Below are 114741 nucleotides of genomic sequence, written 5' to 3' on the forward strand. Positions count from 1 at the left end.
GCTGCGCGCGAGACCTCGGTCGAAGAAGTCAACAGCATTCTCAAGGCCGCGTCGGAATCCGGGCCGCTCAAGGGCATCCTGGAATACAACACCGAGCCGCTGGTGTCGGTCGACTTCAATCACAACCCCGCCTCCAGCACCTTCGACGCCAGCCTCACCAAGGTTTCCGGCTCGCTGGTCAAGGTGTCGTCCTGGTACGACAACGAGTGGGGCTTCTCCAACCGCATGCTGGACACCACGGTTGCGCTGATGTCGGCGCGCTGATCCGCTGTCATCCTGCACATGAGCGCGGGGCGGGGCAACCCGCCCCACGCTCATTTCGGGCCTACCTTCCATTTCCGATCCGGCTACCCTCACATCCATGCCTACAGTCAAAACCCTCAGTTCCCTGGCACGCGCCGGCGCCTTGGCGGGCAAGCGCGTCTTTATCCGTTCCGACCTGAACGTCCCCTTCAATGAAGCCGGCGAAATCACCGAAGACACCCGCATACGCGCCTCGGTGCCGGCCATCCGCATGGCGCTGGATGCGGGCGCGGCAGTCATGGTTACCTCGCACCTGGGGCGTCCGAAAGAGGGCGTGTGCACCCCCGCCGACAGCCTCGAGGCCGTCGGCGCGCGCTTGTCGCAACTGCTAGGCCAGCCGGTGACGCTGCTGCGCGACTGGGTCGATGGCGTGCAGGTGCAGCCCGGCCAGGTTGTGCTGCTGGAGAACTGCCGCTGCAATGTCGGCGAAAAGAAGAACGATCCTGCCCTGGCGCGCAAGATGGCTGCCTTGTGCGATGTCTATGTGAATGACGCATTCGGCACAGCGCACCGCGCCGAGGCCACCACCGAGGGCATTGCGCGCTACGCCCCGGTGGCTTGCGCCGGCCCCTTGCTCGAGGCCGAGCTGGACGCCTTGGGCAAGGCATTGTTCGAGCCGCGCCGGCCGCTGGTCGCCATCGTGGGCGGCTCCAAGGTGTCCACCAAGCTGTCCATCCTGCAGGCCCTGGCCGCGAAGGTGGACAAGCTGGTGGTGGGCGGCGGTATCGCCAATACCTTCATGCTGGCCGCCGGCCTGAAAATCGGCAAGTCGCTGGCCGAACCCGAGCAGATCGACCAGGCCCGCGCCGTGATCGAGATGATGAAGGCGCGCGGCGCCGAGGTGCCCATCCCCGTGGACGTGGTGTGCGCCAAGACCTTCGGCGCCGAAGCCGTGCCCGCCGTCAAGGAAGCGGCCGACGTGGCCGAGGACGACATGATCCTGGACATCGGTCCGCGCACTACCGCGCAACTGGCGGCGATCCTGGCCCAGGCCGGCACCATCGTCTGGAACGGCCCGGTGGGCGTGTTCGAGTTCGAGGCCTTCGCCGGAGGCACGCAGGGCGTGGCCCGGGCCGTGGCCGATTCCCCGGCCTTCTCGATCGCCGGCGGCGGCGACACTTTGGCGGCCATCGCCAAGTTCCATATCGCCGACAAGATGGGTTATATCTCCACCGGCGGCGGCGCCTTCCTGGAATTCCTCGAAGGCAAGCCCCTGCCGGCCGTGGAGGCGCTGAAGGTGCGCGCCGCGGAGTAAGTGCTGTTCGGCCGATGCGCCGCAAGGCGGCGCATCGGCCTGGATTCGGGCTCGCCCGCGCCCCGCGGCGTATAATATTGCCGCTTTGTATGTTCAAATATTTCTGCGGGCGGGAGTGACCCCATGCGCTGGATAGTGTTGTTGCTGTTCGTAGTCTGCGCGGTCTACACGCACCGCCGCGGCAAGGTGCGCCATGGGTTTCTCCGGCAGTTGTCGGACCATTCCACCTTCATGTCGCCCTTGAACTGCTTCGTGTATGCGTTCTCGAGCGTGCCTTCCAAGCCGTACCTGCATCCCGCGCTGTTTCCCGACCTGCAGGTGCTGCGCAACGAATGGCAGACCATACGCGAAGAGGCGCTGGCGCTGCGCGAGGCCAGCCGCATCCAGGCGGCCCAGCAGTACAACGACATCGGCTTCAATTCCTTTTTCCGCAATGGCTGGCGGCGCTTCTACCTGAAATGGTATGACAACCCGCATCCTTCCGCGGCGCAGTACTGCCCGCGTACGCTGGAAATCCTCAATCGCCTGCCTTCGGTCAAGGCGGCCATGTTCGCCCAGTTGCCGCCGGGCGGCAAGCTCGGCCTGCATCGCGACCCCTATGCCGGTTCGCTGCGCTACCACCTGGGGCTGGTCACGCCCAACGACGACGGCTGCGCGATTTTCGTCGATGGCGAGCAGTATTCCTGGCGCGACGGCCAGGACGTGGTCTTCGACGAAACCTATCTGCATTACGCCGCCAACAAGACCGAGCACGATCGCATCATCTTGTTCTGCGACATCGAGCGGCCCATGAAGTATCGCTGGGCGCAGTCGGTCAACAATGCCATCGGCGGCTTCCTGATGCGCGCCGCCGCCTCGCCCAACGAAATCGGCGACCGCACCGGCGGCCTGAACCGCGCCTTCAAGTACCTGTACGCCGTGCGCCGCGTCGGCAAGCGCCTCAAGGCCTGGAACCGCAGCGTCTACTACGCCGTCAAGTGGGCCATTTTCGCCGTCATCCTGCTGGCGATATTCTGGCACTGAAGGGGCGGCAGACGGGCCCCACGCAACGAGTCCGCAACGACGCATGGCGTGCTTCTGCCCGCCAGTGCAGCACCCCTTTTAGTGTGAATAGGCCCTGATTACCAGTCGGCTGTTTCGATCAAGCCCTGGTATCCCTGTATCGCGTCCGGCCACGCCGGCACGAAGCCGCTGGCGCGCAGGCGCGCATTGCTGAGTCTCTTGTTGCCCATGCCGGCGGGCAGGGGGCCAGCGGGGGGAGGGGGCGCCCCCAGCATTTGCGCCAGGGCATCGTAGAGATCTTCGATCAACTGCGGCGTGTCGTCCGTGCCGATATAGCAGTCCCGGGCCTGCGGCAAATCCAGGACATGCACTACGGCCCGCGCGGCATCTTCGATATGGAGGCGGTTCGCCCAGTGCCCGGCGCCGCGCGGCACGCGCGCCGAGCCGGAGGCTATGCGGCGCAGCAGCGACAGCCTGCCCGGGCCGTACAGGCCCGCCAGCCGCAGGCTGGTCGCGCAGGCCAGCCGATCCCGCAGCCAGCCTTCGGCTTCGAGCAGGATGCTGCCATTGAAGCCCGCCGGGCATGCCGGCGTGTCCTCGTCCACCCAGGCGCCGCCATGGTCTCCGTACACCACGCTCGAAGATATGAACGCGAGGCGCTGCAGGGCGGCGCAATCGAGTGCGGCCAGGAGATTGCGCGGGCCCAGTTCGAACACCGCGCGGTAGGCTTGGGCATCGCGCAGGTCCGGCGCCGGCGCATAGACCACGTGGGTAATGCCCGGCGGCAGTCCGTGCAGTTTCTGTGTCAGGTCGCCGGCCAGCCAGCGCAGTCCCGCGGAGTCGTCCGCGGGCGGGCGCCGGCGCAGCGCCCATACCTCGTCGCCTCTTTGCGCCAGCAGCCGGCCGGCGCGCAGGCATAGATCGCCCGCGCCCGCCAGCAGTACACGCCGCCGCGTCATTTGTTCGCTCGCCATTTCGTCATCTGTTCGATGTTCCTTGCCCTGGCCATGGATAGCCGTTCGATCGCGCCGCGCGCGGCCTGGTTCGACCGCAGCCCGGTTCGACCGCAGCCCGGTTCGACCGCGGCCTGACTCGACCGTGGCTCGACTCGATTTCCACTGCGCGGCTCGTTTTGCGAAGGGCCCGAAACGCCGTTTCCAATGCTGATACACTGCATTCTACGTCGCCCCCGATGCCCTGAACCGGAGCCGCGCTGACCACCGATCGGCCGATGGCCTGTCGATTCGCGCTGCGTTTTCCCGGCCCGGCGCTTCGGCGCGTCGCCAGCATTCCGGTCGCGCCGCGCCAGCCGCGCCGCACGCCATCGTCCAACCAGAGACCTGTATGAGCTACCAGAACTTCATAGCCAACCGCTGGGTGCCGGCCCGTAGCGGCGAGACCCTGCCGGTGATCGATCCGTCCGATGGGCAGCCTTTCGACACCATCGCGCGTTCCGGCGCTGCCGATATCGATGCCGCCGTCGCCGCCGCCCGCGCAGCGCGCGAAGGCGCCTGGGGCCGCATGGCGCCGGCCGAACGCAGCCGCCTCTTGCTGCGCCTGGCAGCTGCGCTGCTGGACCAGCAGGAACATCTCGCGCAACTCGAGTCGCGCGATACCGGCAAGCCGCTCAAGCAGGCTCGCGCCGACGCGGCGGCCGTGGCCCGCTATTTCGAGTTCTATGGCGGCGCGGCCGACAAACTGCATGGCACCACCATACCCAGCGCACAGGACTTCACCGTGCTGACCGTGCGCGAACCGCATGGCGTCACCGGCCACATCATCCCCTGGAACTACCCGCTGCAGATCTTCGGCCGCAGCGTCGGCGCCGCGCTGGCCGTGGGCAATGCCTGCGTCGTCAAGCCCGCCGAGGATGCCTGCATTTCCTTGCTCGAAGTGGCCCGCATCGCGCAGGAAACCGGCCTGCCCGAAGGCGCCCTGAATATCTGCACCGGCCTGGGCGCCGAGGCCGGCGCGGCCTTGTCGGCCCATCCCGGCATCGACCACATTTCGTTCACCGGCTCGCCGCAGACCGGCATGCAAGTGGCGCAGGCGGCCGCCGCGCACTTCGCCCCGGTCACTCTCGAGCTGGGCGGCAAGTCGCCGCAGATCGTGTTCGCCGACGCCGACATCGACGCCGCACTGCCCGTGCTGCTCAACGCCATCATGCAGAACGCAGGGCAGACCTGCTCGGCCGGCAGCCGCCTGCTGGTGCAGCGCCCCCTGTATTCCACGCTCATGGACCGCCTGGCCGAGCTGTTCGCATGCACGCGCACCGGCCCCGCCTCGGAAAACCTCGACTGCGGGCCGCTCATCAGCGCCCGCCAGCTCGAGCGCGTGCGCGGCTACCTGGAACTGGCCGACCGCGACGGCATTCAGGTCGCCGCGCGCGGCACGCTGCAGGAATCGGCGGCCGCCGCCGGCTTCTACCAGCCGCCGGTGCTGCTCAGCCATGTGCCCGCCAACCATAGGCTGGGCCAGGAAGAGATTTTCGGCCCGGTGCTGGCCGCCATCCCCTTCGAACACGAGGTCGACGCGGTGCGCCTGGCCAACGGCACGCCCTACGGCCTGGTGGCCGGCGTCTGGACGCAGGACGGCGCGCGCCAGTTGCGCCTGGCGCACAAACTGCGCTCGGGCCAGGTCTTCGTCAACAACTACGGCGCCGGCGGCGGGGTCGAGCTGCCTTTCGGCGGCACGGGCCAGTCCGGCTACGGGCGCGAGAAGGGCTTCGAGGCCTTGTACGGCTTCACCACGCTCAAGACCATAGCCATCAAGCATTGATCGGCCCGGCACGGCTCGGGCCTGCATGGTTCGAGCGCGCATGGCGGATATCGCTCGAACACACATACACATAGCAAACGGATACGGTAAGGAGAACGAAACATGCGCCTTGCAGGCAAAGTAGCCATCGTCACGGGGGCCGGCTCGGGATTCGGAGCCGGCATCGCCCAGACTTTTGCGCGCGAGGGCGCGCGCGTGGTGGTGGCCGATATACACGAAGAACACGGCCGCGCCGTCGCGGAGCAAATCGGCAAGGCCGGCGGGCAGGCACATTTCGTCGCCGCCAATGTGGCCGACGGCGCCAGTGTCGAGGCCTTGCTGCAGGCCACGCTGGATACTTATGGCGAGCTGCATTGCGTCGTCAACAATGCCGGCACCACGCATCGCAACAAGCCCCTGCTGGAAATCACCGAGCAGGAATTCGACAAGGTGTTCAACGTCAACGTCAAGAGCATCTACTGGACCGCCAAGCACATCGTGCCTTATTTCCGCCAGCACGGCGGCGGCTGCTTCGTGAACATCGCCTCGACCGCCGCGATCCGGCCCCGGCCCGGCCTGGTCTGGTACAACAGCACCAAGGGCGCCGTGGTCACCGCCAGCAAGGGCATGGCCGCGGAACTCGGCAAGGACAATATCCGCGTCAATTGCGTCAACCCCGTCATAGGCGCCACCGGCCTGGTCGAGGATTTCATGGGCATGCCCGACACACCCGCCAATCGCGAGCGTTTCCTCGCCGGCATACCCCTGGGCCGCTTTTCCACTCCGCAGGACATCGCCAACGCGGCGCTGTACTTCGCTTCGGACGAGGCCGCTTTCGTCACCGGCGCCTGCCTGGAAGTCGACGGCGGCCGCTGCGTATAAGCGGCTTGCAATGAGCGGGCGCGTTGCGGCAGCGATGTCCGGCGCGCTTGCCCCGTGAACCGGACAGAGTATTGAAGAGGGAATCATGCCTGGCCATACAGAATCAGGCGCGGCGCCGCTGCTGCGCCGCCATCCGGACGAACTCCTGGTCGGGCTGGTGTCCGTGTCCGACCGCGCATCCAGCGGCGTCTACCGGGACGAAGGCCTGCCGGCCCTGCAGGGCTGGCTGGAATCCGCGCTGGTCGGGCCCTGCCAGTGCGCAACGCGCCTGATCCCGGACGAGCGGCAGTTGATCTCCGCCACGCTGGCCGAACTGGTCGACCGTGTCGGCTGCGACCTGGTACTGACCACCGGCGGCACCGGCCCGGCGCGACGCGACGTCACTCCCGAGGCCACCCTGGATGTGGCCACGCGGGAAATGCCGGGTTTCGGCGAGCAGATGCGCCAGATCAGCCTGCGTTTCGTGCCCACCGCCATCCTGTCGCGCCAGGTGGCGGTGATACGCGATACCGGCAGCCACGCGGCGCTGATCATCAATCTGCCGGGCCAGCCCAAGGCCGTGCGGGAAACCCTGGAAGGCCTCAAGGACGAGGCCGGCAAGACCCTGGTGCCGGGCATATTCGCCGCGGTGCCGTATTGCATAGACCTGATCGGCGGCCCTTATATAGAAACCCGCCCCGAAGTGGTCAAGGCCTTTCGCCCCAAGTCGGCGCTGCGGAACGCCGGCGCGGCATGAGTTCTCGGCATAAGAGGTTTCGGGCGTAGGCAGACCTTGGCACCAGCCCCGGCACGCGGCATCGCCCGCCCGCGCCGTCGGCTGCCAGGGTCCGGGCGGGTGGTATCCAGTCGTAACCTACGGGGCGGGACGGCGAGCAGCGAATCCCTTTCCCCCGTAAAATGGCGGCTATTCCCATTCAACAAGCATTCAGGAGGTGCCGTCATGGCCCTGGTATCCATGCGTCAGCTGCTCGATCACGCGGCGGAGCACGGTTATGGTATTCCCGCGTTCAACGTCAACAACCTCGAGCAGGTCCAGGCCATCATGGAAGCGGCCGATGAAACCAACAGCCCGGTCATCATGCAGGCCTCGGCCGGCGCTCGCAAGTACGCGGGCGAGGGTTTCCTGAAGTACCTGATCCAGGCGGCGGTGGAATCCTTTCCCCATATTCCGGTAGTCATGCACCAGGACCACGGCCAATCCCCGGTCGTGTGCAAGGGCGCCATCGAGCTGGGCTTCTCCAGCGTCATGATGGACGGCTCGCTCAAGGAAGACGGCAAGACCATTGCCGACTACGAATACAACCTCGGCGTCACCGGCAAGGTCGTGGACATGGCCCACAAGCTCGGCGTCACGGTCGAGGGCGAACTGGGCTGCCTGGGCTCGCTCGAAACCATGAAGGGCGACAAGGAAGACGGCCACGGCGCCGAGGGCACCATGACTCGCGAACAGTTGCTGACCGATCCCGAGCAGGCCGCCGATTTCGTGCGCCACACCCAGCTCGACGCGCTGGCCATTGCCATCGGCACCAGCCACGGCGCCTACAAGTTCACGCGCAAGCCCACCGGCGACATCCTGTCGATCTCGCGCATCAAGGAAATCCACCAGCGCCTGCCCAACACGCACCTGGTGATGCATGGCAGTTCCAGCGTGCCGCAGGACCTGCTGGCCGAGATCCGCGAGTTCGGCGGCGACATGAAGGAAACCTACGGCGTGCCCGTCGAGGAAATCCAGGAAGCCATCAAGTTCGGCGTGCGCAAGGTCAATATCGACACCGATATACGCCTGGCCATGACGGGCGCGATCCGCCGCTACATGGCCGAAAATCCCGCCAAGTTCGACCCGCGCGAATACCTCAAGCCGGCGCGCCAGGCGGCCAAGCTGGTCTGCAAGCAGCGCTACGAAGAATTCGGCACGGCCGGCAACGCCGGCAAGATCAAGCCCGTGCCGCTGGCCGACATGGCCCAGCGCTACGCCTCGGGCAAGCTGGCCCAAGTGGTACAGTAAGCGCGCGGCGGCCATAAGCTGCGCGGCAGCCGTGGCGCCACGGCAACCGTGCTCCCTACGCGTGGCGGCCGGAAAGTCCGGCGCAGTGCAGGGGCCATTATTTTCCGCGCCCGACTCAGGTCGGGCGCGGCGCTTTCATTTCAAGGACATATCGTGGTGCAGGCACTCCATCAATCGACGATCGAATCCCTACCTTTGCTGGGCCGCGGCAAGGTGCGCGACATGTACGCGGTGGGCGAGGACAAGCTGCTCATCGTGGCCTCCGACCGCATCTCGGCCTTCGACGTCATACTCGACGACCCCATACCCGGCAAGGGGCAGGTGCTGACCGCGCTCACCGAATTCTGGCTGCGCCGGCTGGGCCACGTGCTGCCCAATCATTCCACCGGCATTGCGCCCGAAGATGTCGTCGCTCCCGGCGAACGCGACCAGGTGCGCGGCCGCGCCATGGTGGTCAAGCGGCTCAAGCCGATATTGGTCGAGGCCGTGGCACGCGGCTACCTGATAGGTTCGGGCTGGAAGGACTACCAGGCCAGCGGCGCCATCTGCGGCGTCGCGCTGCCGGCAGGCCTGCGCCAGGCGGCGCGGCTGCCCGAGCCCATCTTCACGCCGGCGGCCAAGGCGGAATTCGGCACCCACGACGAGAACGTCGACTTCGACCACGTAGTGCGCGAAGTCGGCGCCGAGCTGGCGGGCCGCATCCGCGACATCACGCTCGCGCTGTATGCCGAGGCCGCCGAGTATGCCCGCGGCAAGGGCATCATCATCGCCGACACCAAGTTCGAGTTCGGCCTGGACGAGCAGGGCGGCCTGTACCTGATGGACGAAGTGCTGACGCCCGATTCCTCGCGCTTCTGGCCCGCCGACCAATATGCCGAGGGCATCAGCCCGCCGTCGTTCGACAAGCAGTTCGTGCGTGACTGGCTCGAGACCCAGCCCTGGGACAAGACGCCGCCGGCGCCGCGCCTGCCCGCGGACGTGCTGGAAAAGACCGCCGCGAAATACCGCGAGGCGATGACGCGGCTGATCGGCGCCTGACCGGAGGTTTTCATGGCTGAATTCACTATCGACACTCCCAGCGCCGTATCCGCCAGCCCGCTGGTGGGCGTGATCATGGGCTCGTCCAGCGACTGGGAAGTGATGCAGCACGCGGCGGCCATCCTCGAAGAATTCGGCGTGCCGCACGAACTGAAAGTAGTGTCCGCGCACCGCATGCCGCAGCAGATGGCGGAATACGGTTCCACCGCGGCCACGCGCGGCCTGCGCGCCATCATCGCCGGCGCGGGCGGCGCCGCGCACCTGCCCGGCATGGTGGCCGCCTTCACGCCCGTGCCCGTCTATGGCGTGCCGGTGCCTTCCAAATACCTGCGCGGCGAGGACTCGCTGTATTCCATCGTGCAGATGCCCAAGGGCGTGCCGGTGGCCACTTTCGCCATCGGCGAGGCCGGCTCCGCCAATGCCGCGCTGCATGTGGTGGCCTGCCTGGCCACCACCGATGCCGAACTGCGCCGCAAGCTGCAGGACTTCCGCGCCCGCCAGACCCAGGCGGCACAGGCCATGACCGTGCCCCCGCACGTGACACTATGAAATATCCGATGATCGCGCCCGGCAACTGGCTGGGCATGGTGGGCGGCGGCCAGCTCGGGCGCATGTTCTGCCAGTCCGCGCAAAGCCTGGGCTACAAGGTGGCGGTGCTGGAGCCGGCCGAGTCCTGCCCGGCCGGCGACGTAGCCGACCTGCACATCCGTTCGGCCTACGACGACGCGGCCGGCCTGGCGCAACTGGCGGCGCGCTGCCAGGCTGTATCCACGGAATTCGAAAACGTTCCGGCGCCTAGCCTCGATGCTTTGGCGCGCGACGTGCGCGTCGCCCCGGCCGGTTCGGCCGTGGCCGTTGCGCAAGACCGCATCCGCGAAAAGGCCTTCATTGCCGGCGCCGGCGTGCCCTTGGCGCCCTATGCCGAGATCCGCACTGCCGCGGATCTCGACGCGGCGTCGCCCGAATTGTTTCCCGGTATTCTCAAGGCGGCCCGCCTGGGCTACGACGGCAAGGGCCAGGCGCGCGTCGCCGACAAGGATCAGGCGCGGAAGGCCTACGCCGATTTCGGCGGGGTGGCCTGCGTGCTGGAGGCCCTGATGCCGCTGCGGGCCGAACTGTCGGTAGTGCTGGCGCGCGGCTTCGACGGCCGTTGCGTGGTGTATCCCTCGGCCTGGAACGAGCACCGCGACGGCATACTGGCCGTGTCCACGGTGCCCACGCAGCTCGACCAGCAGCAGGCCGAATTGCAGCGCAGCGCCGCGCAGGCGGCGCTGGCCATTGCCGCCGGGCTCGACTACCACGGCGTGCTGTGCGTGGAATTCTTCGTGCTGCAGGACGGACGCCTGCTGGCCAACGAGATTGCGCCGCGCCCCCACAACAGCGGCCACTACACCATGGATGCCTGCATCACCAGCCAGTTCGAGCAGCAGGCCCGCGTCATGGCCGGCCTGCCCCTGGGCAGCACCGACAGCCTCTGTCCGGCCATCATGCTGAACATCCTCGGCGATGTCTGGTTCGACCCGGCCAGCGGCGCGCGCCGCGAGCCCGACTGGGCTGGCGTGCTGGCGGTGCCCGGTGCCTCGCTGCACTTGTACGGCAAGGCCGAGGCGCGGCGCGGCCGCAAGATGGGCCATATCAATGTGGTCGCGCCCACTCTCGATGCGGCGCGCCGCTCGGCAGCCGCGGCGGCCGCAGCCTTGCACATCCCCTTCGATCGTGCCGCATAGCGATCCCGACATGGGCCGGGCCCTGGACGCCGCCGCCCGGCGGCTGGCCGAGGGCGGCCTGGTGGCCTTTCCGACCGAGACCGTGTATGGCCTGGGCGGCGATGCCGAGAATCCCGAGGCCATCGCGCGCATCTACGCCGCCAAGGGCCGGCCGGCCAATCATCCTGTGATTGTGCACGTGGCGCCCGAGGCCGATCTCGCCTACTGGGCCCGCGAGATTCCGGCGCAGGCGCGCGCCCTGATACAGGCTTTCTGGCCAGGGCCGCTGACCCTGATCCTGCCGCGTGCCGCGCATGTGCCGGCCGCCGTCAGCGGCGGCCAGGACAGCGTCGGCCTGCGCTGCCCCTCGCATCCCGTGGCCCAGGCGCTGTTGCGGCGTTTTGCCGCGCTCAAGCCGAACGGCCAGGGCGGGGTGGCGGGGCCGTCGGCCAATAAGTTCGGTCAGGTATCGCCCACGCGCGCCGAGCACGTGCGTGCGGAGTTCGCGGAACTGGGCCCGGACCGTCTGCTGGTGCTGGAGGGCGGCCCTTCCGAGGTCGGTATCGAATCCACCATCGTCGACCTGTCGCGCCTGGGGCGCGGGGTGGGGCCGGCGCTGCTGCGCCCCGGCCATATTTCCGCGGCGCAATTGGCCGAAGTGCTGGGCGAGCCGGTCGGCAGTCCCGATGCCGCCGCGCCGCGCGTTTCCGGTTCGCTGAAGGCGCACTATGCGCCGCGCACGCCCTTGCGCCTGGCGGCTGCGGCCGATCTGGACCGTTGCCTGGAGCAATGCGCCGTCGGCGGCGCCCGGGTGGCCGCAGTGGTCTTCGATGCGGCGGCGCGCGCGCCGCGCGCGCAAGTCGACTGGCACGCCGCGCCCCGCGAGCCGGCCGCCTATGCCCGCGAACTGTACGCACTGCTGCGCCGCCTGGACGCGGGCGGCTACGATTGCATCGTGCTCGAACAGCCGCCATCCCTGCCTGCCTGGCGCGCGGTCAACGACCGCGTAGGCCGGGCCGCCGCAGCGTTCGAGTGATGCGAGCCGGCGGTCATGGCGGCTGCGCGCCGTTGCGGCGCGCTTGCCGCCGCGATCGCGTATCGGCGCAAGAGCGAAGGAATCCGTTCGAACCCTGACCCACCCGGAGCCTGCCATGTCCCTGCAAAACACCTCCCGCCCCGCGTGGCTGACCTTCGATTGCTACGGCACGCTTATACAGTGGGACGAAGGCTTGATGGAGGCGGTGAGCGAGATCCTGCGGGCCAAGCCTGGGGGCGGGGTGGACGCGGCGCAGTTCCTGGCGGTGTTCGACCGGCACGAGCACGCGCTGGAGTGCGAGGCGCCGCATCGTTCGTTTCGCGACGTGGCAGGCGGGGCCTTGCGCCTGGCCCTGGCCGAGCTGGGCCTGCCGGCCGGCGCGGACGATGCGGGAGTGCTGACGCGCCGCATTTCCTCCATGCCGCCGTTTCCCGAGGTGGTCGAGACCCTGGGCCGGCTCAAGCGCGAAGGCTATCGCTTGTGCGTGATTTCCAATACCGACGATGACATCATCGCGGGCAATATCGCGCAACTGGGCGGCCATATAGACCGCATGATCACGGCGCAGCAGGCGCAGGCCTACAAGCCCTCGCGCCGGATCTTCGAATATGCCTGGCAAGCGCTGGGCGTGTCCCGCGACGAGGTGGTGCATATTTGCGCCAGCCCGAAACTGGATCACACTGCCGCCCGCGACCTGGGCTTCCGCTGCGTATGGATAGACCGCGGCACCGGCCGCAGCCCCTTGCCCGACTACACGCCCGATGCGACCCTGCGCACCCTGGACGGCGTCCCGCCGCTTTTCGCCGGACTGGGATGGTGAGGCAGGGCAGAAAAGCGTCCCGCCCGATGCGGGACACGCCGGCCGGCGCGGCACGCCCGGCCGCGCCTGCTGCGTAGGCCTGGCCTCGAGGAGCCCCGATGGAAAATCGCCACATGCGCTACTTCCTGGCGGTAGCGGACCTGGGCAGCCTGACCAAGGCGGCCGAATATCTGGATGTGTCGCAGCCCGCGCTGACGCAGGTGATCAACAAGCTGGAGCGCGGCCTGGGCGTGCAGTTGCTGGTGCGTTCGCGCGCGGGGGCGGAGCTGACCCCCGCGGGGCTGGCGATCGTCGACGACATGCGCGAGAGCCTGGCCCGCGCCGATGCGGCGGCGCTGCGCGCCAAGGCGGTGGCTGCGGGCCTGGCGGGTCGCCTGACCATAGGTTTCGTCACGCTGGCCACGCACACCGTGCTGCCGCGGGCGCTGCGCGCGTTTCGCGAGAAAAAGCCGGGCGTGGAGATCGTGCTGCGCGAAATGGGCAATCTGTCCCAGGCCCAGGCGCTGGCCCACGGCATTATCGACGTTGCGCTGCTGCACACTCCGGTGTCGCTGACCGGCCGCATGCGCGAAAAAATCGTCAGCCGCGAGCCCATGGTGGCAGTGGTGCCGGCCGGCCTGGCGATAGGGCGGGACGGCAGCGTCAGCCTGGCGGAAGTCGCGCGCGCCGGCCTGATCTGGTTTCCCGAGCGCAACCTGCCGTTTCTCCGGATGCGCATCCTGGCCGCCATGCGCAGGGCCGGGGAAGAGGGGCGCGTGGTCCAGGAAGTAGAGCGCTCCACCACGGCGCTGGCCTGCGTGGCGGCCGGACTGGGCGTCTGCCTGCTGCCGGCGTCCGTGCGGCAGTTCCTGCACCAGGGCGTGCGGGTGCTGGACATCAGCGACGGCGAAGACTTGCCGCGCTTCGAAATCCGCATGGCCTGGGCGCCGCAATTGCGGCCGTCGCTGGCGACCGAGTTCGCGATGCTGCTGGACGCGGTATAGCGCTGTCCGCGCGGGCTTGTACGTAGTTGGCCGGGCCTGCGGGGCTGGGAGGGCGCGGCTCCATGGCTCGCGGCGTTTCCGCCCTCGGGCTTGTTGCTGACCGTCTTGAAATCGGCGTTGCCGGCAAGTAAACAAGGCCGTCAAATCGCTTTTCCATAAGCTATCCTTATAGAATATGGCTGCCTGGCTTTTATATGGCGGCGCGCCGCGGCCCATAAAATCAAAAGGCCGAATTCCATTCCGGGAGTCCGGCGCTTTGATTTTTACGGAGGCCCGCCATCAGTACCGCCACGACGTCCCCCATTGCCGCCGGCCAGCCCGCCGATCTGCTCGAAAGCCTCGAGGCGGGCGGGCGGCGCTACCATTTCGTCAGCCTGCGCGCCGCACAGCGGGCCGGGCTGATCGAGGCTGACCGCCTGCCGGTCTGCCTGCGCATCCTGCTGGAAAACAGCCTGCGCTGCCGCGAGGCGGGCGACGACCACGACCTGCAGGCCCTGCGCGGCTGGCTGGTGCACGGATCGAGCGACCAGGAGATCAGCTTTCATCCGGCTCGGGTGCTGATGCCCGATGCCTCGGGCATTCCGCTGCTGGGCGATCTCGCCGCGATGCGCGAGGCGGTAAGCGCCGCCGGCGGCGACCCCGCGCAGGTGAATCCCCTGATTCCCGTCGACGTGGTGGTCGACCATTCCTGCGTCACCGAGCATGCCGGCAGCGACGAGGCCTACGACCTGAACCTGGCTCTGGAATACCGGCGCAATGCCGAGCGCTACACCTTTCTCAAGTGGGCCCAGGGCTCGTTCGCCAATCTGCGGGTGATTCCTCCGTCCATGGGCATCGCCCACCAGGTGAACGTGGAATACCTGGCCCGCGTGGTCTGGACCGGCCCCGGACCCGAGGGCAAGACCATGGCCTACCCGGACACGCTCGTCGGCCTGGACAGCCACACGCCCATGGTCAACGGCATAGGCGTGCTGGGCTGGGGCGTGGGCGGCATCGAGGCCGGCGCCGCCATGCTGGGCCAGCCGATCTCCATGCTGCTGCCCGAAGTGGTGGGTTGCCGCATTACCGGCAAGCCGCAGGCGGGCGTGACCAGCACCGACATCGTGTTGACGCTGACCGAAGCCCTGCGCCGGCGCAAGCTGGTCGGCAAGTTCGTCGAATATTATGGCGACGGGCTGGATCACTTGCCCCTGTCCCATCGCACCACTATTTCCAATATGGCCCCGGAATCCGGCGCCACCATGTGCTTTTTCCCGGTCGACCAGGCCACGCTCGATTATCTGCAGGCCAGCGGGCGCAGCGCCGAGCAGGTCGAGCTGGTGCGCGCCTATGCCCGCGCCCAGGGCCTGTGGCGCCCCGCCGACGGCGAGGCGATCGTCTACAGCGAGCGCATGGAATTCGACCTGGGCGCGGTGCGCCCGTCGATGGCCGGGCCGAGCCGGCCGCAGGACCGCGTCGACCTGGGCGGCGCGCCGCAGCGTTTCGCCGAAGTCTATGCCGAACGGCTGCGGGGCTGGACGCCGCCCGGCGGCCCGCTGCCCGCGGACGTCCCGGGCGCGCAGGCACGCCGCCTGCAGCATGGCGACATCGTGCTGGCGGCCATCACCAGTTGTACGAATACATCCAATCCGCAGGCCATGGTGGGGGCGGGTTTGCTGGCCCGCAAGCTGCGCCAGCGGGGCGTCGCCGTGCGGCCCTGGATCAAGACCTCGCTGGCGCCCGGCTCGCGGGTGGTCATGGACTATCTCGAGGCCGCGGGGCTCAGGCAGGACCTGGATGCGCTGGGCTTCCAACTGGTGGGCTACGGCTGCATGACTTGCGCCGGCGCGTCGGGGCCGCTGGCTCCCGAAGTCGCCAGCCAGATCGAAGAATCGGATCTGGTGGTGGCCACCGTCTTGTCGGGCAACCGCAATTTCGAGGGCCGCACGCATGCCTTGGCGCGCGCCAACTTCCTGTGCTCGCCGGCGCTGGTCGTGGCCTATGCCTGTGCCGGCTCCATCGGCATCGACCTCACGCGCATGCCGCTGGCGCTGGACCGCGACGGCAAGCCGGTGTGGCTGTCCGAAGTCTGGCCCGACGAAGCCGAAATCGAGGCGGTCATCCGCAAGCACATCAGCGCCACGCTGTACGAGCGCCGCTATGCCGGCGCCGACCAGGGCGAGCGGCGCTGGCAGGCGCTGCGCGCGCCGCGCGGCATGCATTACGACTGGGATGAACGCAGCACCTACATCCGCAGGCCGCCGTACTTCGAACTGGATAACGGCGAGCCCGGCATCGGCCAGGGCGATATTGTCGATGCCAGGCCGCTGGCCCTGCTGGGCGACAGCATCACCACGGATCACATTTCCCCGGTGCATGCCATCCGCGCGGGCACGGTGGCGGGCGATTACCTCGCCGGCCTCGGCGTGGAGCCGGCCGACTTCAATACCCTGCTGACGCGGCGCGGCAACCATGATGTGATGATGCGCGGCACATTCGACAATCCGCGCCTGCGCAATGCCATGGCGGGCGGGCGCGAGGGCGGCTGGACGCGCCACGAGCCGGACGGCGGGATCCTGCCGATCTGCGAGGCCGCGGAACGCTACCGTGCCGAGGGCGTGCCGCTGGTGGTCGTGGCGGGCAGCGAATACGGCACGGGCTCTTCGCGCGACTGGGCCGCCAAGGGCACGCGGCTGCTGGGAGTGCGCGCGGTGATCGCCGAGTCCTTCGAACGCATCCATCGCTCCAACCTGGTGGGCATGGGCGTGCTGCCGCTGCAACTGCCGCCGGGCACTCGCGCGGCCGATCTCGGGCTGGACGGCAGCGAGACCTTCAGCATCGCCGGGCCATGGGCATCGCTGCAGCCGCGCCAGGCGCTGGCTTGCGAAATCCGCCGCAGCAACGGAGAATCGACCCTTATCGAGTTGACGTGCCGGCTCGACATCCCGCGCGAAATTGCCTGGTACCGCGCCGGCGGCATCCTGCCGTACGTCGCGGGCGTGCTGAGATCCGCCCGCACGCCGGCGGCCACCGCCTAGGCTGGCTCGAAGCGCCCATGGTCCGCAAGGCAGCGGGCCGGGCGTGTGCTCTATGCTAGACCCCCGTAATTCAAACCTCAGGAGAACAATATGCACAGAAGAAAACTACTCAAGACGCTGACCGCGGCCGCAGTCGCGGCCGGACTGGCCCCGCTGGGCGCACAGGCCGCGGCCTGGCCCGACCGGCCCATCACCGTAGTCGTGCCGTTCTCGCCGGGCGGCGGCATCGACCTGATCTCGCGCATTTTCGCCAAGCAGATAGGTAAAGAGCTCAAGCAGAGCATCATCGTCGAGAACCGGCCCGGCGCCGGCGGCGTGGTCGGTTCGGCGCACGTGGCGCGCGCCAAGCCCGACGGCTATACCTTCCTGGTGGCCGGCAACGGCATCGTCACCAACAGCCAGATACGCTCCGACCAGCCCTATAAAGACGACCAGCTCACGCCCGTGGGCCTGCTGGGCGTGGCGCCTTCCATCATCGTCACCAATCCTTCCAATCCGGCGCACGGCCTGAAGGAATTCGTCGAGAACGCCAAGAAGAATCACGTCAGCCGCATTACCTTCTCGCGCGCGGGCGTGGGCAGCACGCCTGATTTCGTCGCCGCCATGGTCAAGCAGGAGACCGGCCTGCCCATCCAGATGATTTCCTACAAGAGCGGCTCGGAAGGCGTCACGGCCGTCATCGGCAACCAGGTCGACATGACTTCCGAGGCCAGCATCGTCACTCTGCCGCTGATCAAGGGCGGCAAGCTCAAGGCCCTGGCCACCACCTGGGGCGGCCGCCTGGCCAGCGCCCCGGAGATCCCGACCGCGGCCGAGGAAGGCTTCCCCAACATCCGCATCGGCCACTGGGAAGGGATGTTCGCGCCTACCGGCACGCCGCCCGCCATCCTGGACAAGATGAACGCGGCGATACTGCAGGCGGCCAAGAACCCCGAGGTGCTGGCCGCGCTGAAGAAAACCAGCATCGAGCCGGGCGACTACACGCGCGCCCAGTTCACCAAGTTCACCAAGGACGAATACACGCGCCTGGGCAAGGTGGTCAAGGCAGGGCACATGCACGCGGAATAGGCCGCACGGGCCGGGCCGTCCGCCCGAGGCGGACGCACCCGGGCTCGTACCCACCGACTGTTTAGAAACCGCGGCCTGGGCCCGCCGCCATGCCGCGTGCCGGCCAATGACTGCCTATGCGCCCAGCTACCGCTGCTTATGCGCCCAGCCCGGCGATGAATTCCCGCATGGCCGCGACCAGCTTTTCCGGCTGGTCCTTGTGCGGCGAATGCCGGCAGTCAGGCAGTATGCACAGGCGCGTCTGCGGCGCCAGCCGCTGGATGCCGCGGACCTGCTCGAGCGTGCCGTATTCGTCGTCTTCTCCTTGCACGGCGAGCACCGGGCAGCGGATCTTGTCCAGGTACGATTCGATGTTCCAGGCGCGGAAGGCAGGATCCAGCCAGATGTGGTTCCAGCCCCAGAAGGCCGAATCGGGATCCTGGTGGTAGCGGCCCAGCTTGGCCGGCAGGTCGGTGCCGATATAGGCCTGGCGCGCCTGCTCGATGCTGGCCACCGAAATATCCTCGACGAAGATATGCGGCGCCGCGACGACGATGGCGCGCGGGGCGTCGGGGTATATGGCCGCATAAAGCAGGGCGATGGAGCCGCCGTCGCTGTGTCCGAAGAGTATGGGGCGTTCGTGCTGCAGGCCCAGGGCCGCGAACAGCGCGGGCAGCACTTCCTCGGCCTGGGCGTGCATATAGCTTACCGGCCAGCGTTCCGCGTCGGGCCGCGGCGTGCTCGATCCGTAGCCATAGCGCGAGAACACCAGGCCGCGGCAGCCCAGGGCGGCGCAGGCGCGGGCCGGGAAGTCCTTCCACATCGACACGGAACCCAGCCCCTCGTGCAGGAACACCAGCAGGGGCGCCGCCGCGTCCTCGGCGGCGATCCATTGATACTCGATATTCAGTTCGCGGCCCAGTGCGCGGATGCGCACATGCTCGCTGCGGCCCGACGAGGCGGGTGTAGTGGATGCGGCTGCGGTAGCGGTCATGCTAGGGTTTCCATCTGGCGCAGGCGGAAGCGCTGGATCTTGCCTGTCGCGGTTTTCGGCAATTCTTCGGTGAAATGGATCTGGCGCGGATACTTGAACGGCGCCAGGCATTGCTTGACGTGGGCCTGCAGCGCGGCCTTGACGGCGTCGCCGCCGTCCTGGCCCGGACGCAGCACCACATAGGCGACGGTCTTGACCAGGCCTTGCGCGTCGGCCACCCCTATTACTGCGGCTTCCAGCACGGCCTCGTGCTGCACCAGCACGTTCTCGACTTCGATGGGCGAGACATACTGGCCGCTGACCTTGATCATGTCGTCGCTGCGGCCGGCATAAGTATAGTAGCCCTGCGCGTCGCACACGTATTTGTCGCCGCTCTTGAGCCAGTCTCCCTGGAAGGTGCTGCGCGTCTTGTCGCGGTTGTTCCAGTACATCAGGGCGGCGCTCGGCCCCTTGATGTACAGGTCGCCGATGCTGCCCGGCGGGACGGTCGCGCCCAGCTCGTCGCGCAACTGCACTTCATAGCCGGGCACGGGCTTGCCGGTGGTGCCGTAGTGCAGGTCGTCGTTGCGGTTGGACAGGAAGATGTGCAGCATTTCGGTCGAGCCTATGCCGTCCAGGATATAGCAGTCGAAGTGGGCGGTGTAGCGCTCGCCCAGTTCCTTGGGCAAGGCCTCGCCGGCCGAGGTGCATACCCGCATCGACACTTGTTCTTTCATGGGCAGGTCGGGGGAAGCCAGCATGCTGGCGTACAGGGTGGGCACGCCGCAGAACACGGTGGGCTGGAACTCCACCAGCTTGTCGAATACCGCTTGCGGCGTGGGCCGGCCCCGGAGCAGCACCACGGTGGCGCCCACCGCCAGCGGGAAGCTGAGCGCATTGCCCAGGCCATAGGCAAAAAACAGCTTGGCGGCGGAGAACACCACGTCGCTCTCGCGCACCCCCAGCACCGGCTTGCCATAGAGTTCCACCGTGTACCAGAGGTTGCCATGCGAGTGCACCACGCCCTTGGGCTGGCCGGTGGAGCCCGAGGAATACAGCCAGAAGGCGATCTCGTCGGCGCAGGTGTCGGCCGCCGGCACGGGCGGCGCGGCCAGTACGCGGCTTTCGAAGTCGATACAGGGCGCCTGCAGGGCTTCCGTGGGTTCCGAGACGATGATGTGCCTGACCTCGTGCTTGCCGCGTTGCAGCGCCTCGCGCAGCACGGGCAGTAGCGTGCCGGAGACGAATACCGCCTGGCTGCGGCTGTGCGCCAGCATGTAGGCATAGTCGTCGGGCGTGAGCAAGGTGTTCACGGCCACCGGCACGATCCCCGCATGCAGAGCGCCCAGGAAGGCGACCGGCCAGTCGACGGTGTCGTGCATCAGCAGCAGGGCGCGCTCTTCGCGCCGCAGCCCCAGTTCCTGCAGCAGGCCTGCAAAGCGTGCGCTGCGTTCGGCCAGCGCCCCGTAGCTCAGGGTGCGCTCGCCGTCCATATAGGCCGCCTTGGCGGCGCGCGTGGCGTTGATCTCGCTCAGGTACTGGGCGAAATTGAGTTGGCGTGGGCAGGGATTCATGATTGTCTCGCTCGATCTTGATGGATATTGCTGGCTGGTGTCGGCCTGGGGCCCGGCGATGGCGGCTTTGGGGGCTTGAGGGCAGCGCTCGGGCTCGGGGTCCTGCCGGCCGCGCGCCGCCGCGCTCCGTTTATTGCGCTCTGCGGGTGAATTCGATGGCGCCTTCGGGCAGCAGGTACAGCACGAGCGCGCTGCCGCCGCTCACCGTGGGCCGGTGGGAGGAATCGGGGCCGTAGACCAGCCAGCCGGCCGGATGCCCGTCGAACATGGCCTGCTCGTCCAGCGGCATGATGAGGTCGATCTCTCCCTTGGGGTGGCGATGCTGCGGGCCGGCCACGTCGCGCATCTGCACCACGTCGACCGAGCAGCCGCCCAGTTCGGGCGCGGCTTCGAGCACCCGCCCGTAGCGGATGCCGCCATGTTCGTGCTGGCACATCCAGCCCGCGGCGATGCCGTCCCGACAGGACTGCATGATCTGCCGGTAGGCCTCGCCATGAGCCGGATAGCGCCGGTTCAGCTCGCTCTGCAGATCGGCGTCGAGGCCGCGTCCGCCCGCGATCGCGGCGATGGGCTCGATCAGGTCGCGGAACTGTGCTTCGGTGCTGCTCATGGCTGTGGCTCCTGTGCTGTAATGACGACCATGCACGCAATACGCGAGCCCTGGCTCTACCAGGCTCGGGATATGCAGCGCATTGCGTGATTGCAAGAAGAATTTTGCAGGTTTGGCTGCAAATTAGGGCTTTTCATAGAATGTGTCAAGCATTATAATGCATGTAAATCGGATTATTAGGGTAATTCAGGGTGAAAAATAAAGCACTCGAACGCCAGCTAGCGGAAGCCCCCGAGCCCATGGACAGCGCCAAGGAACCCTATCTGGTGGCGCTGGGCGAGCGCGTGCGCCGCTTGCGAGCGATGCGCGGCATGACGCGCAAGGCGCTGGCGCAAAGCGCCGGGGTTTCCGAGCGCCACCTGGCCAATCTGGAAGGAGGCATCGGCAATGTGTCGATCCTGCTGCTGCAGCAGATCGCCCAGGCCTTCCATTGCCCGATCGCCGAACTGGTGGGCGATGTCACCACTTCCAGTCCCGAATGGCTGCTGATCCGCGAGCTGCTCGAGCACCGCAGCGAAAGCGAGCTGCAGCGGGCGCGCGAGACGCTGGCCGAACTGTATGACGGGCATCCGGCTGCGGGGCGCCGCAACAAGCTGCGGCAGATAGCCCTGATCGGGCTGCGCGGCGCCGGCAAGTCCACGCTGGGCCGCCTGCTGGCGCAGGACTTGGGCTACGCTTTCGTCGAACTGAGCACGGAAATCGAGCGCGTGGCCGGCTGCGGCATACTCGAGATCCATAGTCTTTACGGCCCCAGTGCCTATCGGCGCTATGAAAAGCGCGCGCTCGAGGAATCGCTGCAGTTGTATCCCGAAATGGTGCTGGCCACGCCGGGCGGGCTGGTGTCCGATCCGGCGGCGCTGAACCAGTTGCTGGCGCACTGCTATACCGTATGGGTGCAGGCCACGCCCGAGGAACACATGGCGCGCGTCATGGCGCAGGGCGACTTCCGGCCCATGGCCGGCAACAACGAGGCCATGGCCGATCTCAAGCGTATCCTGGCCAGCCGCGAGGCCTTCTATTCGAAGGCGGACTACTCGTGCTCGACCAGCCACCAGAGCCTGCAGGAGTGCTTCGAGACCCTGCGTGCCCATATCCGGCAGCAGGCCGGCCTGCCTGTGTAGGCTTTGTTGCCGTTTGCCGTTTGCCGTTTGCCGTTTGCCGTTTGCCGTTTGCCGTTCGCCGTTCGCCGTTCGCCGTTCGCCGTTCGCCGTTCGCAGGCAGCAGGCAGCAGGCAGCAGGCAGCAGGCAGCAGGCAGCAGGCAGCAGGCAGCAGGCAGCAGGCAGCAGGCAGCAGGCAGCAGGCAGCAGGCAGCAGGCAGCAGGCAGCAGGCAGCAGGCAGCGAAGCTTGCCGGTCCCGGCACCCCCGGCATTTGCGCTCATCCCATGTTCATACCCGCACACGGCTCCGTGCGCGGCTGTGCTGCCTCTGGCCCGGCTATCCGCTGGGGCCTATGCGGCCCGCAGCCCATGGGAAGGCTCGGGCCTGCAAAGAAAGCCGCCAAGAAAATAAAAAGGAATCGCCGGGCGGGCGGTAGGGGCGGCGTAGCGCCCCATGGCTGCGCTCCAAAAATAAAAATGAATTTTTTTGCATTTTTCTTTGACAGTGGAAAAATAGTGCATTATTATGCATTCCATCACTCGCCATGAACTATTATTCATCCAGACTAGAGGAGCTACTCATGAGCGATTCTTCCGCCGCGGTCGACTTCCGCACTCATCCCGATCTCTACAAGCACTGGAAACTGTCCTTCGACGGCGCGGTGGCGACGCTGGCCATGGACGTGGCAGAAGACGGCGGCCTGCGTCCCGGCTACAAGCTCAAGCTGAACTCCTACGACCTGGGCGTCGACATCGAACTGCACGACGCGCTGCAGCGCATCCGCTTCGAGCATCCCGAGGTGCGCACCGTGGTCGTCACCAGCCTGAAGGACCGCGTCTTCTGTTCAGGCGCCAACATCTTCATGCTGGGCTTGTCCACGCACTCCTGGAAGGTCAACTTCTGCAAGTTCACCAACGAAACCCGCAACGGCATCGAAGATTCCAGCCGCCACAGCGGCCTGAAGTTCGTGGCGGCCCTGAACGGCGCCTGTGCGGGCGGGGGCTACGAACTGGCGCTGGCCTGCGACGAGATCCTGCTGATCGACGACCGCTCTTCGGCGGTGGCCTTGCCGGAAGTGCCGCTGCTGGGCGTGCTGCCCGGCACCGGCGGCCTGACCCGCGTCACCGACAAACGCAAAGTGCGCCATGACCACGCCGATATCTTCTGCACCCTGGTCGAAGGCGTGCGCGGCCAGCGCGCCAAGGACTGGCGCCTGGTCGACGACATCATCAAGCCCGCGCAATTCGCCGATGGCGTGAAGCGGCGCGCGCAGGAATTGGCCGCAGCCAGCGACCGGCCTGCCGACGCCCGCGGCGTCGAGCTCACGCCGCTGCAGCGCACGGTCGGCGCGGACGGGCTGGCATACAAATATGTGGAAGTGCGCATCGACCGCGACAAGCGCCTGGCCGAATGGACGGTGCGTGCGCCCGAGGCGCCGGTGGCGGCCGGCATCGACGCCATCCTGGCCGCGGGGGCCGAATGGTGGCCGCTGCGCATGGCGCGCGAACTGGACGACGCCATCCTGCACATGCGCACCAACGAACTCGATATCGGCACCTGGGTCATCCGCACTACCGGCCAGGCCGAGCAGGTGCTGGCGGCCGACGCGACGCTGCAGCAGTTCGCCGGCCACTGGTTCGTGCGCGAAACCACCGGCATGCTGCGCCGTACCCTGGCGCGGCTGGACGTGACCTCGCGTTCCTTGTATGCGCTGATCGAGCCGGGCTCCTGCTTTGCCGGCACGCTGCTGGAACTGGCGCTGGCCTGCGACCGTTCTTATATGCTGGACGACGACGAAGCTGCGCAGCCCGCAACGATCTCGCTGGACGAGCTCAACTTCGGCTACTACCCCATGGTCAACGGCCAGAGCCGCATCCAGCGCCGCTACTACGACGAAGCGCCGGCCATGGAGGCAGTGCGCGCCGCCGCCGGCAGCCCCGTCGGCGCGGCCGACGCCGAGGCGCTGGGGCTGGTCACCTATGCGCTCGATGCGCTGGACTGGGACGACGAAGTCCGCATCGCGCTGGAAGAGCGCCGCGCCTTGTCGCCCGATGCGCTGACCGGGCTGGAAGCCAATCTGCGCTTCGGCGGCGTGGAAACCATGGAGACCCGTGTGTTCGGGCGCCTGACGGCCTGGCAGAACTGGATCTTCTACCGGCCCAATGCCTCGGGAGAAAAAGGCGCCCTGAAGCTGTACGGCAAGGGCGAACAAGCCAGTTTCGACTGGAACCGAGTATGACGGCGCGGCCGTCCGCCGCGATCAGGCGCGCCTGCCGGCAGGCGCCCGCGCGCACCGCGCACCCATTCCGCTGACACCAGCGCTACAGCTACATCGGCAACATAGAGCCAACGGGCTTTTCCATCGAGGAGTTCCAGACATGTCCGGTATCAACTATTCCGAGAAGATCCCCAACAACGTCAACCTGTCGGGCGACCGCACGCTGCAGCGCGCGCTCGAGCACTGGCAGCCCAATTACCTGCAATGGTGGCAGGAAATGGGGCCCGAGGGCGCGCAAAGCTTCGACGTGTACCTGCGCACCGCGGTCAGCGTGCAGCCCGACGGCTGGGCGCATTTCGACTATGTGAAGATGCCCGAATACCGCTGGGGCATTTTCCTGGCGCCGCAGGACGGCCAGCGCAAGATCCATTTCGGCGAGCAGCTGGGCCGCGACGCCTGGCAGGAAGCGCCGGGCGAACATCGTGCCAACCTGCGCCGCATCATCGTCACGCAAGGCGACACCGAGCCCGCCTCGGTCGAGCAGCAGCGCCACCTGGGCCTGACGGCGCCTTCGCTGTACGACCTGCGCAACTTGTTCCAGGTCAATGTCGAAGAAGGCCGGCACCTGTGGGCCATGGTCTATCTGCTGCATCGCTATTTCGGCCGCGACGGGCGCGAAGAGGCCGATGCCCTGCTGCAGCGCAATTCCGGCGACCAGGACAGCCCGCGCATACTCGGCGCCTTCAACGAGAAGACGCCCGACTGGCTGGCCTTCTATATGTTCACGTATTTCACCGACCGCGACGGCAAGTTCCAGTTGAGCGCCTTGTCCGAGTCGGGCTTCGATCCCCTGGCGCGCACCACCAAGTTCATGCTTACGGAAGAAGCCCACCACATGTTCGTGGGCGAATCGGGCGTGTCGCGCGTGCTGCAGCGTACCTGCCAGGTCATGAACGAGCTCAAGACCGAAGACCCCGCCGTGCTGCGCGCCGCCGGCGTCATCGACCTGCCGACCATACAGCGCTACCTGAATTTCCACTACAGCGTCACCATCGACTTGTTCGGCGCGGACCAGTCGTCCAATGCGGCCATCTTCTACAGCTCGGGCCTGAAGGGCCGCTACGAAGAGGGCAAGCGCAGCGACGATCACCAGCTCAAGAACGATACCTACCGCGTGCTGGAAGTGGCCGACGGCAAGCTGCGCGAGATCGAGGTGCCCATGCTCAATGCCTTGAACGAGGTGCTGCGCGACGACTTCATCCGCGACTCGATGGCCGGCGTGGGCCGCTGGAACCGCGTAATGGAAAAGAGCGGCGTCGCCTTCCGCCTGCAAGTGCCGCACAAGGCCTTCAATCGCAAGATCGGCGCCCTGGCCGGCATCCGCGTCGCTCCGGACGGCACCGTGCTGAGCGAAGACCAGTGGCGCGCCAACCAGGATTCCTGGCTGCCCACCGAGGGCGACCGTGCCTTTGTCGCCTCGCTGATGGGACGCGTGGCCGAGCCCGGCAAGTTTGCCAACTGGATCGCGCCGCCGCCCATAGGCATCAACCGCCAGCCTATCGATTTCGAATACGTACGTTTCAACTGAAGTCTTTTTGATGTTCCGGCGGGGCGCTGCGCTGCCGCTTTATGCGCAGCGCAGGCCCGGCCCGGACATACGGCCTCGGCAACAGGAGTTCCGTCATGACAGCCCCGATACCCGCCAGCGTCATCAAGCAGCACCTGATCGATCCTGAGATCTGCATACGTTGCAACACCTGCGAGGAAACCTGTCCGATCGACGCCATCACCCATGATTCCAACAATTATGTGGTGAACCCCGAAGTCTGCAAAAGCTGCATGGCCTGTGTGCCGCCGTGCCCCACCGGCGCCATCGACAACTGGCTGAAGGTCTTGTCGGACCAGGCCTACAGCATGGAAGCCCAATTCGGCTGGACCGAACTGCCGGCCCAGCAGGACCTGCCCGAGCCCGCCGCCGGCGAGGCCGCGGAACAGTCGCCCGCGGCCGTGCCCGTGGCTGCCGAGACGCAGGAAGACCCCAATGCCGACCTGGACGGGCTGCCCTCGACCTCGGCCGGGGCCAGTATTCCCCCCTGGTCGGCCGCGCATCCCTATCTCAATCTGTACACCCACAAGAACCCGGTGATGGCCACGGTCGTCGGCAATTACCGTGTCACCGACGAGGACACCGAAAGCGACATCCACCACATCGTGCTGGACTTCGGCGAACAGCCTTTTCCCGTGCTGGAAGGGCAGTCGGTCGCCATCTTCCCGCCGGGCGTCGACGCCTCCGGCCGGCCCTATCATGCCCGCCAGTATTCGATCGCCAGCCCGCGCGACGGTGAGCGGCCGCGTTACAACAACCTGTCGCTGACGGTCAAGCGCGTGACCACCGACTATGAAGGCAATCCGACGCTGGGCGTGTGCTCGAACTACCTGTGCGACCTGAAGAAGAACGACACCGTCAAGGTCATAGGCCCTTACGGCAACACCTTCCTGATGCCCAACCAGGTCGACTCGAACCTGATCATGATCTGCACCGGCACCGGCTCGGCCCCCATGCGAGCCATGACCGAGCGCTGCCGGCGCCTGACCAAGGAACAGAATTTCAATGGCAAGTTGATGCTGTTCTTCGGTGCGCGCACCGAGCGCGAGCTGCCGTATTTCGGCCCGCTGATGAACCTGGCCAAGGAATTCATCGACATCAACCTGGCCCTGTCGCGCGCGCCCGGCCAGCCCAAGCGGTACGTGCAGGACCTGATCCGCGAGCGCGCCAGCGATGTGATGAGCCTGATCGAAAACGGCAAGACCTGCATCTATGTCTGCGGCCTCAAGGGCATGGAAGACGGCGTCATCGACGCCTTGCGCCACGTCGTTTCGCAAGCCGGCGGCGACTGGACCGAAGTCCACGCCCAGCTCAAGACGCAGGGGCGGCTGCATTTCGAGACGTATTGAGCTTTAGGGGTTTGCGGTTCCCGCTGCTTCAGGCCTTTCCCCTCTGCCTGGATAGTCTGTTCCGGTTCATGCGCATCCTCTGAAGGAGCATGAACCGCTCCCGAACGGTCGTCTCGGGGAGAGCAGAGTCGCTTCGAAATCCCCCGCGCCAGGGGCGTTACACTGGAGGCAGCCGATGCCTGCCTGTTGTAGCCCCGCGGCCGACCGGGGAACGCTGTGCAGGCATCGAATTTTTCCGCACTACGTTCCCGATAGGTCTGACATGAAATTCAGCGAATTCCAAGCCGGCATGGTCATCAAGCATCCTCCCGTCGTCGTGGGCGAAGAGGAAATGCTCGGCTTTGCGCGCGCCTACGACCCCCAATGGTTCCACACTGACGTGCAGCGCGCGGGCGAGGGCCGTTGGAACGGCCTGATCGCCAGCGGCTGGCTTACCTGCAGCCTGGCGATGCGCATGGCCGTCGACGCGGCCCTGACGGATTCCGAGTCTTTTGGTTCCCCGGGCGTGGAAAGGCTGCGCTGGATGCTGCCCGTGCGCCCCGGCGATGCCATCCGCCTTGAGGCCACGATCGATTCCGTGCGTACATCTTCCAGCCGAGCCGACCTGGGCATCATGCGCTGGACCTGGCAGGTCTTCAATCAGCGCGACGAGCAAGTGCTGGAACTGGAAGCGACCAGCCTGTTCGACCTGGGAGCCTGATGCCGGGCTCCGGGGATCCCCGGGCTATGCTCGGGCGGCTTGCGGACATCTGCCTGGCACGGAGGCGCTTGGCAAAGCGCCGCTTCACCACGAGCCGCGGTGTTCCGGCACCTGGGCGATCACCGGTAGAAAGACCAGGCATAGCAATGCCGTCGCGATGTAGGTCCAGCTCTGGGTCGAGCCCGGGGCTGCGGAATGCGACAGGATCGCGGTGGCCGCCGAGATGGTGACTATGGTGCCCACCTGGCGGAACAAGGTGCGCAGCGCGGCGAGCGTCGAGGAATGCTCGGGCGCCAGTTGCAGGCCTGCGTTGCGGCTGGCCGGGTTCAGGGTGCCGCTGCCCGCGCCGACCAGAAAAGCCGCGGTCGCCATCCAGGCGTAGGGCGAAATGCCCGCGGGCGGATGTATGGCGAGCAGCAGCATGCCCAGGCCTATCACCGTGCCGCCTATGTACATGGGCAGGCGATAGCCGGTGCGGCGCAATATCATGGTGCCGACGATGGACAGGACGATGGCGGCGATCCCCTGGGCGACCAGCAGGGTGCCGGAGCCGAGTGCATCTATGCCATAGCGGTTGGTGGCATATAGCGGAACCAGCGCCATCGAGCCTGCGATGATGCCGCCGTAGATGGTGTTGATGATGTTGACCGAGCCGAAGCCCGGTCCGTGTATCAACTGGGGGGCGATGAAAGGATGCGTGCTGCGGTGGATATGGCGGAAGAACAGCCATAGGCCTGCGACCGCGACAACCGCCGGCACTATGAATGCCGGCGATCCCGGTTCCGCGTGCTTTTCGCCGAGGTAGCTGGCTGCCAGCATGGCCGCGAACAGGCCGCAGCCAAGCAGCGTGATGCCAACGATGTCCAGGCCGGGGCGGGGTTTTTTTGCCGCTGGGCCGCCCCGAGGCAAAAAGCGCCCCCTTGGGGGGAAGCAAGCCGAAGGCGCAGCGTGGGGGCCATTTTTTGCTATGGGGCCGCTGGACTTGGCAGAGTGCGCAGGCTGGTCGGGCGGTATATAGCGCAAGGTCGTCGCGAGGAGCAGCAGGCCGATAGGCACGTTGACGAAGAATACGCCGCGCCAGCTCCAGTACGTCACGAACAGGCCGCCGAAGATGGGCCCGATCATTGCGCCGATGGGAAAGATGCTGCCGAACAAGCTGACGGCGCGGTCGCGGGCGCTGCCGAAATGGTCGACGACGATGCCGGTGGCCGAAGGCGTGAAACCGGCGCCGCCCGCCGCCTGCACCGCGCGCAGGGCAATCAGCAGGAAAATATCATTGGTCAGCCCGCAGCACAGCGAAGCCACCGTGAATGCGATGATCGAGCCCAGAAACACCTTGCGGCGGCCGTAGCGTTCGCTGAGGCCGCCGCTGATCGGCAGCATCAGCACGAAGCCGAAGGAATACGCAGTGATGGTCCAGCCGACCCAGTTGATCGAGGTATGCAGCCCGAGCTGCATGGAATGCAGCGCGGTCGCGACGATGGTCGAATCCACCGACGTCATCAGCAGCGCCAGGGAAACAGTGGCGAATACCTTGCCGCGTTGTATGGGTTTGTTATCGGTATGGCTCGCCGGTTTGCCGGCATCGTGATGAGGGCTCATGCTACATGCTTGTCTGGCTTCGTTTCGCAAGACTACGTATCGCCCCGGCGGGGAGGCGGTGCCTATGGAGTATAGGCCTATGGGCCTACATGCGCGCGCAGCGCCATCAGACCGCCGCCGTGCCGACTGTCATGCCGCCGCACACGTACAAGACCTGGCCGGTCGTAAAGCCGCTGCGCTTATCGAGCAGGAATGCGGCGGCATGCGCGATATCGTCCGGAGTTCCGAGGCGCTTGACCGGCACGCCGTCGATGATGGCCTGGGTACGCGGGCTGTCCGCCGGATTGACCCGATCGAACAATTCCGTGCGTATAGGGCCCGGGCCGATGGCATTGGCCGTGATGCCGTGGCGGCCGAGTTCCAGCGCCCAGACCCGCGTCATCCCCAGCAGGGCCGCCTTGGTCGAGGCATAGGCGCTGCGCAATTCCTTGCCCAGGGCCGCCCGTGACGAAATATTCACTATCCGGCCGAAGCCCGCAGCCTGCATGCCGGGCAGCAGCGCCTGCATGCATTGCATGGCGCAACGCACGTTCAAGGACCAGGTGAGCGCCAGTTCTTCCATGGTCTGTTCGGCGGCGCTGGCCGGGCATACCACGCCCACATTGTTCACCAGGCGAGTGATCGGCCCGCCGCGCAGCGCCTGTTCCAGCGCCTCGGCGGTCTGCCCGGGGTCGGACAGATCGGCGGCGATGTCGCCGCCGACCCGGTCGATAACCACTACTTCGTAGCCGTCATCGGCGCAGCGCTGCGCGCAAGCCGCACCTATGCCGGCGCCGCCGCCGGTAATGAGTACTCGTTCTTGGGACATGGTCTCTCGCGTGAGTGAAGCATACAGGCGACATTATGGCAGCGCTCGCGATTTGCCACGAATCGGCGCATTGTGTCTTGCGGCCTGCGGTGTCTTGCGGGACTCTGTACTCTTGAGCCTTGAGCCTTGAGCCTTGAGCCTTGAGCCTTGAGCCTTGAGCCTTGAGCCTTACGCCGGCGGGCATGGGTTATGCAGAGGCCCATGCTGCCCGTGTACCTCCGCGCTACGAACCCTTCCTGAGCTTGCCGCCGGCCGGCGTGGAATGCGCGCCCAGCACTTTGCCGTTGACTTCCAATCCGTACAGGCTGTCTGGGGAGTCGTGGTATTTCTTGCGGGTTTCCTCGACCGATCCGTTGAAGCGCGGGTCCTGGGGCCGCTCTTGTGCGTCGATGAAATAGGCCACGTCCCAGGCCTGCTGTTCGGTCAGGGTATTGCCCTGGCTGAGCGGCATATTGGCCTTGATGAAGGCCGCCGCGTTGGCGACGCTGTGCATGCCGGCGCCCCAGTTGTACGAATCGTCGCCCCACAGGGCGGGGAACACCATCTTGCCCCCGGCACGCTGGCCCGCGCCATCGGCGCCGTGGCAAAGCACGCAATGCTGTTCATAGACTTGCTGCCCGCGTGTGTAGTCGGCTTTCTGGGCCGGCTTGGCGAGCTTGGGAAAGCCCTGGCCGGCCAGTTTCACGCCGGTGGGCGCGCCTTCGGCCAGCCAGAACATATAGGTTTCCAGCGCCACGATGGTCTGGCTGTCGGCCGGCGGCATGACCCCGTTCATGCTGTAGCGGAAGCATCCTTGCAGGCGTTCGGCCAGGGTATTGACGTGGCCGTTCTTGGAGCGATACGCAGGATAAAGCACATAGGCCGCCCACATCGGCGAGGCGTTGGCGCGCCGCCCCGCATCCAGGTGGCAACTGACGCAGTTCAGATCGTTGCCGATGTACTTGCCGGCATGGGCGCCGGTCTGCAGGAAGATGTCCTGGCCCTTGCGCACCATCTTGCCGAAGTCGTCGTCGGGTATGGAGTCGGCCGGCGGCGGCGTAAAGGCTGGCGCCGCCTTGGCCGCGGCGGCGGGCTCTGTGGCGGCTTGCGCGGTACAGGGCAGGGCCGCGCCCAGCGTAACGATGGCAGCGGCGAAAAGGGCGGCGTGCTTCAAGGGTTTATTCATTTCTGTGCTCCCTGAGCCTGTGCGGCCGGGCTCTGCGCGGCAGCCGGCAGCTTGGAAAAATAATCCGAGACCGCCGTCATCTGTGCATCGTCCATACGCGCGGCGATATCGCCCATCAGGGCCAGCGGGCCCGGATCGCGTTTCTTGTCCTTCCAGGCCGCCAGCTGATTGTGGATGTACTGGGCAGGCTGCCCGGCAATAGCCGGGAAATCCTTGCCCACGCCGATGCCGCCCGGGCCGTGGCATTGCACACAGGCGGGGATGTTGCGGCTCCAGTCGCCGCGGTTGGCCAGCCAGGCGCCCGCATCGCCCTTGGGCGGATAGGTATCCTCGTGGGCGGCCAGCGCCTTGGTGTCCATGACGGGCGGCAATTGCGAGAAGTACGCGGCGACGGCCTTGACCTGCTCGGCGCTGAGCGCCTTGGCGATGGGCTGCATCACAGGGTTGGTACGCTTGCCGGATGCGAAGTCCTGCAACTGGCGTGCCAGGTAGTCGGCGCCTTGCCCCGCCAGATAGGGAAAGCCGGCGGCGGCCATACCCTGGCCCTGCGCGCCATGGCAACTGGCACAGGCGACGGCGGCGCCGCTGCCGGCAGTGGCGATCGCCTTGCCCTGGTCGGCCAGGGAGTCTGCATGAGCCTCGGCGCCCAGCGCCAGCAGGCCCGCGGCAGCCAGGCCATACAGCCTGCGGTGTCTGCGGATGAGATTCGTGGTCATGGACATGTTTTCCGTATGTGCGAATTGCTGCTTGTCTGTGCGTAGCCGTAGCGGTGAGATGCGCTCTTCCATAAGCGCGTCGCCGCCAGATTCATTATACATATTTGAATATATGCATATTTCTACACGTAATATTAATTGGCTTGGGCCGTAGCGGCCGGCAAGGCTGCAATGCCTGCGTTTCCGACGGATGTGTGTCAGGCCTCAATGTAGAGGAGAGCATGATTCTGCGTCTATATATAAATTAAATTTGTTAATTCAAACAATATTCTTGTTTCACTTTTTTATCGGGCGGACGTTTAATTCCGGCTATCGGCCTGGGCCAGTGCCACGGCTGCAAAAACATGGAGACGAGTGATGCGAGTACAACTGTTCAAGCGGTGGGCCGTCCTGGCCCTGGGGCTGGGCGCCCTGGCTCCCTGCAGCGGGTTTGCAAAGGCTTTTCCCGAAAAGCCCATCACGATCATTGTGCCGTTCGCGGTCGGAGGCCCCACCGATACCTCGGCGCGGGTGGTCGCGGCCGCGATGACCAAAGGCACGGGCGACAAGATAATCGTCGAGAACATGCCGGGCGCGGGCAGCGTGTTGGGAGCCACCCATGTCGCCAATGCGAAAGCGGACGGCTACACCTTGCTGTGGGGAACCGCCAGCGCGCTGGCCATTGCGCCGCACGTGTATTCGAACATCCGTTACGACCCCCGGAAATCCTTCGACCCGATCAGCCTGGTGGCCACCAGCCCATTCATATTGGCCGTGCGGCCGTCGCTGGGCGTCAAGACCGTGGGGCAGTTCGTAGCCCTGGCCAAGGCTCATCCCGGCAAATTGAATTTCGCGTCCACGGGTACCGGCGGGTCCTCGCACCTGACCGCCGAGTTGTTCCAGTCGGTTGCGGGCATTTCGTCCGTGCATGTGCCCTATAACGGCGGCGCGCCTGCGATGAATGCCTTGTTGGCGAAGAATGTCGATTACTACTTCGATACGCCCACGACTATTGTTCCCATGGCCAAGTCCGGCAAGGTAGTGGCGCTGGCGGTCGCCAGTTCGAAGCGCTGGCCGGCCTTGCCCGATATGCCCACATTCCAGGAGGCCGGGTACAAGAATTTCGAATCCATCACCTGGTTCGGCCTGCTCGCGCCGGCAGGCACGCCCGCCGATCGGGTCGCGGTCCTCAACAAGGCCGTGGCACTCGCCTTGCAGCAGCCCGACGTCGTCAAGTCCCTGGAGCATTCAGGCTTCGTCGTGCATCCCTCCAGCGAGCGGGAGTTCGCCGATCGCATCGCCGCGGACGGCAAGAAGTGGGGAGCCCTGATCGAGGCGGCCCATATCCACCTGAAGTAGGGCATCATGGCCGCAACATTAGAGCAGTTGATCCGCGAGGACGATACCGACGGCTTTCTGGTAAACCGCGACATCTATCGCGATCCCGAGGTGTTCGAATGGGAAATGCGTTATTTGTTCGAGGGCACATGGAACTTGCTGGGCCTGGAATCGCAAATCCGCAGGCCTCACGATTATTTCACCACGCACATAGGGCGTGCGCCCGTCATCGTCACGCGGGATGGCGGCGGCCAGGTGCACTGCCTGCTGAACACCTGCCGGCACAAGGGGGCGATGGTATGCCATATGCAGCAGGGCAACGCCAGGACATTCGTCTGCCAATATCACGGCTGGGCTTATGACGCGGGCGGCCGTAATATCCTGATCAAGGACAAGGACCAGGGCGCCTACCCCGAATGCTTCGATCGCATCGGCCACGATCTCGAGCCGGTGCGCGTCGGGGTCTATCGCGGCTTCATCTTCGGCAGCCTGAATCCGGACGTGCCCCCGCTCGAGGAATACCTGGGCGACCTGCGCGCCATGATAGACCTGATCGTGGACCAGAGCCCGCAAGGCGTGGAGTGCATACCGGGGCGGGGCGCGTTCCTGTTTCGCGGCAACTGGAAGCTGCAGATGGAAAATGGCGTGGACCCTTATCATTTCTCGTCCACGCATCTTTCCTATATCCAGGCGCTGCGCCGCCGCAGCGACAAGGCGTCGGTGTATTCCACTTTCAAGAGCGCCGACCTGCAGCGCGGCACCTTCGCATTCAAGCACGGCCACAATGCCATGTGGGGGCCGGCCCCGTCGGACAAGACCACGCCCTTGAGCTACGTCAAGGACGAACTCGTACTGCGTGTCGGCGAAACGCGAGCGCGCTGGATGATGTCCGTGCGCAATATCACCATGTTCCCCAACGCGCAGTTTGCCGAGAATGCCTCGCTGCAATTGCGCATCTGGCGCCCGCTGGCCGCCGACCGTACCGAAATGCGCACGTTCTGCCTGGCGCCGGTCGGCGAGCCTGCCGAGGCACGGGCGCTGCGCATACGCCAGTACGAAGAGTTCTTCAATCCCAGCGGCCTGGCCACTCCGGACGATATCGCCAACTACGAAGACTGCCAGCGCGGCTTCGCCGCGGCGACGGTTCAATGGCAGCAAGGGCAGGCGCGGGGAACCGCGATGCTGGGCCAGAAACAGTGCCCGGAGGCCGACGAGCTCGGCATCCGGCCGGAGTCGGCGGTGGTGGGGTCCTTCACCCTGGGGGATGAAACCGTCATGCACTCCACATACAGATATTGGAAAGCCCTCATCGCCCAGGGCCTGGCGCGCGATGGCGGCGGCGAGGAGCTCGGGCAATGACGCAGCAGCACGACAGAGAACTGGCACGCGAGCTATTGGCGCGCGAAGCGCTTTATCTCGATACCCGGCAATGGGGCGACTGGCTGGATTTATACGAGGACGACGCCGTGTTCTGGGTGCCGGCCTGGCGCGACGAGACCAACCTGATCCAGGACCCCGAAACCGAATTGTCGTTCATATACCTGCGCGGCAAGGCCTTGCTGGAAGAGCGGGTGCGGCGGCTGGGTTCGGAACGTTCCGCGGCGGGCCTGCCCTTGCCTCGCACTGTGCACATGGTGACGGGCAGCGTGATCGAGGAACTCGACCCGGAACATTTGCTGCGCGTCAGTTCCGCCTGGAGCAGCCATATATATGTGCACAAGGACAATGCCCTGCTGACTTACGCGGGCCGCTATGAACATACCCTGGTCCGGACTGCAGACGCATACCGGATACAGAGCAAGAAGATCATTCTTGCCAATGATTTCTTGATAGCGAAACTGGATTTCTTTTATGTCTGACAGCAAAGTACAAAAAATGGGAAAACGTGTTTTGATCGCCGGCGCGGGCATAGGGGGGCTGACCGCTGCCTTGTGCCTGCTGAAGAAGGGCTTCGACGTGCAGGTGCTGGAGCAGGCTTCCGACCTGAAGGCCGTCGGGGCGGGCATCCAGCTCAGCGCCAATGCCACGCGCGTGCTGCATGGGCTGGGCCTGGAGGAGCCTTTGAAGGCTGCGACCATAGTGCCCAGCAAGAAATGTGTCCGCATCTGGAACACCGGCCAGGAATGGCAATTGTTCGACCTGGGGCGCGAATCGCTGCAGCGCTATGGCTTTCCGTACATGATGCTGTATCGCCCCGACCTGCATGGCATATTGGTCGACGCCCTGCAGGCTGCCCGCCCCGGCGCGCTGACCTTGAATGCCAAGGTGGTAAAGGTCGATCAGCGGGACGACGGGGTATCGGCCAGCCTGCAGGACGGCACGACCGTCACGGCAGACCTGCTGATCGGCGCCGACGGGGTGCATTCCGTTGCCCGCGCGCAATGGATAGCCGAAGACAAACCCAGGTTCTCGGGCTGCATCGCCTGGCGCGGCGTGATTCCTACGGAGCACCTGCCGGCGCGCTTCAGCGAGCCCGCCGGGGTGAACTGGGTCGGCCCAGGCAGGCACGTCATTCATTACCTGGTGAATGCGGGCCGGCTCGTCAGTTTCACGGGCATCGTCGAAAAGGGCGGCGACTGGGGACGCGAGTCATGGACCGAGCAGGGCTCGATCGAAGAGTGCCTGGACGATTTCAGGGGCTGGCACGAAGACGTGCAGGCGATAGTCCGGCAATTGAAGAACCCATTGCGCTGGGCCATGATGGTGCGCGATCCGCTCGCCAACTGGACCCGCGGCCGGATCACCCTGCTGGGCGACGCCGCGCATCCGACGCTTCCTTTCCTGGCCCAAGGGGCCGCGATGGCGATCGAAGACGGCTGCGTGGTCGCCCGGGCGCTGGAACGCTACCCGGATGATCCGGCGTTTGCGCTGCAGGTATACCAGGCCACTCGCATCGAGCGCACCACGCGCATTGTCAACGGCTCGGCGGCCAATACCAAGCGCTTCCACAATCCGCAACTGGCCGACCCCGTTGCCGCCGAGCGCTACGTGACCGAAGAATGGCAGGAATCCAAGGTGCGGGAACGCTATGAGTGGCTGTTTGCCTATGAGCCCGAAAACGTGCCGCTGGTGGCGCCTGTCGCTGCGTAGCTGACCGGCCAGAGCCCCGCTCGCCCGTCCGGATTCAAGTACATGGGCCGGGTGGCGGGAGACTAGACCCTGCAGAGTTTGCGCACCACGTCGACCAGAGTGTCGACGAATGGCTGCGTGGCGATGGGTAGCGCGTGCCCCTTCTTGGATATCTGATAGAACTGCAATGGGACCGCCGGTTCCACCATGCGTGCCACGTCGAACCATTGTGGCGGACACGAAGGCATGACCATGGACGGCAGGATGGCCTGGCCATGCCCGGCGCGTACCATGGCAATGATGGTTTGCATCGAGTTGCATATGGGGCCCGTGGCGGGGGGCTGCCCCGTTTCTTTCAAGTAAGCGTCCACCACCTGCTGTGGAGGCGTGGAGGCGGGCAGGGACAGTAGCGGCAGGCTCGGCAACTGCGACCAAGCCAACGTAGGCAGGCCTCGCCTCGATGCCTGCCGTGTCGTCGGCGCCCGTAGCCCCAGGCTGCCGCGTGGGGCGATGCAGATCAGCTGGAACTCCAGCAGGGCTCGCAGTTCCGTGCCTGTGCTTGGCTTGATGAATATTCCGAATCCGGTGTCCACCTCGCCTCTCTCGACCAGGCCATGCACCGCGGGTTGAGGCACGTCGCGCACCCGCACCTCGACACTGGGATGCGTGCGCGTGAAGACGCGATACGCCTCCGGCAGGAGATTTCCGGCGGTGATCGGCGTCGCGGCAATCGTCAGCAGCTTGCGGGCCTGGAGGGCGCTGGCCCGCAGCGAGGCGGCGGCGGCCTCCAATTCGTGGACAGCTCGCTCGGCGAATCCCACCAGGCTTTGCCCTTCGCGGGTCAGGGACACGGATCGGGTCGTGCGGTCGAACAGCCGGCATCCCAGTTGGGCTTCAAGATCACGTATCAGCGCGCTCAAGCCCGCCTGCGTGATATGCAATTGCTCGGCTGCCCGCGTAAAGCTGGCCAGGCGCGCGACCAGCAGGAAGCCTTGCAATTGGCGAGTGGAGATATTCATGAAGTGTTGTCGTTGCCTGGAGTGTGCTGCAAATGGCCGGCTCATGCGCATCACAGCGCCATCTATAAATTATATTGTTGGATGATGGGGTTTATATAGTTTGATTTATGGATAGCGGCCGCATCCAGCGGCTTGCAGATCGCCGCCGGCCCGGTGCCCCGTTTCCCTCTTGGCGGGCGCCGTAGCGCGGGTTTATATTTCGCCATCGTCGAACAGATTCAATCAATAAATCCAAATCAATCCGAGGGGACAGGCGATGATCCAGGCTGGCTTGCGTCGTTGCATCAAAATATCCGCGGCCGTGGCGGTCGCTAGCGCCGCCGCATTTTGCGGGAACGCGGCGTGGGCCCTGGCGGGGGCTGCATGTCCGGACGGCAAGCCCGCCGATGGCGTCTCGCGGGCCGGGGGCCCGAAGGGCTGCCTGCTCATGAAACTGCACGAGTCCGATGCCCAGCACTTCAAGAAAGTGCTGATTGTCTTTCTGCATGGGGACAACGGCGGCCATATCACCCTGAGCGACGACAAGGGCACGGCGGTGCGCCTGAGCAAGAAACTGAATGCGATGGTGGTGGCGCTGCAGCGGCCGGGCTACACCAGCCCGCTCGGCAAGTCCGACGGCTTTACGTCGTTCCAGGACGATGACTACACCGCGGGCAATGTCGATATTCTCGCGGGCGCGCTGGACAGCCTGCGCCGCCATTACCCGGGCCGGCGCATTTTGCTGGTCGGCCATTCGGGCGGCTCGGCCATGACAGCCCTGACCGCGGCGCGGCATCCCGCCGCGGCCGATGCCTACCTGCTGGCCGGTTGTCCCTGCGACGTGGTGGCATGGCGCGCCTGGCGCGCGCATAGCGGCGACAAGAGCGGATATTGGGGCCGTAGTCTGTCGCCCTTGAAAGAGGCCGGCAAGATCAAGCCCGGCACGGCCATCCGGATTGTCGTGGGCACCAAGGACACCAATACGCTGCCCAAGTTCAGCGAGGCCTTCCTGGAAAAACTGCGTGCCGGCGGCGTGCAGGCGGATCTCACCTATGTCGAAGGCGCAGGGCACGCTTCGGTGCTGAAGACGCCCGAGTTCATCAAGGTGGCGCGGCAGATGGCCAGGAAGCTGCAGCGCGGCGCCGGGTCCGGCCAGGGCGATGATGACTGAACTGATGACTGAACGGCGCGTATGCAAAACGCCCGCCTTGTCGGGCGGGCGCGGATTGCGTGGGCTGGGGCCTATAGGCCCCGGTGACGATACGCCTCGAAGCGGCGCGTTCGATCAGTAGAACGCCTGTATCCCCGTCTGGGCGCGGCCCAGGATCAGGGCGTGCACGTCGTGGGTGCCTTCGTAGGTGTTGACCACTTCCAGGTTCACCAGGTGGCGGGCGATGCCGAATTCATCGGAAATACCGTTGCCGCCCAGCATGTCGCGCGCCAGGCGGGCGACGTCCAGCGCCTTGCCGCAGGAATTGCGCTTCATGATGGAGGTGATTTCCACCGCCGCGGTGCCTTCGTCCTTCATGCGGCCCAGGCGCAGGCAGCCTTGCAGCGCCAGGGTGATTTCGGTCTGCATGTCGGCCAGCTTCTTCTGTATGAGTTGGTTGGCGGCCAGCGGGCGGCCGAACTGCTTGCGGTCGACGGTGTACTGGCGCGCGGTGTGCCAGCAGAATTCGGCGGCGCCCAGGGCGCCCCAGGCGATGCCGTAGCGCGCCGAGTTCAGGCAGGTGAAGGGGCCTTTCAGGCCGCTGACGCCGGGCAGCATCTGGCTTTCGGCGATTTCGACTTCGTCCATCACGATTTCGCCGGTGATCGAGGCGCGCAGGCCCACCTTGCCGTGGATGGCCGGCGCCGTCAGGCCTTTCATGCCTTTTTCCAGGATGAAGCCGCGGATCTTGCCGTCGTGGTCGCCGCCCACGCACTTGGCCCACACTACGAAGACGTCGGCGATGGGCGAGTTGGTGATCCACATCTTGTTGCCGCTGAGCTTGTAGCCGTCGGCGGTCTTGACCGCGCGGGTTTCCATGCTGCCGGGGTCGGAGCCGTGATTGGGTTCGGTCAGGCCGAAGCAGCCTATCCATTGGCCGCTGGCGAGTTTGGGCAGGTATTTGCGCTTTTGTTCTTCGCTGCCGAATTCATTGATGGGCACCATGACCAGCGAGGACTGCACGCTCATCATCGAGCGGTAGCCCGAATCGACGCGCTCGACTTCGCGCGCGATCAGGCCGTAGCACACGTAGTTCATGCCGGCGCCGCCGTATTCGGCGGGGATGGTCGCGCCGAGCAGGCCCAGCTCGCCCATTTCCGCGAAGATCGACGGGTCGGTCTTTTCGTGGCGGAAGGCTTCGAGCACGCGCGTGGCGAGCTTGTCCTGCGCATAGGCCTGGGCCGCGTCGCGCACCATGCGCTCTTCTTCGGTGAGCTGGGCGTCCAGCAAGAGAGGATCTTGCCAGTGGAAGGAGGGGGCAGAAGACATGGGTGTGCTCCGTGGAAAATAATTTTAAGTTTAAAGCATTTTTGCGAAAAACGCCGCGGCGATAGAGCCGCGGGCGGTCGCCGGCGATGTCGCGGCAGGCCGGCCGACCGGCGGCGACACCGGGGCCGGCAGCATTTTTACTTGGTCGCCGCCAGCGCCTGCTGGCGGATTTTCTGCAGCGTGGTCGTGGGCGTGATGGCCTCGGGATCGATCTTGCAATGCAGGATGGCGGGCTTGCCGCTGGCCAGCGCGCGCTCGAAGGCCGGTTCGAACTGTTCGGTGCTTTCTACTGTTTCGCCGTGCCCGCCGAAGGCGCGGGCATAGGCCGCGAAGTCGGGGTTCTGCAGGGTGGTGGCCGACAGGCGTTCCGGATAATGGCGTTCTTGGTGCATGCGGATGGTGCCGTACATGCCGTTGTCGAAGATCAGCACGATGATGGGCAGGCCGTACTGCACCGCCGTGGCGAATTCCTGGCCGTGCATCATGAAGCAGCCGTCGCCGGCGAAACACACCACTGTCTTTTCGGGCTGGATGCGCTTGGCGCCGACCGCGGCCGGCAGGCCGTAGCCCATCGAACCGGAAGTGGGGGCCAGCTGCGTGCCGTAGCGCTGGAAGGGATGGAAGCGATGCAGCCAGGTGGCATAGTTGCCCGCGCCGTTGGTCATGATGGCGTCTTCGGGCAGGCGCGCGTTCAGGTATTGCATGACACGCCCCATTTGCAGCGGGCCGGGGTTTTCGATGCGGGACGGATCGGTCCAGGCCGCACTGCTGGCATGCAGCGCCTGGCCCGCGGCGGCCCATGCGGGGGCGCCTGTCGGCGCCAGGCTTTCCAGCGCGCCCGCGAAGGATGCGGGCGAGACATTGATGGCGAGATTGGCCCGGTAGACGCGGTTCAGCTCGCCGGCATCGGGGTGTACATGCACCAGGCGCTGCGCGGGCACGGGGATGCCCAGCAGGGTATAGCTTTGGCTGGGGACTTCGGACATGCGCCCGCCGACCAGCAGCACCAGGTCGGATTCCTTGATGTAGCGGATGAGCTCGGGATTGCTGCCCAGGCCCAGGTCGCCGGCGAAGCTGGGGTGGCGAGCCGGGAACAGCATCTGACGCCGGAACTGCACCGTGACCGGCAGTTGCCAGCGGGCCGCGAAGGCGGCGAACTGATCGACCGCCTGCGCGTCCCAGCGCGAACCGCCGAGTATGGCGATGGGCCGTTTGGCGCGTGCCAGTTCCTGGCCCAGGGCTTCGATCTGCGCGGCCGGCACGGCGGCGTCGATGGCTTCGTAGTGCGGCGCGTCGGCGACGCTGGCCTGTTCGGTCAGCATGTCTTCGGGCAGCGCGATCACCACCGGCCCGGGGCGTCCCGAGGTGGCGATATGGAAGGCGCGCGATACCAGTTCGGGGATGCGTTCGATCTGGTCGATTTCGGTGACCCACTTGGCCTGCGTGCCGAAGACCGCGCGGTAGTCCATTTCCTGGAAGGCATCGCGCTCGCGCATGGCGCGGTCGATCTGGCCGACGAACAGGATCATCGGCGTGGAATCCTGGTGGGCGATGTGCACGCCGGCCATGGCATTGGAGGCCCCCGGCCCGCGCGTCACCATGCAGATGCCGGGCTGGCCGGTGAGCTTGCCGTGGGCCTCGGCCATCATGGCGGCGCCGCCTTCCTGGCGGCAGACCGTGACCTGGATGTCGGTGTCGTGCAGGCCGTCGAGTACGGCCAGGTAGCTTTCACCGGGCACGCAGAACACGTGTTCGACGCCCTGGGCGACCAGTTGGTCGACGAGAATATGGCCGCCCAGGCGGGCGGCGGGAGCGGGGGATGCGCTGGATTTCATGGTCCTTCCAGGATAAGTGCGTTTTATGCACAACGCAATTGATAAAATTGCACAATGTCTTGCGTATTGCGCAGACATGCCGGGGCCGGTTTTGGCCGCGGGGCGCCTGTCGGGCGCCGGCGGCCGGGGCCTCATGGCTTCCGATTCTAAACCTCCTCCCCGGCCGCGACGGCGGGGTGGCCACGCGGCCTCGCCCGCGTCTAGCCTGGCGGGCTTCCGTCTGCCAGTGCGGCACCCCTTTTAATGTGAACAGGCCCCTAGTGCACCAGGGCGCAAGAGGACGACGGGACATCGGAATGAGACACGGCATACCTAATCTGGGCGCCTTGCAGGCCTTCGAGGCCACGGCGCGCCTGGGCTCGTTTTCCCGCGCGGCCGAAGAGCTGGCCCTGACCCACAGCGCTATTTATCGCCAGGTGGCGGGCCTGGAGGAACGCCTGGGCGTGCAGTTGTTCACGCGCGTGCGCCGCCGCGTGGCCTTGACCGAGGCGGGCGCCGAATACGCGGCGCGGGTGCGGCATCATCTGGAACAACTGGAAAAAGACACCTTCGGCCTGGTGTCGCGCGCCGGCATGGGGCGCAGCCTGCACATTGCCGTCTTACCCACGCTGGCCACCACTTGGCTAATCCCGCGGCTGCCGGAATTCCGCGCCCGCCATGGCGATATCTCGGTCAGCCTGTCGATACGCACGCTGCCGTTCCAGTTCAGCGACCATCCCTTCGATGCCGCCCTGTATCACGACCGCCAGATGTGGCCGCACACGGCAGGCATCAAGCTGTTCGACGAAGGCGAGTTGCTGCCGGTCTGCCTGCCCGAGCTGGCGCGCCGGGCCCGCAAGGAGGGCATGGCGGCCTTGACCCACCTGCACATGATTTCGCGGCCGGACGCCTGGCGCCTCTGGTACCAGCGCCACGGCATGGAATACCTGCCTTCCGTGAGCGCCGGGCCGCGCTATGAGCTGTTCACCATGACCATGGCCGCGGTGCGCGCCGGACTGGGCGTGGGACTGGTACCGCGCTTCCTGGCCCAGGGAGAACTCGCGGCGGGGCGCCTGCGCATTCCCGCCGGCGCCGGGCTGGCGGTGCCCGAGGCGTATTATTTCAGCTATCCCGACAACATCGAGCGCTCCGGCGCGCTGGCGGCCTTCGAGACCTGGCTGGCCGGCCTGGTGAAAGCCTCCGGCGACCCCGCGCCGCCGGGCGGTTGAAGGCCCGCGGCATGGCAGGGCGGCCGCCCGCATCGAGGAGACTATGCATGCACAGACGCGTCAAGGATGAAAGCCAGGGCAAGGACGGCGCCGGCAGTCCTGGCTCCGGCCTCGGCCCGGGTTCGGGTTCGAGTTCGGGTCCGGGCTCGGATTCGGGCTCGGATTCGGGCCGACCCTGGGCCTCGGCCCTGGCGAGCATGACGGAAATACTGTACGGGGCGGCTGGCCTCGCCGTCCGGAGCACCTCGCGGCACGCTTTCGGGGATCCGGCTCCGCCCCTGCGCCAGCCTGCGCCGCGCGGCCTGGCCTGGTCCCGGCTGCTGCTGGCAGCCGTGGCGCTGGCACTGTCGCCGGCGCACACGGCCGTGGCCGATACCTTGCCGGCCGCGGTGCAACAGGCCATGGCGGCCGAGGACATCAATCCCGAGGCGGGCACAGGCCGCGTCGAACGGCTCGTGGCCCATGCCCGCCACGACATGGTCAGCAGCGCCAATCCGCTGGCCAGCCGCGCCGGCCTGCAGATCCTGCGCGAGGGCGGCAGCGCCGCCGACGCGGCAATCGCCATGCAGATGGTGCTCAATCTGGTAGAGCCCCAGTCTTCGGGCATAGGCGGCGGCGCCTTCATCGCCACCTACGATGCGCGGCGCCACAAGGTGCGCAGCTACGACGGGCGCGAAACCGCGCCGGCGGCCGCGCGCAGCGACCGCTTCATGCGCGATGGCCATGCCCTGCCGTTCATGGCCGCGGTCAACAGCGGGCTGTCGGTAGGCGTGCCCGGGGTGCTGCGCGCATTGGCGCTGCTGCATGCGCGCGAAGGCCGCCTGCCCTGGAAGACATTGTTCCAGCCGGCCATACGGCTGGCCGAGCAAGGCTTTCTGGTATCGCCGCGGCTGCATGCCTTGCTCGAACAGAACCAGGCTTTGCGCAAGCAGCCCGCCGCGGCGGCTTATTTCTACGACGCACACGGACAGGCCTGGCCGGTCGGGTACCGGCTGCGCAATCCCGCGCTGGCCGGCGTGCTGCGTGGCATCGCCGAACGCGGCCCGGATGCTTTCTACAAGGGCAAGGTGGCGCGCGACATCGTCGCCGCCATCGCTCATCACCCGGTGCCCGGCGACATGACGCTGGCCGATCTCGCCGGCTACCGGGCGCTGGAACGCGCCCCGGTGTGTGCGCCGTATCGGAAGGTCTATACCTTGTGCGGGCCGCCGCCGCCCACCTCGGGCCCGCTCACCGTAATACAGATGCTCGAGATCCTGACCCATACGCCGATAGACCGCTACCCGGTCGATTCGGCGCAGGCCGTGCATTATTTCGCCGAAGCGGGCAAGCTCGCCTATGCCGATCGCGACCTGTATGTGGCAGATCCTGCCTTCATCAAGGTTCCGGTGAGCGACCTGCTGGATCCCGGCTACCTGGCCTTGCGCGCCACGCTGATCGAGCCGCAGCGCAGCATGGGCGAGGCGCCGGCGGGCGATCCGGCGCGCATGCGCATGCGGCGCGGCGAGGGCAACACCCTGGAAATTCCTTCCACCTCGCATCTGGTCGTGGTCGACGCGCATTCCAATGTGGTGTCCATGACGACCACCATCGAGTCCGCCTTCGGCAGCAAGATTTTCGTGGACGGCTTCCTGCTCAACAATCAGCTGACCGATTTCTCGCTGTCGGACGTGGACGCGCAGGGCCGCCCGGTCGCCAATCGCGTCGAGCCTTTGAAACGGCCGCGCAGTTCGATGGCGCCCATGATCGTGCTGAAGGACGGCAAGCCTTACATGGCCATCGGTTCGCCCGGCGGCAGCGCCATCATCAATTTCGTCGCCAAGGCCGTGCGCGGCGTGCTCGACCGCGGCCTGAACATCCAGGAGGCCATAGACCTGCCGAACCTGGGCAGCCGCAATCGCGGCCTGGAGCTGGAAAAGTACACGGCCCTGCACCGCCTGGTGCCGGCCTTGCGGGCCATGGGCTATACCGTGCGCGAAAGAGATTTCCCCAGCGGCCTGCAGGGCGTGGTGATCACCGCGCACGGCCTGGAAGGCGGCGCCGATCCGCGCCGCGAGGGGCTGGCGATAGGGGATTGAAGGCGGCCGCTGCTTGGGCCGCTACTTGAAGACCACCGTGCGTTGCCCGTTGAGCAGGATGCGGTGCTCGACGTGGCGCCGTACGGCGCGCGCCAGCACCAGCGATTCCACGTCGCTGCCCACCTGCGCCAGTTCCTCGGCGCTCATGGAATGGTCCACGCGTTCGATGTCCTGTTCGATGATGGGGCCTTCATCGAGGTCGGCGGTCACGTAGTGCGCGGTGGCGCCGATGATCTTCACCCCGCGGGCATGCGCCTGGTGGTAGGGGCGGGCGCCCTTGAAGCTCGGCAGGAAGCTGTGGTGGATATTGATCGCGCGGCCCGACAGCGCCTGGCACAGGTTCTGCGACAGAATCTGCATGTAGCGCGCCAGCACCACCAGGTCGACGCGCTCGGCTTCCACCAGGTCCAGTATCCGCCGTTCTTGTTCGGCCCGGGTTTCGGGCGTCACGGGCAGGTGGAAGAAGGGCACCTGGTACGAGCCGGCCAGGGATGCATAGTCGGGATGGTTGGAGACGATGGCGGCGATCTCCACCGGCAACTGGCCGCTGTGCGTGCGGAACAGCAAGTCGTTCAGGCAATGGCCTTGGCGGCTGACGAGTATCAGCAGGCGCGCCTTGCGGCGCGCGTCATGGATGCGGGCATCCATGCCGAAATCCTCGGCCAGCGGCTGGAACTGCCGCTGCAGTTCGGCAACTTCCGTGCTGCGCGGCAGGGAAAAATGCACGCGCAGGAAGAAACGTTGAGTCCCGGTGTCGCCGAATTGCTGGGCATCGATGATATTGCCCTCGCGCTCGAGCAGCCAGCCCGTGACGCGATGCACGATGCCCACTCGGTCGGGGCAGGACAGGGTAAGGATATAGTCGTGTGTGTTCATGATGCTTTGTACGGATTCGCCATCATAACGGCAATCATGCCGGGATAGCCGCAATGCCTGGCCCGCCGCGCTGTTTGCGGCGGTGTGTCGGGTTTATTTTCGGCAGGCCAGCCGGGGCCGGGCTCATGGCTGCGGGTTCGAGGCATCGCCGCCTTGCAGCGACTGGACAGTGGCCTGGGCCAGGGCTAGGCACGAAGTCAGCCCCGGCGATTCGATGCCGAACAGATTTACCAGATTGGGTATGCCGTGCTGCGCGGGGCCCGAGATCACGAAGTCGGCCGCCGGCTCGCCGGGGCCCGAGATCTTGGGCCGTATGCCTGTGTATCCGGGGCTCAGCGCGCCGTCGGGCAAGCCGGGCCAGTATTGCCGCACGGCCTCATAGAATACCTCGCCGCGCTTGCGGTCCAGCGTGTAGTCGATGCCGTCTATCCATTCGGTGTCGGGGCCGAACTTGGCCTGGCCGCCCAGGTCCAGCGTCAGGTGCACGCCCAGCCCCGCGTGATCCGGCATGGGGTAGATCAGCCGCGCAAAAGGCGCCCGGCCCGACAGCGTGAAATAGTTGCCTTTGCAGAAATAGGCCCGCGGGATGTGCCGCGCATCCAGCCCCTGCAGCCGGCACGCCGCCTCGGGCGCCTGCAGGCCGCAGGCGTTGATGACGCAGCGCGCGGTGATTTCCATGGGTTCCGCGCCCTCGAAGCGCAGCAGGAATTCTCCCGAGGGCAGGATGCTGCCCTCGGCGTAGGGCGTGTGGAACACGCATTGCGCGCCGTGGTTTTCGGCGTCTCCCTGCAGGGCCAGCATCAGCGCGTGGCTGTCGATGATGCCGGTGGAGGGCGAGACCAGCGCGCCTGCGCAGCGCAGCGCCGGCTCCAGCGCTTGCGCCTCGGCGCCGCTGATGCGGTACAGGTCGTCCACGCCGTTGCCGCGGGCGCGCTCGGCGATCCGGTCCAGGCCCGCGGCCTGTTCGGGCGTGGCGGCCACGATCAGCTTGCCGAGCCGCTTGTGGGGGATGCCGTGTTCCGCGCAGTAGTCGTAGAGCATGTGCTTGCCGGCCACGCACAGGCGCGCCTTGAGGCTGCCTTGCGGGTAATAGATGCCGGCGTGTATGACTTCCGAATTGCGCGAGCTGGTGCCGGTGCCTATGGCTTCGGAGGCTTCCGCCAGCAGCACTTCGCGGCCAGCCAGGGCCAGTTCGCGCGCCACGGCCAGGCCCACTACGCCGGCGCCCAGCACCACGCAATCGATGTCTACAGCCATTTATCCATCCTTGAATCTTTCTTGCCGTGTGCCCCGCGCCGCATCAGCGCTCGGCCAGCGGCTCGCGGGAAGGCGTGAGTTCGAAGTCGCCCGCATGGTACACCAGCGGCAGCCCGGCGCCGCAATGGCAGCGCTCGACCTGGCCGATGAATATGAGATGGTCGCCCGCCTCGACCTGGCTGTGGTTGTGGCATTCGAACCAGGCCGAGCAATGCGGGTCGTCCAGCATCGGCGCGCCGTGGGGCGAGCGCGTCATGGCCAGGCCCGCGAAACGGCTGGCCTGGCTGCCCTGGGCGAACTGCCGCGCCAGGTGCAGTTGGGAGGCCGACAGCACGTGGATTACATAGCGTTCGGCGCGCTGGAAGTAGGGCAGCGACGAGGCCTTGCGGGTCAGCGTCCACAGCACCATCGGCGGATCCAGCGAAACCGAGTTGAAGGAACTGATGGTCAAGCCCACCGGGCCATGGTCGCCGCCGTCGGTGGTGATCACCGTGACGCCCGTGGGGAAGCGGCCCAGCGCCGAGCGGAAATACCGGGTGTCGAAGTCCGCGGGACGGGCGCTCATCGATGGAGAGGTCATGCGGCCCGCGTCTTCAGGGCGCCAGGCGGACGCTGGCCCATTGTTGCCCTTCGTCCCTGCGGAAGACCAGCCGGTCGTGCAGGCGCGAGGGCCGGCCTTGCCAGAATTCGACGCGTTCGGGTTCCAGCCGGTAGCCGCCCCAGTGTTCGGGCCGGGGCGGGTGCTCGCCCAGCGATTGCGTGAATTCGCGCGTGCGCGCCTCGAGTTCGTCGCGGCTGATGGGCTGGCTTTGCGGCGAAGCCCAGGCGCCTATGCGCGAGCCCAGCGGGCGGCTGTCGTAGTAGGCGGTGGATTCCTCGGCGGAAACCTTGCTCACCCGGCCCTCGATGCGCACCTGGCGTTCCAGCGAAGGCCAGAAGAACAGCAGGCTGGCATAGGGGTTGCCGGCCAGTTCCGTGCCCTTGCGCGATTGGTAATTGGTGTAGAACGCGAAGCCGCGCTCGTCGTAGCCCTTGAGCAGCACGATACGCGCCGAGGGCCTGCCCCTGTCGTCGCAGGTGGCCAGCGTCATGGCATTGGGCTCGGCGGCCCCGGCCTGCAGCGCTTCCTCGAACCAGCGCGAGAACTGCTCGAGCGGCGTGGCGGCCAGCCCGGATTCGAGCAATACGTTTTTTTCGTAGCTTTGGCGGATATCGGCAACGGACATGGATGGAAGCGGGCGGCAGGTAGCGGGCGGATGAAAAAAAGGGCGATGCTTGAGTTTAACCCTTCCCGGCCTCGTCTTTGGGGCGCGCCGGCCCGCGCAGGCGCAGCACCACTGCCTGCAGCTTCTTGTCGAGTATGCCGTGTTGTTCCAGCGCCTGCGCCGTTTCCAGCACATATTCGGTGCAAGGCCCGTAATGGCCGTGTGCGCGCTGCACGATGGCGATCAGCTCTTCGGGCGGCAAGCCTCGCACATAGGCGTCGGTGCCGCGGTCCATGGTGAAGGCCAGCGCCCGCACGTCGCCTTGTCGCGTGCGGCAGTTGAGCCATTTGGGAATATAGGCGCCGCTGGGCATCTCGCGCTGCCAGAGTGCGCGCATGGTCGTCCTGACTTCGCGCGCCGGTATGCGGAACACCACCCCCTTGCAGGAGCCGCCGTTGTCCAGCCCGAACACCAGCCCCGGCAGCTCAGGCGTGCCGCGATTGACTCGCGACCACAGGCACAGGGAGCGGTGATAGCCGTTGAGCACCGCCAGGCGCCGCTCGGCGAAGTCGAATTCGGGGCGCCAGACCAGCGAGCCGTAGCCGAATATCCAGACGTCCTGGTCGGGCGTCCAGTGGCTCAGGCTGCGATCGAGCGAAGCTTGGCGTTCGGCGTCCGTCAGCAGGCGGAAGCTGCGGCGGGCCGGGGGCAGGGGGGCGGCGGTGGGGAGATTCACGGCATCGAGTCCGGATTGAGGCTTGCGGGCTCTATTTTAATGTCAGCCCGGCGCGGCGGGGCCAGGGCGCCCCACAAGCCGCACAAGCCGCACAAGCCGCACAAGCCGCACAAGCCGCATAAGCCGGCCCGGCGCTGCGGCCCGCATGCGCGTGTACACTTTCGCCATCATGCCTTCCATATCCGAGATCGACGCTATCGATACCCGGCGCCGCTTCGGCGGCGTCGAACGCCTGTACGGCCCCGAGGCCTTGCCGCGACTGGCCGCGGCGCACGTGGCCGTGGCCGGCATCGGCGGCGTGGGCTCCTGGTGCGCCGAGGCCCTGGCCCGTTCCGGTGTCGGCGCGCTGACCTTGATCGACCTGGATCATGTCGCCGAATCCAATATCAATCGCCAGTTGCATGCGCTGACCGAGACCCTGGGCGCGGCCAAGGTGCAGGCCATGGCGCAGCGGGTGCACGGCATCAACCCCGCCTGCCGCGTCACCATGGTCGACGATTTCGTCACTCCCGAAAACGTCGGCGCGGTGCTGCCGCCCGACCTGGCGTTCCTGATCGACTGCACCGACCAGATTTCCGCCAAGACCGCGATGATCCTGGAGATGGCGCGGCGCGATGCACCCGTCCTGGTGTGCGGCGGGGCCGGCGGCAAGATCGACGCGCTCAGCCTGCGCGCCGGCGACCTCGCCCAGGCCGCCAACGATGCGCTGCTGGCCAAGCTGCGCAATACCTTGCGGCGCCGCCACGGCTATCCCAAGGCATCCGATCATGCCGGCAAGCCGCGCAAGCGCGTGCCCAAGATGGGCGTACGCGCCTTGTGGTTCGATCAGCCGGCGCTGCTGCCCGCCGCATGGACCGCGGACGCGGCCATCGAGGCCGCAGCCGATGGCGATGCCGCGCTTGGCGCTACCGCCGGCCCGCAGGGCCTGTCGTGCGCCGGCTATGGTTCGCTGGTGACCGTTACCGCCGCCATGGGCATGGCAGCGGCCGGCCAGGCCATCCATCGCCTGGTCGAGGGCCGCTACCCCGGCTGAGCACCGGGGCTGGCCTTGCTACGATGCCGCGGCGGACGCGGCTTCTGCTTCCATGCCGCCGGCCGCCTTCATGAAAGGTTCCAGCGCCGCCCCAGTGTGCGACACGTCGCGGCGTGCGATCAGGTCTTCCGGAGTGCCCGCGGCCACCACCCGGCCGCCGCCGCGGCCGCCTTCGGGGCCCAGGTCGAGCACCCAGTCGGCTTCCGCGATCACGTCCAGATTGTGCTCGATCACCACCACCGTATTGCCGGCGTCCACCAGCCGGTGCAGCACATGGATGAGCTTTTCGACGTCGGCCATCGACAAGCCCACCGTGGGCTCGTCCAGCACGTACAAGGTGTGCGGGATGCGCGAGGCGCGCCCGGTCTTGATAAGGCCGTCCGTCAGGCGCGCCTTGACCAGTTCCGTCACCAGCTTGATGCGCTGCGCCTCGCCGCCCGACAGTGTCGGCGAGGGCTGGCCCAGCGTCAGGTAGCCCAGCCCCACGTCCTGCATCAATTGCAGCGGCCGTGCGATCTTCGGGTGCGCGGCGAAATAGCCGATCGCCTCGTCGACTTCCATCTTCAGCACCTCGCCGGCACTCTTGTCGCGCAGCGTCACGCCCAGCGTGTCGCGGTTGAAGCGCTCGCCGCCGCAGGCGTCGCACGGCACCTTCACGTCGGGCAGGAAGCTCATTTCGACCGTGCGCATCCCCTGGCCTTCGCAGATCGGGCAGCGCCCATCGCCCGTGTTGAAGGAGAAGCGCGCCGGCCCCCAGCCGCGTATGCGCGACTCGCGCGCATCGGCGAACATCCGGCGCACGTCGTCCCAGAAGCCCACATACGTGGCGGGGCAGGAGCGCGGCGTCTTGCCTATGGGCGTCTGGTCGACCTCCAGCACCCGGTCTATGCGTTCCCAGCCTTCGATGCCGGTGCAGCCATGCCAGGCCGCCGGCGCCTTGCCCTGCGACACTGCGCGGGCCAGGTTGTCCAGCAGCACCTCGCGCGCCAGCGTCGATTTGCCCGAGCCCGACACGCCGGTGATGACGCTGAGCCGGCCCACCGGTATGGCCGCCCGCACATTGTGCAGATTATGCAGATGCGCGCCGCGCACCTCGACCATGGGCGTATCGCGGTTCACTGCGCGCCGCGCCTGCAGCGGGTGGTGCAAAGGGTGGGCCAGGTAGCGGCCCGTGACCGATTCCGGGCTGTCGATCAGGTCGCGCGCGCTGCCTTGCGCCACCACGCGTCCGCCGCGCACCCCGGCGCCGGGGCCGATGTCGATGATGTGCGAGGCGCGCCGTATCGTGTCGTCGTCGTGCTCTACCACCACCAGCGTATTGCCGTGGCCTTCCAGCTTGCCCAGGGCGTCGAGCAGGATGCGGTTGTCGCGCGCGTGCAGCCCTATCGTCGGCTCGTCCAGCACATAGCACACGCCCTGCAGGTTCGAGCCCAGTTGCGCGGCCAGGCGGATGCGCTGCGCCTCGCCGCCGGAGAGCGTGGGCGCGGCGCGATCCAGCGCCAGGTAGCCCAGCCCGACCTCTTGCATGAAGTCCAGGCGGCCGCGGATCTCGGCGAGTATGTCGCGCGCGATTTCGGCTTCGCGGCCGCGGCTGACGAGGCCGGTGAAGAATGTCTGCGCGTCCGCCACCGGCAGGGCCGCCAGTTCGGCGATCGAGCGGTCGCGCCAGCGGAAGGCGCGCGCCAGCGCATTGAGGCGCTCGCCGTCGCATACCTTGCAAGGCTCGGCCTCGCCCTCGTACCAGTCGTTCCAGGCGGTTTCCTCGCCGGTCTGCTCGGCGTCGAAGCCCTTGAGCTGCAGGCCCGTGCCGAAGCAGGCCGGGCACCAGCCGTGCTTGGAGTTGTACGAGAACATGCGCGGATCGGGTTCGGGATAGCTGGTGCCGCAGCTCGGGCATGCGCGCTTGACCGAAAAGTGCAGCGCGCGCGCCTCGCCGTCGGGGGCCGTGGCGCGGCGCTGTTCCAGCGGGGCCGCGCCGCGGGTCAGGCCGACCAGCGCCACCAGGCTGCCGTGGCCGTGTTCCAGCGCCTCGTGCACCGCCTTGCGCAGCGAGGCTTCATCGGCCGCGTCGAGTACCAGGTCGGCGACCGGCAGTTCTATCGTGTGTTCTTTGTAGCGGTCCAGCCGCGGCCAGGGCGCCACGGGGATGAACTCGCCGTCCACCCGCAAGTGCGAGTGCCCCCTGGCCGCCGCCCATTTGGCCAGGTCGGTGTAATAGCCCTTGCGCGCCGTGACCAGCGGCGCCAGGATGCCGATGTGCTCGCCCTTGTGCTCGCGCAGCAGTTGCGCCACGATCTGCTCGGGTTTTTGCGGTTCTACCGGCACGTGGCAGGTCGGGCACATCTGCGTGCCCAGTTTCACGTACAGCAGGCGCAGGAAATGATGGATTTCCGTCATGGTGGCGACGGTGGACTTGCGCCCGCCGCGGCTGGTGCGCTGCTCGATGGCGACGGTGGGCGGAATGCCGTAGATGGCGTCGACGTCCGGTTTGCCCGCTGGCTGCACGATCGCACGGGCGTAGGCATTGAGCGATTCCAGGTAGCGCCGCTGCCCCTCGTTGAACAGGATGTCGAAGGCCAGGGTCGACTTGCCCGAACCCGACACGCCCGTGACCACCGTGAAGGTGTCGCGCGGGATGGATACGTTCACGCCCTTGAGGTTGTGTTCGCGCGCATTGACGATGTCTATGCTGTGGCGGCGCTGGCGCCCCACCACGCTTTGCAGCGGCGTGCCGCGCCCGGCGTATTCGGCCTGCGGTTCGGCCAGCGTGCGAGCCCGCTGCGAAGCCTCTTCGTAGACGATGGCGCTGGTGTAGTCGCGCAGCGCCTTGCCGGTATGCGAGGCTTCGTTGGACATGATGTCCGAGGGCGTGCCCTGGGCGACCACCAGGCCGCCGGCGTCGCCGCCTTCGGGGCCCAGGTCCACGATCCAGTCTGCGGCGCGCACTACGTCCAGGTTGTGCTCGATGATCAGCAGCGTGTGGCCGGCTGCCAGCAGCTTGCGAAAGGCGCGCATCAGCCGCGCTACGTCGTCGAAGTGCAGGCCCGTGGTGGGTTCGTCGAACAGGAACAGGCTGCCCTTCTTGGCGAGCTTGGCCGAAGAAATGCCGCTGCGCGCCGCGGCGGCCAGGTGGCCGGCCAGCTTCAGGCGCTGCGCTTCGCCGCCGGATAGTGTCGGCACCGGCTGCCCGAGGCGTACGTATTCCAGCCCCACGTCGGCCAGCGGCGCCAGGCCCGCCTGCACGTCGCGCAGGCCGCTGAAGAATTCCAGCGCCTCGTGCACCGTCATTTCCAGCACCTCGTCGATGGAGGCGCTGCGCCCCAGGTGCTCGGCGCGCACTTCCAGGATCTCGGGGCGGAAGCGCTTGCCGTCGCAGTCCGGGCAGCGCAGGTACACGTCGGACAGGAACTGCATTTCGACGTGCTCGAAGCCGGTGCCGCCGCAGGTCGGGCAGCGGCCGTCGCCGCTGTTGAAGCTGAAGGTGCCCGGCGTGTAGCCGCGCTCGCGCGCCAGCGGCGCGTTGGAGAAAATCTTGCGTATGGCGTCGAAGGCGCCGACGTAGCTGGCGGGGTTGGAGCGCGCGGTCTTGCCTATGGGCGTCTGGTCGACCATCACCACATCGGCGATTTGTTCCACGCCCAGCAGGTGCCGGTATTCGCCAGGGGGCTCGGTGGGCCGGCCCATGTGCTTGAGTATGGCGGGATACAGCACGTCCTGGATCAGCGTGGACTTGCCCGAGCCCGATACGCCGGTCACGCAGACCAGGCGGCCCAGCGGGATCGACAGCGTCACCTGCTTGAGGTTGTGGGCGCATACGCCGTCCAGCACCAGGCGCGGCGTGCCATCAGCGACGGCGAGCGGGCGCGGCGCTTCGACGCGCAGGCGGCCGCCGAGATAATTGCCGGTGAGCGTGTCGGCGCCGCGCAATTGTTCGGGCGTGCCGTCGAACACGATGCGGCCGCCGCGCTCGCCCGGGCCGGGCCCGATGTCCATGATGCGGTCGGCCGCGATCATCACCTGCGGGTCGTGTTCCACCACAACCAGCGTGTTGCCGTTGGCGCGCAGGCGGTGCATGACTTCAACCACGCGGTGCATGTCGCGCGGATGCAGGCCTATGGAGGGTTCGTCCAGCACGAACAAGGTATTGACCAGCGAGGTGCCCAGGGCCGTGGTCAAGTTGATGCGCTGCACCTCGCCGCCCGACAGGGTGCGGCTCTGGCGGTCCAGCGACAGATAGCCCAGGCCCACGTCGCACAGGAATTTCAGGCGCGTGCGGACTTCGCCCAGCAGCAGTTCGAGCGCGGCGTCCAGCGCCGACGACTCGAAGCGGATGCGGGAAAAATACCGCTGCACCTGCTCGATGGGCAGGCGCATCAGGTCATGCAGCCCGAGGCCCGGCAGCGCGTCGAGCTGCGCCCGCGACCATTGCGCGTGCACCGGCATGAAGCGCGGATAGTGGTTGTCCACGGGCTCGACCTCTTCGCCCAGGCGCCACAGCGTAGCGTCGGGCTTGAGCCGCGAGCCGCCGCAGGCGGGGCAGGGCGTGTAGCTGCGGTACTTGGACAGCAGCACCCGCACGTGCATCTTGTAGGCGCGCGATTCCAGCCAGTCGAAGAAGCGCTGGGCGCCGTACCATTGGGTCTTCCAGGCCTGCGGGCCGCCTTTCCAGTCGGGCGTGCCGTGGATGACCCAGTGTTTTTCCTGTTCGCTGAGGTCTTTCCAGGGCACGCCCAGGCGCACCCCGGCCGCCGGCGCGTAGCGTTCCATCTCGGTCTGGCATTCTTTGTAGCTGGTGGTCTGCCAGGGCTTGATGGCGCCTTCGCGCAGGGTTTTCTTTTCATCGGGCACCACCAGGCCGTAGTCGATGCCCATCACGCGCCCGAAGCCGCGGCAGGACTCGCAGGCGCCGAGCGGCGAATTGAACGAGAAGGTGCTGGGCAGCGTCAGCGAGTATTCGATGTCGCAGTGGGCGCAATGCAGGTGCTTGCTGAAGCGCAGCACCGCGAGTTCCCGGCCTTCGTCGTCGGTCGCGTGCACGGCCAGGTGCCCGTCGCCCTGGCGCAGCGCGGCGTCCAGCGCTTCCATGATGCGGGCCGGCTCGGCGCCGGCGTAGCGGAATCGGTCTTGCGTCACATGCAGCACCCGCAGCGTCTCGGTTCCGGCCGCGCCTGCCGCCGCGGCACGGCTCTTGGGCTTCTGCGCCTTGCCGCCTTTTTTGCGCGGCGCGCCGCCCGCGGGCCGGGTGATGCTTTCTTCGTGGTGGATGCGCGTATAGCCCTGCTGGTCCAGGAAGCCGCGCACCTCGTCTTCGGTGAAGTTGGCCGGTATCACCACAGGGAAGGTGATGCTCATGCGCGCCTGGTGCAGATCGGTGCGCAGCGCCAACTGGCGCTGGATGGAATCGGCGCTGTCGCGCCGCACTTCCGCGCCGCAGCCGCGGCAATACAGGCGGCTCATGCGTGCATACAGCAGCTTCAGGTGGTCGTTGAGCTCGGTCATGGTGCCCACGGTGCTGCGCGAATTGCGCACCGGGTTGACCTGGTCGATGGCGATGGCCGGCAGTATGCCTTCGATGCGCTCGACCTGCGGCTTGTCCATGCGGTCGAGGAACTGGCGGGCGTAGGGCGAGAAGGTTTCGACATAGCGCCGCTGGCCTTCGGCGTACAAGGTGTCGAAGGCCAGCGAACTCTTGCCCGATCCGGATACCCCGGTCAGGACCAGCAGTTCGCCGGTATTGATGGATACGTCCAGGTTCTTGAGGTTGTTCTGGCGTGCGCCGGTAATGCGGATCTGTGAGCTCATGGCGATATGGTAGCCCCGGAGGCGATGGGCGGCATGGCGGCCCGGCGGGATAGGGGGCGTGCAGGGCTGGGCAGTTTCAGGTTAGAATCGCAGGTTGACTTAATTTGGCGGATTCGGATGGGCCGGGTGGTTCGCATGATAGCGATTATCATGGGCCGCCGGCGAGCCCCGGGCCGCCCCAGCCGAAACCGGAGATCATCATGGCAGAAATCAAACGCAACCGCCGCAACACCCTCGAGCGCCGCTGCCTGGGCAAGGCGTTCAAGCGCCTCTTCGTGCGTGCACCCAAGGGCGTCTTCAAGATGCTGGAAAAAGTAAAGCGGGTGTGATTCTGGCCGCGTTTCACGCTGTCATGTCTGCCGGTTGTGGTAAGCGATTGGTTCAGGCGTAGTAATTACAGTTGGCTTTGAGTTGCTTGCGGCGGCCGCCCCGGCTGCCCGCAAGGCCATGTGCAGCGCCCAGGCGTCGAGGCGGGCGTGTTGGGTACCGCATTTCGCCGTGCGCTGCAGGCGCCGCGCCGGCCGCGGATTGCGCGCCCGGGCCATGAACAGCGCCGGCTTCCGGCACTGTTCATATATACAGCAAAAGTATTATAGGCTAGTCCCGGCGCCTGCGCCACGCAGGCGTGCCGCCGGGCCGCGGCGCGGCACCGACGGTTTCCTTGGGCGACAAATTGTCATGCGCCGCTTGCCGTTTTCCTTCTATCATCTTCACTGACGGATCCTTGCGGCGATGAGCCGGGCGGCCCGGCCCTCGCGAAGGGCCCTGCGGTTCGCGGGCTTGCGCCCTGGTCCAGGAACAGGGGAAGATGCATGTCCGGCATCCGGCGCTATCTCTTCACCGTCTTGACTCCGACCTACAACCGCGCCGACGTGCTCGGGCGGGTCTACGACTCGCTGTGCGCGCAAGCCCTGCGCGATTTCGAGTGGCTGATCGTCGATGACGGCTCCACGGACTCCACCCGCGAACTGGTAGAGTCCTGGCAGGGGCGATCCCCATTTCCCATACGCTATGTGTGGCAGCCCAATGGCCACAAGAAGACCGCCTTCAATCATGGCGTGCGCGAGGCCGCCGGCGAGCTCGTGGTCCAGATCGACAGCGACGACCAACTGGATGCGGGGGCGTTGAAATCGATGGCGCAGGTCTGGGCCGACATTCCCGAAAGCGAACGCGACAGCTACGTGGCCGTCACGGGCCTGTGCGCCCGTCCCGACGGCAGCATTGTCGGCGACCGGTATCCCAGCGACGTCTTCGACGCGACGGTCCTGGACATGAATTTCCGGTATCACGTGGGCGGCGAGAAGTTCGGCTGCATGCGCACCGATGTGTTGCGCCGTTTCCCTTTTCCCGAGGACATTCCCGGCTTTGTGCCCGAAAGCCTGGTCTGGCGCCGCATCGCCCGGGCCGGCTACCTGAGCCGCTACGTCAACAAGGTATTCCGCACCTATCACGACAGCGCCGACTCGCTGTCTGCGCAGGGCCGCGACGGCGCCCGGCATGCACTCGGCCTGTTGCTGCTGGCGCGCGACACCGTGGTCGACTGCCTGCCCTGGTTCCGCTACAGGCCGGTGGAATTCTTCAAGGCGGCTGCGCGCTATACGCGTTTCGACTTGCATTTGCGGCATGCCGGCCAGCGCCGCCCGCGCGGCTGGGCGCTGCGGGGTGTGTGGGCGCACGTGCTGGTGGCGGTCATGTGGCCTCTGGGGGCGCTGCTCTATCAGCGCGACCGGCACCGCGGCGAACTTGGCGGCAACTGAGCCGCGAGGCCTGAGCCGGCGGCTTGCGGCCTGGTCTTCAATGGCTGGCGTCTTGTCGACGCCGCCTTCTACCACCTCATGCGCAAGCCCACCCGTCCTATGACGGAATAGCTGTTTCCGAATTGGTTCAGGCTGGTGTTGACCAGGCCCTCGCCGTAGAGCGAATACTTGTCTTTGTTCCAGTTGTAGGAGCCGCCTACGCCCAGGCTGGCCCACAGGCGGTCGTTGCGGCTGGCGAAGCTCTGGCCGGAAACGTCGACTTTTGTGCCGTCCAGGAATTCGTAGTGGAGGTTTGCCACCCCATACACATGGGTACGCATGGGCGTGCCGCCGATCATGACTTGCGAGCTTTCGTGGTCGAGCGCTACGCCCAGGCGGCCCTGCAGGCTTTCTCCATTGGCCCTGCTGACACGGGCGCCGAATGCATCGGTAAAGGCATCGAAGTCGACATTGGAATAAACCAGTTGGGCCTGGGGAGTAAGGGACCAGTTGGAATCCAGGGCGATGCGTTTGCCGCCTTCGATGGACGAGGCATAGCCGAAGCCATCGTTATCCTTGACCAGGCTTTTTCGGGCGAGTTTGGAGTTCAGATCGCTGTCGTACCACGTAAAGCGCGCCTGGCCGTCGAGATAAAACCCGTTCTTGCCGTACCAGGTCAGGGTGCCGCCGACGCCGTAGCCATCGGTGTCGATCTCGCCGTCGCCATGTGCAGACTTGCTATCGGTTTGCCCATGGACATAGTGGGCCGTCAGCCCGCCTATCAATTTGCCATTGCTGGATTCGTTCAGTTGGCGATCCACGCCGACTTGAAGCCTGAAAATGTTTTGATCGTAGCTGGTGTCCGAAGTCGAGTCGCCAGGCTTGATGTGCTTGTAGGCGCCTTCCATGCGGCCCCATACGCCATTGCCTTCGATCGCGGCCCCGGATGGATCCGCTCCCGCTTGCTGCTTGCCGGCCGAGCTTGCATTCCGGTCCGGCTGATTCCCCGCGCCCGTCCAGTAGCGATTGCCGACGCGCTCTTGCAAGGTGGGCAGGCTGTTCAAGGCAAGCAGCGCCTGCGGGTAGGCTTCGTACGAGGGAACCCCGGCTTGATACAGCGGCTTTGCCGGCGCGGCGGGCGCCTGGCTGGCCTGTTGCGGATTCAGTTGCGAACGCAAATACCAGTCGCCATCCGCCGGCGTCGATACGCCGCCTTGATAAAGCTGGTAGGCATAGGCGCCTGCGACGATGGCCGGCTTGCCATGGACCGTATAGTCGCCGGCGAGCGAGAAGCTGCCGTCGGACTTGCCGCCGACCCCTATGACCCGTATGCCTTCGACAGTCGGCGCGCCCGTCCCGTTGATGTTATTGACGGCCAGGCGCGTGGTGCCGGCCGTATCGCCGCTGATGAGCAGCTTGTCCGTCCTGGAGCTGTCGTCGCCCAGAACCGTATCTATCAGCAAGCTGCCACCCGCGCCGGTGTAATTGCCCGCGACCGTCATGACGTCGCCGGCGGCGCCGTCTTGCATGTTGACGGTGCCGGCGTTGTTCACGTCGCCGCTGATTGAGTAGATGCCGGCGCCGCCGCCCCGGGTTACGAAGGACGAGGTGGCGTCGATATTGAGCCGGCCGTCGAAAGCCAGCGCGGCCATGCCGTCCAGGGTAGAGCCATTGCTGAGGAATACGCCGGTATTGTCTCCGTTGGGTTCTCCGACCTTCCAGGCGCCGTCGTTGATGGCCAGCGTGCTGCCGTCGAGCCTGACGATTTCCCAATTGACGATATTGCTGCCTTTCGCGCTCGCATGGATGCCTTGCAGATTGAGCGTGTCGACCATGCCGTCGATGCTGGATGTATCGTCCCCGCCGTCGAGAACCTGGCTGCCGTCGTAGGCCGCGGCGCTTATCGTGGCAGTGTCGGACCCGTCCTGGCCATAGAAGCCGCCGTTCAGTGTGCCGCGGGTCCAGTTGAAGACGTCATTGCCGCCGCTGCTCAAGGGGTTGTCGCGATCGTCGCCAAAAATCTTTCCGGTGTAAGACCCGCCTGCCAAGTTGAACGTGTCGTTGCCGGGGCCGAGGCTGCTGTCGCCGATGATCGTGCCCGCGCTCGTCACGACGACATTTCCGGTTCCGATATTGCGTATCGCGAGGCCCGAGGTCGTGCTTACCTTGGCCGTGGCGGCGATATCGATGGTGGCTCCGTTGACACTCAGGGTCTGGATGCCGGCCCCCGTGCCGCCGCTTACTTCGCCCTTGACCGCGACCGCGGTTGCCCCGGATCCCTCATTCCATGCGTCGATGCCGTCGATTCCGCCGGCAATGGTTCCCGCGGCCTGTGTCACGGAAAGGTCCGATGTGCCGCTATTGTCGTTGAACGCAAAAACGCCATAACCCGGAGAGGTGACGGTTCCGGCGGCCGTGACATGGGTGGACCCGGTGCCGCCGTTGTCCCCGTAGATGCCGTATTCCTTGCCCGTGATGGTTCCGGCCGTCTGGCTTATGCGTATGTCTTTCGCGCTGCCGCCGTTGAATGCTGCAACGCCAGTCTGCTCTGTAGCGACCACGTCGCCGGCGCTGCTGATGGTTGTGGAGCCGGTGCCTTGATTGTTGCCGTAGAGGCCGTAATATTGGCCCGAAATTGCCCCGCCCGTCTGGGTCAGTGTGATGTCCGTGGCCGAGGCCGCGTTATAGGCATAAACCCCGTAAGTATCCCAGTAGGCCGAGACGGTTCCGGCCTGGATCACGGTTCCCGCGGTGCTGATCGTGGCGGCCTCGGTTCCGTAATTGTCGACGCGAATGCCATGCGTCAGGCCCGTGATCGTTCCGGCGGTTTGCTCGACGACGACATTGCCCGTGCCGGAGTCGTTATAGGAAAAAATGCCGTTGTCGCCATTGCCCGCTACGTTGCCGCCCACGGTGATGTGGGTCGTCCCTGTGCTGTACTGGTCGGCGTGGATGCCGTCCGTCGCGCCCGTGATGGTGCTTCCGTTGTCTTGCGAGAAGACGATATTGCTGCTTCCCGAACCCGAGATCTGGAAGCCGACGTCGCTGCTGTCGATATTGAGCGTGGGGCTTGCGACGATGGTGAGGGGGCCTGTCGAACTCGATAATGTTTCCCCGCTAGATGTCCCGGAGCAAAGATAGCTGCCATCGGGCTGTGCGGTGCACGCCGCCCAGGCGGTATCGACCGACCCCGTCCATGCCGCGGGAAGCAGCACCGGTATGAAAGCAATCCCTGCCGCACGCACTGCGACAGAGCCCCATGACGCCAAAACCTTGCTATCGCGGGAATGTTTATCAGCCATTAGCCCCACCCAGTAAAACATTTAGTTATGGATTAAATTTTTTGATTCAATCCCTATTCTAGGGCGCGGTAGCGGGGTATAGGGTGATTTTTCCCGGAATTAAGGAAACTTGACAATAGCTGCTGCGATGTCTCGTGCAGGTTTTTTTACACTTTTACGCACAAGCCCAGGCGCTTGCAGCTTCAGGGTGCCGGCGGGCTAGCCCTTGTGGGGCGCATGCGGATCGACGTCATCGTCGTCCTCATCATCCTCGTCCTCGTCGTCGTCGCTGTCGGACAGCGCCTCGTCGATCAGGTCGAAGGGCAGGATTTCGTTCAGGTCGTCCGTCCAGGCGACGTCATCGCCGTTGCGGTCGACCTTGATGAACCGCAGGCCTTCCTGCGTGGACAATTGGATCGCCCAGAGATATTCGCAATCGTAGACATCGCCCGCGCCGATATCCAGGCCGCCCTTGTTGCCCAGCAGCCGCGCACCCGCGCCGCCCACCTGCACCACGGTGATGTCGTCGTCCTTGTCGTCCGTGCCCAGGGGCACGGCGAACAGCACCCATTCGGAGCCGGTTTCTTCGGGATCCATGACCTCGGCCAGCACCGGCTTGCCCATGTAGGCGCTGAGCGCATCGGCGGTGCGCCCGAGCAGTTCGAGTTCTTCGGCGGTGTAGCGGGGCGAGGTGTCGTCGGGGGCGTGGGCCATGAATGGATGCTGACAGCAGCAGAAAACGAGTACGCATCCATTTTAGGCCAAGTCGCCGACGCTCAGTTTTTGGAAATGTCGCCGATCTGTGCGATCAATTGCTTCCATTTCGCGACATCCTTGCGCAGATAGGCATCGTATTCCTGAGGTGTGTCCACGATCACGCTGGCGCCGAGATTGACGATCTTCCCACGGAAAGCCGGATCGGCCGAGCTGTGCTTGAGCGCCTCGTACAAGCGCTGGATGACGGGAGCCGGCGTGCCTTTGGGCGCCAGCAAGCCGAACATCGTGCCGATCTCGAAGTCTTTGATGCCGGCTTGTTCCACAGTGGGAACGTCGGGCAGCACCGGCAGACGCTGCGAACTCGCGACGGCCAGCGCCGCGACGCGGTGCGCATGCAACATGGCGCTGGCCGATACGTAGGTGGTGAAAGTCATTTGCACCTGGCCCGCGACGATATCGGCAATGGCAGGCGCTGCCCCCTTGTATGGCACATGGGTCATTTTCATGCCGGTGCGCAGCTTCAGCATTTCTCCCGCAAGATGGGGGGCGCCTCCTGCGCCGCTGCTGGAAAAATTCAATTGGCCGGGGTGAGACAGTCCATACTTGACCAGCGACTGCAGCGATCCGCCGGCGAACCCCGGCTTGGTGATCAGTATCATGGGGGCGAAGGCCAGCATCGATACGCCGGAAAAACTGCTTACTGGATCATAGGGCACCTTCTCCAGTACTTCGGGATTCAGCGTCAGATTGGTCGTCGTGAACAATAGGGTATAGCCATCCGGCGCGGCGCGGGCCACGGCCTCCATGCCGATATTGCCGCTGGCGCCGGCACGATTCTCCACCACGACGGGCTGGCCCAGCGATGTAGAGATGGCTTGGCCAGCCATGCGGGCCAATATGTCGGTGCTGCCCCCCGCCGCGAACGGTACGATGAGGTGTATGGGCTTGTCGGGATAGGCCGTAGCCGCGTGGGCGGGCAGGCTGCAGGCCAGCCCCAGCGCGGCGGCCGACAGCAGGCTGGAAATCCGGTGTATTTTCTTCATGAGTGTCTCCTTTTTGGGGATGGTGTCGTGTGTAAGACGGCTTACCGAGCCCCGGGTCTCTTTCGGTATGCCGGTTGCAGGGCTTTGCCGCCCTGGCGTACTAGAGGTAGTAGCTGCTCACCAGCGCAGCATGGTCGGGGCCGAGCAACGCCTTGTCTCCGGAATGCACCAGTCTGCCGCCGCGCATGATGTGGTACCGGTCGGCGGCGGCCAGCGCCAGCCCGATGTTCTGTTCGACGATAAGCATGGTCGCGCCGCGTTCCTTCAGGGCGAGCATGATGTGGCGGATTTCATCTACGAAGCGTGGCGCCAGGCCGGCCGAAGGCTCGTCCAGCAGCAGGATGCGAGGTCGGCCCATCAGCGCGCGGCCAATCGCCACCATCTGCTGTTCGCCCCCCGATAGCGTGCCCGCTGGCTGGGACAGCCTTTCTTCCAGGCGAGGAAAGTAGTCGAGTACCTGCCGCCAATCAGCCGACCAGTCGTCCTTGCGGGTCGTCGCGCCCAGTTCCAGGTTGTCGCGCACGGACAGTTCGGGGAACAGGTCGCGGGACTGGGAAACCTGGACTACCCCGCGGCGGAACGTCTGGTAAGGCGCCAGGCCGGCCAACGATTCGCCCCGCATATATAGCGAGCCCGAGGAGGGCGCGATGAAGCCGCTGATCAGGTCGAGCAGCGTGGTCTTGCCGGCCCCGTTGGCTCCCAGGAGCGCCACTACCTCGCCTTCATGGACATCCATGGATACATCGTGGATGACCGCGGCACCGGAGCGCAGCGCCGCAATGTGCCGCAATGACAGCAAGGGTTCATGACTGCCCAAGATATGCCTCCAGGACGGCGGGGTGGGTTCGGACTTCCTGGGGCGATCCGGTCGCGATCAACTTGCCGTAGTTGAGCACTGCAATGCGGTCCGAGACCGCCATCACCATGTCTACCGCGTGTTCCACGAGCACGATCGCGATGCCTTCGCTACAGAGCCGGCGCAGGATCGCCATCAGGTGTTCGCGTTCGGCGGAGGTGAGACCCACCGCGGGCTCATCCAGCAGCAACAGGCGCGCTCGCGCGGCCAGGGCGCGGGTAATCTCCACCAGGCGCTGCTGGCCGGCGGACAGCTCTCGGGCGGGACGGTGGGCGATCGCCGCCAGGCCCATCATGTGCAATAGCTCGACGGCGTGCTCGCGGGCTTCGGCTTCCGCCCTGCGCGCGCCGGCGAGGCCGAACAGCAGTCCCATGGGCTTGCTGGCGATACGCTGGCTCAGGCCCGTCAACACGTTTTCCAGCGTAGTCATGGCACCGAATACCCCGCCGTTCTGGAAGCTGCGGCGCATGCCCAGCGCCGATATGGCGTGAATGGGCAGGCCTTGTATGTCGCGGCCGTCGAACTGGATACTGCCCCCTGCCAACGGGACATAGCCGGCGATCGCGTTGAACAAGGTGGACTTGCCGGCCCCGTTGGGGCCGATGACTGCCAGGACCTGCCCGGCTTCCGCATCCAGCGAGATCGAGTCCAACGCCGTGAGCCCGGAAAATGCGACGCGGACGTTTTTCAGGCTGAGCAGCGCCATGTTCAATCCTCTCTGTACAGGCGTTCGCACAAGGATGGCGCCAGGCGATGGATCAGGCCGGCGATGCCGTTCGGCGCGAATAGCAGCACGCAGATCAGCAAGAGGCTGAAGATGATTTCCTCTGCGCCAGGGATATTGCGTAGCACTTCGGGGGCAGCGGTAAGTAGCGCTGCCCCGAGCAGCGACCCGGCAATACTGCCCAGTCCTCCTATCATGACTATGGAAAATTGCAGCAGCAGTTGATGAAGATCGAAGCTGTCGGGGCCGATGCGGCCCAGGAGCGCGGCGAATAGAGCGCCCGCTACGCCGGCCACGAAACCGCTCCATGCAAAGGCCCCGATCTTGTAGCGCGCCGGAGAGAAGCCCAGGGATGCGGCTGCGCGCTCATTTTCGCGGATCGCAACCCAGGCTCGCCCTATGCGCGAACGCAACAGATTGAGCGTGGCGCACACTATGAGCGCAACAACGACGAGAATGACGAAATAGAGATGCCTGCCGCTGTTCAGCATCGGGCCGGCAAGAGCCGACGCGGGCAGCCCGAGGCCGCTGGAGCCATGCGTCAGCCAGTCGGCGTGCACGTATCCCCAGCGCAGCAGCTCTCCGAATGCCAGGGTGACGATGGCCAGGTAATAGCCCTTCAGGCGCAAAGCGGGCAGCCCCACCAGGGTTCCTGCCAGAGCGCCGGCCAGTCCGGCGGGCAGCAGGGCCGCCCAGAATGGGACGGCGTAGCGCTCCATCAGGATGCCGAGCGCATAGGCGCCTATGCCGAAAAACGCCGCGTTGGCGAAAGCCAGTTGGCCCAGGTAGCCGAGCACGATATTGAAGCCCACGGCCACCAGGCCATAGACGAGAATCAGATTCACGACATACTGTATGTAGCCGTTGACGAGGAAGGGCAGCACTAGCAGCGCGCAGGCGGCGATTGCGGCCACGGCGCCGGTCTTCCCGTGCCTGCCGCGTGTGGGTGTAGCGTTGGCGTCAGACACGGATGTTTTCCTTGCCGCCAAACAGGCCGCGTGGGCGCAAGACCAGTACGACGATGATGACCAGGTAGGCGAATATATCGATCAGCGCGGTCGATACGTAGCCACCTGCCAGTTGCTCCAGCACTCCCATGGCCAGGCCGCCGACCACAGCCCCCCACAAATTCCCGAATCCGCCCAGGGTGAGGGCGGCAAACGCCTTGATGAGTATCTGCCCTCCCATGTCCGGATAGAGCAGGGTGACCGGGGCGACCAATACGCCCGCCACCGCCCCGAGCGCTGCGGCAACGCCCCACATATTGCCGGTGAAGGTATCGACATCTATGCCTACCAGCGCGGCGCCGCGCGGGCTGGCGGAGGCTGCGCGGGCGATGCGTCCGTAGTTGGTGCGATGAAAGAAGAAAAAGAAGATCGACACCAGGACCAGGGTCATGCCGGTAATGGCAAGGTCCTGCGTGGTGATGATCAGGTCTCCCAGCTCCAGGGGAGGGAAGGAGAATACCGGCGGCATAGGGTAGACCTCGCGACCCCAGAACACGCGCGCGATGCCTTTGCAGAGATACGACAGCGCCACGGTCATCATCGCAATGATTATGTGGGGCGAGAGCGCGATGGGCCGGATGAGCACGCGTTCTACCATGCGTCCGGCCAGGAACAGGATCGCCAGCGCGAGCGGGGCGGCCAGCATGAAAGGCAGCCCCAGGTCGTGAATCAACACATAGGCCGCGAACGCCCCGAACATGAAGAACTCGCCATGTGCGAAATTCACTACGCCGTTGGCGCGGAATACGACGGTCATGCCCAGGGCGACCAGGGCGTAGATGCTGCCCTGGGATATGCCGCTGAGTATCAGTTGCAGCAGCATATGCCTACTTGCCCTGCCAGTCCTTGACGACTACGACCTTGCCGTCCTTGTAGGTAGCCATGGCGCCGCCCTTGATTCCGGCGTGGTCTTGCGCAGTGAATGTCAGCGGCGCGGATGCGATGCCTGTATCAAAGCCCTGGATTTTGTCCAGTGCATGCACCAGTTTCTCGCGGCTCAGGTCCGGGCCCGCGTCTTGCATGGCTTTGACCATGGCCAGTGCGCCGCTCATGCCCAGGAAGCTGAAGCTCTCGATCCGTTCGGATGGGTAGTATTTCTTGATCAGATCGGCCCATTTCCGCATTTGCGGGGAGTCCACCGGATGAGCATAGGGATAGAAGACGAAGAAGTTGCGTACGGTAGCCGGCCCGCCCGCGCGGTCGCGCGTGTCGTCCAGAGAAATGGATTGGGGAGCCAGCGTAGGCAGCTTGAGCCCATACTTGTAGGCATCGCGCATGAATATCGCCACTTCCGCGGGATACATCATTACGATGACGAACTCGGCTCCGGATTTCCGCAAGCGCAGTATCTGTGGCGTGGCGTCGGTGGAACCTCGCTCCATCGTCAGATTGGCTATGGGTTGAAGACCATACTTGCGCTTGAGCTGGTCGAGCGCCGGCTCCAGGTTGGATTTCCCCCAGTCGTCGCTGTGGCTGACAAACGCGATCTTCTTGGTGCCCGGCTTGGACATGGCAAAGTCGACCAGCGCACGGCCGACAATATCGGTCGTGGCCACGGGCTGGTAGATGGTAGGCACGAAAGGCTCGGCCAGCTTGGGGGTGGCGGCACCCAGGCCCATGAAAGGAATGCGGGCCTTTTCGATTTCGGGCTTTACGGCCACCACGACATTGCTGCACAGGCCGCCGTCTATGGCGAACACTTGGTCCTGATAGATCAGCTTCTTCACGGCGGCCATGCCGCGCGCAGGATCGCAGCCGGTATCTTCCCGTACCAATTCGATCTTGCGCCCGTTGATGCCGCCCTGGTCGTTGATGCGCCGGTAAATGGCTTCTGCGCCGAAGACTGCCTTGCCGAACAGGGCTGCAGGCCCGGTCATGGGGCCTATCAAACCTATCTTGATGCTGTTCTTGGTGATGCCGGTGGTGGTCTGGGCGGTGCAGCACCCCCATGCCAGGACGCCGGCGGCGACGCCCGCTGCCTTCAGCCAAGTTCCGATTCTGCGCATGCTCTTCCTCCTGTCCGATGGCTTGTCGCCCGAGCCTTTGTGCTTGATATGGCGGACGTTCGCCATAATTTTTGCGTTGACCGCCATGCCAGGGAAAGCCGTTGGCGCCGAAAGCGCTTTTCGAATTTTCTGAAAGAGCTTAGGGGCGCAGAAAAAGCTGCAAAAAATGGGGCAAGGTGGCTCACGCCTTTCGGGATAAGTGAATAATCTCTTCGGCTTTTTTTCGTATTTTGTTTTTTTGCGTGCGCGTAGACTGCCGTTCAACATCGCCGCGACAAGATCGTTCAGCACGGAGGACAGGAAAGAACCATGTCAATGACAACTATGTGCAGCGCCCGGGCTTGGCTGGCGGCCGCCTTGGTGGCTTTAGCGCCGGTGGCCTGGGCCAAGCCGGCGCCCTATCCCGACAAGCCCATACGCTTGATAGTCGGTTTCCCCGCGGGCGGGGCGTCCGATGTGGCGGCGCGTGCAATTGCCGACAAGATGGCGGCTGGCCTGGGCCAGAGCATCATTGTCGAAAACAAGCCTGGGGCCGCCAGCAATATCGGCGCGAATTTCGTCGCCAAGTCGGATCCCGATGGCTATACGATGCTGTTCGGCACGATTTCCTTGGCTATCAATCGCAGCCTGTACAAGCACCCGGGCTACGATTCGCTGCATGATCTGGCGGCAGTGTCGGAACTGGCTTCCGCGCCGTTTCTATTGGTGGTCAACCCCGCTTCCCCAATACATTCGGTGGCCCAGCTGATTGCGGCCGCGAAGAAGGACAGCGCAAATCACAAGCCCATGCAATTCGCCAGCGCGGGCAACGGCTCCGGCGCCCATTTGTTTACCGAGCTGTTCACGGATCTGGCGGGCATCCAGTTGCAGCATGTACCGTATCGCGGTGCCGCTCCGGCCATGGCCGACGTGCTCGGCGGCCGGGTGATGTTGACCTTCGACAATATCATCACGACCCTGCCCTTGGTAAAAGGGGGCCGGCTGCGCGCCCTGGCCGTGAGTTCGGCGCAACGTTCCAAAGTCGCGCCTGAGATCCCCACCATGCAGGAAGCCGGGGTGCAGGGCTATGACGCTACGTCATGGTTCGGGCTGTTCGTGCCCAAGGGCACGCCGCCGGCGGTGATCTCGAAATTAAGCAAGGCTGCCGACCAGGCGGTGCATGACCCCGCCGTCAGCAAAGTCTTGATGCACGTAGGAGCCGAGCCGGTAGGGTCGTCGCCGGAGGCTTTCAGCAGCTTTTTCAAATCGGAGGTGGGCAAGTGGGCGCAGGTCGTCCATCGTGCCCACGTCCAGATCGAATGAGGCCGGACCGGCCGCAATAGCTTCCCCAACCCGATTCTTGGTGTATTCATGAAAATCTGGCATCAGAGCTTTACCGTATTGGATCATCTCGGCGCATACCATGACGCGCTCAAGTCCCATTTCGCGCGTGTGGCGCGACCGGGTACGGAAATCGTGCTGCACGGCATGCATCCCGGCACGTATCGCTCTAATTATCCTGGCTCGGACATTCGCCACGCCGCTCTGCAATACATTCATGGCCTGCAGTTCATGAAGGCAGCGGTCCAGGCGCAGCAGGAGCATTACGACGTATATGCCATCAGTACCTTGCCCGAGCCGGCCTTGCGCGAAATCAGGGGGCTGGTGGATATTCCCGTAGTCGCCTACGGAGAGTCGGCCATGCTCACGGCCTGCATGCTGGGCCGCAAGTTCGGGGTGCTGGTCTTCATCGATGACATGAATGAGTTGATTGCCGAGAATGCCCGGGGTCACGGATTGGAGTCGCGTTTCGCCGGCGCCATGCCGGTGGGATTCTCTTTCAATGATGTGCTCAAGGGCTTCGAGGATCCTTCCGAGTTCATAAAACGCTTTCATGACGCGGCCCGCAAACTGATTGCGGCGGGCGCCGAAGTCATCATCCCCGGCGAGGCTCCGATGAACGTGCTGCTCGCCCAGAACGGCGTGTCCGAGATCGACGGCGTGCCGGTGCTGGATTCCCTGGCCGCCTGGATCAAGCAGGCCGAAGCCATATATGACCTGCGTGCTTTGTGCGGCACCAAGCCCTGCCGCAAAGGTTATTACCACAAGCTGCCGGACCAGGACCGGGTCAACGAGATTTTTTCGTTTTACGGCTTGAACCTATTGCAATCTGCGACTTGATGCTGGGGCGCGAACGCGCGTCGAAGATTTCCAACAGATAATCGATGAAGGCGCGTATCTTCGGCGACGTGTAGTGCGATTTGACGGTAACCGCGTGGAAGCTCCGGATACGGGTTTCCCACTCGGGAAACAGCTCGACCAGTTTGCCCTGGGCGATCAGGTCGGAAACGAAGATGTCCAGTACATAGATAAGACCCGCCCCCATCAAGGCAGACTGGATCAATGCCTGGGTGTTGTTGAAGCTCAGCGTGCCTTTGGGGCGGATGAATATTTGGTCTTTGCCCTGCTGCAGCAGCCAGTGCAGGGGAGTATGGTTGCCTTCCTCGAAGAGGCCGAGGCAGTGGTGGGGGTCGAGATCGCGCGGATGTGACAGCCCCAGTGTCCGCACGAAATCCGGCGTGCCGCAAATAATATGTTTGGCTTCGTAGATGGGGCGTGCCACCAAGTCGGCATCTTCGATGCGGTCCATGCGTATGGCCACGTCGGTGGCGCGTTCTATCAGCTTGTGCGGCTGGTTCGTAAGCGTGACAGAGACAGAGAGATCCGGATAGCGGTGGGTGAGCTCTACCAATGCCGGACAGAGCAGGCTTTGCCCGATCGCGAAGGGCGCCTCGACGCGCAGCGTGCCTGCGACCTCGTTGGCATTGGCCTTGACTTCGCTTTCCGCCTGCGAGACTGCCTGCAGGATTTCCCGGCAGCGGGGCAGGAACAGGCGCCCCTCTTCAGTGAGATGCAGATGGCGGGTATTGCGCTGTATCAGCGTGACGCCCAGATGGGCCTCGAGGTTGCGCAGGCTCGATGTGACTGTCGCATTGGCCAGGTCCAGCGATTCGGCAGCGCGCGAAAAACTGCCGCATTCCATCACCCGGACGAAGATTTCCATGCCCCAAAGTCTGTCCATGGCTCCTTTCACTTTTTTCTAATAGATTATTAGACGCTAATGCCTAACCGGATCGGGTATGGCTCTCTACACTAGTCGGACGTACCGTCGCTAGACGATAGACGGGTATATTCTACAAGGCAGAGACATGGAAAGAGATTTCGATCTGGTTGTGGCGGGTTGTGGCGTCGCCGGCTTGTCGGCGGCGGTGTCGGGGGCCGAGCGCGGCCTGAAGGTGGCAGTGCTGGAACGCGCCTCGCGCGAAGAGCGTGGCGGCCAGAGCCGCTACACCGAGGCATACCTGCGCATGAAGTCCCTGACCGAAGTATCGGACGATTTCGAAACTCATCTGGCCGAGAACGCCGGCCCGTATATCGATCCCGATCTGACGGCGGAAATGGCAGGAGGGAGGTCGTCCTGGTCCCACGTAACGCGGATGTTGGGGTCTCCCGACCCCGAGATCATTGCGCAGTTCGCCGAGCATGTGCCGGGTACTATCGCATGGCTGCAAGAGCTTGGCGTGCGCTTCGACTTCCTGCCCACGCAGTTCCTGACCAAGACGCAGCCCAGGCTGCTGCCCGTGGGCGGCGGCGCGGCGCTGGTAGAGGCGCTGGCGGCTCGCGCCGAGGCCCTTGGGGTCGAGTTCTTCTATCACACCACGGCGCGCCGGCTGTTGCTGGACGAAGAGGGGCGGGTTCAGGGTTTGCATGCACACCAAGCCGAACAAGGCGGGGTGCGCTTCGAGGGCAAAGTGGTGCTTGCTTGCGGCGGCTTCGAGGGCAATCCGGCTCTGCTGGCCAAGTATATCGGCCCGCGTTCGGTTTATCTGCGCCCGGTATGCAAGGGCGGCTATTTCAACCGCGGGGAAGGAATCGAAATGGCGCTGGAAGCCGGCGCGGCGCCTTGCGGGGAATTCGGCAGCTACCATGCCGAGCCGGTGGATCCTCGCTCCGGCGTGTCGGAGCCTTCGATATTCATTTTCCCCTATGGCATTCTGGTCAACAAGCAGGGGCGCCGCTTCACCGACGAGGCGCCCGGCACTGTAGACGCCTACTATGAGCGGGTTACGCGCCGGATTTACCAACAGGAGGAGGGCATCGCATATGTCATTCTCGACCAGCGCGTCAAGGAAGTGCCCAACTATCGCCTGGCGATACGCACCGACCAGCCGGCGATCGAAGCCGATACGCTCGAGGGGCTGGCAAGCGCACTGGGCCTGCCCGCGGGGGCGTTGGCGCGTACTGTGCAGGATTACAACCGCAGTTGTCCCGATGGATCGGGCTATGACCCCCTCAAGGAAGACGGCCTGGCAACACACGACCTGGAGCCACCCAAGTCGAATTGGGCGAGGCCCTTGAGCCAGGGGCCATATATGGCATATCCCATTATTTCGTCGAATGTGTTCACATTCGGCGGCCTGAAGATCGACTTGTCCGGCCAAGTCCTCGATACCGACGGCCGGCCGATACCGAACCTGTATGCGGCGGGCGAGACCGTGGGCATGTATTACACCAACTATACGGGGGCCACATCGGTGCTCAAGGGGCTCGTATTCGGCAGGCTGGCTGCCGGGCATGCGGCGGACTCCCGGGCATGAGCAAAGAGGAGGCCGCGGCGCCGCTGAGCGGCATATTGGTCGACGCGTTGCTGCGGCAGCTTGCTGCCGGCCTGCCCGAGAACGTGCTTGCCAAGACTCGCCTGCATCTTGCCGATGCGCTCGGAATCGCGGTTGCCGCGCGCGCCACGATTTACGCACGGCAGGTCGAGGAAGCGCAGGCGCGGCTGGCCGGGCCGGGGCCCTGCTCTCTGATCGGCGCGGGCCAGGCCGCGCCGCTGGCTGCGGCTTTCGCCAATTCGGCCTTGATCCACATTCTGGATTATGACGATATTCACGATGTGGGCCGGCTGCATCCCGGTACCGTGGTCGTGCCCGCGGCGCTGGCGGCTGCGGAACTGGCCGGCGCCTCGGATGAATCGTTGGCGGCAGCGGTCGCGCTCTCCTCCGAACTCATGTGCCGGCTTGGTACAGTTTGCGCTCCCAAGGGAGATGGCCCCGGTTCAGAATGGTTTCTGACTCAACTGTTCGGCTATGTGGCCGCCAGTGTGGCGGCAGGCATAGCCCTGGGCCTGGACTGCGATGGGCTGGTGTCGGCGATAGGGCTGGCATATATGCAGGCGGCTGGCGGCAAGCAGAGCGGCTTCGGCACGGGTTCCACGGCTCGTTCCATCTATCCGGCCTTTGCCGCCCAGGCGGGGGTGCAGGCGGCGCTGCTGGCGCGCGCCGGGATGAGCGGCCCCGCGGGGGCCTTGGACGGCGCCGCCGGCCTGTTCCGTATTTATCTGGGCTCGGGCCTGACAGCCCGGCAGGTATCGGCTTTGACGGATTTCTCGCGCTGGCACAGCCTCGAGGTACAGGTGAAGCCCTGGCCATGCTGTCGCCTTTCTCATCCCTATGTCGCCGCGGCGATCGAGGCGCGCAACAGGGGGTTTGCAGTCGACGGCATTGCGCATGTGCTGGTTTCAGTCAATGCATCGGCGGCGCGTTTGTGCAGCCCCTTGCCGCAGCGCAGGCGGCCGCAGACATTGCAAGATGCCAAGTACAGCATCCCTTTCATGACGGCTTATGCCTTGGTGCGGGGAGCGCCGACCTTGGGCGAGCTGAACGAGACGGCGATCACGGACCCACGTATTTTGGAGCTGGCGGCAAGAATCGAGCTGCGGGAAGACTTGCCCGACTCTCCCGGCCACCCTCCCGCCGTGCTGGCCCTGCGTTGCAGCGACGGTACGACGCATCGAATCGAATTCCAGGCTGCGGACCTGGATGTGGGCGTGCAGGCGCTGCAGCGCAAGTTCGATGACTGTTTCAATTTCGGTGGCTGCGGTGTCGCGGCGCCCGAGGCCTGGTCCGCCGTCATGGCAGGGCAATTGCGGCAGGCGCTGGCACTGGCCAGAGTGCCAATGGCCTAGCAATTCGCCATGGAATAAGCGGGTGGTACAGATGAATGCGGGGCGCCGTCATGGAGGGCGCCCCGCATTCCCCGTCTGTCTTTATAGATGACTTGGAAAAGGATGAAGCGATGTACGACCAGGACTTGATGCAAGGGCGCGTGGCGTTCGTCACGGGCGCGGCCGGCGGCATAGGCCGCGCGGTATGCGAAGCGCTTGCGGCCCATGGCGCGCGAGTGGTGGGCGTGGACCTCGATCCGCAGGCCGCCGCCCAGTCGCACGGCGCCATCGAGTGGCGCCGGCTGGACGTCACCCAGGCTGCCGAGGTGCGGGCCTGCCTGGACGAGACCGCCGAGCGCCTGGGCCGCCTGGACATCCTGGTCAACGTCGCCGGCGTGGTATCGCTGGGCGACGCCGAGCACCTGGCCGAAACCGAATGGGACCGCGTCATCGACATCAACCTCAAGGGCACGTTCCTGTGCTGCCAGGCGGCGATCCCGCACTTGCGGGCCGGCGGCTTCGGCCGTATCGTCAACCTGGGTTCGGTGGTGGGCAAGAACGGCGGCAACCCCCGCCCCTGGCTCGACCCGTCCGAGCAGCGCCAAGCCGGCAATGTCGCCTATGGGGTGTCCAAGGCGGGCGTGCACATGATGACCGCATTCCTGGCCAAGGAGCTGGCCGGCTCGGGCATCACTGTCAATGCCGTGGCCCCGGGGCCGGTATCCTCGGCCATGACGACCGCGTTCCCGCAAGTGCTGCGCGATCTCGTGCCGGTGGGCCGCATGGGCACCGCCGCGGAGGTGGCCGCCGCCGTGCTGTTCCTGGCCGCGCCGCAGTCCGGTTTCGTTACGGGCGAGGTGCTGGACGTCAACGGCGGCATCTGGTGTGATTGAATATCCAGGGGCCCAGCCGCAGCAGCCAGGCAAAGAGGCGCCGCTCCTTTTACGTTGTCTCCTTATATAGTACGCAGTGCGGGCAGGCCCTGGCTCCCGATCATGGGCTTCGAATCCCTTTTTGAAATCTCTTTTGTGAGGAAACACTATTCATGCAGGCAAGCCGTTCGATTTATCTGGTCCTCGATATGGAAAATGACCTGGTGCACGAGGACGGGCCCAGCGGCAAGGGGCCCATGGGCGAGCAGGTGCGCGAGCGCGGCATCCTGCCTCGCACCGCCGCGGCCATCGCCAAGGCACGCCAGGCGGGCATCCTGGTCGGCTTCGTACGGGTGGGCTTCTCGGCGGAATACCCGGAATGCCCGAAGTCTTCGCCGATCTTCTCGGCCGCGCCGCGCAACGGCTTGTTCAAGCTCGGCGCCTGGGGCACGGAGATCCATCCGTCCCTGGAGCAGCGCCCCGGCGATATCCAGGTGATCAAGCACCGGGTCAGTCCGTTTTATTCCACCACGCTGGAGGCGCAGTTGCGCGCGCAGGGCGTGGGCCGCATCTATTGCTCGGGGGTCTCGACCCAGGCGGTGGTGCAGGCCACGGTGCGTGATGCGCACGACCGGGACTACGAGGTCGTGGTGCTGGAAGACGCCTGCGCGGCGCACAACGCCGAAGAGCACGCCAATTCGATGCAGAGCATTGCGCGCTTCTGCACCATCGAGACCACGGACTCCGTGGCTTTCGCCAACCCCTGAGGCGCGCCTTCGCCGCGTGCGGCTCTAACGCAAGAACGGCCGGGCGTCGCCCGGCCGTTCTTGCGTGATGCACTAGGAAGAAATCTGGAGAATGAAGTAGCGGATCGCGGCGCCGGACTCGGCCGGCGGTGTTCCGCGCTTAGTCGGTCAGCGTGACGCCTGCGTCCTTGATGACTTTGCCCCAGCGGTGGAACTCGCTATCGAAGAACTTATGGAAATCGGCGGGGTTCTTCATCACTGACGGAACTACGGCTACGCTGGTCAACTGCTTGCGCACGTCGGGCTGGGCAACCACCTTGTGGATAGCGGCGTCGAGCCGCTCTATGACGGCGGGAGGCGTACCTGCGGGCGCGAAGATACCCACCCAGTTCGCGACGTCAAAATGCGGCAGCTCTTCTTGCGCGGTGGGCACATTGGCAAGAAAGTCGACACGCTTGGCGCTGGTCACGGCGAGCGCCTTGAGCTTGCCGCTCTTGATCAGGGAGTACAGCGGCGGCAGGTCCATTACGATGCCGTCCACGTGCCCGGCCAGCGTATCGGTGACGGCTGGGCCGGCGCCGCGATAGGGCACATGGACGATATTGGCCTTCGATGCTTGCTTGAGCAATTCGATGGTCAGGTGCGGCAACCCGCCCACGCCGGAAGAAGACAGCGTGACCCGCTTTTGCCGTGCCAGGTCGAGCAGGCCTTTAAGTGTCGTGACTTTCAGGTTCGGTCCGGCGGCGATTGCCTCAGGCGTAAGCCCCACAATGTTGATGGGAGTGAAATCCTTCAGGGAATCGAAGGGGGGATGCTTCATTGTTTGGGGTGTCAAGACCACGGGGCTGACGCTGGACAGCAGCAGTGTGTAGCCGTCGGGTTGCGCCTTGGCGACATGGTTGGCGCCGATGGTGCCGCTTGCGCCGGCTTTGTTCTCGACCACGACACTGGCTCCCAGAGCCCTGGCCAGCGGGGGCGCCACGATGCGTGCCACGATGTCGTTCGATCCCCCAGGCGGATACCCGACGATCAGCGTGATGGCATGGTCGGGATAGGCCGCCGCCTGGGATGGCGCGGCAGCCAAGAGCGGCGACAGGGCCAGGAGGATGCCGGATATCCGGCGTATGGTATTGCGCCGAAGGGTGCGGGGATGGGGGTGCATGTCTCTCTCTTCGTTTGATGGCCTGTGTGGCACGGTGCCGCAAGGCACTTGCGGATTGGGGCCGGCCTGCTGTGGCCGGTCTGGCTGTCTCGAAAAAATTCTACAGACGCCCCTATGCTGCGGCAATCGGATGGCACGAAAGCGTTTTTCGATATTTCTGAATATTGAGATAGGCCACGAGGCCTATCATTGTGGTCGAGCGCGAGCCTGGCTGCCGGCATCGAGCCCGCATTATGCCCGTGCTGGACATCTACGGGTTTTTCCGGCTAGCGCCGGCGGATAGGGCGGACGGGTTCGAGCCACCGTCCAGCATTGCCTCGGGAGGCTGCATTGAAAATATGGCATCAGAGTTTTACCGACCTCGACGTTTTTCCCCAGTATCGCGCCACATTGCAGCAACATGCCGACCGGGTGATGGGCGAGGACGCTTCGGTGCACATCCATGGCCTGCGGCCAGGCACGTATCCGCCCGGAATTGCTCCCATGGAGATGAACAGCCGCGCGGGCTTGCGTTTGTTCAACGCGCAGCAGGTGTGCGAGGCGGCCTTGGCTGCCGAGGCTGCCGGATACGATGCCTTCGCGCTGGGGTGTTTTTTCGATCCGGCCTTGCACGAGGCGCGCTCCCTGGTCGATATTCCGGTCGTCAGCCTCACCGAGACCTGCATGTTGACGGCTTGTTCGCTGGGCCGCCGTTTCGCCGTAGTGGCCCTGTCGGACTTCCAGAAGATGCTTTCCGAAGACCTGGCCGCGCAATATGGCCTGGCCAGCCGGCTGGCAGGCGTGGTTGCCATGTCGCCTGCCGTCGGACTATTCGACCTCGAAAGCGAAGGGGAGAAACTGGAATCTATCAGGCAGCGCTTCCGGCGTGCGTGCGAACAGGCATTTACTCTCGGCGCGGAAGTCATCATTCCGGGCGACGGCGTGCTCAATGAATTCCTGGTCAGGCACGATATGCTGGAAGTCGATGGCGGGGTGGTAATGGATTCGCTGGGCGTGCTGTTCCAGCATGCGGCTTTCCTGGCGCGGGCGCGTGCCGGCGGTTGCCTGGACGTCAGCCGGCGGTTGTTGTATGCAAAGCCGACCGCGCCGATGATGGCTCATATGCGTGGGCAGCGCGGTGTGCTGGATGCTGCCGAGCGCGATTTTTCGGGGCAGCCCGCTTCGGGGCATGCGAAATGACATCACCGGGCCGATACCGGCTCGGAAGAGGGGCTGCCGCGCCGGCTGCTGAGGGGCTGCCCTGCGCGATATTACGTCCGTTCAGGCATCGAGGGCCCGGGCCAGCGCGGGCAGGAATTCCTTCCAGTCCGCCACGATGCCGATCTGGGCGTGCTTGAAGATCTCGGCCTCATCGTCGCGGTTGATCGCAATGAGGCGGACGTGCGGCGCAATGCCGGCCAGATGCTGTGGAGTACCCGATATGCCCACAGCCAAGTAGATTTCCGGAGATACGTACTTGCCGGATTGGCCGACTTGGCGGGCGACCGGTGCCCATCCTGCATCGATCGCCGGCAGGCTGGCTCCGACCGCCCCGCCCAGTCGTTCCGCCAGGCCATAGAGAGCTTCGAATCCCTGTGCGTCGCCTATTCCGCGCCCGCCCGATACCACCAGCCTGGCCCCGTCCAGGCTGGCATGGGTTTCGTTGCGGTCCGTATATGCGGTGGGGTAGGCGGGCGGCAAAGATTCCGGCGCGCGGCACTGATGCATCGCGATCGGAGAGCGGTCTCGCACGGCCGGAACTGTAGATCCGGCACTGTGGACGACAGCAAGAAAGGGGCCTTCGCGGCATTCCATATCGATCTGCAGGCGCCCGCCGAATGCCATCCGATGTGCATGCAGGATGCCCGTTGCGTCGATGTCCCACGACTCGCAGCGGCCCATGGCTTTCCCTGCCAGCAGTGCGGCCAAGCGCGCCGCGATTTCTTCCCCTGCTCGTCCGGCGGCGGCGAAGAAGACGGAGCTGCCGTCATGGGGCGGCGCATCGGGGGCGCGTAACAGCGCGGCATAGGCGGCGGCCAGTTGCCGCGGCTCCAGCGGCCGGGCGCCGGGGGCCGTCGCACACACCCATACGGCGTCCATCCCCAGGGCCTCGGCGCGCTGGATGGCAGGCTCGGGCGTGTTGCCGATCAGCAGTGCTGCGGCGTGGCCATTGCAGCGATCGGCCAGTAGCCGGGCCTGCTCCATCGGTGCATAGTCGGACGCGGCGAGCTCTTCCTGTACGGGAACCAGGGCGTATATATGGCGCGGGGTTTCAGGTGTGGGCATGAGTGTCGGCGGGATTCTTCCAGGTTTTCAGGTACGACGCCAGGGCGATGGCCTGCTCGTCGACCGAACCGTGCAGGAATTGGCAGGGGGTCCGGGTCTTTTCGTGTGCGGCGGGCAGCTCGCAACTGATGGCCGGTGCGCCTGCCGTATCGGGCGGCGGATCCGCGATCTCGAATTTTTGCTGGCGCGCGAGCATGACGTTCTTCATCAAGGGATGGCGCAGGCGATTGTCCTTGTCGTTGCTGATGCTGATCAGGGCCGGGACGCTCAGTTCGATGAGTTCGCTGCTGGCGCCGCTGGCGCGTTCGGCCTGTAGCGTGCCGCCTGCTTGCTCCCGTACGTGCAAGGCCTGGCTGACGAAGGGCATGTCCCAGCTCTGGGCGAGATAGGCGACCGCCATGCCATCGTCCAGGTCTCCGTGCTCGCGTCCCGCCAATATCAGATCGACGGGGACGGCGGGATCTCCAGCCAGCTGTGCAGGTACATGGCGGGCCAGCCATGCCGGGTTGCCGCGCTGCGCGGCCGGCACGCGCAGGCCGGCGACGCGGTCGAGCCGGTAGGACGCCACGGTCCGCAGCAGTGCCGTGTCCGTCGATGCATCAGTCACCAGGGCCGTGAGCCGGGTGCCCGGTTCGCGGTCGCGCAGCTTGAGTGCAGTTTCCAGCGCGGCCTCGTCGAAGGGGCTGAGTTTGAACGGTGTGGTTGGCGCTTGCAGTATGTCCGTCCACAGGCCCGTTGCGGGTTTTTCCAATGGGCGCTTCGGATCGGCGATACCGGCTATCAGTATGGCTATGTGCATGGTTCAGGCCTCAGGCGCTTGTCGCGCCCATGGCACTGCGGGCCGCGAGGCGTCCGAATATCGCCGCCTTGCCCAATGCCGACCCTGTCATGTAGGCGGCCCCATGCAGACCTCCGACGATTTCGCCGGCGGCATACAGGCCTTCGAGCGCTTCGCCATAGACGTCGAGGACGCGCATGCCGGCATCGATGCACAAGCCGCAGTAGGTGCCGAACACCGCCGCGGTGGACGGATACGCATAATAGGGACCGGTTTCGATCCGGACCAGCTCGCCATGCTGATGCACCAGATGCTCGCGCCCGAATTCGGGATCCATTCCTGCGTCGACATAGCCGTTATACGTGGCTATCGTTACCATCAGCGCGGCGGGTGGCACTTCGATCAGCGCGGCCAGTTGTTCCAGTGTGTCGGCCTGGATCATCAGCCCTTCTTCGAGGCGACGTTCGAAATCCAGGATACGCGTCAGATTGTCTCCGCTTTCCAGGATGCTTTGATCCAATATCTGGTAGGTAGCGCCATACGGTTGCCGGATGCAGGCATCGCCCAGCAGTTTGTACGAAATGGATTCGTTCACAAAGCGCTTGCCGTCCTGATTGACGGCAATGGCGCCCTTGTAGACGGCCAGGCAACTGTGATGATTGGTCTCGTCCGTGGGATGCTTGCCGTAAGTGCCCTTTATGTAGATCATGTCGCGGTTGTCCGCACCGATCTGCCAGGCCATCTTCAGCCCGTCGCCGACATTGCCGTCACCGCCTATGAAGACTGCGTTGTCATATTGAGGCGCGTAGCGATGCACCAGTTCGGCATTCCGGCAGAAGCCGCCGCTGGCCAGCAAGACGCCGCCCGTGCCGGACACTTGGAAGTCCTTGCCGTCCTGGCGCACTGTAACGCCGTGCACACGGCCGGTTTCCTGGTTGCGCACCAGGCGCTGCGCGGCGGCGCCCAGCATCACTCGAACCTTGCCCGTTTCTTTGGCCCGGGCTGCCAGTGCGCGTATGGTGTCGGCCGGGTCGACGTTGTGCACGCGCGGCACGGATTGGCCGGAGGACGCTTCGATGTGCGGGCTGAACTTCACGCCGGCCCGCTTGAGCCATTCGTAGGTGTCCAGCTGGTTGTCGGCATAGGCCCGGACCAGCGCCTCGTCGTTCTCGAACTGGCCGACTTCGCGCAGATCCTCGAACAGTAATTCGCTTGAATCAGTGATGCCGTTTTCTTGCTGCAGATCGGTGCCCGCAAAGGCCAGGCAGCCGCCGCACATGGCAGAGGAGCCACCGATATCGGGCTGTTTCTCCAGCAGTATCACTTCGTGGCCCGCCTCGGCGGCTTCCAGTGCCGCGGCAAAACCCGCCATCCCGCCGCCGACAATGACGAGCCCAGTCTGCAAATCCATAGCGTAGAGGTTCCTTGTATCGAAGATAGGAATGCCGCGATCAGCCGGCTGCCTGGCCGGCTGCTGCTGCATGCTTGCCGGAGATTCTACCGAGCACCGAACCGGCCGTCAGGCCGATGCCTCCGGCGTATTTCACATAGTAGAGGCCACCGACCATTTCCCCCGCGGCATACAGGCCAGGCAGCGGACTGCCTTCTTCGTCCAGGACCTGGCCGCAAGGGTTGACCCTGACTCCTGCGTAAGTGCAGGTGATCCCGCAAGTGACTGCGTAGGCCACGAAGGGGCCTTTTTCGAGAGCTGTGGCCCAGTTCGATTTCGGCACCGACAGGCCGCGCGTGGCGCGGCCGTCCTTGATTGCGGGGTTGAAGGGGGTGTTCCTGTCTATGGACTGGTTGTATTCCTGGACGGTTTGAAGAAAGGCGCGCTGGTTGATGCCGTCCATTTGTGCCGCCAGCCCCTCCAGCGTGTCTGCGCTGAGCCGGGTGGCATGCTTGACCCGGTATTCGTCGGGCAGCATGTCGACGGTCTGTGCATCGAAGACCTGCCAGGCAACGGCGCCGGGTTGGGCCAGGACGCGTGCGCCCATGCCCGAGTAAGTGTAATTGCGAAAATCCAGCCCTTCGTCCACGAAACGTTTGCCGTCCGCATTGACCACAATACCGAGGGTGAAGTAGTTCTTCTGCTGGTTCAGCAGGTTGATATCGCCGAAAGGCGGTGCGTTCAGGTCATAGAAAACGGCATGGCAGCCGGTCCAGTTCCCGTGCGCCGTGGCGCCGGCAGACAATGCCATGCGTATGCCGTCTCCCGTGTTGTAGCGCGAGCCTCTTACCTTGGCCAGATCCCATCCCGGCCCCAGATACTTGGCGCGCCACAAGACATTGGCGTGATAGCCTCCGGTTGCCAGGATGACGTTCCTGGCCTGCATAACGCCGGACGCTTCGCCGTCTTGCAGCTCCAGAGTCCAGCCGCCTTCCGAGCGTGCCAGGTTCCTTGCCCGGAAGCCATATCGCAACTCGATGCCGGCACGCTCCGCATAGGCGTAAAGGCTTTGCATCAATCCCAGGCCGCCACCGGACACTTCGACCGTCAAGCCGCCCCAGAATTTCTGCTTGCCGTCCACTTTGAACGACTGGCGGCCATAAATGGGAACAAATCGCACTCCGTGTTCCCGCAGCCATTGCATGGTGGGCAGGCTGTCGGCGACGACGGTTTCCAGCACATCGGCGTCCGCACGATAGCCGCTCATGGATACGGCTTCTTCGAAGAACTGGTGCTCGGGGTAGGCGCCGAAATCGCTGTTGCGGATTTCGTCGGGATGCAGATCTGGAACCAGCGTCAGCAGATCGTCTACCCCACGGTAGGCGATGCGGAAGGCCCCGCCCGTGAACGCCGAGCTGCCGCCCCGATGATCTTTGTCCGCTCGCTCGATGAGCGCGACTCGTGCGCCTGCCTCGTGAGCAGAGATAGCCGCGCACAAAGCGGCATTGCCGCCGCCTACTACCACTACGTCATACATATTCATGCCTTGTCTTCCTCAGGGCCTTCGGTTTCGTCCTTGCGCCACGCCTCGATGTTTTTCGGCCTGCAGGCCGGCAGTATGGGCGTGCCTATGGTTTCCGGGCCATTCTAAGAGTGCATCCGGGGATAGTGAATGCTGCCGGGATGAAAGGATTATTCGATTTAATTGAAGAGCGGATCGGAGTCGGCGGGCCTCGTGGCTGATCGTCGGCCGCTGCATTTCTTGTCGAACGTGCCCGGGAAAAAATGATGGACATCGATCTGCCGAAATCCCGAGCCAGGGTCTTAACGACAGGGCCGACGGTAGCCCGGGCCTGTCGTGAGCCGATACGCTCATCCGGCCTACAATCGAGCCATGCTGGTCAATTGTTTCCCCGGCAACCCCGCTTCCGCGGCCCGGATTTCCCGGGCCTCGTTTGTTTCGTTTTTTCCTACGTTTCCCGTTTTCAAGGCATATGGCTCAATACGTTTATACGATGAATCGCGTCGGCAAGATCGTGCCGCCCAAGCGGCAGATCCTGCGGGACATTTCCCTGTCTTTCTTCCCCGGCGCCAAGATCGGCGTCCTCGGCCTGAACGGCGCGGGCAAGTCGACCCTGCTGCGGATCATGGCCGGCGTCGACCGGGAAATCGAGGGCGAGGCCGTGCCCATGCCGGACCTGAAGATCGGCTATCTGCCGCAGGAACCCGAGCTGGATCCGGCCGATACCGTGCGTGCGGCCGTCGAGGCCGGCCTGGGCGAGGTCTTCTCGGCGCGCCAGCGGCTCGAGCAGGTCTATGCCGAGTATTCCGAGCCCGATGCGGATTTCGACAAGCTGGCCGAAGAGCAGGCGCATCTCGAGGCCGTCATCGCCGCGGCCGCTTCCAGCGGCTCGGACGATATCGAGCACCAGATGGAAATTGCCGCCGACGCGTTGCGCCTGCCGCCCTGGGATGCCGTGATCGGCACGCTGTCGGGCGGCGAAAAGCGCCGCGTGGCGCTGTGCCGCCTGCTCTTGTCCAAGCCCGACATGTTGCTGCTGGACGAGCCGACCAATCACCTGGATGCGGAAAGTGTCGAGTGGCTGGAGCAGTTCCTGCAGAAATTCCCCGGCACGGTGGTGGGGGTGACCCACGATCGGTATTTCCTCGACAACGCCGCCGAGTGGATACTGGAACTGGACCGCGGCCACGGCATCCCCTGGAAGGGCAATTACAGTTCGTGGCTGGAACAGAAAGAGGCGCGCCTGGAGCAGGAAGAGGCGGCCGAGTCGGCGCGCCAGAAGACCATCAAGAAAGAACTCGAATGGGTGCGCCAGAACCCCAAGGGCCGCCAGGCCAAGGCCAAGGCGCGCCTGGCTCGTTTCGAAGAGTTGTCCTCGCTGGAATACCAGAAGCGCAACGAGACCCAGGAAATCTTCATACCCGTGGCCGAGCGCCTGGGCAATGAGGTCATCGAGTTCGAGCATGTCAGCAAGGGCTACGGCGAGCGGCTGCTGATCGACGACCTGAGCTTCAAGATTCCCCCGGGGGCTATCGTCGGCGTGATCGGCGCCAATGGCGCCGGCAAGTCGACCCTGTTCCGCATGATCGTCGGCCAGGAACAGCCCGACAGCGGCACGGTGCGCATCGGCCAGACCGTGAAACTGGCCTATATCGGGCAGTCGCGCGAATCGCTGGAGGGCGACAAGACGGTATTCGAGGCTGTCTCCGACGGCGCGGACCTGCTTACCGTGGGCAAGTTCGAAATGTCCTCGCGCGCCTATCTGGGCCGCTTCAATTTCAAGGGCTCGGACCAGAACAAGCTGGTCGGGAAGCTGTCCGGCGGCGAGCGCGGCCGGCTGCACCTGGCCCAGACGCTGCTGGCCGGCGGCAATGTGCTGCTGCTGGACGAGCCGTCCAACGACCTGGATGTCGAGACGCTGCGGGCGCTGGAAGACGCCTTGCTGGAATTCGCGGGCTGCGTGCTGGTCATCAGCCACGACCGCTGGTTCCTGGATCGCATCGCCACCCATATCCTCGCCTTCGAGGGCGATTCGCAAGTGGTGTTCTTCGACGGCAACTACCAGGAATACGAGGCCGACAAGAAGCGTCGCCTGGGCGAAGAGGGCGCCAAGCCCAGGCGCCTGCGCTACAAGGCGCTGAAATAAAGAAGACAAACTGCCCGCGAGCCCTTGCTTGCGGGCAGGCCCGGCGCCCCGGGCCTGCGGGGCAGGCGCATTGAGCTGGCGGCGGCGCGAGTTCCGTGCCGCTGAGCGGGCCTGAGCAATAGGAGATGAGCCATGGATCGCTTGTGTGCCGAGAATTCCGTGCTGCTGGTCGTGGACATGCAGACGCGCCTGCTGCCCGCCATACACGACCATGAAAGGCTGCTGGCGCGAGCCGTGGCGCTGGTGCGGGCAGCCCTGTTGCTGGACGTGCCGGTATTGGCCACCGAGCACTGCGCCGACAAGATAGGCCCGACCGAGCCCGCGCTGGCACGACTTGTGCGGCGCACAATTCCCAAGACCAGCTTCGACGCGACGCGCGAGCCGGGGATGATCGAGAAAATGCCCGGCGGGCGGCCGAATGTGTTGCTAATTGGCACGGAAGCTCATGTATGCGTATTGCAGACGGCCATGGGCCTGGCGGCGACGGGCCGCCACGCGATGATGGTGGCGGATTGCGTGGGCTCGCGCTCGCCGGCGGATCGCCGCCTGGCACTGGGTCGCGCCGCGCAACACGGCATCGAGGCGGTGGGCATGGAAATGGCCATGTTCGAGTGGCTGACCCGCGCGGATCACCCGCGGTTCCGCGAGGTGCTGGCGCTCTTGAAGGGCGCCCCGCCGCCCCTGCAGGGGGACGAACCCCTTTGATACATTATTTGCCTATGCTCACAGCAACACCCCCGGAAATTTGGAATGCTGGGTTCATAACCGGTGTTATAGTGAATCAACGCAGTTCTTCTGTTACGGAGGCAAAAATGAAATTTGGCACGATAAGCAAACTCGCGGCAGTTGCATTGCTCGGTGTGTCCATGGCTGGGTGCTCCACCTGGAACAGCATGTCCCACCGGCAGAAGAGCACGGTCACCGGCGCCGGCATCGGCGGCGTGGCAGGGGCAGTCATCACGGGTGGCGGCGTGCTCGGCACGGTCGGCGGCGCGGCTGTCGGCGGCGTGATCGGCAACCAGGTCGGCAAGTAAGGGCCGCGCTATAGGTAAGGGCTGCAAGAGGCCCGCAGCCCAGGCATAAAGCCCGGGCATTCAAATCAAGCCAGACCGCAAGCCCGCCTGGGCGGGCTTCATCCCGATCCACAGCATTGCCGGCCCCGATATGGCCGCTCCCTGCGGCGGCCTGTGCCGCAAACAACACAAGGCCCGCATACCTGGGCCGCTGGCTCGCCAGGCCGGACTACCGGCAGGCGACCGCGGCCCGGATATCGCGGGCTTTGTTCATGTGCCGGCGGCCATGTGCGCCGGCATTCAGATCGGCTACTAAGCGCTGGCTTCCGGCTGCGGCATCTCGATCTTGACCTCCAGCACCTCGAGCGAGTCCTGGCGTTCCAGGTTCACTTTGATGTCGTCGGGGTTGATCTTGACGTACTTGGAGATGACGGCCACCAGTTCTTGCTGCAACTGGGGCAGGAAATCCGGGGCGTTGCCGTTGCCGCGGCGCTCGTTGATGAGAATGAGCTGCAGGCGATCCTTTGCGACGCTGGCGGAGGTTTTTTTCTCGCCGAGCAGGAATGACAGGAAAGACATCTTATTTGCCTCCGAACAGTCGCTTGAACAGGCCCGGCTTTTCGTAGTCGACGAAGCGCAGCGGCTTGTCCTCGCCGAGATAGCGCGCCACGATGTCCTGGTAGGCCTGGGCCACGTCGCTGTCGCGAATGTGGATGGCGGGTATGCCCTGGTTCGAAGCCTGCAGCACCGATTCGGATTCGGGAATGACGCCTATCAGCTTGATGCGCAGGATGTCCTCGATGTCCTTGAGCGACAGCATTTCGCCATCGGCGACGCGCTTGGGGTTGTAGCGGGTGAGCAGCAGGAATTCCTTGACGGGTTCCTCGCCCTTGACGGCGCGCTGCGACTTGGCCGACAGAATGCCCAGGATGCGGTCCGAGTCGCGCACCGAGGAGACTTCGGGGTTGGTCACCACCAGCGCATCGTCGGCGAAATAGGCGGCCATCAGGGCGCCCGTTTCGATGCCGGCCGGCGAGTCGCAGACGATGTATTCGAAATCCATGGACTTCAGGTCGTTGAGCACCTTTTCGACGCCGTCCTGGGTCAGGGCGTCCTTGTCGCGGGTTTGCGAGGCCGGCAGGATATACAGGTTCTCGAGCTGCTTGTCGCGGATCAGCGCCTGGTTCAGCGTCGCCTCGCCCTGGATGACGTTGACGAAGTCGTAGACGACGCGCCGCTCGCAGCCCATGATCAGGTCGAGGTTGCGCAGGCCGACGTCGAAGTCGATGACCACAGTCTTGTGGCCGCGCATTGCCAGGCCCGAAGAAAAGCTCGCACTGGTGGTCGTCTTGCCCACCCCGCCTTTGCCGGATGTCACCACAACGATTCGCGCCATGACTGTAGATTCCCTCTGGTTTTGTAAATCCCGTAATCGTAATGCAAAAACACTGCACACGAGTTCGACTTCAACTTGTTTGACCGTGGCTTGGCAACAAAACTTAACCGCAGCCGGGGTGCTTTGCCTATGCTGGTTTGCCCCATCCCGTATCCAGGGGCTTTAGAGCAGGTTGCCGTTCAACGGACGCCGCTTCCGGCCCGCCGGGCGCTGCGTGTTGCGCGCTGCCTTGCCGCGCGGGGCCGAGCGCCGCGAGCCGCTCTGGCCTTCGCCTCAGTCCTCTACCGGAACGATGCGCAGCGACTCGCCTTCCAACTGCACGATGCCGGGTTTACCGTGCAGCGCGGGCTCGAGGCGTGTTTCGATGACCCGGTATACGCCGGCAATCGCCAGCAGTTCGGGGTCGAGTTCGGTGGTGAAGATGCGCGCGCTGGTGTCGCCGCGCGCGCCGGCCATGGCCTTGCCTCGCAGCGGCCCGTACACGTGGATGTTGCCGTCGGCGATGACTTCTGCACCCTGGCTGACCACGCCGATCACGATCAGGTCTGTGTCGCGCGCGTAGACCCGCTGGCCCGAGCGCAGCGGCCGGCTGATCACCATCGCCGCCGGGGCGACGGCGGGGTGCTCGGGCGCGGGGCTGGGCTGCGCCGGCCGACCCGTGCCGCCCTTGGCGGCGGTCTTGCCTTGGGCTGCAGCCTTGCCTTGCGCCGAGGCGGGCGCGGCCTGAGCGGCGCCACTGCCTTTTGCCGGGGCGGCCGTGGCAGAGGCCGAGCCGGCCGCTGGCGGCGCGGCGACTGGCGGAATGTCGTGTTCCGGCGCCGGCGTGGCCGCGGGACGCGGCACCGTCTTGGCCAGCTCGACGCTGGGCAGGCCCTGCGCCGCGGCGGCGTCGCGCTGGTCATCGGGCGCGATGGCGCCGATGGGGTGCAATTTATGGTTGCGCAGCTCTTGCGCCAGGGCGGCCCAGTCCAGCGGCTCTTCGAGCCCCGAGGCGTCGATCACCACGGGTTCGTTTTCGAAGAACGAGCCGGCGTCGCGCATGCGCTGCGCCAGCGCGGCCTGCAGCTCGGACAGGCTGGATGTGCGCAGCACGACCCGCAAGGCATACAGGGAGGCGCTCTTGATGTCCAGCACCGGCTGTGCGTCGCGTTGGTTCGATGTTTCGCTCACGATCGTGTTTCCCCTCAGGCCCATGAATCCCGCAAGGTTGCGGTGCGGTTGATCACCGGCTTGTCGGGCGTCGATTCTTCCCGGTCGGCCACGAAATAGCCCAGGCGCTCGAACTGCCATGTCGTTTCCGGCTCGGCGCGCGTGCCCGGCTCGAGCCAGGCCTGCACCGTACGGCAGGAATCCGGGTTCAGCGCCTGCAGGAAGTCGCGGTCGCCGCCGTCCGGATGCGGATCGGAGAACAGCCGGTCGTACAGCCGCACCTCGGCCGCCACGGCCTGCGCCGCGCTGACCCAGGTGATGGTGCCCTTGACCTTGACCGCGTCCGCACCCGGCGTACCGCTCTTGGTATCGGGCAGGTATTCGGCATGCACTTCCGTCACGCGGCCCTGGTCGTCCTGAACGTAGCCGGTGCATTTCACGATATAGCCGTACTTCAGGCGCACGGTATTGCCCGGGAACAAGCGGAAATATTTCTTCGGCGGCTCTATGCGGAAGTCGTCGCGCTCTATCCACAGTTCGCGCGAGAACGGGAATTCGCGGTTGCCCGCGTCCGGAGCGTGCGGATTGCGCGGCGCGTGGCAGACCTCGGTCTGGTCTTCCGGGTAATTGGTGATCACCAGCTTGAGCGGATCCAGCACCGCCACCGCGCGCTCGGCGCGCGGGTCGAGGTCGTCGCGCAGCGCCTGTTCCAGCAGGCTGTAGTCGATGCGCGAATCCGACTTCGAGACCCCGAGGCGCTCGCAGAACAGCCGTATGGAGCTGGGCGTATAGCCGCGGCGGCGCAGGCCGGCCAGGGTCGGCATGCGGGGGTCGTCCCAGCCTTGCACATGGCCTTCGCGCACCAGTTGCAGCAGCTTGCGCTTGCTGGTGACCACATAGCTGAGGTTCAGCCGCGCGAATTCGTGCTGGCGCGGTAGCGGGCGCCGCAACTGGCCCAGGTCGGCCAGCTTGCCCAGGATCCAGTCGTAGAACGGGCGCTGGTCCTCGAATTCCAGGGTGCAGATGCTGTGCGTGATGCCTTCCAGCGCGTCTTCCACCGGGTGCGCCCAGGCGTACATGGGGTAGATCGGCCATGTATTGCCGGTGCGGTGGTGGGGCGCGTGGCGGATGCGATAAAGCACCGGGTCGCGCAGATTGATATTGGGCGAGCCCATGTCGATGCGGGCGCGCAGCGCCATGCTGCCGTCCGGGTGCCGGCCGGCGCGCATTTCGCGCAGCAGGGCGAGCGATTCGGCCGCGGGCCGGTCGCGCCATGGGGAGTTGCGGCCCTTTTCGGTGAGGGTGCCGCGATTGGCGCGTATCTCGTCGGCGCTCTGCTCGTCCACATAGGCATCGCCCGCCTGCACCAGCGCCTCGGCGAACGTGTACAGGTATTCGAAATAGTCGCTGGCGAAATAGCAGTTGCTCTCGCCCTGGTTATGCCAGTCGAAGCCCAGCCAGGATACCGTGTCGAGGATGGCCTGTACGTATTCGTCTTCTTCTTTCTCGGGATTGGTGTCGTCGAAGCGCAGGTGGCAGGCCCCGCCGTAGTCGCGCGCCAGCCCGAAATTCAGGCAAATGCTCTTGGCATGGCCGATATGCAGGTAGCCGTTGGGTTCGGGCGGAAACCGGGTACGGATCCGCGCCGGATCGGGGGCGCCCTGTTCCTGGAGCGCGGCCGGCCCGGGGCGGCCGGCCCACAGCTTGCCGGCGTAGCGGTCCTCGGCCAGGTCGCGTTCGATGATGGTGCGCAGGAAATTGGAGGCGGGCGGGTTGGATTCGAGGCTCATGCTGGCGAAAAACAGGGGGTAACGAAAAACAATATCATGCAAAGTAGGCATTTTGCCATGTTCCCCGGCTTCGTTCCGGCTTGCGGTGTTCCGTGCCGGGCGGTCTGCAGTAGTCAGGGCCGGCGAAGGGCTCTACACTACAGGCCCTAATTTATGAAGACGGAGGCGGCGCGCGGCCGGCCCTGGCGTCCGACATGGTGAATTCTTCTCTCTGGCTCTCGCAGATCCAGTTCTTCCTCAGCCTGGGGTTTCTCGGGCTGTTCGTGGTGGTGGAACTGGGGCTCGCGTGGCTGTTGCTGTATTTCAAGATACGCGCCCATATTTCGGGCCACGCCGGCTGGACGGCCGCCTACCGGTTCTGGGTCCGCGTCTTCGCCCTGGCCTTCGTGCTGGCCTTCGCCTCGAGCATGCCGGTCCTGATCCAGTTCGGCAGCCTCTGGCCCGGGTTGATGGGCAAGATCGGCGAGATCGCCGGTCCGCTGCTGGTGGCAGCCATTCTTACCACCTTCGTGTTCAAGTCCTGCTTCCTGGGCGCCATGCTGTTCGGCCAGCGGCGCTTGTCCGACCGCCTGCATACCCTGGTGGTGTTCATGGTGGCCCTGGGCTCTACGCTTGCGGCCTTCTGGATCATGGCCCTGATGTCCTGGATGCAGACCCCTGCGGGTGCCGTGATGCTCGATGGCCAGTACCGTGTCCTGGATTGGCGCGAGGTGCTGTTCAATCCTTCGGTGGCCTGGCACGGGGCGCTGCTGCTGCTGTCCGCCGGGCTTACGGCCGCCTTCCTGATGCTGGGCGTGACGGCCGGCCAGACGCTGCGCCGTCCGCTGGACGACAGCGAGCGCATGGTATTCAAGACGGCGCTATGCCTGGCCATGGCCTGCGTCCTGCTGCAGGGCGTTGCCGGAGCCGGGGCCGCGCGCGTGGTGGCGCGCTACGAACCCGCCAAGGCTGCCGCTGCGGCGGCGTACTGGCAGTCCGGCACACAGCCCGACCTGGTGCTGTTCGCCTGGCCGCGGGCCGGCCATAATCACGCCGCCTGGGTCTGGCGCCACGCCGGCGGCCGCCTGCTGGGGCAGGATGAAAAAGGGCGCTTCCTGGGGCTGGACCATTTTTCCGGGATGAGCCCGCCGGTGGCGGGGGTTTTCTGGTCTTTCCGCCTGATGCTGCTGGTGGGCTTGCTGATGCTGCTGGCCAGTTGGGGCACTTATCTGCGGGTGCGCAAGCGGCAGTTCGATCCCAGCACGCTGTCCGAGCGCTGGCGCCGCTTCCTGCGCCTGATGATGCTCTCGGGCTGGGTCGGCAGCCTGGCGGGCCTGGCGACTTCCCTGTTCGGCCTGTCGCCTTTCGCCGTGAACGGCGCCGTGACGCTGTCCGAGATCGCCGGCACCACCGGTCCCGACATGCTGGCCGGGGCTCTGGTTGCCTATGCGCTGTTCTACGCGGTGCTGATGCTCGGCTTCCTGCATATGCTCAGGCACATCGCCCGCTACGGCGTGGTGCCGGTGGCGCGCACCAGGGGGCGGGCATGATCGATTCCCTGGCCGCTTCGCTGGGCATGAGCTCGCATGACCCCGCTTTCTGGATGCCGCTGGCCTTCATGGGCGTGCTTTACGCCGTCATCGTGGCCGGCACGGTGCTCGACGGCTTCGATATCGGGGTGGGCTGCCTGACGCTGTTCGCGCCGGCGGAACTGCGCCCGCGCATGGCCTCGCTGCTCAGTCCCTGGCGCGACGCCAACGAATTCTGGCTGTTCCTGGGCATGGGGCTGTTCGTCTCGGCCTTTCCCAATGCCTGGGGCAGCATCATGGGGCAGCTCTACCTGCCGCTGTGCCTGCTGGCCCTGGGCGTGCTGCTGCGCTCGGTTTCCTTCGAATTCCGGCTGCGTTCGCCGGTGGAAGTGCAGGCCCGCTGGCTGCAGGGCTTCGGGATCGGCTCGCTGGTCACGGCGCTGGCGCACGGGCTGCTGCTCGGGCAGCTCGTGGTCAGTTACCAGGACGAGCCGGGCTATACCTGGTTCTCGGTGTTCACCGGCGTGTGCGTGCTGGCCGCCTATTGTTTGCTGGGCGCCGTCTGGCTCATCATGCGCGTGGGCGGAAAACTGCGGGTGCGGGCCGTGCTGTGGGGCAGGCGCGCGGTGCGCTGGACCGCCGCGGGCGCGGTGGGGGTCTCGGTGGTGCTGGCCTTCGCCAATACCGGCGTCTTCCTGAAATGGAGCGACGGGCCACAATGGGGCGTGGTGGTGGGCCTGTGGATCTTCCTGCTGGTCGCCTTCGTCTCGGTGGAAATGTGCCTGCAGCGCATGATCAACAGCAGCTACCGCACCACCATGTTCCCCTTCCTGATGGTGCTGCTGATCTTCCTGGTGACGCTGGGCGGCCTGGGCTACAGCTTCTTTCCCTACCTGGTGCTGGACAACATCACCATCTGGGACGCGGCCGCCTCGGTCTCGTCGCTGCGCCTGATCCTGTCGGCCACCGTCATAGCCTTGCCGGTGGCGCTGATCTTCAACATCTGGGTGTACTGGCGCATGTTCGGCCTGTCGCGTCCGCCCTTGCCGCCGGATTTCAAGCCCTAAACCGAATACCGTCCGAGTGACGGGCAGTGATTCCAAAATCATTGCCCGCCATTGCCAGTCGCGATTAATTCTTCGGGCGCAGCCTCTCCTATGGGCTCGAGCGGCATCGAACACTTCCGCAGTAAGCAGGTAACGATGCTGGGCGCGCCTGCAGCTTTCAACACATATGGGCCTATCGTGGCCGGGGCCAGGGCGGGCCTTATTGTCGTCGAATGCGTTGCGGACCTTGGGGATGATCGGGTACGTAGGGGCGATCACCGACAGGGGTTGTAACGCCGTTTCGCTCCATTAATACCGACGCCTTGCGTCAGGCTCCTTTGTTTCGAGTCCCATCCAGAGGGCGGAATTGATCATCGAAATTCTCCAGCGATGGAAACGAAACCAGGGGGCGCGTATCGATTTTCGCCAACGCAGCTTCCAGTCGTTCGAGCATGGTTTCTCTCTCCTTCTGGGTGACATATGGCACGTGATAGGCGACAAAAGGTTCATGGACCTTGAAACCGACGTAGCCCAGGGTTCCTTGCTGCAAATGGCGCAGCATCCCGTTCGCCAGCTCTCCGTGGATGCCGGATGGACCGAACATATGCTCGCGTCCTCCCAGCGCTGTGATGATCATGGCGCGTTTTTCGGCCATGCCGCCTCGATCGTAGACACGGCGGCCGCCATAGAACGTCCCCGAAAGAAAGACCCGGTCTATCCATCCCTTCAATATCGCGGGGGCTGAGAACCAGAACACAGGAAAAACCAATATTAAAAGATCCGAGTCGAGAACTGCTTCGACCTCTTCTACGATGTCTGGCTCCAACGAGCCCTGAGTTCGGGCATGCCGTTGTTCCAGCGGATACACCAAATAATCAGGCCTGCTCCTGTTGCGGAAATCTGCGGCGCTTGCCACTGGATTGAACCGTTTGGCATAAAGATCCGAGACAGTGACTCGCCATCCAGTGCGCGTCAGCGTAGTGCGTGCGGTGTCCGCCATGGCGGCAACGAAAGAATGCGGCTCGGGGTGCGCGAAGACGATGTGGGCGCTTTTGCCCATGACGTCGGCTGTGCTCATGTAGTCCCCCGCTGTCTGAGTACGGCAAGGTTTATGGCGTCGACCTCCTCGTCGATGCGCCGATGCACGTCATAAGGCGATGTCAGGAGTCGCTTGATACGTGCGTAGGCCGAGCCGGACTTCGCGGCGAAATATTCCACTCTTTCTCGTGCCAGGGCATGCAATGTTTCTTGGTCGCAGATTTCTGTTACCAAGCCCCAGTCGTGAGCCTGTTGTCCGGAAAAAGCAGCTCCAGAGAGCATGATGCGCCTGGCTCGGCCCAGGCCTACGGCCTGCGCCAGCAATAGGCTGCTGGCTGCTTCGGGAGCAATCTCCATGTCGATGAACGGCAAATGTAGCTGTGCGTCGGACGTGCTTATCACCCAATCCGCATGGAGCAGCAGTGTGGCGCCTATGCCTACGGCATGGCCCTGGACTGCCACCACTAAGGGCTTCTGCAGCGCGGCGAGGGCATGTAGAAAGGCAGGCACTGGGCCGTCCGGTTGTTGCGGCCAGTTTGAGAATGCGTGCAGATCGTGGCCGGCGCAGAAAACCTCTCCCGCGCCGGATAGGAGCACTGCACCCACCATGGGCTCCCGATCTGCGTCCGCCAGTGTTGATGCCAGCCTGGAGAACATCGGCATGTCGATGGCATTACGTTTGTCTGGCCGGTTCAGGATGATATGCAGCGTGTCGCCAAACCGTTCCGTCAGTATGTGGGCTGTCATGGTCCCCCCTAAATCACACCTTCCCGGCGCAACACCGCCTGTTCTGCTTCGGAAAGACCCAACAGGTGGCTGTAGACGGTTTCGTTGTCAGCCCCCATTTCCTTGGCGGTATGGTCAATCCGGCACGGCGAGTTGCGGAAACGAGGAACTACACCGGGGACTCGCACCGTGCCGAAATGTTCGTCATCGACGGATTGCAGAAATCGTCTGGATATCACCTGAGGATCATTCACGACCTGCTCCGCGGTATACACGGGAGCCAGCGTGCCGTGAGCTTTTTGAAAGCGCTCGACAGCTTCTTCCTGGTCGTGCACTAGAAACCATTCCTTGAATATCTGGTTCACTTTTGCCGCGTTCTGGCAGCGTGCGCGATTGCTCGCGAAGCGAGGGTCAGCCAACAAATCGTCGCGGCCGATGGCGCGGCAGTTGGCGGCAAACAGTGCATCGGTGCTGCCGGACAGCGATACCCAGCCTCCATTGCGAGTCCGATACACCCCGGTTGGCGCGGCATACTGGCTCACGTTGCCTGACCGCTGTTGCGATTTGCCCAGCAGGTCGTACTGCATGGGAAGGAAATCCAGCAGCTTGATCATCGCTTCCGTCATGGACAGATCGATTTCCTCGCTGGGCGCGTGCGTGTGTCTCTCCCGGCGCCAGAGGGCTACCATTACGCCCAGTGCAGCGAAGAGGGCACCTATCGAGTCACCTATCGGATAGCCGGCATGCATGGGGGCGCCATCCCGTTCGCCGCTTATATAGGTCAGGCCTCCCATGGCTTCGAATATCCGCGCGAATCCCGGACGGTCGCGGTATGGGCCGTCTTGGCCGAATGCCGTGGCACGCAACACGATCAGGTCTTTCCGGCACTCCCTCAATGTATCCAGATCCAACCCCCACCGCGCCAGCGTTCCAGGGCGGAAGTTTTCTATCAGAACGTCATAGTGCGGCAACAGGGATTTAAAGATCTCGCGCCCTCGGGGCTTTCGCAGATCCAGCGTAATCAATTGCTTGTCTCGGTTGACGACTTTCCACCACAAGGAGTGCTCGTCCTTGAATGGAGGGAAGTTGCGCAGCCCATCTCCTTGCTTGGGCAGCTCTATCTTCAGCACTTCCGCGCCATAGTCCGACAAGTACGATGCGGCCGAGGGGGCAGCCACGATGGTGGCCAGCTCGATCACCTTCAGACCGGCCAGCGGCCCTTCACGCGGTGAAGCATGTTGAATCAATTTGCGCTCCTGGTTTGATGCTTTTGCTTGATGCGCCGCAAGGCGCCTTCACGCCGTCTGCAGCCCGTCGGGACGCTCGATGTCCCATTCATAGCGTAGAGGCTCGCGTTTCAGGAAGGCCTCGACGGCTTGCTTGTGGTATGGCGAGGCCATGGAAATTCCCTGTGCATAGGACTCCATCAAACTGGAAGCGCTGTAATCCGATTCAAGGCTGCGGTTGAGCATCGCCTTGGTCATGGCCAAGGCCTCCGTCGGGCCTCTACGAATCGTGTCTGCTATTGCACGCGCGTTGCTCATCAGTGACTCTTGCGGAAAGACGGAATGGACCACCCCCATGGAGTGGGCAGTCTGGGCGTCCAGGCATCGCCCCGTCAGGAATATGTCCCGGGCGGCGGCCAGGCCCACGAGGCGGGAAAGGCAGTAGATGGCGCCGAAGTCGGGCACCAGCCCAAGGCGGATGAACGACATGCAGAAATCGGCTCGTGGCGAGGCCAGGATGAAATCGGCATGCAGCGCCAGACTGAAGCCGCCACCATACGCAGGACCGTCCACGCAGGCGATGACGATCACATCGAGATTCCGCAAGCGGGACAACCAGCGCGTGGCGGCTTCCAGCCGCCGCCGCGTCGCGTCCGGAGAGTGGCTCGATGGGTCGCTGTCGCTCATACGGGCGCGCATTTCCCTGATGTCGCCGCCTGCGCAGAAGCTGCCGCCCGATCCGTTCAACAACAAGCACTTGACTGTGGAGTCATTCCCGACGACGTCCAGCATGCGCTCGTAGTCTTTGCGCAATGCCGACCCCAGCGGGTTGCGATGCGGGGCATCATTGTGGGTGAACTCGGCTACGCCTCGGGCTATCCTCAAATAAGACACGGACAGCGCAAACTCTCTTCCTCCCATATCTTGCGCCATGTCGACTCAGGATGTAGATAAAGAAAGATTCAGATCATGTGCCAGCGTGACGATACGTTTGCGCTGTGATAGGAAGAACTTTGCCGTTTCTTTGGTATCGGCATAATGGGGCACAATGCCTATGCCCAGGAGTTCCTTGTGTACGTCAGGAAGCGCCAGCAATTTTTTGACGGAGGAACCAAGTACTTTGACTGTGGACTCTGGCGTACCGGGCGGTGCAATCAGCATGAACCACGGTGCGAGCCCTTCGGCGTCGGCGGGCATGCCCACTTCACGCCCTGCGGGTACCTTGGGTTGGTTGGGTGAGCGATCCGGTTCAGTCACGAGCAGCAGCTTTACCGCGCCGCGTTCGAGCATGGGCCGCACCCCTGCGTATTCGATCATCGCGAAATCGACCTCGCCCGCACCCAGCGCCAGCGATAAAGGCCCACCCCCCCGGTATGGCACGTCCACCACATGGAAGCCGGCGGATTTGGCTAGCGCCAGCCCTGCTAGGTGAGGATTGCTGCCCTTGCCCTGGTGACCGAATGCTAGGCTGCCCTTTTTCCGGGCGTAGTTGACGAACTCTTGGTACGTATTCACACCCAGGTTGCTGCGCACTACAAGAAACATCGGTGCGCGGCCTAGCATCGCAACTGGGGTGAAGTTACGCCCCGGATCGAAAGACAAGCCCTTGAAAAGCAGCGGAAACGCGGCTGTGACTGCTGTTGCGAAACCGAGCATATATCCGTCTGCCGTTGATTTCTGAACATCGTCCATCGCTATGCGGGTAGCGGCGCCGGGGCGATTGTCGACTATGAACTGTTGACCCAGCATGGCGGACAGCCTCTTGGCGACTATTCTCGCAAAGGCGTCGGTGGCGGCACCGGGCGAAAAGCCGACCATCAAGCGCACAGGCCGGCTCGGATAGTTCTGCGCCAGGCTGGCCGCGGGCAGGCCCCCGGATGCAAACAGTCCCAGCGCAGTCAAGTGTTGCAACGCGCGACGCCGGCCGGCCGCGAACCGGACCGGGGTATCAAAATGACTCTCAGACATGCCTCTCCTCCTGATTCTTGCCAGTCTTGGGCTGGTGGAGTGCATTATTCCAAGGGTAGCCTTCACCCCTACCCACCCATGTCGGGGGGGATGGGGTCTTGGTCAGGGGCCAGGCAACAATCTGCGCAGTCTGGCAACCGCGTCGTGCCTACTGGCTACCCCGAGCTTCTGATAGATGTTGCTCAAGTGCCATTTCACGGTTTCGGGGGATAGATTCAGGCTGCGGGCGATCAGTTTGTTGGGCTGCGCCAGAATCAGTTGGCGCGCGATATCGAATTCCCGCTCGGTCAAGGATTCCCGATCCTGATTCTGATCGTCCCTGCCGGGCACGACGGTATGTTTCGGGGCATGGACAGACGGTCCGGCAAGCGGGGAAACACCCGTGGCATTGCACAGCAGGTCGGCTTGAAACGCCGTCATTGGATCCAGTCCGCCTGCCTTCAGGATATCTCGTGCTGCATCGGGCACATCGGGGTGGGCGTCGAGCAGGCTGCGCAATAAGCCCATGCGGTAGCCGATGGCCAGCGCCTCTTTCATGTGCTCCATGGCGGATGTACGCTTTCCCTGACGGCGCTCTATTGTCGCCATCTGGCAACGCAGGGCCGCCACGCGCCGGTAGCGACCAGCGGCCACGCAGCACTCCATAAGACGAAGAATGCTCTTGCGGGCGGCGGCCATGTCTTCGGTATCGATGCTGCACAGAATATCTGCCCTGTGGAAGACCGCCGTAATATCTGCGCCGCCGGCCAACGGCCCACTTTTTTCCCTGCGCCGCAGGTTGGCCAGTTCGCGGCGCCGGCGCCCAGCCTCGGCGCGATCATGATTCCGCAGCGACAAGGCGCACTGCTCGAGCAGGCTGTAGGCCAGAATCCGGCGTAAATTCCGGGCGCGTGCGTATTGTTCCAGGCGCAGCAAGATTTCGCCGCTCTCGCGCAGGCGGCCACGGATGGCCAGTGTCCGCCCAATGCCAAGCATCACTCGCAGGAAAGTGTCCGGAATGGCGACCCGTTCCATTTCATCCAGCCTTACCGACAATGCCAGGACGTTGTCCAAGTCATTCAGCTCATACAGTGTTTCACCCAAAAGGCCTGATGCCTGGCATATGGCGTCCGTGAACAGTTTTTCCTGCGGCCCGCATTTTTCGAGCACTTCGCGGTAGACGCGCTCGGCCTCGTTCATCTTGCCCTCCAGGGCGAGGCTGAAGCCTGTCATACAACGGCCGACCTGTCGGCCAAATATGGTTTCCTCTGTCCGGTTTGCCTCGCCTGCCGGCGTATCCGACTGCATCTGCCTGGCGCGCCCATAGGCGCTTTGATGGATATAGATCCAGGACAATACGTTGCGCCGCCCGCCTTGCGTGATCGCGTCAATTCTATCCAGCGGCATCGCTTCCAGTGTCGGAACCAGCGCAGCCGCTGCATCGATGTCATCCGAATAGATGGCCAGCATGCCCTCGATCACTTGCCAGCGGCACCGCTCTATCGTTTCAACGTCACGCCGTCGCCCGGCCGCTTGACTCAGCATGCGGCGGCAATCATCGAGGCGATGAGTCATCAGCGCGGCCATGGCTAGCCAGGACTGCAATCGCGGGCGCGCCTGGAGCATCTGGATCGGCAGCAGGGCCAGTACTTGAGCTATCCGTGGAAGATTGCCATCCCTGCCCAGGGCCTCCACGCTTTGCTCCATTAGGCCTAGCGTGTCGGGTGCTCCCGCACAAATGGCGTGATGCACGACACTCCGGAAATCCATGATGCTCTCGAACGCGGAGCTGGCTCGTCGATGGAACATGGCCTTCGCATCGCCCGACCACGCGGAAAATCGCCGCTGCAGCGCCATGCGTAAAATCGGATGCAGGTCCCAGCTAGACGATACAGTCGAGGGGCCTCTTTCATGGAGAAGGCCGGTGCACTGGCTCAATCTCGATAACTTGCGCGCAATTGTTGACCAGTCGGCATCAACGATTAGGGGCAACAGGTTGTCGTGGGCGGGCTCTAGCTGCGCCAGCGCAGCCAGATAATATATGTCCTCTTCGCATAGTCTCTGCAGGACTTCAACTTCCAGATAATCCAGTAACGCGTCTGGCACCTCTTGCCGCATGTTTGTTTCGCCATTGCGCGAGCTTTCATAGGCCTTGCTCAGGTGCATCAGGCCGATGCACCAGCCCCGTGTCAGATCGAACCATGGCTGGGCCCGTGCATAGGCGTGCATCCCGAACTTGCCGCGGATAAACGTGCGGATCTCGTCCAGGCTCCAGGCTAGCGACTCCGGCCCGATTTGCAGCAGCGCTCCACAATCCCGTAGGCGCGACAAAGACAATGGTAGGGGAGCTCTGTGAGCAAACAGGCACTTAAGCTGCGGAGGGCAATAATCCAGAAGCGCCTGCAGGCACTGCAGGCGATCCGGATTCCCGCAGGCATGCAGATTGTCGAACACGAAAACCAGGCAGCAAGAGGAATGCGAAAGCGCTCGAATCAGCCTCAAGACCAGCGCAACATCATCCTCGTTGGCCATGCCCTCAGGCCGATCCGGGAAATTTGCGCCCAGCTCGGGCAGCGCCCGCAAGCATGCATCAATGAGAGACGCGGCAACGCTTTCTTGGGGCAAGCAGTGGCAATCCAGCCATATCCAGGTAGCGTCTGCTGCCGCCGGGCGGGACGCCCAAGCCCGAAGCAAATGGCTTTTCCCGCTGCCCGCCGGCCCCTGCAGTACTACACAGGATACAGTTTTCGCTGCGTCCAGCTGGAGCAGCACATCATGACGTGGAACGTTTCCACCCCTGGTGGCGGAAGCGGGGGTTGCGCTGAAACCCCGGCCTTTGGTGGTAACGCTAGGCGGACTGGTGTTCGCCCGCACGCATAGCGGCGTGCTGGCATGCATACGATACCTCTCTACGAAAAGACAAGCGACAGGCTCCGAGCCGCTGGAAGCTCAGCATCGCAAGTAATACTTTCCTGGCGTGTGTGTAGCGTTGATGCTTGCAAAGTATAGCGAACATGTTGTATTGGCCGCCTTCGCCCGTCCGGCCGCATACCGGGTAAAGGCTACCAAGACCCTGCGCAAAATATGCGAGGAGATAATGGCGTTTGCCTGCTGATTGGGCGGAAGGGACGGAACGGCAGGCGTGTAGTTAGTGGGCTTTCGACTATGGCGTACTGGCGCCGGCGCCTTCCACCGGCAGCCGTATCACGACCTTCAGGCCGCCGCTCTCGGCTTCGTCCAGCGTCAGGCTGCCGCCGTGCGCGCGCGCGACGGCGTCGGCCAGGGCCAGGCCCAGGCCTACCGAGCCAGTGCGCGTGCGCGCTTCGTCCAGGCGCGAGAAGGGGCGCAGCGCTTCTTCGCGGCGCGCGGGCGCGATGCCGAGGCCGTGGTCCGAGACGGAGATGACGGCCCAGCCGTCCTCGGCGCGCAGGGCCAGTTCCACCGGCGGCTTGCCGTGGTTGAAGGCGTTGGTCACCAGATTGTCGAGCAGCCGTCCCAGCGCGATGCGGTCGGCGCGCACGGTCATGGGCTGCGACGCCAGCTCGGTCAGGTGCACTGCGCTGCCGGCGCTTTCCCAGGCCGAGGCCTGCTCTTCGAGCCAGGCGTTGATCGCCAGCGGCATGAAGTGGTAGGTGCCGGGATCGGTGCCGCGCACGAAGCCTATGAACTGATCGACCATGCGCTGCATGTCCTGGATGTCGCGGCGCATGCCCTCCTTGAAGGCGGAATCGTCGGCCATCTCGATGCGCAGCCACATGCGCGACAACGGCCCCTTGAGGTCATGGGGCAGGCCGGCCAGCAGGGTGCGCCGCACCGTGCTGGATTCGGCCAGGGCGTCGAGCATGGCATTGAAGCGCTGGCCCAGCACCCGCGTCTCGCGCGGCCCGGAGGGCGCGACGCGCTGCGGCTGGCCGGCGGCGAGCTGGTCGGCGGCGTCGGCCAGCCGCGTCAGCGGGCGCGTGATGTGCCAGGAAAATATCGCCGATATCAGCAGGAACAGCCCCATGACGCCGAGCCAGCCGACGATGGCCGGCGTGGTGACCGGCGGGGCGATGTGATCCAGGGGGATCACCAGCCATTCCTTGTCGCGCGGCGCGTCGTCGTCGCCGAAATCGGTGGCCAGCGAAATGAACATGCGCGGCCGGTGCCCGCGCGAGAGCGCTACGCGCGTGCCGTCGCTCAGGCGTTCGTTGAGCAGGCGCACGAACGTGCGCAGGTCACGCCGCATGTCGTCGGGCATGGGCGGCGGCTCGCGCCGCGGGGGATGCCCGTGTTCTCCGGGAGGGCGATGGCGCCAGCGCCCGAGGCGGGCCTCCGAGGGCAGGCTGCGCGACCACAAATGCCATTGGTCTTGCGAGGCGCGGCGCACGAATTCGGCGCGCTCGTCATCCGGTATGGTGGCCAGGGCTGCGCGCAGCGTGGCGATGGTGGTGGCCGTGTATTGCACGGCTACTTCTTCGACGAATTTGTGGCGGAAATAGTTGACGCTGGCGACGGTGGCGGCCTGCACCAGCAGCACCGTGCCCAGGGTCAGCAGGATCATGCGCGCGTGCAGCGACAGCGGCAGTACGGAGCGCCATTTCATCGCGAATAGATTGAATGCTTCGGCATGGCGGGCTTCAGGGCGAGAAACGGTAGCCTACGCCCCAGACCGTCTGGATCCAGCGCGGCTGCCTGGGGTCGTCTTCGATCGAGCGCCGCAGGCGCAGCACCGCGATGTCGATGGCGCGGTCGTTGCGTTCGCCTTCGTCGTCGTCGCGGGCCAGGGCCAGCAGCCGGTCGCGCGACAGGGGCTTGCCGGGGTTCTTGACCAGCGCCTCGAGCAGGTTGACCTCGCCGCCGGTGAGCTTGACCGGCTGCTGGTCCTTGTACAACTGGCGGGTGGCAGGGTCGAAGACGAAGGGACCGAAGGTGACGGGCTGTTCTTTGGTGAGCGCCGAGGCGCCTTTCTTGCGGCGCAGCACGGCCTCGACTCGGGCCAGCAGTTCGCGCGGATCGAAGGGCTTGCCGACGTAGTCGTCGGCGCCGGCTTCCAGGCCTACTACGCGGTCCACGGTTTCGTCGCGGCCGGTGAGCAGGATCACGGGTATGTCTTCGCCTTGTTCGCGCAAGCGGCGACAGGCCTCGGCGCCGTCGCCGTCGGGCAGCATGCGGTCGAGCACCACCAGGTCGGGCGCATAGCGCTGTATGCGCGCCACCATGTCCGTGGCGTCTGCGGCCAGCAGGGTGTCGTAGCCGTGCCGATTGAGATAATCGGCCAGCAACTGGCGCAGGGCGGGATCGTCGTCGACGACGAGGATTTTGACTAGCGGAGTATCCATAGGCGTCAGTGTGCCGTGTCGGCAGATGGCTGGCAAGTTCCCGGTAACTGCCTGAAATAACTGGCTTCTTCGGTCAGCTTCGCGGATACGGGACGGGTGGCTCCGGTGTGCCGGCCGCGGCGGCGGAAAACGGCGGCCACGGGGCCGGTGTGGCCGCGCGCGCCAGTTTGCGTCTATGATTATCGTCCCTGAGCCCATGGCGGGCGGCCGGCGTACCGCCAGCCCTTGCCCGGCGTGCCTGCCAGCCCGTCATTACCTGAAATAACGCATGACACCCAGCCTGCTTTCTTCCGTCCGCCATCGTCTGGAAGGCTATTCCTGGCTTTCGGACCTGCCCGCCATGTTGTGCTGGGCGGCGGTGGTGGGCGTGCTCGGCGCCTTCGCCACCATCGTTTTCCACCGCGGCATGGACCTGCTGCAGGACCTGGTGACCGGCCATAGCGGCTCCATCGTCGGCGTCACCCAGACCTTGCCCTGGTACGGACGCCTGCTGTTCCCGATGGCCGGCGGCATCGTGGCCGGCAGCCTGTTGTGGGGCGCATCCCGCTTCAAGTCCGGCGCCAATTCCGACTATATGGAGGCGGTGGCCATCGGCGACGGCCGGCTGTCGCTGCGCCAGGGCCTGCTGCGCACGCTGTCGTCGCTGTGCACGGTGTCCTCGGGCGGATCGATCGGGCGCGAGGGCGCCATGGTGCACCTGGCTTCCCTGAGCGCTTCGGCCATCGGGCGCTTCACCTCGTTCAATACGGCGCGCCTGCGCCTGCTGGTGGCCTGCGGCGCGGCCGCCGGCGTGGCTTCCGCCTACGGGGCGCCGCTGGCCGGCGCGATGTTCGTGGCGGAAATCATACTGGGCACCATGACCATGCAGGCCTTCGGCCCGCTGCTGATCGCCGCCGCCACCGCCAATATCGTCATGCGGCTTACCGGCTACTACCATACCAATTATGCGGTGCTCAACGTGCCGCAGATCAGCGGACTGCAGGTGCTGCCCTTCATTGTCCTGGGCGCGCTGGCCGGCCTGGGCGCGCCGCTATTCCTGAAGATTCTCGATTTCATCAAGAAAAGCTTCAAGCGCACTGGCTTGCCGCTGCCGCTGCGGCTGGGCCTGGGCGGCTTGCTGCTGGGCCTGCTGTCGATCTTCGTGCCCATGGTCGCGGGCAATGGCTACAGCGTGATCAATTCCTTGCTGCACAGCCACTGGGCCTGGTATTCGGTGGTGCTGATCCTGGTCTGCAAGGTGCTGGCCACGGGCCTGACGGTGGGCTCGGGCGCGGTCGGCGGGGTGTTCACGCCCACGATCTTCGTCGGCGCGGCCTTCGGCACGCTGTTCGGGCAAGTAATCGTCTCTTTGTGGCCGGCGCTTTCGCCCGAGACCTATCTGTACACGCTGGTGGGCATGGGTGCGTTCCTGGGGGCGGCGACCAGCGCGCCGCTGATGGCGATACTGATGATCTTCGAAATGTCGCTCAGCTACCAGATCGTGCTGCCGCTGATGGTGGCCTGCGTGGTGGCGTTTTTCGTCTCGCGCGCCATCGCCCAGGTGGCCATGTACGAAGTGGTGCTGGTGCGCGAGCGCGATGTACAGACGCGCCATCAATTGCGCGATACGCCGCTCAGCGCCCTGATCAAGCCGGCGGTGACCGTGATCAATACCGCCGCGCCGGTGCGCGAGGCGCTGCAGATGTTCATCGATTATCCCGTCAAGTACCTGTACGTGGTCGACGAGAACGAGATGTTCCAGGGCGTCATCGCCCAGCAGGATCTCACCAGCATGTTGTTGAACCAGGGCTCCGACGCGCAGGACCGCAAGGCGGGGGACGTGCTGCGGCTGGATTTCGTCAAGCCGCTGCAGCCCGACATGACGCTGGACGAGGCCCAGGCTCATTTCGTCAATTTCGTGGGTGAACGGCTGCCGGTCGTGGCCAGTTCGGCTGCGCCCAAGCTGCTGGGCGTGGTGTACAAATCGTCGGTGCTCGAGAAGTATTGCGCGCTGAAGAAATCCATAGACGCCAGCGGCGAGGTCATGCTGGACGTGCGGATGGCGCGGCCGCGGCACTGAGGGCCGCGCAGTCCGGCGGCCGACTCAGGCGCCGGCGGCCTGCACGCAGCGCAGAATCTCTACTCCGTATGCTTCCAGCTTGCGCGCGCCCACTCCGCTGATGTGGGCGAGTTCGTCGAGCGAGCCCGGCCCGGCGGCGGCGATCTCGCGCAGCGTGGCGTCGTGGAAAATGACATAGGCCGGCACCCCGTGGCTGCGCGCCACCTCGGCGCGCCAGGCGCGCAGCGCCTGGAAGCTGGCCTGCGCATATTCGGGCAGCTCGATTTCGGCTTCCTTGCTGCGCGTGCCCGAACTGCGGCTGCGGCTGCGTTTCTCGGGTTCGCGGCGGAACATCAGGGTGCGTTCGCCCTTGAGCACCTCGCGGCTGCCTTCGGTCAGGGCCAGCGTGCCGTATCCTTCGTGGTCCACCGCCAGCAGGCTTTGCGCCAGCAATTGGCGCAGCACGCCGCGCCAGGCCTGCTCCGACAGATCTGCACCCACCCCGTAGACCGAGAGTTCATCGTGCGCGTATTGCTTGACGCGGTCGGTGGCCTTGCCGCGCAGGATGTCTATCAAGTGCCCCGCGCCGAAGCGCTGGCCGCGCTCGCGCCACAGGCGATAGACGGCCGACAGGATCTTCTGCGCCGCCACCGTGCCGTCCCAGGCCTGCGGGGGTTCCAGGCAGGTGTCGCAATTGCCGCAAGGTTCTATGGCCTGGTCGAAATAGGCCAGCAGGCGCTGGCGCCGGCAGGTAACGGTCTCGCACAGCCCCAGCATGGCGTCGAGCTGGGCGCCGAGCCGGCGCCGGAACATGTCCTCGCCGGGCGATTCGTCGATCATGCGGCGCTGTTGCACGACGTCCTGCAGGCCGTAGGCCAGCCAGGCCGTGGCCGGCAGGCCGTCGCGCCCGGCGCGCCCCGTTTCCTGGTAGTAGCCCTCGACCGACTTGGGCAGGTCGATGTGCGCCACGAAGCGCACGTCGGGCTTGTCTATGCCCATGCCGAAGGCGATGGTGGCGACGATCACCAGGCCGTCCTCGCGCAGGAAGCGCGACTGGTTGGCGGCGCGCGTCGCGGCGCTCAATCCTGCGTGATAGGGCAGCGCCGGTATGCCGTGCTGGCTCAGGAATTCGGCGGTGTCCTCGACCCGCGCGCGCGACAGCGCATAGACGATGCCGCAATCGCCGGCGTGTTCGCCCTGGATGAAGTCGAGCAATTGGCGCTTGACGTCGGCCTTCTCGACGATGCGGTAGCGGATGTTGGGGCGATCGAAGCTGGCGACGAAGTGCCGCGCCGACACCAGATTCAGGCGCTGGGCGATTTCCTGGCGCGTGGCCGCGGTGGCCGTGGCGGTGAGCGCGATGCGCGGCACTTCGGGCCAGCGTTCCGACAGCAGCGACAGTTCCAGGTATTCGGGGCGGAAGTCGTGCCCCCATTGCGATACGCAGTGCGCCTCATCGATGGCGAACAAGGCGATATGGCCGCGCGCCAGCAGTTCCAGGCAGCGCTCGGTCATGAGCCGCTCGGGCGCCACGTACAGCAGGTCGAGTTCGCCGTCCAGGAAGGCCTGCTCGACCTCGCGGGCGGTGCGCCAGTCCTGCGTCGAGTTCAGGAAGGCGGCGCGCACGCCCAGCTCGGTCAGCGCGTCGACTTGGTCTTGCATGAGCGCGATCAGCGGCGAGACCACCACCCCGGTGCCGGGCCGCGCCAGGGCCGGGATCTGGTAGCACAGCGACTTGCCGCCGCCGGTGGGCATCAGCACCAGCGCGTCGCCGCCCTCGACCACGTGCTCGATGATGGCCTGCTGTTCGCCGCGGAACGACTCGTAGCCGAAGACGCGTTGCAGGATGTCGAGCGGGGATTCGAGTGTGGCGGGCATGCAGCGTTACGTATCGAGGGAGGCGCGCGGCGGCGCCGCGTGAAATAGGGCATTTTATCGCCTCGCCGGCCCGGCCCCGTATCCGGGCCTTGTTTTGGTCCATGCCCGCGGTTCCGGCCCCGGGTGGCTTGCCCTGGTCGCCGGGCCTGCTGGCGGCCATGCCGCCGCGATTCCGCGATCAGTTCAGCGGTATGGACAACTGCAGCCCTACGTCATAGTCGCCGGTGTAGCGCTGGCGCTGCGCCTGCAGCGCCAGCTTCACGTTCTGGTTCAGCGCGAACTGGTGCGACACGCCGAACACTTCGACGGGCGGGCCCGACGGGGTCTCGATCGCCTGGTAGGAGCCGCTCAGGTCGCCGTAGCTGCCCAGCGGCATGGTGAGCTTCCACAGATTGCTGTCCTGGGCCTCGTTGTCGGCGAAATTCCGGTACAGGCTCAAGTCGGAAAAGCCGGCGCTGCGGTGTTCGCCGACCCAGGAAAGCTGCAGCCGGCCCAGCAGGCTCGTCTGGTAGCCGACCTGGTAGCGCATGCCGTCGTCCATTTCCTGGGAGGCGCGGGCTACCCCGGCGGACCAGACCCCCCATTGATGCGTGTTGTAGGTGCCGCCCAGGCCCATAGTCTTCATCGCCGGAGCTGTTTCCATCTGCGATTCCAGGGTCAGGTTGCTGCTCAGGCCGTAGCGCAGCACCGAGGTGCTGGCGGCCGGGCCGTAGTCGAGACCGCCTTCGGTGGTGCCGGGGCTGTAATCCAGGGCGCCTACCATGGTGGCATATTGCCATTGGCCCGTATCGGCATTGCCTGGCGACAGGCCCTTGGACAAGCCTACGCCGCCCAGCGTCGTCGACGAGGCCCAGGCCGGGGTCGTGGGGCTGGCGTTGCCCAGCGTCAGTCCCAGGCCGCCGGCGCTCGTGTAGTTCCAGTTCTTGCTGCCCAGCTTCCAGCCCAGGCCGGCCATGGTCTGGCCGGCGGACGGCGTCTGATCGTCCAGCAGGTCCAGGCCCATGGGCTGCCAGGCGCCCGGCGCATAGGTCGGGCGCAAGGGGCGCCAGGCGCCCTTCAGGTCCAGCGGCTCGGGCTGTTCGTCCGCTTGCGCGGCCGCGTCGATGCGCAGGCCCGAGCCGGCATCGTCGTCGCCGGGCGGCGGCAAGGCGCGCGGCGCCGCGCCGTCGCTGTCGGGCACGCTATAGGTCTGTACGGGAGCGAGGTCGCGCAGGGATGGGCCGTTCTCGGGAACGCCGGCCTGCGCAAAGGCGGTTGTGCAGGCGAGGATCGAGGCGCTCGCCGCCATGCCGCCCAGCACTGTGGAAATCTTCATTGCCGCCACTGTCATTGCCGGTTCCGGGCGGGCGCCGCAGCAGGCGGCGAGCCCGGAAAGTGTCATTGTAAACGCGTCGTGCGGGCGGGGCCGCACCGCGGCAAAACCTAGGAAAACAGCTCGCCGCTGCCGGCATTGTTCCCGGGCGGCGTCAGGCCCAGGTGGCGCCAGGTGGTCTGCGTGGCCATGCGCCCGCGCGGCGTGCGCTGCAGGTAGCCGTGCTGGATCAGGTAGGGCTCGATGACGTCCTCGATGGTGTCGCGTTCTTCGCCTATGGCCGCGGCCAGGCTGTCCACGCCCACGGGGCCGCCGTCGAACTTGTGCACGATGGCATCGAGCAGCTTGCGGTCCATGAGGTCCAGGCCTTGCGGGTCGACTTCCAGCATGGCCAGCGCGGCGCCGGCCGCCGCGGAATCGATCCTGCCGTGCGACTTGACCTCGGCGTAGTCGCGCACACGGCGCAGCAGCCGGTTGGCGATGCGCGGCGTGCCGCGCGCGCGCCGGGCGATCTCGGCCGCGCCGTCGTCGCTGATCTCGGCATTGAGCAAATGGGCGCTGCGCTTGACGATGTGAGTGAGGTCGCCGGCGTTGTAGAACTCCAGGCGCGAGACGATGCCGAAGCGGTCGCGCAAGGGGTTGGTGAGCATGCCCGCGCGGGTGGTGGCGCCCACCAGCGTGAAGGGCTGCAGGTCGATCTTGACGCTGCGCGCCGAAGGGCCTTCGCCGATCAGGATGTCGATCTGGAAGTCTTCGAGCGCCGGGTAGAGTATTTCTTCGACGACCGGCGACAGCCGGTGGATTTCGTCGATGAACAGCACGTCGTTTTTTTCCAGATTGGTCAAGAGCGCCGCCAGGTCGCCGGCGCGTTCCAGCACCGGGCCCGAAGTCTGGCGCATCTGCACCCCCATTTCATGGGCGATGATGTGGGCCAGCGTGGTCTTGCCCAGCCCCGGCGGCCCGAACAGCAGCACGTGGTCCAGCGCTTCGCCGCGCTTGCGGGCGGCGGCGATGAAGATTTCGAGCTGTTCGCGCACGCGGTCCTGGCCCACGTAGTCGGCCAGGGCGCGCGGCCGCAGCGCGCGCTCGATCGATTCTTCGTTGGGCGAGGAAGGCTGCGGGGCTACCAGGCGCTGCGCCGGCGCCGAGCTGGAAAGCGAGTCGGAATGTATGGCCATGGCATCGGATATGACGGCAAATTCGGCGATGAATGAATGCATCGTACACTACGCGGCGCGCTGCGCCGGCTTGTACGGTTTCGCAAGCAAAACGGCAGCCGCATCGGAATACAAGGCGCGCAGCCCCGCAAACAGTACGAGCAGCACGGCAAGGCGGAGCAAGGCCCTTGTTTTACTGCGCAGCCGTATCAGCCCTTGGCCAGCGACTTGAGCGACAAGCGTATGCCTTCGGCGACGTCGACGTCATCGGGCAGTTTTTTCAGCGCGGCCTGGGATTCGCTGTTCGAATAACCCAGGGACAGCAAGGCGTTCAGGATGTCGTCGCGGCCCGAGGCCGGGGCGCCGGCGGCGGCATGGCCCAGGTCGGCGCCGAGCTTGCCGCGCAGTTCCAGCAGCAGGCGTTCGGCGGTTTTCTTGCCTATGCCGGGCACGCGCGTGAGCCGCCCGGTTTCCTGGCGGGTGACGGCGTCCGCCAGTTCTTCGACCGTCATGCCCGAGAGCACGGCCAGCGCAGTGCGCGCGCCGATGCCGCTGACCTTGATCAGGGCGCGGAAAGTGCTGCGCTGGCTGGCGGTGGAAAAGCCGTACAGGGTATGGGCGTCCTCGCGCACCGCCAGATGGGTGTGCAGGCTGACGCGCGCGCCGGTCTCGGGCAGGTCGTAGAAAGTGCTCATGGGCACGTCGATTTCGTAGCCTACCCCGGCCACGTCTATGCAGACGGTGGGAGGGGTTTTTTCCAGCAGCGTGCCGGTGATTCTTCCGATCATCGGATCGTCCTTTCAGCTATCAAATGAATCTGCCGCCGCGCAGGCGGCCGCGGTGCGTGGCGTCGCCGCCGGCCCGCTGCAGCCGCTGCGCCAGGGGGCCGGCGTGCGCATGGCAGATGGCGCAGGCCAGCGCGTCGGCGGAATCGGCCGCGGGTAGTCCGTCCAGCGCCAGCAATTGCTGCACCATCTTCTGCACTTGTTCCTTGGCGGCGTGGCCGTTGCCGACCACTGCCTTCTTGATCTGCAGCGCGGTGTATTCGTGCACCAGCAGCTCGCTGTCGGCCAGCGCGCACAGCGCTGCGCCGCGCGCCTGGCCGAGCAGCAGCGTGGAGCTCGGGTTGGTGTTGACGAAGACTTTTTCCAACGCCGACACGTCCGGCCGGGTCGATGCCACCACTTCGCGCAGATTGTCCAGTATGACCTTGAGCCGCTGCGCCAAGGGCTCGCCGGCGGGCACCACGATGGTGCCGCTGGCGATGTAGCTCAGGCGCATGCCATGGGCTTCGATGACGCCGAAGCCGGTGCGCCTCAGCCCGGGGTCGATGCCCAGTATGCGCATCGGACGGGCGGCCTCAGTGGCGGAAATGGCGCGCGCCCGTCAGCACCATGGCGATGCCGCGCTCGTCGGCCGCGGCGATGACTTCGTCGTCGCGTATGCTGCCGCCGGGCTGGATCACGCAGGACGCGCCGGCATCGACCACCACGTCCAGGCCGTCGCGGAACGGGAAAAAGGCGTCCGAGGCCGCAGCCGAGCCCGCCAGGCTCAGGCCGGCGTTGCCGGCCTTGATGGAGGCGATGCGGGCCGAGTCGACGCGGCTCATCTGGCCCGCGCCCACGCCGACCGTCATGCCGCCGGCGGCGAACACGATGGCGTTGGACTTGACGTACTTGGCCACCTTCCAGGCGAACAGCAGGTCGCGCATCTGGTCCTCGGTGGGCGTCTTGCGCGTGGCCACCTTGAAGTCGGACACCGGCACCTGGTAGTCGTCGGGCGTCTGCACCAGCCAGCCGCCGCCCACGCGCTTCAGGTCGAAGACATTGTGCGCTTCGCCTTGCGGCACTTCGAGCACGCGCAGGTTCTTCTTGGCGGCGAACACGGCCAGCGCCTCGCCGCTGTATGAAGGCGCCAGCAGCACTTCGGCGAATTGTTCCGTGACGGCTTTTGCGGTCGCGGCATCCACGGGCCGGTTGAAGGCGATGATGCCGCCGAAGGCCGACGTGGGGTCGGTCTTGAAGGCCTGCCGGTAGGCTTGTTCGGGCGTCGCCGCCGTGGCCACGCCGCAGGGGTTCGCATGCTTGACGATGACGCAGGCGGGCGTGTCGAAGCTGCGCGCGCATTCCCAGGCGGCGTCGGCGTCGGCGATGTTGTTGTAGGACAGTTCCTTGCCCTGCAACTGGTGGTAGCCGCCCAGCAGCCCGGCGCCGACCGGGGTTTCGACATAGAAGGCCGCCGCCTGGTGCGGATTCTCGCCGTAGCGCAGGACTTGCCGGCGCTGCGCCTGCAGGGTCAGGGTGCGGGGCCAGGGCTCGCGCGCGGGCGCGGCTTCCTGGGCCGGCTCGGCTTCGGCCAGGCCGCTGAGATAGGCGGCGATGGCGCCGTCGTAGGCGGCGGTATGCGCATAGGCCTTGGTGGCCAGTTCCAGGCGCAGGCCGTACGAGGTCGTGCCGTTCGGCCCGTCGATCTCGGCCAGCACGCGCGTATAGTCGGCCGGGTCGATGACTACCGTCACGCCGCCTTGCGGCGTGCCGTGGTTCTTGGCCGCGGCGCGCAGCATGGCCGGACCGCCGATGTCGATGTTTTCCACCGCGTCGGCGAAGGAGCAATCGGGCCGGGCGATGGTTTCGCGAAAGGGATACAGATTGACCACCAGCATGTCGATGGCGTCGATGCCGTGCCGGCGCAGCGTGTCGAGGTGTTCGGCGCTGTCGCGGCGCGCCAGCAGGCCGCCATGTATCTTCGGGTGCAAGGTCTTGACGCGGCCGTCGAGAATCTCGGGCGAGCCGGTGTGCTCGGCCACTTCGGTGACGGCGAGGCCGGATTGCGCCAGCAGCTTGGCCGTGCCTCCGGTGGACAGCAGCCGCACCCCGCGTTGCGCGAGGGCTTTGGCGAATTCGACGATGCCGGTCTTGTCTGAAACCGAAATCAGGGCGGTCTGGATTTTCATGAGTTGGACAGGGAAGGGTTCAGGGTTGCAGATTGTGTGCGAGCAGCTTCTTGCGCAGCGTGCTGCGCGTGACGCCGAGCATGGCGGCGGCCTTGGACTGGTTGCCCTGGGATTTCTCGAGGGCAACCTGCAGTACCGGACGCTCGACGCAGCTCACGACCATGGCCAGCAGGTCGTGCGGCTCGGCGTCGCCGAGATCGGAAAAATAGCGTTCGAGACGTTCGCGGACGGACTGTTCCAGGGGAGACTTGTGGTTCATGGTGGCTTCGTATCGCGTTTGGTTATTGTGCTTATTGGTAGATTCAAGTGTGTGATTCGCGCGGCTGGGCAATCATGGCCCTGGCCGCGCCGGGACGGCCGGATTGTGCCGGACCGTCCTTTACTGCTAGTCGAATGTTCCGTGGCTTTGCGCCTCTTTCCTCTTGTGGTCGAGCCTGTCGCCTTCGGCGTGGCCCGGTCGGCCCCCCTCAGGCGGCCAGCCGCTGCGGCACCCTGCGCGTGGCCGGCCCGTCGGCCGGCCGGTGGTCGAACCAGCGGACCAGCGCTGCGGTCTGCTCGCGCGTGCTTTCGATCGTGTTGATACTGGCAATCAGGGCCTGGCTGTCGGCCAGCTCGGCAAGATACCAGCCGATGTGCTTGCGCGCCGAGCGCACCCCGGTGAACTCGCCATAGAAGCGATAGTGATCCTCGAGGTGATCGAGCAGGCACGAGCGCAATTCGCCGTAAGTGGGCGGCGGCAAGTACGCACCGCTTGCCAGGTAATGCGCCACTTCGCGGAAAATCCAGGGGCGGCCCTGCGCGGCCCGGCCGATCATGACGGCGTCCGCACCGGTGTACTTTAATACGTATTCGGCTTTTTCCGGGCTATCGATATCCCCATTTGCAATTACCGGGATTTTCAGCAGGCTTTTGACCTCGCCGATGGTGTCGTATTCGGCATCGCCCTGGTACAGGTCGGCGCGGGTGCGTCCGTGCAGGGTCAGCGCGGCGATGCCGATGTCCTCGGCCATCCTGGCCACGCGCGGCGCGTTGCGATGGCTGCGGTCCCAGCCGGTGCGGGTCTTGAGCGTGACCGGCACGCCCAGCGGTTCGCAGGCCCGGACCACGCTTTCGAGGATGCGCGCCACCAGGGCTTCGTCGCGCAGCAGGGCGGAGCCGGCCGCGGCATTGCACACCTTCTTGGCCGGGCAGCCCATGTTGATGTCGATGATGCGGGCGCCTTTTTCGACATTGAACACCGCAGCCTCGGCCAGCATGGCGGGGTCGGACCCTGCGATTTGCACCGCGATGGGATCGATCTCGCCGGCGTGGTCGAGGCGGCGCGAAGTCTTGACGCTATCCCACAACCTGGGATTGCTTGCCGCCATCTCGGACACGGCATAGCCCGCCCCCAGCCGCTTGCAAAGCTTGCGGTACGGGCGATCGGTCACGCCCGCCATGGGAGCGACGAATACGGGGTTGGGAAGGGACCAGGGGCCTATGCGCATCGGGGGATTTTAACCCTGTCGTCGCGCGATGGGCCCGTCCCCGGTTCCGGCCCGGCATATGCAGGCCTGGCCCGCGAGCCGGGGCCGTGCCTCAGCCGCGCAGGCCTTGCATCAGGTGCCGCGCCAGGGGCAGGCGCAGGCCCGCGCTCAGGTCCAGGGCCAGCAAGGCCAGCCCGCAGGCGTGTTCCACGGGCGGCAGGCGCGTGGCGAAGACGCGCGGTAACAAGTCGGTGATGCCCGCGGTCAGCCAGCGGTCGGCGCGCCGGCCCTCGGCGAACCGGCGCAGCAGGCTGGCGGGGTCGGACTGCGGCCGCAGCAGCCACGGGGCCAGCGCCTGCGCCAGTTGCGCCGCGTCGCGCAGGCCCAGGTTCAGGCCTTGGCCGGCCACCGGATGCAGGGTCTGGGCGGCGTTGCCGATGGCCACCGTGCGGGGGCCGGGCAGGGTGGGGCCGGCGTGCAGCGACAGGGGAAACACGTGGCGCTCGCCGGCCAGGCTCAGGCGTCCCAGCCTGTCGCCGTAGCGCTGCTGCAAGGCGGCGGCGAATTCCGCCGGGCCCATGTCGCGCAACTGCCGGGCATGTTGGGGCGTGCAGCACCACACCAAGCTGTACAGGCCGTCGCCGGCCGGGTGGGGCAGCAGGGCCAGCGGGCCTTCGTTGGTGAAACGTTCGTAGGCCCAGCCGCGTTGGGGGCGTTCGGCGCGGACGCAGGCGAGCACGGCTTCCTGGCCGTAGTCGCGGTGCAAGCCGGCAGGGCGGGAGCCGTCGGACTGCACCACAATCCCGCAGGACAGGCGTTCCTGCCCCAGGTCTATGCCTGCCGCCTGGGCGCCGCGATGCACCTCGGGTTTTTGCGCCTCGATGAAGCGCACCGGGCTGGCCGCCACTGCCCGCGTCATGGCCGAGAGCAGGGCGTCGTAGCCCGCCACGCTGCCCAGGCGCGGGACGCCCAGCTCTTCGTGGCGTATCAAGGTGCGGCCCAGGCGCCCGCGCTGCGATACGTGCACGGTTTCTATGCTGGCCGCCACCGCCGGCCATGCGTCCAGTTGTTCGAGCAGGACGCGGCTGCCATGGTTTACCGCCAGTGTGCGCGGGTCGGCTGCGCCGTCGCCGCCGCGCGCGGCCGGGGCTGCGCGCCCGACCAGCGCAATGCGCTGCGGATGCGGGGCTACGCGCGCCAGCAGCAGGGCCAGCGCACAGCCTACCGGGCCGGCGCCGACGATGGCCACATCGACATCATGAGCGGGGAGATCCATCCGTTCCTTCAGGGTTGAGAGTTCGAGCCCGTTGCCCGCGGAATCAGCGGGGTTTTCCGGCACGCGCCGCCTTCCGGCCAGGGCGGGCTCTGGAATACA

At 65.4% G+C, this 114741-nt stretch carries 96 protein-coding genes (1 of these 96 only partly in view); 43 read left to right on the top strand and 53 right to left on the bottom strand.

The genetic code is table 11. The features are described 5' to 3' along the window. From gap to lpxO, 3 genes are all read left to right on the top strand, one after another. Nucleotides 1–264, top strand: partial view of a type I glyceraldehyde-3-phosphate dehydrogenase gene (gene gap, locus KVP10_RS07475; protein ID WP_217963949.1) — the end only. The gene continues 750 nt to the left of window position 1, outside the view; only the last 264 of its 1014 coding nucleotides appear in the window; its start codon lies off the left edge, out of view; the stop codon is at nt 262–264. 97 nt (nt 265–361) lie between these two features. Then, nucleotides 362–1558 carry a phosphoglycerate kinase gene (locus tag KVP10_RS07480; RefSeq protein WP_217963950.1) on the top strand — a complete coding sequence of 399 codons (1197 nt, stop codon included), beginning with the start codon at nt 362–364 and terminating at the stop codon, nt 1556–1558. Nucleotides 1559–1681: 123 nt separating this feature from the next. Next, nucleotides 1682–2581 (top strand): lipid A hydroxylase LpxO, encoded by a 900-nt coding sequence (gene lpxO / locus KVP10_RS07485; RefSeq protein WP_217963951.1) that lies wholly within the window; start codon nt 1682–1684, stop codon nt 2579–2581. A gap of 98 nt (nt 2582–2679) precedes the next feature. Here lpxO and KVP10_RS07490 read toward each other — a convergent pair whose 3' ends face one another. Continuing rightward, nucleotides 2680–3534 (bottom strand): NAD-dependent epimerase/dehydratase family protein, encoded by an 855-nt coding sequence (locus KVP10_RS07490; protein WP_246600470.1) that lies wholly within the window; start codon nt 3532–3534, stop codon nt 2680–2682. A 370-nt stretch (nt 3535–3904) separates the two neighbouring features. On the opposite strand from KVP10_RS07490, the gene KVP10_RS07495 reads away from it, so the two are divergent. From KVP10_RS07495 to KVP10_RS07550, 12 genes are all read left to right on the top strand, one after another. Beyond that, entirely contained in the window at nt 3905–5338 is a 1434-nt protein-coding gene (locus KVP10_RS07495) for an aldehyde dehydrogenase family protein (protein ID WP_217963952.1), read from the top strand. A gap of 102 nt (nt 5339–5440) precedes the next feature. Then, nucleotides 5441–6199 (top strand): SDR family oxidoreductase, encoded by a 759-nt coding sequence (locus tag KVP10_RS07500; protein ID WP_217963953.1) that lies wholly within the window; start codon nt 5441–5443, stop codon nt 6197–6199. Nucleotides 6200–6284: 85 nt separating this feature from the next. After that, nucleotides 6285–6935 (top strand): molybdopterin adenylyltransferase, encoded by a 651-nt coding sequence (mog, locus tag KVP10_RS07505; RefSeq protein WP_217963954.1) that lies wholly within the window; start codon nt 6285–6287, stop codon nt 6933–6935. Nucleotides 6936–7139: 204 nt separating this feature from the next. After that, a complete protein-coding gene (gene fba / locus KVP10_RS07510; protein ID WP_217963955.1) occupies nt 7140–8204 on the top strand; it encodes a class II fructose-bisphosphate aldolase in 1065 nt (354 codons plus the stop codon). A 153-nt stretch (nt 8205–8357) separates the two neighbouring features. Then, nucleotides 8358–9242: a phosphoribosylaminoimidazolesuccinocarboxamide synthase gene (locus tag KVP10_RS07515; RefSeq protein ID WP_217963956.1), complete on the top strand. Its 885-nt coding sequence runs from the start codon at nt 8358–8360 to the stop codon at nt 9240–9242. Between the two features lie 12 nt (nt 9243–9254). Further along, on the top strand, nt 9255–9791 hold the full coding sequence (gene purE, locus KVP10_RS07520) for a 5-(carboxyamino)imidazole ribonucleotide mutase (RefSeq protein ID WP_217963957.1): 537 nt from the start codon (nt 9255–9257) through the stop codon (nt 9789–9791). Further along, nucleotides 9788–10969, top strand: a complete 1182-nt coding sequence (locus tag KVP10_RS07525) for a 5-(carboxyamino)imidazole ribonucleotide synthase (protein ID WP_246600471.1) — start codon at nt 9788–9790, stop codon at nt 10967–10969. The genes purE and KVP10_RS07525 overlap by 4 nt, the downstream gene beginning before the upstream one ends. A gap of 10 nt (nt 10970–10979) precedes the next feature. Next, nucleotides 10980–11984 carry an L-threonylcarbamoyladenylate synthase gene (locus KVP10_RS07530; RefSeq protein WP_217964499.1) on the top strand — a complete coding sequence of 335 codons (1005 nt, stop codon included), beginning with the start codon at nt 10980–10982 and terminating at the stop codon, nt 11982–11984. 115 nt (nt 11985–12099) lie between these two features. Beyond that, nucleotides 12100–12804 carry a haloacid dehalogenase type II gene (locus tag KVP10_RS07535; RefSeq protein WP_217963958.1) on the top strand — a complete coding sequence of 235 codons (705 nt, stop codon included), beginning with the start codon at nt 12100–12102 and terminating at the stop codon, nt 12802–12804. A 98-nt stretch (nt 12805–12902) separates the two neighbouring features. Then, a complete protein-coding gene (locus KVP10_RS07540; RefSeq protein WP_217963959.1) occupies nt 12903–13787 on the top strand; it encodes a LysR family transcriptional regulator in 885 nt (294 codons plus the stop codon). Nucleotides 13788–14113: 326 nt separating this feature from the next. Continuing rightward, nucleotides 14114–16804 (top strand): aconitate hydratase AcnA, encoded by a 2691-nt coding sequence (acnA, locus tag KVP10_RS07545; RefSeq protein ID WP_246600539.1) that lies wholly within the window; start codon nt 14114–14116, stop codon nt 16802–16804. 90 nt (nt 16805–16894) lie between these two features. Next, a complete protein-coding gene (locus tag KVP10_RS07550; RefSeq protein WP_217963960.1) occupies nt 16895–17872 on the top strand; it encodes a Bug family tripartite tricarboxylate transporter substrate binding protein in 978 nt (325 codons plus the stop codon). 136 nt (nt 17873–18008) lie between these two features. Here the strand turns inward: KVP10_RS07550 and KVP10_RS07555 are convergent, their stop codons facing one another. The 3 genes from KVP10_RS07555 to KVP10_RS07565 all read right to left on the bottom strand — a co-directional run bounded on the left by KVP10_RS07555 (nt 18009) and on the right by KVP10_RS07565 (nt 21008). Beyond that, nucleotides 18009–18845, bottom strand: a complete 837-nt coding sequence (locus KVP10_RS07555; protein ID WP_217963961.1) for an alpha/beta fold hydrolase — start codon at nt 18843–18845, stop codon at nt 18009–18011. Next, nucleotides 18842–20398, bottom strand: coding sequence for a benzoate-CoA ligase family protein (locus tag KVP10_RS07560; protein ID WP_217963962.1), 1557 nt, complete (start codon nt 20396–20398; stop codon nt 18842–18844). The genes KVP10_RS07555 and KVP10_RS07560 overlap by 4 nt, the downstream gene beginning before the upstream one ends. A 130-nt stretch (nt 20399–20528) precedes the next feature. Continuing rightward, entirely contained in the window at nt 20529–21008 is a 480-nt protein-coding gene (locus KVP10_RS07565; protein WP_217963963.1) for a 4-hydroxylaminobenzoate lyase, read from the bottom strand. Between the two features lie 191 nt (nt 21009–21199). Here KVP10_RS07565 and KVP10_RS07570 point away from each other — a divergent pair, with 191 nt between their 5' ends. Next, entirely contained in the window at nt 21200–22129 is a 930-nt protein-coding gene (locus tag KVP10_RS07570) for a helix-turn-helix transcriptional regulator (protein ID WP_343218703.1), read from the top strand. A 329-nt stretch (nt 22130–22458) separates the two neighbouring features. On the opposite strand, the gene KVP10_RS07575 is transcribed toward KVP10_RS07570, so the two are convergent. Beyond that, nucleotides 22459–22629, bottom strand: coding sequence for a hypothetical protein (locus KVP10_RS07575; RefSeq protein WP_217963964.1), 171 nt, complete (start codon nt 22627–22629; stop codon nt 22459–22461). A gap of 59 nt (nt 22630–22688) precedes the next feature. Here KVP10_RS07575 and boxC point away from each other — a divergent pair, with 59 nt between their 5' ends. The 4 genes from boxC to KVP10_RS07595 all read left to right on the top strand — a co-directional run bounded on the left by boxC (nt 22689) and on the right by KVP10_RS07595 (nt 27981). Beyond that, nucleotides 22689–24347 carry a 2,3-epoxybenzoyl-CoA dihydrolase gene (gene boxC / locus KVP10_RS07580; RefSeq protein ID WP_217963965.1) on the top strand — a complete coding sequence of 553 codons (1659 nt, stop codon included), beginning with the start codon at nt 22689–22691 and terminating at the stop codon, nt 24345–24347. A gap of 139 nt (nt 24348–24486) precedes the next feature. After that, a complete protein-coding gene (gene boxB, locus KVP10_RS07585) occupies nt 24487–25914 on the top strand; it encodes a benzoyl-CoA 2,3-epoxidase subunit BoxB (protein ID WP_217963966.1) in 1428 nt (475 codons plus the stop codon). Between the two features lie 95 nt (nt 25915–26009). Beyond that, nucleotides 26010–27281 (top strand): benzoyl-CoA 2,3-epoxidase subunit BoxA, encoded by a 1272-nt coding sequence (gene boxA, locus KVP10_RS07590; protein WP_217963967.1) that lies wholly within the window; start codon nt 26010–26012, stop codon nt 27279–27281. A 262-nt stretch (nt 27282–27543) separates the two neighbouring features. Then, on the top strand, nt 27544–27981 hold the full coding sequence (locus KVP10_RS07595; protein WP_217963968.1) for a MaoC family dehydratase: 438 nt from the start codon (nt 27544–27546) through the stop codon (nt 27979–27981). An 84-nt stretch (nt 27982–28065) separates the two neighbouring features. Here the strand turns inward: KVP10_RS07595 and KVP10_RS07600 are convergent, their stop codons facing one another. The 4 genes from KVP10_RS07600 to KVP10_RS07615 all read right to left on the bottom strand — a co-directional run bounded on the left by KVP10_RS07600 (nt 28066) and on the right by KVP10_RS07615 (nt 32272). Further along, a complete protein-coding gene (locus KVP10_RS07600) occupies nt 28066–29583 on the bottom strand; it encodes an MFS transporter (protein WP_217963969.1) in 1518 nt (505 codons plus the stop codon). A gap of 106 nt (nt 29584–29689) precedes the next feature. Further along, complete coding sequence (locus tag KVP10_RS07605; protein WP_217963970.1) at nt 29690–30391, bottom strand: SDR family oxidoreductase; 702 nt, start codon at nt 30389–30391, stop codon at nt 29690–29692. A 223-nt stretch (nt 30392–30614) separates the two neighbouring features. After that, the gene (locus KVP10_RS07610) at nt 30615–31544 is read right to left on the bottom strand and encodes a c-type cytochrome (protein WP_217964502.1); all 930 of its coding nucleotides are present in this window, start codon (nt 31542–31544) and stop codon (nt 30615–30617) included. Nucleotides 31545–31552: 8 nt separating this feature from the next. Continuing rightward, nucleotides 31553–32272, bottom strand: coding sequence for a c-type cytochrome (locus KVP10_RS07615; RefSeq protein ID WP_217963971.1), 720 nt, complete (start codon nt 32270–32272; stop codon nt 31553–31555). A 357-nt stretch (nt 32273–32629) separates the two neighbouring features. On the opposite strand from KVP10_RS07615, the gene KVP10_RS07620 reads away from it, so the two are divergent. From KVP10_RS07620 to KVP10_RS07635, 4 genes are read left to right on the top strand one after another with little or no spacing between them, the layout of a single operon-like run. After that, nucleotides 32630–33610 carry a Bug family tripartite tricarboxylate transporter substrate binding protein gene (locus tag KVP10_RS07620; RefSeq protein ID WP_217963972.1) on the top strand — a complete coding sequence of 327 codons (981 nt, stop codon included), beginning with the start codon at nt 32630–32632 and terminating at the stop codon, nt 33608–33610. Nucleotides 33611–33616: 6 nt separating this feature from the next. Continuing rightward, the gene (locus KVP10_RS07625; protein ID WP_217963973.1) at nt 33617–34948 is read left to right on the top strand and encodes an aromatic ring-hydroxylating oxygenase subunit alpha; all 1332 of its coding nucleotides are present in this window, start codon (nt 33617–33619) and stop codon (nt 34946–34948) included. Beyond that, the gene (locus KVP10_RS07630) at nt 34945–35448 is read left to right on the top strand and encodes an aromatic-ring-hydroxylating dioxygenase subunit beta (protein ID WP_217963974.1); all 504 of its coding nucleotides are present in this window, start codon (nt 34945–34947) and stop codon (nt 35446–35448) included. The genes KVP10_RS07625 and KVP10_RS07630 overlap by 4 nt, the downstream gene beginning before the upstream one ends. After that, a complete protein-coding gene (locus tag KVP10_RS07635) occupies nt 35441–36679 on the top strand; it encodes an FAD-dependent monooxygenase (protein WP_246600472.1) in 1239 nt (412 codons plus the stop codon). The genes KVP10_RS07630 and KVP10_RS07635 overlap by 8 nt, the downstream gene beginning before the upstream one ends. 62 nt (nt 36680–36741) lie before the next feature. Here KVP10_RS07635 and KVP10_RS07640 read toward each other — a convergent pair whose 3' ends face one another. Further along, entirely contained in the window at nt 36742–37677 is a 936-nt protein-coding gene (locus tag KVP10_RS07640; RefSeq protein ID WP_217963975.1) for a LysR family transcriptional regulator, read from the bottom strand. A gap of 427 nt (nt 37678–38104) precedes the next feature. Here KVP10_RS07640 and KVP10_RS07645 point away from each other — a divergent pair, with 427 nt between their 5' ends. Next, nucleotides 38105–38827: an alpha/beta fold hydrolase gene (locus tag KVP10_RS07645; RefSeq protein ID WP_217963976.1), complete on the top strand. Its 723-nt coding sequence runs from the start codon at nt 38105–38107 to the stop codon at nt 38825–38827. 114 nt (nt 38828–38941) lie between these two features. Here KVP10_RS07645 and KVP10_RS07650 read toward each other — a convergent pair whose 3' ends face one another. Together KVP10_RS07650 and KVP10_RS07655 are read right to left on the bottom strand one after the other, a co-directional pair. Beyond that, complete coding sequence (locus tag KVP10_RS07650) at nt 38942–40135, bottom strand: acyl-CoA dehydrogenase (RefSeq protein WP_217963977.1); 1194 nt, start codon at nt 40133–40135, stop codon at nt 38942–38944. Between the two features lie 137 nt (nt 40136–40272). Further along, nucleotides 40273–41970, bottom strand: coding sequence for a thiamine pyrophosphate-binding protein (locus tag KVP10_RS07655; protein WP_217963978.1), 1698 nt, complete (start codon nt 41968–41970; stop codon nt 40273–40275). Nucleotides 41971–42266: 296 nt separating this feature from the next. Between KVP10_RS07655 and KVP10_RS07660 the strand changes: the two genes are divergently transcribed. Together KVP10_RS07660 and ggt are read left to right on the top strand one after the other, a co-directional pair. After that, entirely contained in the window at nt 42267–43178 is a 912-nt protein-coding gene (locus tag KVP10_RS07660; protein WP_217963979.1) for a LysR substrate-binding domain-containing protein, read from the top strand. 401 nt (nt 43179–43579) lie between these two features. Continuing rightward, entirely contained in the window at nt 43580–45256 is a 1677-nt protein-coding gene (gene ggt, locus KVP10_RS07665) for a gamma-glutamyltransferase (protein ID WP_217964504.1), read from the top strand. Between the two features lie 21 nt (nt 45257–45277). Here the strand turns inward: ggt and purU are convergent, their stop codons facing one another. The 5 genes from purU to KVP10_RS07690 all read right to left on the bottom strand — a co-directional run bounded on the left by purU (nt 45278) and on the right by KVP10_RS07690 (nt 49330). After that, a complete protein-coding gene (gene purU, locus KVP10_RS07670; RefSeq protein WP_217963980.1) occupies nt 45278–46132 on the bottom strand; it encodes a formyltetrahydrofolate deformylase in 855 nt (284 codons plus the stop codon). Between the two features lie 123 nt (nt 46133–46255). Next, on the bottom strand, nt 46256–47389 hold the full coding sequence (locus KVP10_RS07675) for an NAD(P)/FAD-dependent oxidoreductase (RefSeq protein ID WP_217963981.1): 1134 nt from the start codon (nt 47387–47389) through the stop codon (nt 46256–46258). A 43-nt stretch (nt 47390–47432) separates the two neighbouring features. Beyond that, complete coding sequence (locus KVP10_RS07680; RefSeq protein ID WP_217964505.1) at nt 47433–47954, bottom strand: flavin reductase family protein; 522 nt, start codon at nt 47952–47954, stop codon at nt 47433–47435. Between the two features lie 28 nt (nt 47955–47982). Then, complete coding sequence (gene pdxH, locus KVP10_RS07685; RefSeq protein WP_217963982.1) at nt 47983–48615, bottom strand: pyridoxamine 5'-phosphate oxidase; 633 nt, start codon at nt 48613–48615, stop codon at nt 47983–47985. Between the two features lie 55 nt (nt 48616–48670). After that, nucleotides 48671–49330 (bottom strand): gamma-glutamylcyclotransferase, encoded by a 660-nt coding sequence (locus KVP10_RS07690; protein WP_217963983.1) that lies wholly within the window; start codon nt 49328–49330, stop codon nt 48671–48673. A 145-nt stretch (nt 49331–49475) separates the two neighbouring features. Here KVP10_RS07690 and KVP10_RS07695 point away from each other — a divergent pair, with 145 nt between their 5' ends. After that, the gene (locus tag KVP10_RS07695) at nt 49476–50363 is read left to right on the top strand and encodes a tRNA threonylcarbamoyladenosine dehydratase (protein WP_376810929.1); all 888 of its coding nucleotides are present in this window, start codon (nt 49476–49478) and stop codon (nt 50361–50363) included. Nucleotides 50364–50381: 18 nt separating this feature from the next. Here KVP10_RS07695 and uvrA read toward each other — a convergent pair whose 3' ends face one another. Then, a complete protein-coding gene (gene uvrA / locus KVP10_RS07700; RefSeq protein ID WP_217963984.1) occupies nt 50382–56165 on the bottom strand; it encodes an excinuclease ABC subunit UvrA in 5784 nt (1927 codons plus the stop codon). Between the two features lie 200 nt (nt 56166–56365). Here uvrA and KVP10_RS21405 point away from each other — a divergent pair, with 200 nt between their 5' ends. Both KVP10_RS21405 and KVP10_RS07705 read left to right on the top strand, forming a co-directional pair. Further along, entirely contained in the window at nt 56366–56494 is a 129-nt protein-coding gene (locus KVP10_RS21405) for a hypothetical protein (RefSeq protein ID WP_268248096.1), read from the top strand. Nucleotides 56495–56977: 483 nt separating this feature from the next. After that, on the top strand, nt 56978–57922 hold the full coding sequence (locus tag KVP10_RS07705; RefSeq protein WP_217963985.1) for a glycosyltransferase family 2 protein: 945 nt from the start codon (nt 56978–56980) through the stop codon (nt 57920–57922). A gap of 68 nt (nt 57923–57990) precedes the next feature. Here KVP10_RS07705 and KVP10_RS21505 read toward each other — a convergent pair whose 3' ends face one another. From KVP10_RS21505 to KVP10_RS07745, 8 genes are all read right to left on the bottom strand, one after another. Further along, entirely contained in the window at nt 57991–61146 is a 3156-nt protein-coding gene (locus tag KVP10_RS21505) for an autotransporter family protein (protein ID WP_217963986.1), read from the bottom strand. A gap of 255 nt (nt 61147–61401) precedes the next feature. Next, nucleotides 61402–61896 carry a hypothetical protein gene (locus KVP10_RS07715; protein WP_217963987.1) on the bottom strand — a complete coding sequence of 165 codons (495 nt, stop codon included), beginning with the start codon at nt 61894–61896 and terminating at the stop codon, nt 61402–61404. A 62-nt stretch (nt 61897–61958) separates the two neighbouring features. After that, nucleotides 61959–62942 (bottom strand): Bug family tripartite tricarboxylate transporter substrate binding protein, encoded by a 984-nt coding sequence (locus KVP10_RS07720; protein WP_217963988.1) that lies wholly within the window; start codon nt 62940–62942, stop codon nt 61959–61961. A gap of 100 nt (nt 62943–63042) precedes the next feature. After that, nucleotides 63043–63759: an ABC transporter ATP-binding protein gene (locus tag KVP10_RS07725; RefSeq protein ID WP_217963989.1), complete on the bottom strand. Its 717-nt coding sequence runs from the start codon at nt 63757–63759 to the stop codon at nt 63043–63045. After that, on the bottom strand, nt 63746–64504 hold the full coding sequence (locus KVP10_RS07730) for an ABC transporter ATP-binding protein (protein WP_217963990.1): 759 nt from the start codon (nt 64502–64504) through the stop codon (nt 63746–63748). The genes KVP10_RS07725 and KVP10_RS07730 overlap by 14 nt, the downstream gene beginning before the upstream one ends. Before the next feature lie 2 nt (nt 64505–64506). After that, on the bottom strand, nt 64507–65490 hold the full coding sequence (locus tag KVP10_RS07735; RefSeq protein ID WP_217963991.1) for a branched-chain amino acid ABC transporter permease: 984 nt from the start codon (nt 65488–65490) through the stop codon (nt 64507–64509). Further along, entirely contained in the window at nt 65483–66352 is an 870-nt protein-coding gene (locus tag KVP10_RS07740; RefSeq protein ID WP_217963992.1) for a branched-chain amino acid ABC transporter permease, read from the bottom strand. Before KVP10_RS07740 ends, KVP10_RS07735 begins: the two co-directional genes overlap by 8 nt. A gap of 4 nt (nt 66353–66356) precedes the next feature. After that, nucleotides 66357–67535 (bottom strand): ABC transporter substrate-binding protein, encoded by a 1179-nt coding sequence (locus KVP10_RS07745; protein WP_217963993.1) that lies wholly within the window; start codon nt 67533–67535, stop codon nt 66357–66359. Nucleotides 67536–67844: 309 nt separating this feature from the next. Between KVP10_RS07745 and KVP10_RS07750 the strand changes: the two genes are divergently transcribed. Both KVP10_RS07750 and KVP10_RS07755 read left to right on the top strand, forming a co-directional pair. Beyond that, nucleotides 67845–68837: a tripartite tricarboxylate transporter substrate binding protein gene (locus KVP10_RS07750; RefSeq protein ID WP_217963994.1), complete on the top strand. Its 993-nt coding sequence runs from the start codon at nt 67845–67847 to the stop codon at nt 68835–68837. A 48-nt stretch (nt 68838–68885) separates the two neighbouring features. After that, a complete protein-coding gene (locus KVP10_RS07755) occupies nt 68886–69695 on the top strand; it encodes an aspartate/glutamate racemase family protein (protein ID WP_217963995.1) in 810 nt (269 codons plus the stop codon). Here the strand turns inward: KVP10_RS07755 and KVP10_RS07760 are convergent. After that, complete coding sequence (locus KVP10_RS07760; RefSeq protein ID WP_217963996.1) at nt 69643–70596, bottom strand: LysR family transcriptional regulator; 954 nt, start codon at nt 70594–70596, stop codon at nt 69643–69645. The genes KVP10_RS07755 and KVP10_RS07760 overlap by 53 nt on opposite strands. Nucleotides 70597–70723: 127 nt before the next feature. Between KVP10_RS07760 and KVP10_RS07765 the strand changes: the two genes are divergently transcribed. The 4 genes from KVP10_RS07765 (at nt 70724) to KVP10_RS07780 (ending at nt 75160) form a co-directional block, all read left to right on the top strand. Further along, nucleotides 70724–72172 (top strand): FAD-dependent oxidoreductase, encoded by a 1449-nt coding sequence (locus tag KVP10_RS07765; protein ID WP_217963997.1) that lies wholly within the window; start codon nt 70724–70726, stop codon nt 72170–72172. After that, nucleotides 72169–73542, top strand: a complete 1374-nt coding sequence (locus tag KVP10_RS07770; protein WP_217963998.1) for an MmgE/PrpD family protein — start codon at nt 72169–72171, stop codon at nt 73540–73542. The genes KVP10_RS07765 and KVP10_RS07770 overlap by 4 nt, the downstream gene beginning before the upstream one ends. 110 nt (nt 73543–73652) lie before the next feature. Further along, nucleotides 73653–74414 (top strand): SDR family NAD(P)-dependent oxidoreductase, encoded by a 762-nt coding sequence (locus KVP10_RS07775; protein WP_217963999.1) that lies wholly within the window; start codon nt 73653–73655, stop codon nt 74412–74414. Between the two features lie 152 nt (nt 74415–74566). Further along, entirely contained in the window at nt 74567–75160 is a 594-nt protein-coding gene (locus KVP10_RS07780) for a cysteine hydrolase family protein (protein ID WP_217964000.1), read from the top strand. 139 nt (nt 75161–75299) lie between these two features. Here the strand turns inward: KVP10_RS07780 and KVP10_RS07785 are convergent, their stop codons facing one another. Further along, nucleotides 75300–76301, bottom strand: a complete 1002-nt coding sequence (locus KVP10_RS07785) for a Bug family tripartite tricarboxylate transporter substrate binding protein (RefSeq protein ID WP_217964001.1) — start codon at nt 76299–76301, stop codon at nt 75300–75302. A gap of 330 nt (nt 76302–76631) precedes the next feature. On the opposite strand from KVP10_RS07785, the gene KVP10_RS07790 reads away from it, so the two are divergent. Further along, entirely contained in the window at nt 76632–77480 is an 849-nt protein-coding gene (locus tag KVP10_RS07790; RefSeq protein WP_217964002.1) for an aspartate/glutamate racemase family protein, read from the top strand. A gap of 81 nt (nt 77481–77561) precedes the next feature. Here KVP10_RS07790 and KVP10_RS07795 read toward each other — a convergent pair whose 3' ends face one another. Genes KVP10_RS07795 through tcuA form a run of 4 tightly spaced genes read right to left on the bottom strand, consistent with a single transcriptional unit; the run spans nt 77562 to nt 82277 of the window. Then, nucleotides 77562–78566 (bottom strand): electron transfer flavoprotein subunit alpha/FixB family protein, encoded by a 1005-nt coding sequence (locus KVP10_RS07795; protein WP_217964003.1) that lies wholly within the window; start codon nt 78564–78566, stop codon nt 77562–77564. Next, a complete protein-coding gene (locus KVP10_RS07800; RefSeq protein ID WP_217964004.1) occupies nt 78553–79365 on the bottom strand; it encodes a hypothetical protein in 813 nt (270 codons plus the stop codon). The genes KVP10_RS07795 and KVP10_RS07800 overlap by 14 nt, the downstream gene beginning before the upstream one ends. Nucleotides 79366–79375: 10 nt before the next feature. Beyond that, entirely contained in the window at nt 79376–80755 is a 1380-nt protein-coding gene (locus KVP10_RS07805; protein ID WP_281421965.1) for an FAD-dependent oxidoreductase, read from the bottom strand. Between the two features lie 40 nt (nt 80756–80795). Beyond that, on the bottom strand, nt 80796–82277 hold the full coding sequence (tcuA, locus tag KVP10_RS07810; RefSeq protein ID WP_217964006.1) for an FAD-dependent tricarballylate dehydrogenase TcuA: 1482 nt from the start codon (nt 82275–82277) through the stop codon (nt 80796–80798). A 451-nt stretch (nt 82278–82728) separates the two neighbouring features. On the opposite strand from tcuA, the gene ettA reads away from it, so the two are divergent. The 3 genes from ettA to KVP10_RS07825 all read left to right on the top strand — a co-directional run bounded on the left by ettA (nt 82729) and on the right by KVP10_RS07825 (nt 85436). After that, a complete protein-coding gene (gene ettA / locus KVP10_RS07815) occupies nt 82729–84402 on the top strand; it encodes an energy-dependent translational throttle protein EttA (protein WP_217964007.1) in 1674 nt (557 codons plus the stop codon). A 132-nt stretch (nt 84403–84534) separates the two neighbouring features. Further along, entirely contained in the window at nt 84535–85107 is a 573-nt protein-coding gene (locus KVP10_RS07820; RefSeq protein ID WP_217964008.1) for an isochorismatase family protein, read from the top strand. A 107-nt stretch (nt 85108–85214) separates the two neighbouring features. After that, on the top strand, nt 85215–85436 hold the full coding sequence (locus KVP10_RS07825) for a glycine zipper 2TM domain-containing protein (RefSeq protein WP_217964009.1): 222 nt from the start codon (nt 85215–85217) through the stop codon (nt 85434–85436). Nucleotides 85437–85727: 291 nt separating this feature from the next. Here KVP10_RS07825 and minE read toward each other — a convergent pair whose 3' ends face one another. From minE to KVP10_RS07845, 4 genes are all read right to left on the bottom strand, one after another. Continuing rightward, nucleotides 85728–85994, bottom strand: a complete 267-nt coding sequence (minE, locus tag KVP10_RS07830) for a cell division topological specificity factor MinE (RefSeq protein ID WP_217964010.1) — start codon at nt 85992–85994, stop codon at nt 85728–85730. Between the two features lies 1 nt (nt 85995). Beyond that, nucleotides 85996–86811 carry a septum site-determining protein MinD gene (gene minD, locus KVP10_RS07835; protein WP_217964011.1) on the bottom strand — a complete coding sequence of 272 codons (816 nt, stop codon included), beginning with the start codon at nt 86809–86811 and terminating at the stop codon, nt 85996–85998. Between the two features lie 273 nt (nt 86812–87084). Next, complete coding sequence (gene minC / locus KVP10_RS07840) at nt 87085–87981, bottom strand: septum site-determining protein MinC (protein ID WP_343218704.1); 897 nt, start codon at nt 87979–87981, stop codon at nt 87085–87087. A gap of 14 nt (nt 87982–87995) precedes the next feature. Next, nucleotides 87996–89750, bottom strand: coding sequence for a glutamine--tRNA ligase/YqeY domain fusion protein (locus KVP10_RS07845; protein ID WP_217964507.1), 1755 nt, complete (start codon nt 89748–89750; stop codon nt 87996–87998). 194 nt (nt 89751–89944) lie between these two features. On the opposite strand from KVP10_RS07845, the gene KVP10_RS07850 reads away from it, so the two are divergent. Both KVP10_RS07850 and KVP10_RS07855 read left to right on the top strand, forming a co-directional pair. Beyond that, complete coding sequence (locus KVP10_RS07850) at nt 89945–91279, top strand: cytochrome ubiquinol oxidase subunit I (protein WP_217964013.1); 1335 nt, start codon at nt 89945–89947, stop codon at nt 91277–91279. Then, nucleotides 91276–92325 carry a cytochrome d ubiquinol oxidase subunit II gene (locus KVP10_RS07855; protein WP_217964014.1) on the top strand — a complete coding sequence of 350 codons (1050 nt, stop codon included), beginning with the start codon at nt 91276–91278 and terminating at the stop codon, nt 92323–92325. Before KVP10_RS07850 ends, KVP10_RS07855 begins: the two co-directional genes overlap by 4 nt. A gap of 307 nt (nt 92326–92632) precedes the next feature. Here the strand turns inward: KVP10_RS07855 and KVP10_RS07860 are convergent, their stop codons facing one another. The 8 genes from KVP10_RS07860 to KVP10_RS07895 form a co-directional block, all read right to left on the bottom strand. Continuing rightward, nucleotides 92633–93382 carry an NAD(P)H-dependent oxidoreductase gene (locus tag KVP10_RS07860; protein ID WP_246600477.1) on the bottom strand — a complete coding sequence of 250 codons (750 nt, stop codon included), beginning with the start codon at nt 93380–93382 and terminating at the stop codon, nt 92633–92635. Continuing rightward, the gene (locus tag KVP10_RS07865; protein WP_217964015.1) at nt 93379–94089 is read right to left on the bottom strand and encodes an enoyl-CoA hydratase-related protein; all 711 of its coding nucleotides are present in this window, start codon (nt 94087–94089) and stop codon (nt 93379–93381) included. The genes KVP10_RS07860 and KVP10_RS07865 overlap by 4 nt, the downstream gene beginning before the upstream one ends. Before the next feature lie 8 nt (nt 94090–94097). Further along, the gene (locus KVP10_RS07870) at nt 94098–95315 is read right to left on the bottom strand and encodes a CaiB/BaiF CoA transferase family protein (RefSeq protein WP_246600479.1); all 1218 of its coding nucleotides are present in this window, start codon (nt 95313–95315) and stop codon (nt 94098–94100) included. 48 nt (nt 95316–95363) lie between these two features. Continuing rightward, the gene (locus KVP10_RS07875) at nt 95364–96227 is read right to left on the bottom strand and encodes an enoyl-CoA hydratase/isomerase family protein (protein ID WP_246600480.1); all 864 of its coding nucleotides are present in this window, start codon (nt 96225–96227) and stop codon (nt 95364–95366) included. Nucleotides 96228–96233: 6 nt separating this feature from the next. Beyond that, nucleotides 96234–97262 (bottom strand): Bug family tripartite tricarboxylate transporter substrate binding protein, encoded by a 1029-nt coding sequence (locus KVP10_RS07880; RefSeq protein WP_217964016.1) that lies wholly within the window; start codon nt 97260–97262, stop codon nt 96234–96236. A 102-nt stretch (nt 97263–97364) separates the two neighbouring features. Continuing rightward, nucleotides 97365–100139: a LuxR C-terminal-related transcriptional regulator gene (locus KVP10_RS07885; protein WP_343218705.1), complete on the bottom strand. Its 2775-nt coding sequence runs from the start codon at nt 100137–100139 to the stop codon at nt 97365–97367. 265 nt (nt 100140–100404) lie between these two features. Continuing rightward, nucleotides 100405–101826 carry a sensor histidine kinase gene (locus KVP10_RS07890; RefSeq protein ID WP_217964018.1) on the bottom strand — a complete coding sequence of 474 codons (1422 nt, stop codon included), beginning with the start codon at nt 101824–101826 and terminating at the stop codon, nt 100405–100407. 34 nt (nt 101827–101860) lie between these two features. Further along, nucleotides 101861–102562, bottom strand: coding sequence for a response regulator (locus KVP10_RS07895; protein WP_217964019.1), 702 nt, complete (start codon nt 102560–102562; stop codon nt 101861–101863). A 268-nt stretch (nt 102563–102830) separates the two neighbouring features. Between KVP10_RS07895 and KVP10_RS07900 the strand changes: the two genes are divergently transcribed. Next, nucleotides 102831–104621, top strand: coding sequence for a ClcB-like voltage-gated chloride channel protein (locus KVP10_RS07900; RefSeq protein ID WP_217964020.1), 1791 nt, complete (start codon nt 102831–102833; stop codon nt 104619–104621). Nucleotides 104622–104645: 24 nt separating this feature from the next. On the opposite strand, the gene recQ is transcribed toward KVP10_RS07900, so the two are convergent. The 9 genes from recQ to KVP10_RS07945 form a co-directional block, all read right to left on the bottom strand. Further along, nucleotides 104646–106478 (bottom strand): DNA helicase RecQ, encoded by a 1833-nt coding sequence (recQ, locus tag KVP10_RS07905; RefSeq protein ID WP_217964021.1) that lies wholly within the window; start codon nt 106476–106478, stop codon nt 104646–104648. 178 nt (nt 106479–106656) lie between these two features. Next, nucleotides 106657–107793, bottom strand: coding sequence for a fimbria/pilus outer membrane usher protein (locus tag KVP10_RS07910; protein ID WP_217964022.1), 1137 nt, complete (start codon nt 107791–107793; stop codon nt 106657–106659). Nucleotides 107794–107900: 107 nt separating this feature from the next. Next, nucleotides 107901–108968 (bottom strand): Holliday junction branch migration DNA helicase RuvB, encoded by a 1068-nt coding sequence (gene ruvB / locus KVP10_RS07915; protein WP_217964511.1) that lies wholly within the window; start codon nt 108966–108968, stop codon nt 107901–107903. Nucleotides 108969–109156: 188 nt separating this feature from the next. Then, a complete protein-coding gene (gene ruvA, locus KVP10_RS07920) occupies nt 109157–109735 on the bottom strand; it encodes a Holliday junction branch migration protein RuvA (RefSeq protein WP_217964023.1) in 579 nt (192 codons plus the stop codon). 19 nt (nt 109736–109754) lie between these two features. Further along, nucleotides 109755–110294: a crossover junction endodeoxyribonuclease RuvC gene (gene ruvC, locus KVP10_RS07925; protein ID WP_217964024.1), complete on the bottom strand. Its 540-nt coding sequence runs from the start codon at nt 110292–110294 to the stop codon at nt 109755–109757. A gap of 13 nt (nt 110295–110307) precedes the next feature. After that, entirely contained in the window at nt 110308–111900 is a 1593-nt protein-coding gene (gene purH / locus KVP10_RS07930) for a bifunctional phosphoribosylaminoimidazolecarboxamide formyltransferase/IMP cyclohydrolase (protein ID WP_217964025.1), read from the bottom strand. A 19-nt stretch (nt 111901–111919) separates the two neighbouring features. Further along, nucleotides 111920–112159, bottom strand: coding sequence for a helix-turn-helix domain-containing protein (locus KVP10_RS07935; RefSeq protein WP_217964026.1), 240 nt, complete (start codon nt 112157–112159; stop codon nt 111920–111922). A gap of 208 nt (nt 112160–112367) precedes the next feature. Further along, nucleotides 112368–113387 carry a tRNA dihydrouridine synthase DusB gene (gene dusB / locus KVP10_RS07940; RefSeq protein WP_217964027.1) on the bottom strand — a complete coding sequence of 340 codons (1020 nt, stop codon included), beginning with the start codon at nt 113385–113387 and terminating at the stop codon, nt 112368–112370. A 91-nt stretch (nt 113388–113478) separates the two neighbouring features. Then, complete coding sequence (locus KVP10_RS07945; protein ID WP_217964028.1) at nt 113479–114642, bottom strand: FAD-dependent monooxygenase; 1164 nt, start codon at nt 114640–114642, stop codon at nt 113479–113481. Between the last annotated feature and the right edge of the window lie 99 nt (nt 114643–114741).

This window comes from Candidimonas humi (assembly GCF_019166065.1).
GTDB classification, from domain to species: domain Bacteria; phylum Pseudomonadota; class Gammaproteobacteria; order Burkholderiales; family Burkholderiaceae_B; genus Candidimonas; species Candidimonas humi.

Bases quoted from the DNA above. Each gene is read 5' to 3' on its own strand.
- KVP10_RS07620 (WP_217963972.1), top strand. From the start codon at position 32,630: ATGCGAGTACAACTGTTCAAGCGGTGGGCCGTCCTGGCCCTGGGGCTG.
- KVP10_RS07530 (WP_217964499.1), top strand. From the start codon at position 10,980: ATGGGCCGGGCCCTGGACGCCGCCGCCCGGCGGCTGGCCGAGGGCGGC.
- KVP10_RS07750 (WP_217963994.1), top strand. From the start codon at position 67,845: ATGTCAATGACAACTATGTGCAGCGCCCGGGCTTGGCTGGCGGCCGCC.
- KVP10_RS07885 (WP_343218705.1), bottom strand. From the start codon at position 100,139: ATGCATGCCAGCACGCCGCTATGCGTGCGGGCGAACACCAGTCCGCCT.
- KVP10_RS07845 (WP_217964507.1), bottom strand. From the start codon at position 89,750: ATGAGCCTCGAATCCAACCCGCCCGCCTCCAATTTCCTGCGCACCATC.
- KVP10_RS07880 (WP_217964016.1), bottom strand. From the start codon at position 97,262: ATGTCTGAGAGTCATTTTGATACCCCGGTCCGGTTCGCGGCCGGCCGG.
- KVP10_RS07850 (WP_217964013.1), top strand. From the start codon at position 89,945: ATGGTGAATTCTTCTCTCTGGCTCTCGCAGATCCAGTTCTTCCTCAGC.
- KVP10_RS07910 (WP_217964022.1), bottom strand. From the start codon at position 107,793: ATGAAGATTTCCACAGTGCTGGGCGGCATGGCGGCGAGCGCCTCGATC.
- KVP10_RS07770 (WP_217963998.1), top strand. From the start codon at position 72,169: ATGAGCAAAGAGGAGGCCGCGGCGCCGCTGAGCGGCATATTGGTCGAC.
- KVP10_RS07730 (WP_217963990.1), bottom strand. From the start codon at position 64,504: ATGGCGCTGCTCAGCCTGAAAAACGTCCGCGTCGCATTTTCCGGGCTC.
- KVP10_RS07945 (WP_217964028.1), bottom strand. From the start codon at position 114,642: ATGGATCTCCCCGCTCATGATGTCGATGTGGCCATCGTCGGCGCCGGC.
- KVP10_RS07550 (WP_217963960.1), top strand. From the start codon at position 16,895: ATGCACAGAAGAAAACTACTCAAGACGCTGACCGCGGCCGCAGTCGCG.
- KVP10_RS07860 (WP_246600477.1), bottom strand. From the start codon at position 93,382: ATGAGCACAGCCGACGTCATGGGCAAAAGCGCCCACATCGTCTTCGCG.
- tcuA (WP_217964006.1), bottom strand. From the start codon at position 82,277: ATGAATATGTATGACGTAGTGGTAGTAGGCGGCGGCAATGCCGCTTTG.
- KVP10_RS07615 (WP_217963971.1), bottom strand. From the start codon at position 32,272: ATGACCACGAATCTCATCCGCAGACACCGCAGGCTGTATGGCCTGGCT.
- ruvC (WP_217964024.1), bottom strand. From the start codon at position 110,294: ATGCGCATACTGGGCATCGACCCCGGGCTGAGGCGCACCGGCTTCGGC.
- KVP10_RS07495 (WP_217963952.1), top strand. From the start codon at position 3,905: ATGAGCTACCAGAACTTCATAGCCAACCGCTGGGTGCCGGCCCGTAGC.
- KVP10_RS07560 (WP_217963962.1), bottom strand. From the start codon at position 20,398: ATGAATCCCTGCCCACGCCAACTCAATTTCGCCCAGTACCTGAGCGAG.
- KVP10_RS07875 (WP_246600480.1), bottom strand. From the start codon at position 96,227: ATGGCGCAAGATATGGGAGGAAGAGAGTTTGCGCTGTCCGTGTCTTAT.
- KVP10_RS07890 (WP_217964018.1), bottom strand. From the start codon at position 101,826: ATGAAATGGCGCTCCGTACTGCCGCTGTCGCTGCACGCGCGCATGATC.
- KVP10_RS07490 (WP_246600470.1), bottom strand. From the start codon at position 3,534: ATGGCGAGCGAACAAATGACGCGGCGGCGTGTACTGCTGGCGGGCGCG.
- KVP10_RS07525 (WP_246600471.1), top strand. From the start codon at position 9,788: ATGAAATATCCGATGATCGCGCCCGGCAACTGGCTGGGCATGGTGGGC.
- KVP10_RS07705 (WP_217963985.1), top strand. From the start codon at position 56,978: ATGTCCGGCATCCGGCGCTATCTCTTCACCGTCTTGACTCCGACCTAC.
- purU (WP_217963980.1), bottom strand. From the start codon at position 46,132: ATGAACACACACGACTATATCCTTACCCTGTCCTGCCCCGACCGAGTG.
- purH (WP_217964025.1), bottom strand. From the start codon at position 111,900: ATGAAAATCCAGACCGCCCTGATTTCGGTTTCAGACAAGACCGGCATC.
- ruvA (WP_217964023.1), bottom strand. From the start codon at position 109,735: ATGATCGGAAGAATCACCGGCACGCTGCTGGAAAAAACCCCTCCCACC.
- KVP10_RS07720 (WP_217963988.1), bottom strand. From the start codon at position 62,942: ATGAAGAAAATACACCGGATTTCCAGCCTGCTGTCGGCCGCCGCGCTG.
- ettA (WP_217964007.1), top strand. From the start codon at position 82,729: ATGGCTCAATACGTTTATACGATGAATCGCGTCGGCAAGATCGTGCCG.
- KVP10_RS07935 (WP_217964026.1), bottom strand. From the start codon at position 112,159: ATGAACCACAAGTCTCCCCTGGAACAGTCCGTCCGCGAACGTCTCGAA.
- KVP10_RS07785 (WP_217964001.1), bottom strand. From the start codon at position 76,301: ATGCACCCCCATCCCCGCACCCTTCGGCGCAATACCATACGCCGGATA.
- KVP10_RS07600 (WP_217963969.1), bottom strand. From the start codon at position 29,583: ATGAGCCCTCATCACGATGCCGGCAAACCGGCGAGCCATACCGATAAC.
- KVP10_RS07655 (WP_217963978.1), bottom strand. From the start codon at position 41,970: ATGAAATCCAGCGCATCCCCCGCTCCCGCCGCCCGCCTGGGCGGCCAT.
- ruvB (WP_217964511.1), bottom strand. From the start codon at position 108,968: ATGGCCATACATTCCGACTCGCTTTCCAGCTCGGCGCCGGCGCAGCGC.
- KVP10_RS07535 (WP_217963958.1), top strand. From the start codon at position 12,100: ATGTCCCTGCAAAACACCTCCCGCCCCGCGTGGCTGACCTTCGATTGC.
- KVP10_RS07680 (WP_217964505.1), bottom strand. From the start codon at position 47,954: ATGAGCGCCCGTCCCGCGGACTTCGACACCCGGTATTTCCGCTCGGCG.
- KVP10_RS07895 (WP_217964019.1), bottom strand. From the start codon at position 102,562: ATGGATACTCCGCTAGTCAAAATCCTCGTCGTCGACGACGATCCCGCC.
- KVP10_RS07780 (WP_217964000.1), top strand. From the start codon at position 74,567: ATGCAGGCAAGCCGTTCGATTTATCTGGTCCTCGATATGGAAAATGAC.
- KVP10_RS07765 (WP_217963997.1), top strand. From the start codon at position 70,724: ATGGAAAGAGATTTCGATCTGGTTGTGGCGGGTTGTGGCGTCGCCGGC.
- KVP10_RS07660 (WP_217963979.1), top strand. From the start codon at position 42,267: ATGAGACACGGCATACCTAATCTGGGCGCCTTGCAGGCCTTCGAGGCC.
- boxA (WP_217963967.1), top strand. From the start codon at position 26,010: ATGACAGCCCCGATACCCGCCAGCGTCATCAAGCAGCACCTGATCGAT.
- KVP10_RS07695 (WP_376810929.1), top strand. From the start codon at position 49,476: ATGCGCGTGTACACTTTCGCCATCATGCCTTCCATATCCGAGATCGAC.
- KVP10_RS07800 (WP_217964004.1), bottom strand. From the start codon at position 79,365: ATGCACATAGCCATACTGATAGCCGGTATCGCCGATCCGAAGCGCCCA.
- pdxH (WP_217963982.1), bottom strand. From the start codon at position 48,615: ATGTCCGTTGCCGATATCCGCCAAAGCTACGAAAAAAACGTATTGCTC.
- KVP10_RS07795 (WP_217964003.1), bottom strand. From the start codon at position 78,566: ATGCCCACACCTGAAACCCCGCGCCATATATACGCCCTGGTTCCCGTA.
- minE (WP_217964010.1), bottom strand. From the start codon at position 85,994: ATGTCTTTCCTGTCATTCCTGCTCGGCGAGAAAAAAACCTCCGCCAGC.
- KVP10_RS07675 (WP_217963981.1), bottom strand. From the start codon at position 47,389: ATGGCTGTAGACATCGATTGCGTGGTGCTGGGCGCCGGCGTAGTGGGC.
- KVP10_RS07630 (WP_217963974.1), top strand. From the start codon at position 34,945: ATGACGCAGCAGCACGACAGAGAACTGGCACGCGAGCTATTGGCGCGC.
- KVP10_RS07745 (WP_217963993.1), bottom strand. From the start codon at position 67,535: ATGCGCAGAATCGGAACTTGGCTGAAGGCAGCGGGCGTCGCCGCCGGC.
- KVP10_RS07635 (WP_246600472.1), top strand. From the start codon at position 35,441: ATGTCTGACAGCAAAGTACAAAAAATGGGAAAACGTGTTTTGATCGCC.
- KVP10_RS07500 (WP_217963953.1), top strand. From the start codon at position 5,441: ATGCGCCTTGCAGGCAAAGTAGCCATCGTCACGGGGGCCGGCTCGGGA.
- boxB (WP_217963966.1), top strand. From the start codon at position 24,487: ATGTCCGGTATCAACTATTCCGAGAAGATCCCCAACAACGTCAACCTG.
- KVP10_RS07605 (WP_217963970.1), bottom strand. From the start codon at position 30,391: ATGTCCCAAGAACGAGTACTCATTACCGGCGGCGGCGCCGGCATAGGT.
- KVP10_RS07900 (WP_217964020.1), top strand. From the start codon at position 102,831: ATGACACCCAGCCTGCTTTCTTCCGTCCGCCATCGTCTGGAAGGCTAT.
- uvrA (WP_217963984.1), bottom strand. From the start codon at position 56,165: ATGAGCTCACAGATCCGCATTACCGGCGCACGCCAGAACAACCTCAAG.
- KVP10_RS07865 (WP_217964015.1), bottom strand. From the start codon at position 94,089: ATGACAGCCCACATACTGACGGAACGGTTTGGCGACACGCTGCATATC.
- ggt (WP_217964504.1), top strand. From the start codon at position 43,580: ATGGCGGCCGAGGACATCAATCCCGAGGCGGGCACAGGCCGCGTCGAA.
- KVP10_RS07565 (WP_217963963.1), bottom strand. From the start codon at position 21,008: ATGAGCAGCACCGAAGCACAGTTCCGCGACCTGATCGAGCCCATCGCC.
- KVP10_RS07715 (WP_217963987.1), bottom strand. From the start codon at position 61,896: ATGGCCCACGCCCCCGACGACACCTCGCCCCGCTACACCGCCGAAGAA.
- KVP10_RS07775 (WP_217963999.1), top strand. From the start codon at position 73,653: ATGTACGACCAGGACTTGATGCAAGGGCGCGTGGCGTTCGTCACGGGC.
- KVP10_RS21405 (WP_268248096.1), top strand. From the start codon at position 56,366: ATGGCAGAAATCAAACGCAACCGCCGCAACACCCTCGAGCGCCGCTGC.
- KVP10_RS07825 (WP_217964009.1), top strand. From the start codon at position 85,215: ATGAAATTTGGCACGATAAGCAAACTCGCGGCAGTTGCATTGCTCGGT.
- KVP10_RS07645 (WP_217963976.1), top strand. From the start codon at position 38,105: ATGAAACTGCACGAGTCCGATGCCCAGCACTTCAAGAAAGTGCTGATT.
- fba (WP_217963955.1), top strand. From the start codon at position 7,140: ATGGCCCTGGTATCCATGCGTCAGCTGCTCGATCACGCGGCGGAGCAC.
- KVP10_RS07820 (WP_217964008.1), top strand. From the start codon at position 84,535: ATGGATCGCTTGTGTGCCGAGAATTCCGTGCTGCTGGTCGTGGACATG.
- KVP10_RS07805 (WP_281421965.1), bottom strand. From the start codon at position 80,755: ATGGATTTGCAGACTGGGCTCGTCATTGTCGGCGGCGGGATGGCGGGT.
- KVP10_RS07540 (WP_217963959.1), top strand. From the start codon at position 12,903: ATGGAAAATCGCCACATGCGCTACTTCCTGGCGGTAGCGGACCTGGGC.
- KVP10_RS07625 (WP_217963973.1), top strand. From the start codon at position 33,617: ATGGCCGCAACATTAGAGCAGTTGATCCGCGAGGACGATACCGACGGC.
- KVP10_RS07855 (WP_217964014.1), top strand. From the start codon at position 91,276: ATGATCGATTCCCTGGCCGCTTCGCTGGGCATGAGCTCGCATGACCCC.
- KVP10_RS07575 (WP_217963964.1), bottom strand. From the start codon at position 22,629: ATGCACTATTTTTCCACTGTCAAAGAAAAATGCAAAAAAATTCATTTT.
- recQ (WP_217964021.1), bottom strand. From the start codon at position 106,478: ATGCCCGCCACACTCGAATCCCCGCTCGACATCCTGCAACGCGTCTTC.
- dusB (WP_217964027.1), bottom strand. From the start codon at position 113,387: ATGCGCATAGGCCCCTGGTCCCTTCCCAACCCCGTATTCGTCGCTCCC.
- minD (WP_217964011.1), bottom strand. From the start codon at position 86,811: ATGGCGCGAATCGTTGTGGTGACATCCGGCAAAGGCGGGGTGGGCAAG.
- KVP10_RS07760 (WP_217963996.1), bottom strand. From the start codon at position 70,596: ATGGACAGACTTTGGGGCATGGAAATCTTCGTCCGGGTGATGGAATGC.
- lpxO (WP_217963951.1), top strand. From the start codon at position 1,682: ATGCGCTGGATAGTGTTGTTGCTGTTCGTAGTCTGCGCGGTCTACACG.
- boxC (WP_217963965.1), top strand. From the start codon at position 22,689: ATGAGCGATTCTTCCGCCGCGGTCGACTTCCGCACTCATCCCGATCTC.
- KVP10_RS07650 (WP_217963977.1), bottom strand. From the start codon at position 40,135: ATGTCTTCTGCCCCCTCCTTCCACTGGCAAGATCCTCTCTTGCTGGAC.
- KVP10_RS07595 (WP_217963968.1), top strand. From the start codon at position 27,544: ATGAAATTCAGCGAATTCCAAGCCGGCATGGTCATCAAGCATCCTCCC.
- KVP10_RS07755 (WP_217963995.1), top strand. From the start codon at position 68,886: ATGAAAATCTGGCATCAGAGCTTTACCGTATTGGATCATCTCGGCGCA.
- KVP10_RS07555 (WP_217963961.1), bottom strand. From the start codon at position 18,845: ATGACCGCTACCGCAGCCGCATCCACTACACCCGCCTCGTCGGGCCGC.
- KVP10_RS07640 (WP_217963975.1), bottom strand. From the start codon at position 37,677: ATGAATATCTCCACTCGCCAATTGCAAGGCTTCCTGCTGGTCGCGCGC.
- purE (WP_217963957.1), top strand. From the start codon at position 9,255: ATGGCTGAATTCACTATCGACACTCCCAGCGCCGTATCCGCCAGCCCG.
- KVP10_RS07480 (WP_217963950.1), top strand. From the start codon at position 362: ATGCCTACAGTCAAAACCCTCAGTTCCCTGGCACGCGCCGGCGCCTTG.
- mog (WP_217963954.1), top strand. From the start codon at position 6,285: ATGCCTGGCCATACAGAATCAGGCGCGGCGCCGCTGCTGCGCCGCCAT.
- KVP10_RS07740 (WP_217963992.1), bottom strand. From the start codon at position 66,352: ATGCTGCTGCAACTGATACTCAGCGGCATATCCCAGGGCAGCATCTAC.